Annotated in this window: 122 protein-coding genes and 2 pseudogenes (2 of these 124 cut by a window edge); 93 read left to right on the plus strand and 31 right to left on the minus strand. The window is 70.3% G+C overall.

Translation table 11 applies throughout. The annotated features are described in order from the left end of the window. The 3 genes in view from ACIA5G_RS03465 to ACIA5G_RS03475 are tightly spaced (at most 10 nt apart) and all read right to left on the minus strand, a layout consistent with a single transcriptional unit that may run on beyond the window. A protein-coding gene (locus ACIA5G_RS03465) for a hypothetical protein (protein WP_395920624.1) crosses the window boundary here: on the minus strand, window positions 1-625 show its 5' portion. The gene continues 602 nt to the left of window position 1, outside the view; 625 of the gene's 1,227 nt are visible here — the first part of the coding sequence; the start codon lies at window positions 623-625; its stop codon lies off the left edge, out of view. Between the two features lie 10 nt (window positions 626-635). Continuing rightward, complete coding sequence (locus tag ACIA5G_RS03470; protein WP_395920625.1) at window positions 636-983, minus strand: hypothetical protein; 348 nt, start codon at window positions 981-983, stop codon at window positions 636-638. Next, complete coding sequence (locus ACIA5G_RS03475) at window positions 983-1,543, minus strand: YbaB/EbfC family nucleoid-associated protein (protein WP_395920626.1); 561 nt, start codon at window positions 1,541-1,543, stop codon at window positions 983-985. The genes ACIA5G_RS03470 and ACIA5G_RS03475 overlap by 1 nt, the downstream gene beginning before the upstream one ends. Window positions 1,544-1,709: 166 nt before the next feature. Here ACIA5G_RS03475 and ACIA5G_RS03480 point away from each other — a divergent pair, with 166 nt between their 5' ends. The 40 genes and pseudogenes from ACIA5G_RS03480 to truA all read left to right on the plus strand — a co-directional run bounded on the left by ACIA5G_RS03480 (window position 1,710) and on the right by truA (window position 27,089). Further along, on the plus strand, window positions 1,710-1,865 hold the full coding sequence (locus tag ACIA5G_RS03480) for a hypothetical protein (RefSeq protein ID WP_395920627.1): 156 nt from the start codon (window positions 1,710-1,712) through the stop codon (window positions 1,863-1,865). A gap of 643 nt (window positions 1,866-2,508) precedes the next feature. Beyond that, on the plus strand, window positions 2,509-2,883 hold the full coding sequence (gene rpsL, locus ACIA5G_RS03485; RefSeq protein ID WP_003102113.1) for a 30S ribosomal protein S12: 375 nt from the start codon (window positions 2,509-2,511) through the stop codon (window positions 2,881-2,883). Next, window positions 2,883-3,353 carry a 30S ribosomal protein S7 gene (rpsG, locus tag ACIA5G_RS03490; RefSeq protein ID WP_003102106.1) on the plus strand — a complete coding sequence of 157 codons (471 nt, stop codon included), beginning with the start codon at window positions 2,883-2,885 and terminating at the stop codon, window positions 3,351-3,353. The genes rpsL and rpsG overlap by 1 nt, the downstream gene beginning before the upstream one ends. A 63-nt stretch (window positions 3,354-3,416) precedes the next feature. Beyond that, window positions 3,417-5,516: an elongation factor G gene (gene fusA, locus ACIA5G_RS03495; protein ID WP_395920628.1), complete on the plus strand. Its 2,100-nt coding sequence runs from the start codon at window positions 3,417-3,419 to the stop codon at window positions 5,514-5,516. A gap of 131 nt (window positions 5,517-5,647) precedes the next feature. Next, on the plus strand, window positions 5,648-6,841 hold the full coding sequence (gene tuf, locus ACIA5G_RS03500) for an elongation factor Tu (protein ID WP_395920629.1): 1,194 nt from the start codon (window positions 5,648-5,650) through the stop codon (window positions 6,839-6,841). Window positions 6,842-7,266: 425 nt separating this feature from the next. Then, complete coding sequence (rpsJ, locus tag ACIA5G_RS03505) at window positions 7,267-7,572, plus strand: 30S ribosomal protein S10 (protein ID WP_003102098.1); 306 nt, start codon at window positions 7,267-7,269, stop codon at window positions 7,570-7,572. A gap of 31 nt (window positions 7,573-7,603) precedes the next feature. Further along, window positions 7,604-8,260 (plus strand): 50S ribosomal protein L3, encoded by a 657-nt coding sequence (gene rplC, locus ACIA5G_RS03510; RefSeq protein WP_395920630.1) that lies wholly within the window; start codon window positions 7,604-7,606, stop codon window positions 8,258-8,260. Next, complete coding sequence (gene rplD, locus ACIA5G_RS03515; RefSeq protein WP_395920631.1) at window positions 8,257-8,946, plus strand: 50S ribosomal protein L4; 690 nt, start codon at window positions 8,257-8,259, stop codon at window positions 8,944-8,946. Before rplC ends, rplD begins: the two co-directional genes overlap by 4 nt. Then, a complete protein-coding gene (rplW, locus tag ACIA5G_RS03520; protein WP_003102087.1) occupies window positions 8,943-9,254 on the plus strand; it encodes a 50S ribosomal protein L23 in 312 nt (103 codons plus the stop codon). Before rplD ends, rplW begins: the two co-directional genes overlap by 4 nt. A gap of 15 nt (window positions 9,255-9,269) precedes the next feature. Then, the gene (rplB, locus tag ACIA5G_RS03525) at window positions 9,270-10,106 is read left to right on the plus strand and encodes a 50S ribosomal protein L2 (RefSeq protein WP_395920632.1); all 837 of its coding nucleotides are present in this window, start codon (window positions 9,270-9,272) and stop codon (window positions 10,104-10,106) included. An 18-nt stretch (window positions 10,107-10,124) separates the two neighbouring features. Continuing rightward, window positions 10,125-10,406 carry a 30S ribosomal protein S19 gene (rpsS, locus tag ACIA5G_RS03530; RefSeq protein ID WP_003102083.1) on the plus strand — a complete coding sequence of 94 codons (282 nt, stop codon included), beginning with the start codon at window positions 10,125-10,127 and terminating at the stop codon, window positions 10,404-10,406. 29 nt (window positions 10,407-10,435) lie between these two features. Further along, window positions 10,436-10,855 (plus strand): 50S ribosomal protein L22, encoded by a 420-nt coding sequence (gene rplV / locus ACIA5G_RS03535; protein WP_290060366.1) that lies wholly within the window; start codon window positions 10,436-10,438, stop codon window positions 10,853-10,855. Beyond that, window positions 10,855-11,676: a 30S ribosomal protein S3 gene (gene rpsC, locus ACIA5G_RS03540; RefSeq protein ID WP_395920633.1), complete on the plus strand. Its 822-nt coding sequence runs from the start codon at window positions 10,855-10,857 to the stop codon at window positions 11,674-11,676. The genes rplV and rpsC overlap by 1 nt, the downstream gene beginning before the upstream one ends. A gap of 3 nt (window positions 11,677-11,679) precedes the next feature. Further along, window positions 11,680-12,099, plus strand: a complete 420-nt coding sequence (gene rplP / locus ACIA5G_RS03545) for a 50S ribosomal protein L16 (RefSeq protein ID WP_004558864.1) — start codon at window positions 11,680-11,682, stop codon at window positions 12,097-12,099. Then, window positions 12,099-12,344 carry a 50S ribosomal protein L29 gene (gene rpmC / locus ACIA5G_RS03550; protein ID WP_086675500.1) on the plus strand — a complete coding sequence of 82 codons (246 nt, stop codon included), beginning with the start codon at window positions 12,099-12,101 and terminating at the stop codon, window positions 12,342-12,344. Before rplP ends, rpmC begins: the two co-directional genes overlap by 1 nt. Next, window positions 12,341-12,619, plus strand: coding sequence for a 30S ribosomal protein S17 (gene rpsQ / locus ACIA5G_RS03555; protein WP_086675499.1), 279 nt, complete (start codon window positions 12,341-12,343; stop codon window positions 12,617-12,619). The genes rpmC and rpsQ overlap by 4 nt, the downstream gene beginning before the upstream one ends. Window positions 12,620-12,729: 110 nt before the next feature. Further along, window positions 12,730-13,098, plus strand: coding sequence for a 50S ribosomal protein L14 (rplN, locus tag ACIA5G_RS03560; protein ID WP_004558867.1), 369 nt, complete (start codon window positions 12,730-12,732; stop codon window positions 13,096-13,098). Beyond that, window positions 13,098-13,412 carry a 50S ribosomal protein L24 gene (gene rplX, locus ACIA5G_RS03565; protein WP_395920634.1) on the plus strand — a complete coding sequence of 105 codons (315 nt, stop codon included), beginning with the start codon at window positions 13,098-13,100 and terminating at the stop codon, window positions 13,410-13,412. The genes rplN and rplX overlap by 1 nt, the downstream gene beginning before the upstream one ends. Next, a complete protein-coding gene (gene rplE, locus ACIA5G_RS03570; protein WP_395920635.1) occupies window positions 13,412-13,975 on the plus strand; it encodes a 50S ribosomal protein L5 in 564 nt (187 codons plus the stop codon). The genes rplX and rplE overlap by 1 nt, the downstream gene beginning before the upstream one ends. A 4-nt stretch (window positions 13,976-13,979) precedes the next feature. After that, a complete protein-coding gene (locus tag ACIA5G_RS03575) occupies window positions 13,980-14,165 on the plus strand; it encodes a type Z 30S ribosomal protein S14 (RefSeq protein ID WP_284745392.1) in 186 nt (61 codons plus the stop codon). 90 nt (window positions 14,166-14,255) lie between these two features. Beyond that, complete coding sequence (gene rpsH, locus ACIA5G_RS03580; protein WP_247060528.1) at window positions 14,256-14,654, plus strand: 30S ribosomal protein S8; 399 nt, start codon at window positions 14,256-14,258, stop codon at window positions 14,652-14,654. A 16-nt stretch (window positions 14,655-14,670) separates the two neighbouring features. After that, window positions 14,671-15,210 carry a 50S ribosomal protein L6 gene (gene rplF, locus ACIA5G_RS03585; RefSeq protein ID WP_395920636.1) on the plus strand — a complete coding sequence of 180 codons (540 nt, stop codon included), beginning with the start codon at window positions 14,671-14,673 and terminating at the stop codon, window positions 15,208-15,210. 2 nt (window positions 15,211-15,212) lie between these two features. After that, window positions 15,213-15,611: a 50S ribosomal protein L18 gene (gene rplR, locus ACIA5G_RS03590; RefSeq protein ID WP_395920637.1), complete on the plus strand. Its 399-nt coding sequence runs from the start codon at window positions 15,213-15,215 to the stop codon at window positions 15,609-15,611. Window positions 15,612-15,645: 34 nt separating this feature from the next. Continuing rightward, entirely contained in the window at window positions 15,646-16,293 is a 648-nt protein-coding gene (gene rpsE, locus ACIA5G_RS03595; RefSeq protein ID WP_103342416.1) for a 30S ribosomal protein S5, read from the plus strand. 1 nt (window position 16,294) lies between these two features. Next, a complete protein-coding gene (gene rpmD / locus ACIA5G_RS03600; RefSeq protein WP_020643215.1) occupies window positions 16,295-16,480 on the plus strand; it encodes a 50S ribosomal protein L30 in 186 nt (61 codons plus the stop codon). Further along, complete coding sequence (gene rplO, locus ACIA5G_RS03605) at window positions 16,477-16,923, plus strand: 50S ribosomal protein L15 (protein ID WP_395920638.1); 447 nt, start codon at window positions 16,477-16,479, stop codon at window positions 16,921-16,923. Before rpmD ends, rplO begins: the two co-directional genes overlap by 4 nt. A gap of 119 nt (window positions 16,924-17,042) precedes the next feature. Then, window positions 17,043-18,236 carry a hypothetical protein gene (locus ACIA5G_RS03610; RefSeq protein WP_395920639.1) on the plus strand — a complete coding sequence of 398 codons (1,194 nt, stop codon included), beginning with the start codon at window positions 17,043-17,045 and terminating at the stop codon, window positions 18,234-18,236. Between the two features lie 30 nt (window positions 18,237-18,266). Continuing rightward, a complete protein-coding gene (locus ACIA5G_RS03615) occupies window positions 18,267-18,881 on the plus strand; it encodes a LysE family translocator (protein WP_395920640.1) in 615 nt (204 codons plus the stop codon). A gap of 285 nt (window positions 18,882-19,166) precedes the next feature. After that, window positions 19,167-20,474: a preprotein translocase subunit SecY gene (gene secY / locus ACIA5G_RS03620; protein ID WP_395920641.1), complete on the plus strand. Its 1,308-nt coding sequence runs from the start codon at window positions 19,167-19,169 to the stop codon at window positions 20,472-20,474. After that, window positions 20,471-21,025: an adenylate kinase gene (locus ACIA5G_RS03625; protein ID WP_395920642.1), complete on the plus strand. Its 555-nt coding sequence runs from the start codon at window positions 20,471-20,473 to the stop codon at window positions 21,023-21,025. Before secY ends, ACIA5G_RS03625 begins: the two co-directional genes overlap by 4 nt. A 44-nt stretch (window positions 21,026-21,069) precedes the next feature. Beyond that, window positions 21,070-21,846, plus strand: a complete 777-nt coding sequence (map, locus tag ACIA5G_RS03630; RefSeq protein ID WP_395920643.1) for a type I methionyl aminopeptidase — start codon at window positions 21,070-21,072, stop codon at window positions 21,844-21,846. A gap of 265 nt (window positions 21,847-22,111) precedes the next feature. Then, entirely contained in the window at window positions 22,112-22,333 is a 222-nt protein-coding gene (gene infA, locus ACIA5G_RS03635) for a translation initiation factor IF-1 (protein WP_004558881.1), read from the plus strand. 33 nt (window positions 22,334-22,366) lie between these two features. Next, a complete protein-coding gene (gene rpmJ / locus ACIA5G_RS03640; RefSeq protein ID WP_004558882.1) occupies window positions 22,367-22,480 on the plus strand; it encodes a 50S ribosomal protein L36 in 114 nt (37 codons plus the stop codon). A gap of 206 nt (window positions 22,481-22,686) precedes the next feature. Continuing rightward, window positions 22,687-23,067 carry a 30S ribosomal protein S13 gene (gene rpsM, locus ACIA5G_RS03645; RefSeq protein ID WP_034285908.1) on the plus strand — a complete coding sequence of 127 codons (381 nt, stop codon included), beginning with the start codon at window positions 22,687-22,689 and terminating at the stop codon, window positions 23,065-23,067. Beyond that, the gene (locus ACIA5G_RS03650) at window positions 23,064-23,249 is read left to right on the plus strand and encodes a hypothetical protein (RefSeq protein WP_086681363.1); all 186 of its coding nucleotides are present in this window, start codon (window positions 23,064-23,066) and stop codon (window positions 23,247-23,249) included. Before rpsM ends, ACIA5G_RS03650 begins: the two co-directional genes overlap by 4 nt. Window positions 23,250-23,267: 18 nt before the next feature. Beyond that, on the plus strand, window positions 23,268-23,675 hold the full coding sequence (rpsK, locus tag ACIA5G_RS03655) for a 30S ribosomal protein S11 (protein WP_004558885.1): 408 nt from the start codon (window positions 23,268-23,270) through the stop codon (window positions 23,673-23,675). Window positions 23,676-23,698: 23 nt separating this feature from the next. After that, window positions 23,699-24,304, plus strand: a complete 606-nt coding sequence (rpsD, locus tag ACIA5G_RS03660) for a 30S ribosomal protein S4 (protein WP_328445490.1) — start codon at window positions 23,699-23,701, stop codon at window positions 24,302-24,304. Between the two features lie 105 nt (window positions 24,305-24,409). After that, entirely contained in the window at window positions 24,410-25,480 is a 1,071-nt protein-coding gene (locus tag ACIA5G_RS03665) for a DNA-directed RNA polymerase subunit alpha (protein WP_004558887.1), read from the plus strand. A 41-nt stretch (window positions 25,481-25,521) separates the two neighbouring features. Further along, window positions 25,522-26,019: pseudogene (gene rplQ / locus ACIA5G_RS03670) on the plus strand (50S ribosomal protein L17); the annotation flags it as partial. Window positions 26,020-26,261: 242 nt separating this feature from the next. Further along, entirely contained in the window at window positions 26,262-27,089 is an 828-nt protein-coding gene (gene truA, locus ACIA5G_RS03675; protein ID WP_395921865.1) for a tRNA pseudouridine(38-40) synthase TruA, read from the plus strand. A 74-nt stretch (window positions 27,090-27,163) separates the two neighbouring features. Here truA and ACIA5G_RS03680 read toward each other — a convergent pair whose 3' ends face one another. The 3 genes from ACIA5G_RS03680 to ACIA5G_RS03690 are packed head-to-tail and all read right to left on the minus strand — an operon-like array spanning window position 27,164 to window position 29,438. After that, window positions 27,164-27,883, minus strand: a complete 720-nt coding sequence (locus ACIA5G_RS03680; protein ID WP_395920644.1) for a hypothetical protein — start codon at window positions 27,881-27,883, stop codon at window positions 27,164-27,166. Next, complete coding sequence (gene eccE, locus ACIA5G_RS03685; RefSeq protein WP_395920645.1) at window positions 27,880-29,115, minus strand: type VII secretion protein EccE; 1,236 nt, start codon at window positions 29,113-29,115, stop codon at window positions 27,880-27,882. The genes ACIA5G_RS03680 and eccE overlap by 4 nt, the downstream gene beginning before the upstream one ends. Further along, window positions 29,079-29,438, minus strand: coding sequence for a hypothetical protein (locus ACIA5G_RS03690; protein ID WP_395920646.1), 360 nt, complete (start codon window positions 29,436-29,438; stop codon window positions 29,079-29,081). The genes eccE and ACIA5G_RS03690 overlap by 37 nt, the downstream gene beginning before the upstream one ends. A gap of 253 nt (window positions 29,439-29,691) precedes the next feature. On the opposite strand from ACIA5G_RS03690, the gene eccB reads away from it, so the two are divergent. From eccB to ACIA5G_RS03705, 3 genes are all read left to right on the plus strand, one after another. Further along, window positions 29,692-31,329 carry a type VII secretion protein EccB gene (eccB, locus tag ACIA5G_RS03695; protein WP_395920647.1) on the plus strand — a complete coding sequence of 546 codons (1,638 nt, stop codon included), beginning with the start codon at window positions 29,692-29,694 and terminating at the stop codon, window positions 31,327-31,329. Between the two features lie 63 nt (window positions 31,330-31,392). Continuing rightward, entirely contained in the window at window positions 31,393-31,710 is a 318-nt protein-coding gene (locus ACIA5G_RS03700) for a hypothetical protein (RefSeq protein ID WP_395920648.1), read from the plus strand. Beyond that, window positions 31,710-32,795 carry a WXG100 family type VII secretion target gene (locus ACIA5G_RS03705; RefSeq protein WP_395920649.1) on the plus strand — a complete coding sequence of 362 codons (1,086 nt, stop codon included), beginning with the start codon at window positions 31,710-31,712 and terminating at the stop codon, window positions 32,793-32,795. Before ACIA5G_RS03700 ends, ACIA5G_RS03705 begins: the two co-directional genes overlap by 1 nt. Before the next feature lie 158 nt (window positions 32,796-32,953). On the opposite strand, the gene ACIA5G_RS03710 is transcribed toward ACIA5G_RS03705, so the two are convergent. The 3 genes from ACIA5G_RS03710 to ACIA5G_RS03720 all read right to left on the minus strand — a co-directional run bounded on the left by ACIA5G_RS03710 (window position 32,954) and on the right by ACIA5G_RS03720 (window position 36,491). Beyond that, window positions 32,954-34,567, minus strand: coding sequence for a S8 family serine peptidase (locus ACIA5G_RS03710; RefSeq protein WP_395920650.1), 1,614 nt, complete (start codon window positions 34,565-34,567; stop codon window positions 32,954-32,956). Window positions 34,568-34,587: 20 nt separating this feature from the next. Then, entirely contained in the window at window positions 34,588-35,952 is a 1,365-nt protein-coding gene (eccD, locus tag ACIA5G_RS03715; RefSeq protein ID WP_395920651.1) for a type VII secretion integral membrane protein EccD, read from the minus strand. 146 nt (window positions 35,953-36,098) lie between these two features. After that, window positions 36,099-36,491: a hypothetical protein gene (locus tag ACIA5G_RS03720; protein ID WP_395920652.1), complete on the minus strand. Its 393-nt coding sequence runs from the start codon at window positions 36,489-36,491 to the stop codon at window positions 36,099-36,101. Between the two features lie 281 nt (window positions 36,492-36,772). Between ACIA5G_RS03720 and eccCa the strand changes: the two genes are divergently transcribed. From eccCa to ACIA5G_RS03745, 5 genes are all read left to right on the plus strand, one after another. Further along, window positions 36,773-40,789, plus strand: coding sequence for a type VII secretion protein EccCa (eccCa, locus tag ACIA5G_RS03725; protein ID WP_395920653.1), 4,017 nt, complete (start codon window positions 36,773-36,775; stop codon window positions 40,787-40,789). Window positions 40,790-41,003: 214 nt separating this feature from the next. Continuing rightward, window positions 41,004-42,989, plus strand: a complete 1,986-nt coding sequence (locus ACIA5G_RS03730; protein WP_395920654.1) for a type VII secretion-associated protein — start codon at window positions 41,004-41,006, stop codon at window positions 42,987-42,989. Between the two features lie 14 nt (window positions 42,990-43,003). Continuing rightward, the gene (locus ACIA5G_RS03735) at window positions 43,004-43,357 is read left to right on the plus strand and encodes a hypothetical protein (RefSeq protein WP_395920655.1); all 354 of its coding nucleotides are present in this window, start codon (window positions 43,004-43,006) and stop codon (window positions 43,355-43,357) included. 253 nt (window positions 43,358-43,610) lie between these two features. Beyond that, window positions 43,611-43,928 carry a WXG100 family type VII secretion target gene (locus ACIA5G_RS03740; RefSeq protein ID WP_395920656.1) on the plus strand — a complete coding sequence of 106 codons (318 nt, stop codon included), beginning with the start codon at window positions 43,611-43,613 and terminating at the stop codon, window positions 43,926-43,928. Window positions 43,929-43,988: 60 nt separating this feature from the next. Further along, entirely contained in the window at window positions 43,989-44,282 is a 294-nt protein-coding gene (locus ACIA5G_RS03745) for a WXG100 family type VII secretion target (protein ID WP_364623768.1), read from the plus strand. Between the two features lie 106 nt (window positions 44,283-44,388). Here the strand turns inward: ACIA5G_RS03745 and ACIA5G_RS03750 are convergent, their stop codons facing one another. After that, window positions 44,389-45,090 carry a DUF4333 domain-containing protein gene (locus tag ACIA5G_RS03750; RefSeq protein WP_395920657.1) on the minus strand — a complete coding sequence of 234 codons (702 nt, stop codon included), beginning with the start codon at window positions 45,088-45,090 and terminating at the stop codon, window positions 44,389-44,391. 29 nt (window positions 45,091-45,119) lie between these two features. Further along, on the minus strand, window positions 45,120-46,013 hold the full coding sequence (locus tag ACIA5G_RS03755) for a hypothetical protein (protein WP_395920658.1): 894 nt from the start codon (window positions 46,011-46,013) through the stop codon (window positions 45,120-45,122). Between the two features lie 262 nt (window positions 46,014-46,275). Between ACIA5G_RS03755 and rplM the strand changes: the two genes are divergently transcribed. From rplM to glmM, 3 genes are all read left to right on the plus strand, one after another. After that, entirely contained in the window at window positions 46,276-46,728 is a 453-nt protein-coding gene (rplM, locus tag ACIA5G_RS03760) for a 50S ribosomal protein L13 (protein WP_323329550.1), read from the plus strand. Between the two features lie 14 nt (window positions 46,729-46,742). Then, window positions 46,743-47,312: a 30S ribosomal protein S9 gene (gene rpsI, locus ACIA5G_RS03765; protein ID WP_395920659.1), complete on the plus strand. Its 570-nt coding sequence runs from the start codon at window positions 46,743-46,745 to the stop codon at window positions 47,310-47,312. A 180-nt stretch (window positions 47,313-47,492) separates the two neighbouring features. Beyond that, window positions 47,493-48,827: a phosphoglucosamine mutase gene (gene glmM / locus ACIA5G_RS03770; RefSeq protein ID WP_395920660.1), complete on the plus strand. Its 1,335-nt coding sequence runs from the start codon at window positions 47,493-47,495 to the stop codon at window positions 48,825-48,827. On the opposite strand, the gene ACIA5G_RS03775 is transcribed toward glmM, so the two are convergent. Further along, the gene (locus tag ACIA5G_RS03775; protein ID WP_395920661.1) at window positions 48,813-49,700 is read right to left on the minus strand and encodes a cytochrome P450; all 888 of its coding nucleotides are present in this window, start codon (window positions 49,698-49,700) and stop codon (window positions 48,813-48,815) included. The genes glmM and ACIA5G_RS03775 overlap by 15 nt on opposite strands. 30 nt (window positions 49,701-49,730) lie before the next feature. Between ACIA5G_RS03775 and ACIA5G_RS03780 the strand changes: the two genes are divergently transcribed. The 5 genes from ACIA5G_RS03780 (at window position 49,731) to ACIA5G_RS03800 (ending at window position 55,055) form a co-directional block, all read left to right on the plus strand. Then, entirely contained in the window at window positions 49,731-51,302 is a 1,572-nt protein-coding gene (locus ACIA5G_RS03780) for a fatty acyl-AMP ligase (protein ID WP_395920662.1), read from the plus strand. After that, a complete protein-coding gene (locus ACIA5G_RS03785) occupies window positions 51,295-51,555 on the plus strand; it encodes an acyl carrier protein (protein ID WP_395920663.1) in 261 nt (86 codons plus the stop codon). The genes ACIA5G_RS03780 and ACIA5G_RS03785 overlap by 8 nt, the downstream gene beginning before the upstream one ends. 143 nt (window positions 51,556-51,698) lie before the next feature. Further along, window positions 51,699-52,010 (plus strand): hypothetical protein, encoded by a 312-nt coding sequence (locus ACIA5G_RS03790; protein WP_395920664.1) that lies wholly within the window; start codon window positions 51,699-51,701, stop codon window positions 52,008-52,010. After that, window positions 52,010-54,580: a WXG100 family type VII secretion target gene (locus ACIA5G_RS03795; RefSeq protein WP_395920665.1), complete on the plus strand. Its 2,571-nt coding sequence runs from the start codon at window positions 52,010-52,012 to the stop codon at window positions 54,578-54,580. Before ACIA5G_RS03790 ends, ACIA5G_RS03795 begins: the two co-directional genes overlap by 1 nt. A gap of 19 nt (window positions 54,581-54,599) precedes the next feature. After that, complete coding sequence (locus tag ACIA5G_RS03800) at window positions 54,600-55,055, plus strand: hypothetical protein (protein WP_395920666.1); 456 nt, start codon at window positions 54,600-54,602, stop codon at window positions 55,053-55,055. Window positions 55,056-55,098: 43 nt separating this feature from the next. Here ACIA5G_RS03800 and ACIA5G_RS03805 read toward each other — a convergent pair whose 3' ends face one another. Next, window positions 55,099-55,923: a dienelactone hydrolase family protein gene (locus ACIA5G_RS03805; RefSeq protein WP_395920667.1), complete on the minus strand. Its 825-nt coding sequence runs from the start codon at window positions 55,921-55,923 to the stop codon at window positions 55,099-55,101. A gap of 298 nt (window positions 55,924-56,221) precedes the next feature. On the opposite strand from ACIA5G_RS03805, the gene glmS reads away from it, so the two are divergent. The 8 genes from glmS to tsaE are packed head-to-tail and all read left to right on the plus strand — an operon-like array spanning window position 56,222 to window position 65,636. Continuing rightward, window positions 56,222-58,081, plus strand: a complete 1,860-nt coding sequence (gene glmS, locus ACIA5G_RS03810; protein WP_395920668.1) for a glutamine--fructose-6-phosphate transaminase (isomerizing) — start codon at window positions 56,222-56,224, stop codon at window positions 58,079-58,081. A 25-nt stretch (window positions 58,082-58,106) separates the two neighbouring features. Next, on the plus strand, window positions 58,107-59,552 hold the full coding sequence (locus tag ACIA5G_RS03815) for an NAD(P)H-hydrate dehydratase (RefSeq protein ID WP_395920669.1): 1,446 nt from the start codon (window positions 58,107-58,109) through the stop codon (window positions 59,550-59,552). A gap of 56 nt (window positions 59,553-59,608) precedes the next feature. Then, window positions 59,609-60,418, plus strand: a complete 810-nt coding sequence (locus tag ACIA5G_RS03820; protein WP_395920670.1) for a DeoR/GlpR family DNA-binding transcription regulator — start codon at window positions 59,609-59,611, stop codon at window positions 60,416-60,418. Next, on the plus strand, window positions 60,408-61,838 hold the full coding sequence (gene xylB, locus ACIA5G_RS03825; protein WP_395920671.1) for a xylulokinase: 1,431 nt from the start codon (window positions 60,408-60,410) through the stop codon (window positions 61,836-61,838). Before ACIA5G_RS03820 ends, xylB begins: the two co-directional genes overlap by 11 nt. A gap of 3 nt (window positions 61,839-61,841) precedes the next feature. After that, window positions 61,842-62,936 carry an ABC transporter ATP-binding protein gene (locus tag ACIA5G_RS03830; protein ID WP_395920672.1) on the plus strand — a complete coding sequence of 365 codons (1,095 nt, stop codon included), beginning with the start codon at window positions 61,842-61,844 and terminating at the stop codon, window positions 62,934-62,936. Between the two features lie 29 nt (window positions 62,937-62,965). Next, entirely contained in the window at window positions 62,966-64,081 is a 1,116-nt protein-coding gene (gene alr / locus ACIA5G_RS03835; RefSeq protein WP_395920673.1) for an alanine racemase, read from the plus strand. Further along, window positions 64,078-65,175 carry an alpha/beta fold hydrolase gene (locus tag ACIA5G_RS03840; RefSeq protein WP_395920674.1) on the plus strand — a complete coding sequence of 366 codons (1,098 nt, stop codon included), beginning with the start codon at window positions 64,078-64,080 and terminating at the stop codon, window positions 65,173-65,175. The genes alr and ACIA5G_RS03840 overlap by 4 nt, the downstream gene beginning before the upstream one ends. After that, window positions 65,172-65,636: a tRNA (adenosine(37)-N6)-threonylcarbamoyltransferase complex ATPase subunit type 1 TsaE gene (gene tsaE, locus ACIA5G_RS03845; protein ID WP_395920675.1), complete on the plus strand. Its 465-nt coding sequence runs from the start codon at window positions 65,172-65,174 to the stop codon at window positions 65,634-65,636. The genes ACIA5G_RS03840 and tsaE overlap by 4 nt, the downstream gene beginning before the upstream one ends. 49 nt (window positions 65,637-65,685) lie before the next feature. Here the strand turns inward: tsaE and ACIA5G_RS03850 are convergent, their stop codons facing one another. From ACIA5G_RS03850 to ACIA5G_RS03860, 3 genes are all read right to left on the minus strand, one after another. Next, window positions 65,686-66,648 (minus strand): serine hydrolase, encoded by a 963-nt coding sequence (locus ACIA5G_RS03850; RefSeq protein WP_395920676.1) that lies wholly within the window; start codon window positions 66,646-66,648, stop codon window positions 65,686-65,688. A gap of 99 nt (window positions 66,649-66,747) precedes the next feature. Beyond that, complete coding sequence (locus ACIA5G_RS03855) at window positions 66,748-68,076, minus strand: carboxyl transferase domain-containing protein (protein ID WP_395920677.1); 1,329 nt, start codon at window positions 68,074-68,076, stop codon at window positions 66,748-66,750. Further along, window positions 68,069-69,496 carry an acyl-CoA synthetase gene (locus tag ACIA5G_RS03860; protein ID WP_395921867.1) on the minus strand — a complete coding sequence of 476 codons (1,428 nt, stop codon included), beginning with the start codon at window positions 69,494-69,496 and terminating at the stop codon, window positions 68,069-68,071. The genes ACIA5G_RS03855 and ACIA5G_RS03860 overlap by 8 nt, the downstream gene beginning before the upstream one ends. A 99-nt stretch (window positions 69,497-69,595) precedes the next feature. Between ACIA5G_RS03860 and tsaB the strand changes: the two genes are divergently transcribed. Genes tsaB through tsaD form a run of 3 tightly spaced genes read left to right on the plus strand, consistent with a single transcriptional unit; the run spans window position 69,596 to window position 71,783 of the window. Further along, window positions 69,596-70,261: a tRNA (adenosine(37)-N6)-threonylcarbamoyltransferase complex dimerization subunit type 1 TsaB gene (gene tsaB / locus ACIA5G_RS03865; RefSeq protein WP_395920678.1), complete on the plus strand. Its 666-nt coding sequence runs from the start codon at window positions 69,596-69,598 to the stop codon at window positions 70,259-70,261. Next, window positions 70,258-70,737, plus strand: coding sequence for a ribosomal protein S18-alanine N-acetyltransferase (gene rimI, locus ACIA5G_RS03870; protein ID WP_395920679.1), 480 nt, complete (start codon window positions 70,258-70,260; stop codon window positions 70,735-70,737). The genes tsaB and rimI overlap by 4 nt, the downstream gene beginning before the upstream one ends. Beyond that, window positions 70,737-71,783, plus strand: coding sequence for a tRNA (adenosine(37)-N6)-threonylcarbamoyltransferase complex transferase subunit TsaD (tsaD, locus tag ACIA5G_RS03875; protein ID WP_395920680.1), 1,047 nt, complete (start codon window positions 70,737-70,739; stop codon window positions 71,781-71,783). Before rimI ends, tsaD begins: the two co-directional genes overlap by 1 nt. A gap of 449 nt (window positions 71,784-72,232) precedes the next feature. Here the strand turns inward: tsaD and ACIA5G_RS03880 are convergent, their stop codons facing one another. Next, window positions 72,233-72,595, minus strand: a complete 363-nt coding sequence (locus ACIA5G_RS03880) for a hypothetical protein (protein ID WP_395920681.1) — start codon at window positions 72,593-72,595, stop codon at window positions 72,233-72,235. 61 nt (window positions 72,596-72,656) lie between these two features. Here ACIA5G_RS03880 and ACIA5G_RS03885 point away from each other — a divergent pair, with 61 nt between their 5' ends. Further along, window positions 72,657-73,235 carry a helix-turn-helix domain-containing protein gene (locus ACIA5G_RS03885; protein ID WP_395920682.1) on the plus strand — a complete coding sequence of 193 codons (579 nt, stop codon included), beginning with the start codon at window positions 72,657-72,659 and terminating at the stop codon, window positions 73,233-73,235. Here ACIA5G_RS03885 and ACIA5G_RS03890 read toward each other — a convergent pair. From ACIA5G_RS03890 to ACIA5G_RS03915, 6 genes are all read right to left on the minus strand, one after another. Beyond that, the gene (locus ACIA5G_RS03890; RefSeq protein ID WP_395920683.1) at window positions 73,232-73,858 is read right to left on the minus strand and encodes an alpha-ketoglutarate-dependent dioxygenase AlkB family protein; all 627 of its coding nucleotides are present in this window, start codon (window positions 73,856-73,858) and stop codon (window positions 73,232-73,234) included. The two genes, ACIA5G_RS03885 and ACIA5G_RS03890, sit on opposite strands and share 4 nt — an antisense overlap. 248 nt (window positions 73,859-74,106) lie before the next feature. Beyond that, on the minus strand, window positions 74,107-75,165 hold the full coding sequence (locus ACIA5G_RS03895; RefSeq protein ID WP_395920684.1) for a zinc-binding dehydrogenase: 1,059 nt from the start codon (window positions 75,163-75,165) through the stop codon (window positions 74,107-74,109). Between the two features lie 52 nt (window positions 75,166-75,217). Further along, window positions 75,218-75,562, minus strand: coding sequence for a transcriptional regulator (locus ACIA5G_RS03900; protein ID WP_395920685.1), 345 nt, complete (start codon window positions 75,560-75,562; stop codon window positions 75,218-75,220). A 72-nt stretch (window positions 75,563-75,634) separates the two neighbouring features. Beyond that, on the minus strand, window positions 75,635-76,459 hold the full coding sequence (locus tag ACIA5G_RS03905) for an LLM class flavin-dependent oxidoreductase (RefSeq protein WP_395920686.1): 825 nt from the start codon (window positions 76,457-76,459) through the stop codon (window positions 75,635-75,637). A 152-nt stretch (window positions 76,460-76,611) separates the two neighbouring features. Beyond that, window positions 76,612-77,295 carry a metal-dependent transcriptional regulator gene (locus ACIA5G_RS03910; protein WP_395920687.1) on the minus strand — a complete coding sequence of 228 codons (684 nt, stop codon included), beginning with the start codon at window positions 77,293-77,295 and terminating at the stop codon, window positions 76,612-76,614. 40 nt (window positions 77,296-77,335) lie between these two features. After that, the gene (locus ACIA5G_RS03915; protein ID WP_395920688.1) at window positions 77,336-77,776 is read right to left on the minus strand and encodes a GNAT family N-acetyltransferase; all 441 of its coding nucleotides are present in this window, start codon (window positions 77,774-77,776) and stop codon (window positions 77,336-77,338) included. A 55-nt stretch (window positions 77,777-77,831) separates the two neighbouring features. Here ACIA5G_RS03915 and ACIA5G_RS03920 point away from each other — a divergent pair, with 55 nt between their 5' ends. After that, entirely contained in the window at window positions 77,832-78,152 is a 321-nt protein-coding gene (locus ACIA5G_RS03920; RefSeq protein ID WP_395920689.1) for a hypothetical protein, read from the plus strand. A gap of 4 nt (window positions 78,153-78,156) precedes the next feature. Here ACIA5G_RS03920 and ACIA5G_RS03925 read toward each other — a convergent pair whose 3' ends face one another. Further along, a complete protein-coding gene (locus ACIA5G_RS03925) occupies window positions 78,157-79,746 on the minus strand; it encodes an amidohydrolase (protein WP_395920690.1) in 1,590 nt (529 codons plus the stop codon). A gap of 48 nt (window positions 79,747-79,794) precedes the next feature. Here ACIA5G_RS03925 and ACIA5G_RS03930 point away from each other — a divergent pair, with 48 nt between their 5' ends. From ACIA5G_RS03930 to ACIA5G_RS03945, 4 genes are all read left to right on the plus strand, one after another. Next, a complete protein-coding gene (locus tag ACIA5G_RS03930; RefSeq protein ID WP_395920691.1) occupies window positions 79,795-80,532 on the plus strand; it encodes an enoyl-CoA hydratase/isomerase family protein in 738 nt (245 codons plus the stop codon). Further along, complete coding sequence (locus ACIA5G_RS03935; protein ID WP_395920692.1) at window positions 80,529-82,058, plus strand: ATP-dependent acyl-CoA ligase; 1,530 nt, start codon at window positions 80,529-80,531, stop codon at window positions 82,056-82,058. The genes ACIA5G_RS03930 and ACIA5G_RS03935 overlap by 4 nt, the downstream gene beginning before the upstream one ends. Continuing rightward, window positions 82,049-82,690: a TetR/AcrR family transcriptional regulator gene (locus ACIA5G_RS03940; RefSeq protein WP_395920693.1), complete on the plus strand. Its 642-nt coding sequence runs from the start codon at window positions 82,049-82,051 to the stop codon at window positions 82,688-82,690. Before ACIA5G_RS03935 ends, ACIA5G_RS03940 begins: the two co-directional genes overlap by 10 nt. A gap of 92 nt (window positions 82,691-82,782) precedes the next feature. After that, window positions 82,783-83,103, plus strand: coding sequence for a hypothetical protein (locus tag ACIA5G_RS03945; RefSeq protein ID WP_395920694.1), 321 nt, complete (start codon window positions 82,783-82,785; stop codon window positions 83,101-83,103). A gap of 69 nt (window positions 83,104-83,172) precedes the next feature. Here ACIA5G_RS03945 and ACIA5G_RS03950 read toward each other — a convergent pair whose 3' ends face one another. Beyond that, on the minus strand, window positions 83,173-84,342 hold the full coding sequence (locus ACIA5G_RS03950; protein ID WP_395920695.1) for an acyl-CoA dehydrogenase family protein: 1,170 nt from the start codon (window positions 84,340-84,342) through the stop codon (window positions 83,173-83,175). Window positions 84,343-84,473: 131 nt separating this feature from the next. Between ACIA5G_RS03950 and ACIA5G_RS03955 the strand changes: the two genes are divergently transcribed. After that, complete coding sequence (locus ACIA5G_RS03955) at window positions 84,474-85,160, plus strand: 4'-phosphopantetheinyl transferase family protein (protein WP_395920696.1); 687 nt, start codon at window positions 84,474-84,476, stop codon at window positions 85,158-85,160. A 13-nt stretch (window positions 85,161-85,173) separates the two neighbouring features. Here ACIA5G_RS03955 and ACIA5G_RS03960 read toward each other — a convergent pair whose 3' ends face one another. Together ACIA5G_RS03960 and mihF are read right to left on the minus strand one after the other, a co-directional pair. After that, a complete protein-coding gene (locus ACIA5G_RS03960) occupies window positions 85,174-86,325 on the minus strand; it encodes an isochorismate synthase MenF (RefSeq protein ID WP_395920697.1) in 1,152 nt (383 codons plus the stop codon). An 83-nt stretch (window positions 86,326-86,408) separates the two neighbouring features. Then, window positions 86,409-86,720 carry an integration host factor, actinobacterial type gene (mihF, locus tag ACIA5G_RS03965; protein WP_026468624.1) on the minus strand — a complete coding sequence of 104 codons (312 nt, stop codon included), beginning with the start codon at window positions 86,718-86,720 and terminating at the stop codon, window positions 86,409-86,411. Between the two features lie 444 nt (window positions 86,721-87,164). Here mihF and ACIA5G_RS03970 point away from each other — a divergent pair, with 444 nt between their 5' ends. The 5 genes from ACIA5G_RS03970 (at window position 87,165) to ACIA5G_RS03990 (ending at window position 92,404) form a co-directional block, all read left to right on the plus strand. Next, the gene (locus ACIA5G_RS03970) at window positions 87,165-88,793 is read left to right on the plus strand and encodes a long-chain fatty acid--CoA ligase (RefSeq protein ID WP_395920698.1); all 1,629 of its coding nucleotides are present in this window, start codon (window positions 87,165-87,167) and stop codon (window positions 88,791-88,793) included. A 138-nt stretch (window positions 88,794-88,931) separates the two neighbouring features. Then, window positions 88,932-90,182, plus strand: coding sequence for an ABC transporter substrate-binding protein (locus tag ACIA5G_RS03975; RefSeq protein WP_395920699.1), 1,251 nt, complete (start codon window positions 88,932-88,934; stop codon window positions 90,180-90,182). Further along, complete coding sequence (locus ACIA5G_RS03980) at window positions 90,179-91,075, plus strand: carbohydrate ABC transporter permease (protein WP_395920700.1); 897 nt, start codon at window positions 90,179-90,181, stop codon at window positions 91,073-91,075. Before ACIA5G_RS03975 ends, ACIA5G_RS03980 begins: the two co-directional genes overlap by 4 nt. Next, the gene (locus ACIA5G_RS03985) at window positions 91,072-91,884 is read left to right on the plus strand and encodes a carbohydrate ABC transporter permease (RefSeq protein WP_395920701.1); all 813 of its coding nucleotides are present in this window, start codon (window positions 91,072-91,074) and stop codon (window positions 91,882-91,884) included. Before ACIA5G_RS03980 ends, ACIA5G_RS03985 begins: the two co-directional genes overlap by 4 nt. Window positions 91,885-91,945: 61 nt before the next feature. Next, window positions 91,946-92,404 carry a DUF4190 domain-containing protein gene (locus tag ACIA5G_RS03990; RefSeq protein WP_395920702.1) on the plus strand — a complete coding sequence of 153 codons (459 nt, stop codon included), beginning with the start codon at window positions 91,946-91,948 and terminating at the stop codon, window positions 92,402-92,404. A 161-nt stretch (window positions 92,405-92,565) separates the two neighbouring features. On the opposite strand, the gene ACIA5G_RS03995 is transcribed toward ACIA5G_RS03990, so the two are convergent. Continuing rightward, window positions 92,566-93,018, minus strand: a complete 453-nt coding sequence (locus tag ACIA5G_RS03995) for a hypothetical protein (protein ID WP_395920703.1) — start codon at window positions 93,016-93,018, stop codon at window positions 92,566-92,568. Between the two features lie 59 nt (window positions 93,019-93,077). Between ACIA5G_RS03995 and ACIA5G_RS04000 the strand changes: the two genes are divergently transcribed. From ACIA5G_RS04000 to ACIA5G_RS04015, 4 genes are all read left to right on the plus strand, one after another. Beyond that, window positions 93,078-93,683 carry a TetR/AcrR family transcriptional regulator C-terminal domain-containing protein gene (locus ACIA5G_RS04000; RefSeq protein WP_395920704.1) on the plus strand — a complete coding sequence of 202 codons (606 nt, stop codon included), beginning with the start codon at window positions 93,078-93,080 and terminating at the stop codon, window positions 93,681-93,683. 125 nt (window positions 93,684-93,808) lie between these two features. Beyond that, window positions 93,809-95,536: a TIGR03767 family metallophosphoesterase gene (locus ACIA5G_RS04005; RefSeq protein WP_395920705.1), complete on the plus strand. Its 1,728-nt coding sequence runs from the start codon at window positions 93,809-93,811 to the stop codon at window positions 95,534-95,536. A gap of 57 nt (window positions 95,537-95,593) precedes the next feature. Continuing rightward, complete coding sequence (locus ACIA5G_RS04010) at window positions 95,594-95,995, plus strand: PaaI family thioesterase (RefSeq protein ID WP_395920706.1); 402 nt, start codon at window positions 95,594-95,596, stop codon at window positions 95,993-95,995. A 71-nt stretch (window positions 95,996-96,066) separates the two neighbouring features. Further along, window positions 96,067-97,329: a peptidase C39 family protein gene (locus ACIA5G_RS04015; RefSeq protein ID WP_395920707.1), complete on the plus strand. Its 1,263-nt coding sequence runs from the start codon at window positions 96,067-96,069 to the stop codon at window positions 97,327-97,329. A gap of 39 nt (window positions 97,330-97,368) precedes the next feature. On the opposite strand, the gene ACIA5G_RS04020 is transcribed toward ACIA5G_RS04015, so the two are convergent. Then, complete coding sequence (locus tag ACIA5G_RS04020) at window positions 97,369-97,818, minus strand: carboxymuconolactone decarboxylase family protein (RefSeq protein ID WP_395920708.1); 450 nt, start codon at window positions 97,816-97,818, stop codon at window positions 97,369-97,371. 76 nt (window positions 97,819-97,894) lie between these two features. Here ACIA5G_RS04020 and ACIA5G_RS04025 point away from each other — a divergent pair, with 76 nt between their 5' ends. Continuing rightward, complete coding sequence (locus ACIA5G_RS04025; protein WP_395920709.1) at window positions 97,895-98,755, plus strand: sigma-70 family RNA polymerase sigma factor; 861 nt, start codon at window positions 97,895-97,897, stop codon at window positions 98,753-98,755. A gap of 124 nt (window positions 98,756-98,879) precedes the next feature. On the opposite strand, the pseudogene fdxA reads toward ACIA5G_RS04025, so the two are convergent. Continuing rightward, a pseudogene (gene fdxA / locus ACIA5G_RS04030) lies at window positions 98,880-99,203 on the minus strand (ferredoxin); the annotation flags it as partial. Between the two features lie 163 nt (window positions 99,204-99,366). Between fdxA and ACIA5G_RS04035 the strand changes: the two are divergent. Then, complete coding sequence (locus tag ACIA5G_RS04035) at window positions 99,367-100,464, plus strand: S-(hydroxymethyl)mycothiol dehydrogenase (protein WP_395920710.1); 1,098 nt, start codon at window positions 99,367-99,369, stop codon at window positions 100,462-100,464. Window positions 100,465-100,529: 65 nt separating this feature from the next. Continuing rightward, window positions 100,530-101,084 carry a gamma-glutamylcyclotransferase gene (locus ACIA5G_RS04040; RefSeq protein WP_395920711.1) on the plus strand — a complete coding sequence of 185 codons (555 nt, stop codon included), beginning with the start codon at window positions 100,530-100,532 and terminating at the stop codon, window positions 101,082-101,084. Here ACIA5G_RS04040 and ACIA5G_RS04045 read toward each other — a convergent pair. Then, entirely contained in the window at window positions 101,062-102,681 is a 1,620-nt protein-coding gene (locus tag ACIA5G_RS04045; RefSeq protein ID WP_395920712.1) for an FAD-binding oxidoreductase, read from the minus strand. The two genes, ACIA5G_RS04040 and ACIA5G_RS04045, sit on opposite strands and share 23 nt — an antisense overlap. A 97-nt stretch (window positions 102,682-102,778) precedes the next feature. Here ACIA5G_RS04045 and ACIA5G_RS04050 point away from each other — a divergent pair, with 97 nt between their 5' ends. The 7 genes from ACIA5G_RS04050 to ACIA5G_RS04080 form a co-directional block, all read left to right on the plus strand. After that, on the plus strand, window positions 102,779-103,342 hold the full coding sequence (locus tag ACIA5G_RS04050) for a TetR/AcrR family transcriptional regulator (RefSeq protein ID WP_395921868.1): 564 nt from the start codon (window positions 102,779-102,781) through the stop codon (window positions 103,340-103,342). Further along, window positions 103,339-104,880 (plus strand): glycerol-3-phosphate dehydrogenase/oxidase, encoded by a 1,542-nt coding sequence (locus tag ACIA5G_RS04055; protein ID WP_395920713.1) that lies wholly within the window; start codon window positions 103,339-103,341, stop codon window positions 104,878-104,880. The genes ACIA5G_RS04050 and ACIA5G_RS04055 overlap by 4 nt, the downstream gene beginning before the upstream one ends. A gap of 86 nt (window positions 104,881-104,966) precedes the next feature. After that, entirely contained in the window at window positions 104,967-105,236 is a 270-nt protein-coding gene (locus ACIA5G_RS04060) for a helix-turn-helix transcriptional regulator (protein WP_395920714.1), read from the plus strand. Further along, window positions 105,233-105,787 (plus strand): hypothetical protein, encoded by a 555-nt coding sequence (locus ACIA5G_RS04065; protein ID WP_395920716.1) that lies wholly within the window; start codon window positions 105,233-105,235, stop codon window positions 105,785-105,787. The genes ACIA5G_RS04060 and ACIA5G_RS04065 overlap by 4 nt, the downstream gene beginning before the upstream one ends. After that, entirely contained in the window at window positions 105,780-106,709 is a 930-nt protein-coding gene (locus ACIA5G_RS04070) for an ABC transporter ATP-binding protein (RefSeq protein ID WP_395920717.1), read from the plus strand. The genes ACIA5G_RS04065 and ACIA5G_RS04070 overlap by 8 nt, the downstream gene beginning before the upstream one ends. Next, window positions 106,706-107,896 (plus strand): ABC transporter permease, encoded by a 1,191-nt coding sequence (locus tag ACIA5G_RS04075; protein ID WP_395920718.1) that lies wholly within the window; start codon window positions 106,706-106,708, stop codon window positions 107,894-107,896. The genes ACIA5G_RS04070 and ACIA5G_RS04075 overlap by 4 nt, the downstream gene beginning before the upstream one ends. Before the next feature lie 163 nt (window positions 107,897-108,059). Further along, window positions 108,060-109,197 carry the 5' portion of a glycosyltransferase gene (locus ACIA5G_RS04080; protein ID WP_395921870.1) on the plus strand. 65 nt of this gene lie beyond the right edge of the window, so only the first 1,138 of its 1,203 coding nucleotides appear in the window; it begins with the start codon at window positions 108,060-108,062; the stop codon falls past the right edge of the window.

The following is a 109,197-nucleotide window of genomic DNA, read 5'->3' on the forward strand; positions in this document are numbered from 1 at the left end:
TGAGGATCGCCTTGATCAGGTCCTCGACGAAGCTCATCAGCATGCTGTTGAGCTGCAGCATCCGGGCGAGGTCACCGGACTTCCCGGCCACCCCTTCGATGCCGTGCCCGAACTCGCCCAGCGCCGTCTTCGCCGCGTTGCTCGCGTCGCCCTGCCAGTTCTTCAGCGCGTCGTCGGTGACGTCGGCGAAGTTCGCCGCCAGCTTGTCCAGCCCGGTGGCGATCGCCCCGAAGTTCTCCGCCGCGACACCCAGCGCCGGGCCGTCGCCGCTGACGAAGTGGATCGCGTCCTGGATCGGCTGGACCGCGTTGACCAGGAAGTTCAGCCCCTGCCCGACCAGCCAGCCGAGCGGGTCGGTCGCGATGTCGGTGATGGTGCTCGAGCTCGACTGGATGAAGCCGGCCGTGTCGGTCGCGATCGTGCCGAGCGCCAGCGTGATGTCCGCGCCGTCCTTCTGCGGGGCGAACACCGCGTTCTTCACCGACACGGCGTCCTTGCCGACGGTGACCGCGCTGCCGACGAACGGCGTCGCCTTCACCGCGTTGTCGACGTTGACCCCGAGCACGGTCTTCGGGTCGTCGGGCTTGACGGTGATCCCGCCCGCGACGTCTGCCACCTCTGCCATGCCGTCCCCCTCAGTGCTTCGGCTTGCCCGGGCCGTCGAGCAGGACCTCGACCTGGCCGAAGAACGTCTTGTGGTCGTCTTCGACACCCTGGTAGACGTTCGCCGCGTCGGTGAGCTTGGCCTGCGCCGAGGTCAGCCCGTCGGCGATCGACCCGAGCAGCTCCTGCAGCTCGCGCAGGGTGTCGTCGTACCCGCCCTTGGTGAAGACGCCGACCACGCCCCACGACTTGTCGCCGACGTCGGCCTGGCCCACCTTCTCCGTGATCTTGGTGCCCTGGTCCCGGTACTTGCCCAGGTCACCGACGTATTCGTGCAGCGCGTCCACCTGGACCTGGTAACCGCCGGCTCCGTCGGGCATCAGTCCTCCTCGTCGAACAGGTTGCGGAGGAAGGAGTCGCCCGCGGAGCCCCCGCTCGCGGGCGGCGCCGGCGGCGGGGGAGCGTCCGCCTGGCGCAGCACCCGGTGCTCCGAGAAGTCCTCGGACGCAGGGGGCCGCTCCCGCCGGGGCGTCTCTTCCTCGAGCTTCGACCGCATTTCCTCGACCGTGGTTCCGAACGCCGCCGCCTGGGTCTCCAGGACCTGGTCGACCAGGCCGAGGTCGTCACCCATGTGCTCCTGGACGATCACGGCCTGCCGCCGCGCCGCCTCGCCGACGGCTTCCCGCAGCGTCGCCAGCAACGTCGCCGACAGCGCCTGCGCGCCCTTGGCGAGCGCGGCCTCGGTGAACTTGACGTCCAGGACCGCGCCGCCGGGCCCGGTGACCACCGTCACGCCACCGTCCGGAGAGGACGCTCTCGCCTGGAGCTCGGTCAGCTGCTGCTGCATCGCGCCGAGGCCGGCGAACCGGTCGTCGACGTGCCGCACGCTCGCCTGGAACCGCTCGTACTCGGTCACCAGCTGCTCGAACTCGGCCGACATGCCCTGATCTCCTCCGCTCGCCCGGTGCCTGACGCACCCATCGTGACGCCTCGGCGACAGTGTGACGCACGGAACGGACGATCCGGTCCCACTGCGTCACCCGACCGGGTAATGGGTAGGTTGCGGCCGCAAGGGGAAGCATGGGGAAGAACGCTAGGAGTGCGTGATGAGCAGCACGGAAGGGGCCGAGCGGCCCGACGAAGAATCGAAGAAGACCGGTAGCCACGCGGCCCCCGAGGGAGCCGGGGTGCACCCGCTGATCGACCTCTCGCGCGACCCGAACCCGGGTAAGCCGGACCACGCGAAGCCCGACGAGGACTGAGTCCCGCGCCGGAGGAGGGGGCTCGTCCGGCGTGGAACCCGCGTACCCGGAAGGTCGGCTCACGTACCTGGAGGGTCGGCTCACGTACCTGGAGGGTCGGCTCACGAACCGACCGTCTGGGTACGTGAGCCGACTGTCTGGGTACGCGAACCGACTGTCTGGGTACGCGAACCGACTGTCTGGGTACGTGAGCCGGCTGCGGCGGGAATGGCGGCCGGACGCGGTGCGTTGAAACCACTGCGACCGGTGTCCGCCGCGGTTTCGCGGCGGAGGGTTTTCCCGCGGTGGCGCGGTTCCCGGACCACCGGGTGACCAGCGCGCCACCCGGTGGAATGTCCCGCGCGGTGGCGGCGTTCAGAGGTACGCTGGAAGTTCGCCGCCCTTCGGACCCCCCGCCGCGTTCGTCCCGGATCCGGGCGGGTATCTTTGGAGACCGTGCCCGGCAGGCGTCGGGCCGCTCCGCGTGCCGTGCGGCATGGGCGGGGTGCTCAGGCACCCGGTCACCGGCTTCGGCAGGTCGGGGTTCCGACGGAAAATCCCTACGGGAAGTTACCGGTCGTCAGACCGTGACGCGGGCCGACACGCCCGACCGCGGGGGCCGGTGAAGACACGAAGAAGCAGATCACGACAGGAAGCTGGTCCATTGCCCACGATCCAGCAGCTGGTCCGCAAGGGCCGCCAGGACAAGGCTGCCAAGCAGAAGACCGCGGCCCTCAAGGGGAGCCCGCAGCGGCGTGGCGTGTGCACTCGCGTGTACACCACGACCCCCAAGAAGCCGAACTCGGCGCTGCGCAAGGTCGCGCGTGTGAAGCTGACCAGCGGCATCGAGGTCACCGCCTACATCCCCGGTGAGGGCCACAACCTGCAGGAGCACTCGATGGTGCTCGTGCGCGGTGGTCGTGTGAAGGACCTTCCGGGTGTCCGTTACAAGATCATCCGCGGTTCTCTCGACACCCAGGGTGTGAAGAACCGCAAGCAGGCGCGCAGCCGGTACGGCGCGAAGAAGGAGAAGAGCTAATGCCCCGCAAGGGTCCGGCCCCGAAGCGGCCGCTGATCTCCGACCCCGTCTACGCCTCCCCGCTGGTCACCCAGCTGGTGAACAAGGTGCTGAAGGACGGGAAGCGGTCCCTGGCCGAGCGCATCGTGTACGGCGCGCTCGAAGGCGCTCGCGAGAAGACGGGCACCGACCCGGTCGTCACGCTGAAGCGCGCTCTCGACAACGTGAAGCCCACCATCGAGGTGAAGAGCCGCCGCGTCGGTGGCGCCACCTACCAGGTGCCGATCGAGGTCAAGCCGGGCCGCTCCACCACGCTGGCCCTGCGCTGGCTGGTCTCCTTCTCGCAGGCTCGCCGCGAGAAGACGATGATCGAGCGCCTGCAGAACGAGCTCCTGGACGCTTCCAACGGCCTCGGTGCCTCCGTGAAGCGTCGCGAGGACACGCACAAGATGGCCGAGTCCAACCGGGCCTTCGCGCACTACCGCTGGTGATGACCGCCCGGCTGTCGACCAAGCCATGCCGGGCCCCAAGCATGAGAACAGGGGAACACTCTCGTGGCACGTGACGTGCTGACCGACCTGAACAAGGTCCGCAACATCGGCATCATGGCCCACATCGACGCCGGCAAGACGACCACCACCGAGCGGATCCTGTTCTACACCGGGGTCAACTACAAGATCGGTGAAGTCCACGACGGCGCCGCCACCATGGACTGGATGGAGGAGGAGCAGAAGCGGGGTATCACCATCACCTCGGCTGCCACCACCACCTTCTGGGACGACCACCAGATCAACATCATCGACACCCCCGGGCACGTCGACTTCACCGTCGAGGTGGAGCGGAACCTGCGGGTGCTCGACGGTGCGGTCGCCGTCTTCGACGGCAAGGAAGGCGTCGAGCCGCAGTCCGAGCAGGTCTGGCGGCAGGCGGACAAGTACGACGTCCCGCGCATCTGCTTCGTCAACAAGATGGACAAGCTGGGCGCGGACTTCTACTACACCGTGAAGACCATCGTGGAGCGCCTCGGCGTCCGCCCGCTGGTCATCCAGCTGCCGATCGGCGCCGAGAACGACTTCGAAGGCGTTGTCGACCTGGTCCGCATGAAGGCGCTGACCTGGCGTGGCGAGGTCCAGAAGGGCGAGGACTACTCCGTCGAGGAGATCCCGGCCGAGCTGGCCGAGCTGGCCGCGGAGTACCGCGAGAAGCTCGTCGAGACCGTCGCCGAGGCGGACGACGCGCTGATGGAGAAGTTCCTGGAGGGCGAGGAGCTGACGGAGGCCGAGATCAAGGCCGGCATCCGCAAGCTCACCATCACCAGCCAGGTCTTCCCGGTGCTGGCCGGTTCCGCGTTCAAGAACAAGGGCGTGCAGCCCATGCTCGACGCGGTCATCGACTACCTGCCGACCCCGCTGGACGTCCCGGCCGTCGAGGGCCTGCTGCCCGACGGCGAGACCGTGGCGTCCCGCAAGGCGTCGGTCGACGAGCCGTTCGCCGCGCTCGCGTTCAAGATCGCCGCGCACCCGTTCTTCGGCAAGCTGACCTACATCCGGGTGTACTCGGGCAAGGTCGCCGCCGGCGCTCAGGTCGTCAACGCGACCAAGGAGCGCAAGGAGCGCATCGGGAAGATCTTCCAGATGCACTCCAACAAGGAGAACCCGGTCGACGACGCCCAGGTCGGCCACATCTACGCGGTCATCGGGCTGAAGGACACCACCACGGGTGACACCCTGGCGGACCCGCAGAACCCGATCGTGCTGGAGTCGATGACGTTCCCCGAGCCGGTCATCCGGGTCGCGATCGAACCGAAGACGAAGGCCGACCAGGAGAAGCTGTCCCTGGCGATCCAGAAGCTGGCCGAAGAGGACCCGACGTTCCAGGTCAAGCTGGACGAGGACACCGGCCAGACGATCATCGCGGGCATGGGCGAGCTGCACCTCGAGGTGCTGGTGAACCGGATGAAGTCCGACTACAAGGTCGAGGCGAACATCGGTAAGCCGCAGGTCGCCTACCGGGAGACCATCAAGAAGACGGTCGACAAGCTCGACTACGTTCACAAGAAGCAGACCGGTGGTTCCGGCCAGTTCGCGAAGGTCATCGTGAAGCTGGAGCCGCTGGAGCGCACCGACGGCGCGCTCTACGAGTTCGACAACAAGGTGTCCGGTGGCCGTGTGCCGCGGGAGTACATCCCGTCGGTCGACGCGGGCGCCCAGGACGCGATGCAGTACGGCGTCCTGGCCGGCTACCCGCTCGTCGGGTTGAAGTTCACCCTGTTGGACGGTGCGTACCACGAGGTCGACTCTTCGGAGATGGCGTTCAAGATCGCCGGTTCCATGGCGATGAAGGAAGCCGCGAAGAAGGCCCACCCCGTGATCCTGGAGCCGATGATGGCGGTCGAGGTGACCACGCCCGAGGATTACATGGGTGACGTCATCGGTGACCTCAACTCCCGTCGTGGTCAGATCCAGGCCATGGAGGAGCGGGCGGGCATCCGCGTCGTGAAGGCGCTGGTCCCGCTGTCGGAGATGTTCGGCTACGTCGGTGACCTCCGGTCCCGCACCCAGGGCCGGGCGAACTACTCCATGTTGTTCGACTCCTACGCCGAGGTTCCCGCGAACGTCGCGAAGGAAATCATCGCGAAGGCGACGGGGGAGTAACTCCCCCACCGCGCGCGGGCAGTTAAGGAACTCTCCTGAACGTCCGCTAGCACCGACGAAGGAACATTCGGGGGGCGGCAGCCACGCTGCCCCCCGAGCACAAAGCGAAATCAGTCCAGGAGGACATTCCAGTGGCGAAGGCGAAGTTCGAGCGGAGCAAGCCGCACGTCAACATCGGGACCATCGGTCACGTCGACCACGGTAAGACCACTCTGACCGCGGCGATCACCAAGGTTCTGCACGACAAGTACCCCGAGCTGAACGAGTCGCGTGCGTTCGACCAGATCGACAACGCGCCCGAAGAGAAGCAGCGCGGCATCACGATCAACATCTCGCACGTCGAGTACCAGACCGAGAAGCGTCACTACGCGCACGTCGACGCCCCCGGTCACGCGGACTACATCAAGAACATGATCACCGGTGCCGCCCAGATGGACGGCGCGATCCTGGTGGTCGCCGCGACCGACGGCCCGATGCCGCAGACCCGCGAGCACGTGCTGCTGGCCCGCCAGGTCGGCGTGCCCTACATCGTGGTCGCGCTGAACAAGGCCGACATGGTCGACGACGAGGAGATCCTCGAGCTCGTCGAGCTGGAGGTCCGCGAGCTGCTGTCCTCGCAGGAGTTCCCGGGCGACGACGCGCCGGTCGTGCGCGTTTCGGGCCTGAAGGCGCTCGAGGGCGACGAGAAGTGGGCTGACGCCGTTCTCGAGCTGATGACCGCTGTCGACGACAACGTGCCGGACCCGGTGCGCGAGCTCGACAAGCCGTTCCTCATGCCGATCGAGGACGTCTTCACGATCACCGGTCGCGGCACCGTCGTCACCGGTCGTATCGAGCGTGGCGTGGTCAACGTCAACGAAGAGGTCGAGATCGTCGGCATCAAGGAGAAGTCGACCAAGACGACTGTCACCGGTGTCGAGATGTTCCGCAAGCTGCTGGACCAGGGCCAGGCGGGCGACAACGTCGGCCTCCTCGTCCGCGGTATCAAGCGTGAGGACGTCGAGCGCGGCCAGGTCGTCGTGAAGCCGGGGACCACCACCCCGCACACCGACTTCGAGGGCCGGGTCTACATCCTGTCGAAGGACGAGGGTGGCCGTCACACCCCGTTCTTCAACAACTACCGCCCGCAGTTCTACTTCCGCACCACCGACGTGACCGGCGTCGTGACCCTCCCCGAGGGCACCGAGATGGTCATGCCGGGCGACAACACCGACATCTCGGTCGCGCTGATCCAGCCGGTCGCGATGGACGTGAACCTGCGCTTCGCGATCCGCGAGGGCGGCCGCACCGTCGGTGCGGGTCAGGTCACCAAGATCATCAAGTGATTTAACGCCCGGCCCGGGGGCAATACACCCCCGGGTCAGGGGCGTCAAATCACGTGTGCGACACTATTCAGGTTGCTCGTCCTGGGGCGGCCGATCCTCATCGAGGTTTTTCCTTGAGAGGGTCCGGCCGCCCTGGTGCGAGTGGCCACGGTCCGCCGAGCTCTTCCTTCGGGTTGCAGGCGAGCGGGCAAAGGCAGTGAGACGGTGTTCTTGCAAAAGCGCAGCCGGCTCATAGCCTCCTCACGTTGAGGAAGACCAGGCAAGACGACGATCCCGCGGGATCCGTCTGTGCGTCGGGCGCGACACGCCCGACCGCGTGGACCGGGGACAGGGCCGTTGAACTGCGGAAACCCAGGCCAAAGTGGAGACACGGCGGCGGGGTTTGTGAGATAGCGGCACGAGACGACAAGGAACGAGCAGCCACCATGGCGGGACAGAAGATCCGCATCCGGCTCAAGGCCTACGACCACGAGGCGATCGACACCTCGGCGCGCAAGATCGTGGAAACGGTCACGCGCACCGGCGCCCGGGTCGTCGGGCCGGTGCCGCTGCCCACCGAGAAGAACGTTTACTGCGTCATCCGCTCGCCGCACAAGTACAAGGACTCGCGCGAGCACTTCGAGATGCGCACGCACAAGCGTCTGATCGACATCCTCGACCCGACGCCGAAGACGGTCGACGCGCTCATGCGCATCGACCTGCCGGCGAGCGTCGACGTCAACATCCAGTAAGCGTTGGGCGAGCGGCGGAGATAAGAGACTCATGTCTGACAGGCAGATGAAGGGCATCCTGGGCACCAAGCTCGGCATGACCCAGGTCTTCGACGAGCAGAACCGGGTTGTCCCGGTCACCGTCGTGAAGGCCGGTCCGAACGTGGTGACCCAGGTTCGGACTCAGGACAAGGACGGCTACACGGCCGTGCAGCTGGCGTTCGGCGCGGTCGACCCGCGCAAGGTGAACAAGCCGCGCACCGGCCACTACGACAAGGCGGGCGTGACCCCGCGGCGCTTCCTCGCGGAGCTGCGTACCACCGACGCCGAGACCTACGAGGTCGGCCAGGAGATCACCGCCGAGGTGTTCGCCGCCGGCGTCGAGGTCGACGTGACCGGTACCAGCAAGGGCAAGGGCTACGCCGGTGTCATGAAGCGCCACGGCTTCAAGGGCCAGGGCGCGAGCCACGGTGCCCAGGCCGTGCACCGCAAGCCGGGCTCCATCGGTGGCTGCGCCACCCCCGGCCGCGTCTTCAAGGGCCTGCGCATGGCGGGCCGGATGGGCAACGACCGGGTCACCACGCAGAACCTGACCGTGCACGCCGTGCGTGCCGAGGACGGCCTGCTGCTGATCAAGGGCGCCGTGCCCGGTCCCAAGGGCGGTCTGCTGTTCGTTCGCAGCGCCGCGAAGGGTGGTAACTCCGAATGACAAGCGTCGAGCTGAAGACCCCGGCCGGTAAAGCCGACGGCACCGTGGACCTCCCCGAGGAGATCTTCGACGTGCAGGCCAATGTCGCGCTGATGCACCAGGTCGTGATCGGCCAGCTGGCCGCCGCGCGCCAGGGCACGCACGACACGAAGACCCGTGGTGAAGTTCGCGGTGGCGGCAAGAAGCCGTACCGCCAGAAGGGCACCGGCCGTGCCCGCCAGGGTTCGACCCGCGCGCCGCAGTTCGCCGGTGGTGGCGTCGTGCACGGCCCCACGCCGCGCGACTACACCCAGCGCACCCCGAAGAAGATGAAGGCCGCCGCCCTGCGTGGCGCCCTCTCCGACCGGGCCCGCGCCGGCCAGCTGCACGTCGTCACCGAGCTGGTGACCGGCGAGAAGCCGTCGACCAAGGCCGCCAAGACCGTGCTCGCCGCCGTGACGCAGGCGAAGCGCGTGCTCGTGGTGCTGCACCGGGACGACGAGCTGAGCTGGGTTTCCCTGCGGAACCTGCCCGAGGTGCACCTGCTCTGGGCCGACCAGCTCAACACCTACGACGTGCTGGTCAACGACGACGTCGTGTTCACCAAGGCCGCGTACGACGTGTTCGTCGCCGGCCCCGTCCGCGGCAAGACCGTCAAGGCTTCCGCGCGGTCGGGCGAGGTCACGGAAGGGAGTGACGAGAAGTGAGTTCGGTCGCCATTCCGGACCCCCGCGACATCCTGCTCGCGCCGGTCATCTCCGAGAAGTCCTACGGGCTGCTCGAGGACCACAAGTACACGTTCATCGTCCGCCCGGACGCCAACAAGACCCAGATCAAGATCGCGGTCGAGAAGGTGTTCGGCGTCAAGGTGGTCAGCGTCAACACGGCCAACCGCCAGGGCAAGCGGAAGCGGACTCGCGCAGGCTTCGGCAAGCGCAAGGACACCAAGCGCGCCATCGTGACTCTTTCGCCCGAGAGCAAGGCGATCGAGATCTTCGGCGGACCCACCGCGTAAAGGACTGAGCTGACAATGGGCATCCGCAAGTACAAGCCGACGACCCCGGGTCGTCGCGGTTCGAGCGTCTCGGACTTCGCCGAGATCACCCGCTCCACTCCGGAGAAGTCGCTGCTTCGTCCGCTGAGCGGTTCGGGCGGTCGCAACTCGTCCGGCAAGATCACCACCCGGCACAAGGGTGGCGGCCACAAGCGTGCTTACCGCGTCATCGACTTCCGTCGTAACGACAAGGACGGCATCCCCGCCAAGGTCGCGCACATCGAGTACGACCCCAACCGGTCCGCTCGCATCGCGCTCCTGCACTACGCCGACGGCGAGAAGCGCTACATCATCGCGCCGGAGAAGCTGCGCCAGGGTGACACGATTGAGAACGGCCCCCGGGCCGACATCAAGCCGGGTAACAACCTGCCGCTGCGCAACATCCCGGTCGGCACCGTGATCCACGCGATCGAGCTCCGCCCCGGTGGCGGCGCGAAGATGGCGCGGTCCGCGGGCGCGAAGGTGCAGCTCGTCGCCAAGGACGGTCCGTACGCCCAGTTGCGTCTCCCCTCGGGCGAGATCCGCAACGTGGACGTGCGCAACCGCGCCACGGTCGGCGAGGTCGGCAACTCCGAGCACGCCAACATCAACTGGGGCAAGGCGGGTCGTAACCGCTGGCGCGGCAAGCGCCCCACGGTCCGTGGTGTCGTCATGAACCCGGTCGACCACCCGCACGGTGGTGGTGAGGGTAAGACCTCCGGTGGTCGCCACCCGGTCAACCCGAACGGTAAGCCCGAGGGTCGCACGCGCCGGCGCAAGCCGAGCGACGCCCTCATCGTCCGCCGCCGGCGTACCGGCAAGAACAAGCGCTGAGCAGGGAGGTAGAACAACATGCCACGTAGCCTCAAGAAGGGCCCCTTCGTGGACGACCACCTGCTCAAGAAGGTGGACGCGCTGAACGAATCGGGCAAGAAGACCGTCATCAAGACCTGGTCGCGACGCTCGACGATCATCCCGGATTTCCTGGGTCACACGATCGCCGTGCACGACGGCCGCAAGCACGTCCCGGTGTTCGTCACCGAGGCCATGGTGGGTCACAAGCTGGGCGAGTTCGCCCCGACGCGGACCTTCAAGGGTCACATCAAGGACGACCGCAAGTCGCGCCGCCGCTGAGCGGGCACGAAACCAGACAGGAAGTAGCGATGAACGCCCAGAACGACGTGACGACCGAGGCTGAACTGCCTACGGCGTACGCGCGGGCTCGCTTCGTCCGGGACTCGCCGACCAAGGTGCGCCGGGTGATCGAGCTCATCAAGGGACGTAGCGCCGCCGATGCCTTGGCCGTGCTCCGGTTCGCCCCGCAGGCGGCCAGCGAGCCGGTCGCGAAGGTGCTCGCCAGCGCCGTGGCCAACGCCGAGAACAACCTTCAGCTGGACCCGGACACCCTCTGGGTCAAGAACGCGTACGCGGACGAGGGCCCGACCCTCAAGCGCATCCGTCCGCGGGCCCAGGGCCGCGCGTACCGGATCCGCAAGCGGACCAGCCACATCACCGTCGAGGTGGAGTCGCGTCCGGCCGTTGCGCAGAAGGCGCAGAGCAAGAAGAAGGCAGGTGGCCGGTAGTGGGCCAGAAGATCAACCCGCACGGCTTCCGCCTGGGTATCACCACGGACTGGAAGTCGCGCTGGTACGCGGACAAGCAGTACGCGGAGTACGTGGCCGAGGACGTCAAGATCCGGAAGCTGCTCTCCACCGGCATGGAGCGCGCCGGCATCTCCAAGGTCGAGATCGAGCGCACCCGTGACCGGGTCCGCGTCGACATCCACACCGCCCGGCCGGGCATCGTCATCGGCCGCCGCGGCGCGGAGGCCGACCGGATCCGCGGCGCGCTGGAGAAGCTGACCAAGAAGCAGGTCCAGCTGAACATCCTCGAGGTCAAGAACCCCGAGGCCGACGCCCAGCTGGTCGCCCAGGCGGTCGCGGAGCAGCTTTCCAACCGCGTGGCGTTCCGCCGCGCGATGCGGAAGGCGATCCAGACCTCCATGCGCTCGCCGCAGGTCAAGGGCATTCGCGTGCAGTGCGGCGGTCGTCTCGGCGGTGCCGAGATGTCCCGCTCCGAGCACTACCGCGACGGCCGGGTCCCGCTGCACACGCTGCGCGCCGACATCGACTACGGCTTCTTCGAGGCCAAGACGACGTTCGGGCGCATCGGCGTCAAGGTGTGGATCTACAAGGGTGAGCTCGTCGGTGGCCTGAAGGCCCGCGAAGCCCGTGACGCCGCCGAGCGCGCGCCGCGTCGCGAGCGCAGCGACCGGCCGTCCCGTCCGCGTCGTTCCGGCGCCTCGGGCACGACCGCCACCTCGACCGAAGCCGGTCGCGCCGCCGCTGCCGCCACGACCGAGGCGGCCCCGGCCACCGAGACCGCAGAAAAGACGGAGGGCTGAGACGTGCTCATCCCGCGCAGGGTCAAGCACCGGAAGCAGCACTCCCCGAAGCGCCACGGCGCCGCCAAGGGTGGCACGAAGGTCAGCTTCGGCGAGTACGGCATCCAGGCGCTTGAGCACAGCTACGTGACGAACCGGCAGATCGAGTCCGCTCGTATCGCCATGACCCGTCACATCAAGCGTGGCGGCAAGGTGTGGACGACCATCTACCCGGACCGTCCGCTGACGAAGAAGCCGGCCGAAACCCGCATGGGTTCCGGTAAGGGTTCGCCCGAGTGGTGGATCGCCAACGTGAAGCCGGGCCGCGTCATGTTCGAGATCTCGTTCCCGAACGAGGAGACCGCCCGCGAGGCGCTCCGTCGCGCGATCCACAAGCTGCCCATGAAGTGCCGCATCGTGACCCGTGAAGGTGGTGAGTTCTGATGGCGAACGCTGGTGCCCTGGCATCGGAGCTGCGTGAGCTCACCGCGGAAGAGCTCGTCCTGCGTCTGAAGGAATACAAGGAGGAGCTCTTCAACCTCCGCTTCCAGATGGCGACCGGGCAGCTCGACAACAACCGCCGTCTGCGCACCGTCCGCACGGACATCGCGCGGATCTACACGGTCATGCGCGAGCGCGAACTCGGCCTGTCCGTTGCCCCCGACGCCGAGAGTGAAGGTGCCGCATGAGCGAGCCCACCACCGAGACGCCGGCCCGGAACGACCGCAAGGTCCGCGAGGGCTACGTCGTCTCGGACAAGATGAACAAGACGATCGTGGTCGAGCTCGAAGACCGCAAGAAGCACCCCCGTTACTCGAAGGTTCTCCGCAGCACCACCAAGGTCAAGGTGCACGACGAGAACAACGAGGCGGGCGTGGGCGACCGGGTCACCCTGATGGAGACCCGCCCGCTGTCGGCGACGAAGCGGTGGCGCCTGGTGCAGATCGTGGAGAAGGCCAAGTAAGCAGGGCTCTCATCGAGAGTCTTTAGTTCCGCAAGGCTCGCCACTGTGAGGCTCACGAACCGTGAAACCTCACAAGCGGGCGAGAACCGGCGCGACATACAGGAGTTGACGTGATCCAGCAGGAGTCGCGGCTTCGGGTAGCCGACAACACGGGTGCGAAGGAAATCCTCTGCATCCGCGTTCTCGGTGGTTCCGGGCGGCGCTACGCCGGCATCGGCGACATCATCGTCGCCACCGTGAAGGACGCCATCCCGGCTGCCGGGGTGAAGAAGGGCGATGTCGTCAAGGCCGTCATCGTCCGCACGGTCAAGGAGCGTCGTCGTCCGGACGGTTCCTACATCCGGTTCGACGAGAACGCCGCCGTGCTCATCAAGAACGACAACGAGCCCCGCGGCACCCGCATCTTCGGCCCGGTGGGCCGCGAGCTGCGCGACCGAAAGTTCATGAAGATCATTTCGCTCGCGCCGGAGGTCTTGTGATGAAGGTGAAGAAGGGCGACACGGTCGTCGTCATCGCCGGCAAGGACAAGGGCGCCAAGGGCAAGGTCATCCAGGCTTACCCCGAGCGCGACCGCGTGCTGGTCGAGGGCGTGAACCGGATCAAGAAGCACACGCGGATCACCCAGACCCAGCGCGGTGCGCAGTCCGGCGGCATCGTCACGCAGGAGGCCCCGATCCACGTCTCCAACGTGATGGTCGTCGACGCGGACGGCAAGCCGTCCCGGGTGGGTTACCGCATCGGCGAGGACGGCAAGAAGGTCCGGATCTCGCGCCGGAACGGTAAGGACATCTGATGACCACCGCAGAGAAGGTCGCGCCGCGCCTCAAGGTGCGCTACCGCGAAGAGATCAAGGGCCAGCTTCAGGCGGAGTTCTCCTTCACCAACGTCCACCAGATCCCGGGCGTCGTGAAGGTCGTCGTGAACATGGGTGTCGGCGACGCCGCCCGTGACAGCAAGCTGATCGAGGGTGCGGTCAAGGACCTCGCCCTGATCACCGGCCAGAAGCCCGAGGTCCGCAAGGCCCGCAAGTCCATCGCGCAGTTCAAGCTCCGCGAGGGTCAGCCGATCGGCGCGCGCGTCACGCTGCGCGGCGACCGCATGTGGGAGTTCCTCGACCGGCTGCTGACCATCGCGCTGCCGCGTATCCGCGACTTCCGCGGGCTTTCGCCCAAGCAGTTCGACGGCCACGGCAACTACACGTTCGGTCTCAACGAGCAGTCGATGTTCCACGAGATCGACCCCGACTCCATCGACCGCCCGCGCGGCATGGACGTCACCGTCGTCACGACCGCCACGAACGACGACGAGGGCCGGGCGCTGCTGCGCAAGCTCGGCTTCCCGTTCAAGGAGAACTGAGCCGATGGCCAAGAAAGCACTGGTCCACAAGGCCGCGAAGAAGCCGAAGTTCGCCGTGCGCGGCTACACCCGCTGCCAGCGGTGCGGCCGCCCGCACGCGGTGTTCCGCAAGTTCGGGCTCTGCCGGATCTGCCTTCGCGAGATGGCGCACGCGGGCGAGCTGCCCGGGGTCCGCAAGTCCAGCTGGTAAAAGCGTTTCTTTAACTCCCACTTCGCCACAGGCCCCGCCGCCCGTACTCCGGGTGGCGGGGAACCAGGCGAGAAAGGTTGACAGGTCACCATGACGATGACCGACCCGATCGCAGACTTCTTGACCCGTCTGCGTAACGCGAACTCGGCGTACCACGACGAGGTCGTGCTTCCCCACTCGAAGCTCAAGGCGAACATCGCGGAGATCCTCAAGCGTGAGGGTTACATCGCGAGCTACCGCGACGAGCCGGGCGAGAAGCACAAGAACCTGATCGTCGAGCTCAAGTACGGCCCCAACCGTGAGCGCAGCATCGCCGGCCTCCGGCGCGTGTCCAAGCCCGGCCTGCGGGTCTACGCAAAATCGACCGAACTGCCGTCCGTTCTGGGTGGCCTCGGCGTCGCGATCCTTTCGACGTCTTCGGGGCTGCAGACGGACCGTCAGGCCAAGCGCAACAGCGTGGGCGGCGAAGTCCTCGCCTACGTCTGGTAAGGAAGGGGGCACAGACATGTCACGCATCGGAAAGCTGCCGGTCGCCGTCCCCTCCGGGGTCGAGGTGACCATCGACGGTCAGCGCATCAGCGTCAAGGGCCCCAAGGGGACCCTGGAGCACACCATCGCCGAGCCGATCACGGTCGAGCGCGATGAGGACGGCACCCTGCTGGTCAAGCGCCCGGACGACGAGCGCTACAGCAAGGCCATGCACGGCCTCACCCGCACGCTGGTGAACAACCTCGTGGTGGGCGTCACCGCCGGCTACGAGAAGAAGCTCGAGATCCACGGTGTCGGTTACCGCGTGCAGGCCAAGGGCTCGGACCTCGAGTTCGCCCTGGGCTACTCGCACCCGGTGAAGATCGAGGCCCCGGAGGGCATCACCTTCAAGGTGGAGACCCCGACCCGGTTCTCGGTGTCCGGTATCGACAAGCAGAAGGTCGGCCAGATCTCGGCCGTCATCCGCAAGCTGCGGCGCCCGGACCCGTACAAGGGCAAGGGCCTGCGGTACGAGGGTGAGAAGATCCGCCGCAAGGTCGGAAAGACGGGTAAGTGATCATGAGCGACACGACTACGAAGCGCAAGCCGGTGGGCAAGGACATCTCGACCCGCCGCCGCGTTGCGAAGGCCCGTCGGCACTTCCGGCTCCGCAAGAAGGTCTCGGGCACCGAACAGCGTCCGCGCCTGGTCGTCAAGCGGTCTTCGCGGCACATCGCCGTGCAGGTCATCGACGACCTGGTCGGCCACACGCTGGCGTCGGCGTCCACCGTCGAGGCGGACGTTCGGGCGCTGGACGGCGACAAGAAGGCCAAGGCCGCCAAGGTCGGGGAACTCGTCGCCGCTCGGGCCAAGAACGCCGGGATCTCGGCTGTGGTGTTCGACCGTGGGGGCAACGCCTACCACGGCCGCATCGCCGCGCTCGCCGACGCCGCCCGTGAGGCGGGGTTGGAGTTCTGACGATGCAGAAGCTTGTTAACGGAAGGAATGCCTGATGCCGGGACGTACACGGCAATTCGGCGGCGGACAGGGCGGACCCGGCGGGCAGGGCGGCAACGACCGCAATGACCGTCGCGGTGGCGGCCGGGACCGGCGCGACAGCGGCCGTGGCGGGGCCGGCCAGGACAAGACCCCGCACCTCGAGAAGGTCGTGACGATCAACCGCGTCGCCAAGGTCGTCAAGGGTGGTCGTCGCTTCAGCTTCACCGCCCTCGTCGTCGTCGGTGACGGTGACGGTCAGGTCGGCGTCGGCTACGGCAAGGCCAAGGAAGTTCCCGCGGCCATCGCCAAGGGCGTCGAGGAAGCGAAGAAGAACTTCTTCCGCGTCCCCCGCGTCGGCGGCACCATCCCCCACCCGATCACGGGTGAGGAAGCCGCCGGTGTGGTGCTGCTCCGTCCGGCGTCCGCCGGTACCGGGGTCATCGCCGGTGGCCCGGTGCGCGCGGTGCTGGAGTGCGCGGGCGTCCACGACGTGCTGTCGAAGTCGCTCGGCTCCGACAACGCGATCAACATCGTGCACGCGACCGTGGCGGCCCTGAAGGGTCTGCAGCGTCCCGAAGAGGTCGCGGCCCGCCGCGGTCTCCCGCTCGAGGACGTCGCTCCGGCCCGGATGCTGCGCCAGCGCGCGGGGCAGGGGGTCTGACATGACTCAGCTCAAGGTCACCCAGGTCAAGAGCAAGATCGGCACGAAGCACGCTCACCGCGAGTCGCTGCGCACCCTCGGGCTGCGCAAGATCCGCCAGAGCGTCGTGCGTGAAGACACCCCCCAGGTGCGCGGCCTGATCCACACCGTCCGCCACCTGGTGGAGGTCGAGGAGGTCCAGGCATGACGGCCATCAAGATCCACCACCTGCGCCCGGCTCCGGGCTCGAAGCGCGAGAAGATGCGCGTCGGCCGTGGTGAGGGTTCGAAGGGCAAGACGGCCGGTCGCGGTACGAAGGGCACCAAGGCCCGGAAGAACGTGCCCGCCGGGTTCGAGGGTGGGCAGATGCCCATCCACATGCGGCTCCCGAAGCTTCGCGGCTTCAAGAACCGCTTCCGCACCGAGTACCAGCCGGTGAACGTGGGCGACATCGCCCGCGTCTTCCCGGACGGTGGCAAGGTCGGCAACGAAGAGCTCGCCGCGGCGGGGCTCGTCCGCAAGGGCAAGCTCGTCAAGGTGCTCGGCAACGGTGACGTCGACGGCGTCAAGCTCGACGTGACCGCCGACGGTTTCTCCGGCTCCGCCAAGGAGAAGCTCGAAGCGGCCGGTGGCTCCGCCACCACCAACTGAGCGGTACCCCGTTCGAAGGCCCGCTTGGTCCGCCAGGCGGGCCTTCGGCGTTCCGGGGGTTCGCCACCCGACCGGACAGGTTCCTTGCCGCGGCGCGGATCCGGACGGAGGATCATCAGGTGGACAGACCGTCGCAGGAGCCGCCGGACCGGCCGGGCCCGCCCGCCGCCGATGCCGAGTCGCCGTTGAGCTTCCCGGTGGAAGCCCCGCGGCCGGAGGGTGTGGAGCCGGGAGCGGGATCACCGCTGAGCTTCCCGGTGGAGGTGCCGCGGTCTGCGGATGTCGGGCCGCCGGGGGAGGGGCTCGCGTCGCCGGGGGAGCCGCTGAACTTCCCGGCCGAGGCTTCGAGGACAGCCGATGTCGCGCTGCCGGGGGAGCCACTGAACTTCCCGGTCGAAGCTTCGAGGACAGCCGATGTCGCGTCGCCGGGGGAGCCGCTGAACTTCCCCGTCGAAGCTTCGAGGCCCGCGGCTGAGCAGCTCCCGCCGTTGACCTTCCCGATCGACGCCACACCGCCTCCGCCACCAGCACCGCCGGCCTTCCCGGCCGACCCCGCACAGCCTTCGCCACCAGCACCGTTCCCGGTCGCGGAGCTACCCGGCCTGCCTGCGCAACCACCCCCAACGCCCCCGCCGACCGCAGAGGCCGCCGAGAGCTCAGAGGCCGCCGAAGCCGCCGAGCCGACCGAACCGGCCGAACCCCCGGCACCCTGGCGGCTCCTCCTCCCACCCGTCCTCACCGCCATCGCCGCGCTGATGACCATCGGCGGGCTCTTCCTCCCGCTGTTCCGGGTCCAGCAGCAGCTCAGCCTCCGCCGGCCGTCCTACGAGGCCCAGGTGTCGATGACCCAGACCGTCTGGGGCACGCGCATCGAAGTGCCCGGGCAGGAAGCCGCCGAGCGGGCGGGCGCGCCCGTCGGGATCCCGCTGATCCTCGTGGTCATCGTGCTGTTCGCCGCGACCTTCGTCGCCTTCACGCAGCCGGGGCGCGGCGCCGCCCGGCGGCTGGTCGCGGGCGGGGCGGTCTTCACCGCCGGCGTGGTCACCACCATCGGGATGAGCCGGTTCGAGTGGGCGAACATCCCCGGCGCCGAAGAGCTGGAAGTCGTCACCACCCTCGGCATGTGGCTGCTGATCCTGGCCACCGTGCTGGTCGCCGTGGCCGCGGTCGTCGCCTACCTGCCCAGCTGGCGGCAAAGCACCGGTGACGACTGGGCCGACCCCACGCTGGCCTACGCCGACACCCCGACCCCGCCCACCGGCGTCGCCATCACGCTGCTGCCCCCGGACCCCGACGACGACCAGCGCCCGTAACTCGCTCGCGGCGGTCATTACGGTGAAAGTGTGTGGGTTTTCTTCGGAGCTTCCGTACTCATCGCGCTTACGCCGGGCGCGAACAACCTCCTCGGCCTCCACCACGGTATGACGCACGGTGTTCGCCGCGGGCTCGCCGGGCTGGGTGGCCGGCTGGCCGCGTTCACGCTGTTGATCACGGCCGTCGCGGCCGGGCTGGGGCAGCTGCTGGCCGCGTCCGAGACCGCGTTGACGATCATCAAGTGGGCCGGCGCCGCCTACCTGCTCTACCTCGGCCTGCGCTTGCTGTGGTCGACGTTCCGAGGCGAACGAGCGGTCGCCGAGGAGGTCGCCGAACCGCGGTCCGCGTGGCGGGTCGCGCGCAAGGAGTTCGGCGTCGCGATCACCAACCCGAAGGCGATCCTCATCTTCACCGCGTTCGTCCCGCAGTTCATCAACGCAGGTCACGGATCCTTTCCGGCCCAGATCGCCCTGCTCGGCGCGGTGTACCTGCTGGCCGAGCTCCTGGCCGGCTCGGTCTACGTAGCCGTCGGCGCCGGGCTGAAGTCGATCAAGCTGACCCGGCGGGCGCGGCGCCGCGTCGACCGCGGCACCGGGGTGGTCCTGGTCGGCCTCGCCGGGGTCCTCGCGACCTCGAACGCGTGACCCGCACGGCCCCGGATTTGCCCCCACCGCAGGGGAATGTGTCAAGGGTTACGGCCGACCCGGCGATGTGGATCAACCCGCCGGAGCAACCTTGGTACGGAAAACGCACACGGACTGCGGACACGCCCTGTGAAGCTGTTAGAGTCGGCGACACGCTTCGGGACGAGTGTGCCCCGAAGCGTTCCTGGCTTGCCTGCCAGTAGTGCTGTGTGTTCCTGCCGGCCCCCGTGCCGGCCAAGCCGATCGTCGGTTAGGACAGCCGACGACGCCGAGGAGGTCCCCCGCGTGCTCAGCGCCTTCCGCTCGGCTCTCGCGACGCCGGATCTACGCAAGAAGATCCTGTTCACGCTAGCCATCGTCGCGGTTTACCGAATCGGTGCGACCATTCCGGCCCCCGGTATCTCGTACGCTGCCGTCCAGGCATGCAGCTCCCAGGCGCAGCAGGAGGGCGTCTACCAGCTGCTGAACCTGTTCAGCGGTGGTGCGCTGCTCCAGTTGTCGCTCTTCTCGACCGGCATCATGCCGTACATCACGGCGAGCATCATCATCCAGCTGCTGACCGTCGTCATCCCTCGGTTCGAGGAGCTGAAGAAGGAAGGGCAGTCCGGCCAGGGCAAGCTGACCCAGTACACCCGGTACCTGACGGTCGCGCTGGCGATCCTGCAGGCCACCGGCGTGGTCGCGCTCGCGGACCGCAAGCAGCTCTTCCCGGACTGCGACTCGCCGATCATCCCGGACAACAGCGTCTACTCGCTGGCGATCATCGTCATCACCATGACCGCGGGCACCGCCGTCATGATGTGGCTGGGCGAGCTGATCACCGAACGCGGCGTCGGCAACGGCATGTCCGTCCTGATCTTCCTGAACATCGCGGCGCGCATCCCGGTCGAGGGCGGCAACATCCTCAGCAACGGTGGTGGCATCGCGCTGACGATGATCTGCGTCTTCGGCCTGGTGATCATCGCCAGCGTCATCTTCGTCGAGCAGGGGCAGCGCCGGATCCCGGTGCAGTACGCCAAGCGCATGATCGGCCGCCGGATGTACGGCGGCACGTCGACCTACCTGCCGATCAAGGTGAACCAGGCCGGCGTCATCCCGGTCATCTTCGCGTCTTCCCTGCTGTACCTGCCGGACCTGATCAGCCGCCTCGTCGGCGACCAGAACGCCAACTCCGGCTGGCAGGTCTTCATCAAGAACTACGTCGTGAACCAGTCCAGCTGGGTGCACATCGCGCTGTACTTCGCGCTGATCATCTTCTTCACGTACTTCTACATCACGATCACGTTCAACGTGGACGAGCGTGCGGACGAGATGAAGAAGTTCGGTGGTTTCATCCCGGGCATCCGCCCGGGCCGGCCCACCGCGGAGTACCTGAGCTTCGTCCTCGGCCGGATCACCCTGCCGGGCTCGCTGTACCTGGGCATCATCGCGATCCTCCCGAACTTCTTCCTGTCGGTGACCGGTAGCGGGAACAACCAGAACTTCCCGTTCGGTGGCACGGCTGTGCTGATCATGGTCGGTGTCGGGCTCGACACCGTGAAGCAGATCGAAAGCCAGCTGATGCAGCGCAACTACGAAGGGTTCTTGAAGTGACGCGGCTGGTTCTCGTGGGTCCGCCCGGCGCGGGCAAAGGTACGCAGGCGGTGGCGCTGTCCGAGCAGTTGCGGATCCCGCACATCTCGACCGGCGACCTCTTCCGCGCCCACGTCGGCCAGGAGACCCCGCTCGGCCAGGAGGCCAAGCGCTACCTGGACTCGGGCGAGCTCGTGCCCGACTCGGTGACCAACGAGATGGTCCGCGAGCGGCTCGCCGAGCCGGACGCGAAGGCCGGCTTCCTGCTCGACGGCTTCCCCCGCAACACCAAGCAGGCCGAGGTCCTCGGCGAGATCCTCGGCGACGCCGACGTCTCGCTCGACGCCGTGATCCAGCTGCAGGTGCCGGAGGACGTCGTGGTCGGGCGGCTCATGTCGCGCGGCCGCGCGGACGACACCGAAGAGGTCATCCGCCGCCGTCAGCAGATCTACGTCTCGGACACCGCGCCGCTGCTCGAGTACTACGCCGGCATCCTGGTGACCGTCGACGGTGTCGGCAGTGTCGAAGAGATCTCCGGCCGGGTGCTGAAAGCGCTGCGCGACCGCACGTGAATCTCGGAGGATTGCGTGTTCTGCAAGTGCTCCGGCGTGGGCGCATGATCGAGGTCAAGACCCCGGACGAGCTGCAGGCGATGCGGGCCGCAGGGCTCGTCGTGGCCCGCACGCTCGCGGCCGTTCGCGCCGCCGCGGTCCCGGGAGTCAGCACCGCCGAGCTCGACGAGCTGGCCGAGCAGACCATCCGGGACGCCGGCGCGGTGCCGTCGTTCAAGGGTTACCACGGCTTCCCGGCGTCGATCTGCGCGTCGGTGAACGAACAGATCGTCCACGGCATCCCGGCGAAGACCCAGGTGCTGGCCGACGGCGACATCATCTCCGTCGACTGCGGCGCCATCCTCGACGGCTGGCACGGCGACTCCGCCGTCACGCTGGCCATCGGCGACGTCTCCGGCACCGACCTGGCGCTGTCCGCGGCGACCGAGGCGGCGATGTGGGCCGGCATCGAGGCGGTCAGCGCCGGCGGCCGGCTCACGGACATCTCCTACGCCGTCCAGTCGGCCGCCGAGCGAGCGGGCCGCGACGACGGTGTCGAGTACGGGATGATCGTCGAGTACGGCGGCCACGGCATCGGCCGCCAGATGCACATGGACCCGTTCCTGCCGAACGTCGGCAAGCCGGGCAAGGGCCCGCGGCTGAAGCCCGGCATGGCCCTGGCGATCGAGCCGATGCTGACCGGCGGCGGCGGGGAGACCCGCGAGCTGGACGACGGCTGGACGGTCGTCACGGCCGACGGCTCCCGCGCGGCCCACTGGGAGCACACAGTCGCGATCACCGACGACGGCCCCTGGGTGCTTACCGCCCCGGAAGACGCCTGACCTGCGCATTCACCCACTCGTGGTGATCGTGATCACGTCCACCTGCACGTTCCTCTAGCATGATTACCCCCGGTTTGGGGGTCGCGACACGGGTTGCGTACACTGTCAAGTCGGCGCACTTATCGCGCCCGGATCTTGCGTGCTCGTGAATTCACGATCTTGGGAGCCGGGCACCAGTGTGCCACGCAACACCCGACCCAGCACTAGTGCTCGAGTTGATCACGGTGTGGCGACGGACGATCGATGACAAGGAAATGCGGAGGACATGGCGAAGAAAGACGGGGCCATCGAGGTCGAAGGCCGCGTAGTCGAGCCGCTCCCCAACGCGATGTTCCGCGTCGAGTTGGAGAACGGTCACAAGGTCCTGGCACACATCAGCGGCAAGATGCGGCAGCACTACATCCGCATCCTGCCCGAGGACAGGGTTGTCGTGGAGCTCTCGCCCTACGACCTCTCTCGTGGTCGCATCGTCTACCGCTACAAGTGATCACGAAGAGCAGCTACTAGGAGAGCAGAAGACGTGAAGGTCCAGCCGAGCGTCAAGAAGATCTGCGACAAGTGCAAGGTGATCCGCCGCCACGGCCGGATCATGGTGATCTGCGAGAACCTGCGGCACAAGCAGCGGCAGGGCTGATCTCCCAGCACTCGACCAGAGTGGATTGACGGCTACACAACCTCCCCGCACCTGCCGGGCCACGCGAGTGGCCCGGTTCACCCCCGGACTTCAGGCCGGGGCCGGGACACCCGAAGCGCAAGCAGAGGGCACGACAGGCGAGTCGGTCCCGGAACCGGACGGGGAGCAGACCTGAAGATGAATTCAATGAAGGAGCATCAACGCCAATGGCACGACTCGCTGGCGTAGACCTCCCCCGCGAAAAGCGGTTGGAGATCGCGCTTACGTACATCTACGGCATCGGCCGTACCCGCTCGAAGCAGCTCATCAAGGCTGCCGAGCTCAACGCGGACACCCGCGTCAAAGACCTCAGCGATGACGACCTCGCGAAGCTGCGTGTGTACATCGAAGAGAACTTCAAGGTCGAGGGTGACCTTCGCCGCGAGGTGAACGCCGACATCCGTCGGAAGATCGAGATCGGGTGCTACGAGGGCCTTCGCTGGCGCCGCGGACTTCCCGTCCGTGGTCAGCGCACGAAGACCAACGCCCGTACCCGCAAGGGTCCGAAGAAGACGGTCGCCGGCAAGAAGAAGGCTGGCAAGAAGTGAGCGTCCAGGGCAAGAAGGTCGTGCAGATGGGCGGCGTCCAGCGCCGCGGCACGGCTTGCGTTTCGCCCAAGGCGCTCTACGCCCGCCCGATGGCGCTCCGCAACCTGTACACCGACGCCGGTTCGATCATCCGGCGCGGACAGGCCGAAGCGGTCGCCGCTCACCAAGAGAACGCGCGCTAACAGGAGATCCCTCACAACATGCCACCGAAGTCTCGTACTGCGGCCGGGGCCAAGAAGGTCCGCCGCAAGGAAAAGAAGAATGTTGCGCACGGTCACGCGCACATCAAGAGCACCTTCAACAACACCATCGTCTCGATCACGGACCCGACCGGTGCCGTGATCGCGTGGGCGTCGAGTGGTCACGTGGGCTTCAAGGGCTCCCGTAAGTCCACCCCGTTCGCCGCGCAGATGGCCGCCGAGAACGCTGCCCGCAAGGCCGCCGAGCACGGCATGAAGAAGGTCGACGTCTTCGTGAAGGGCCCGGGTTCGGGCCGCGAGACGGCGATCCGCTCGCTGCAGGCGGCCGGCCTCGAGGTCGGCACCATCCAGGACGTGACCCCGCAGCCTCACAACGGCTGCCGCCCGCCCAAGCGGCGCCGGGTCTGAGGAACGGGGAGGAGTAAGAAGAAATGGCTCGTTACACCGGCCCCGCGACGCGTATTTCGCGTCGCCTCAAGGTTGACCTCATCGGCGGCGACCAGGCTTTCGAGCGTCGCCCCTACCCGCCGGGCCAGCACGGCCGCGGGCGCATCAAGGAGTCCGAGTACCTCCTGCAGTCGCAGGAGAAGCAGAAGGCTCGCTACACCTACGGCGTTCTCGAGCGTCAGTTCGTCCGGTACTACAAGGAAGCCGTCCGGCGTCCCGGTAAGACCGGTGAGAACCTGCTGCAGATCCTCGAGTCCCGCCTGGACAACGTGATCTACCGCGCCGGCATCGCCCGCACCCGCCGTCAGGCGCGTCAGCTGGTGAGCCACGGTCACTTCGTGGTCAACGGCGTCAAGGTCAACGTCCCGTCGTACCAGGTCTCGAAGTGGGACATCATCGACGTGCGGCCGAAGTCGTTCGCGATGCTGCCCTTCGTCGTGGCGAAGGAGTCCTACGGCGACCGCCCGATCCCGGCGTGGCTGCAGGTCGTCCAGTCCAACCTCCGCGTGCTGGTCCACCAGCTGCCGGAGCGTGCGCAGATCGACGTTCCGGTTCAGGAACAGCTGATCGTCGAGCTTTACTCGAAGTAGTCCGGCCCTGGCTGGACGCAGGGCGGCGGTGCAACAGGTGCGCCGCCGCCGCGCCATCCCTTCGACGTCATATGGCGGGCGTCGTCTGGAAAGGAATTAGGAAGAATGCTGATTTCCCAGCGGCCGGCTCTCGGCGAAGAGACGGTCAACGAGACCCGCTCCCGGTTCACCATCGAACCGCTGGAGCCCGGCTTCGGCTACACGCTCGGCAACTCGCTGCGTCGTACGCTGCTGTCGTCCATCCCGGGCGCGGCCGTGACGAGCATCCGCATCGACGGCGTGCTGCACGAGTTCACCACCGTCCCGGGGGTGAAGGAAGACGTCACCGACATCATCCTGAACCTCAAGGAGCTCGTGGTGTCCTCGGAAGAGGACGAGCCGGTCACCATGTACCTGCGCAAGCAGGGCCCCGGTGAGGTCACGGCGGCCGACATCGTGCCGCCGGCGGGTGTCACCGTGCACAACCCGGACCTGCACATCGCGTCGCTGAACGGCAAGGGCAAGCTCGAGATCGAGCTCGTCGTCGAGCGCGGCCGCGGTTACGTTCCGGCCCTGCAGAACAAGCAGGCGGGCGCGGAGATCGGCCGGATCCCGGTCGACTCGATCTACTCGCCGGTGCTCAAGGTGACCTACAAGGTCGAGGCCACCCGTGTCGAGCAGCGCACCGACTTCGACAAGCTGATCCTGGACGTCGAGACCAAGCCGTCGATCACGCCGCGCGACGCGGTCGCGTCGGCCGGCAAGACGCTGGTGGAGCTGTTCGGTCTCGCCCGCGAGCTGAACGTCGACGCCGAGGGCATCGAGATCGGCCCGTCGCCGCAGGAAGCGGACACCATCGCCGCCTACGCGATGCCGATCGAGGACCTGGACCTCACCGTCCGGTCGTACAACTGCCTCAAGCGCGAAGGCATCCACACGGTGGGCGAGCTGGTCTCGCGCTCCGAGGCGGACCTGCTCGACATCCGCAACTTCGGCGCCAAGTCGATCGACGAGGTCAAGCTCAAGCTCGTCGGCCTCGGCCTCGCGCTGAAGGACAGCCCGCCCGGGTTCGACCCGACCGCGGCGGCCGCCAGCTACGACGGTGAAGGCTGGTCGGAGGGTGTCGGTGGCATCGCCGACGGGATTTCGGACGGCCACGACGATGGCCAGGACTACGCAGAGACCGAGCAGCTCTGAGGCGCTGAGCCTGGACGCTGTGAGCTGAACTAGGAGAACCAATGCCCACCCCTACCAAGGGAGCCCGGCTCGGCGGGTCGTCCGCGCACGAGCGGCTGATCCTGGCCAACTTGGCCACGCAGCTGTTCGAGCACGGCAAGATCACCACCACCGAGGCGAAGGCGAAGCGGGTCCGTCCGCTGGCCGAGAAGCTGATCACGAAGGCGAAGCGGGGCGACCTGCACAACCGCCGTCAGGTTCAGCGCGTCGTCCGTGACAAGGACGTCGTCCACAAGCTGTTCGACGAGATCGGTCCGCACTTCGCGGAGCGTCCCGGCGGTTACACCCGGATCACCAAGACGATGCCGCGCAAGGGCGACAACGCCCCGATGGCGGTCATCGAACTGGTGCCGGAGAAGACCGTGACGTCCGAGGCCGAGCGGGCTCGCAAGACGAAGTTCGCCAAGGACGAGAAGAAGACCGCCGCTGTCGAGGCTCCGGCCACCGAGGAAGCCGCTTCGGAGGCTCCCTACGGTGAGGGCAGCCACGCCGCGCTCGAGGACGGGACGCAGCCCGAGGGCTTCCCGATCAAGGGCAACGACGAGTCGAAGTACTACCACACCGAGGAAAGCCCGTACTACGAGCAGACCAAGGCCGAGGTGTGGTTCGCCTCCGCCGAGGCTGCCGAAGCCGCGGGCTTCTCGCTGCCGCCGTCGCAGCAGGACGACGAGTCCTGACGACGGAAGCCGTTCCGGACGAGCCCGCCCTCCCCGCTGGGGACGGCGGGCTCGTTCGTCTGCGTCTGGACGTCTCCTACGACGGCACGGACTTCTCGGGCTGGGCCCGCCAGCCGGGCCGCCGCACGGTCCAGGGTGTCCTGGAGGAGGCCCTCCAGCGGCAGCCGCCGGGGGCGTCGGTGCCGAAGTCCGTGGTCGTGGCGGGCCGCACGGACGCCGGAGTGCACGCGAGCGGCCAGGTGGTGCACGTCGACGTCGTGCCGCTTGCGGACTCCTCCGGGCGGATTCCGGTGTCCCCGGAAGGCATCCCGGACCTGGCCCGCATGGCCGGGCGCTGGAACCGCCTCCTGCCCGGTGACGTGCGTGTCCTGGGCGCGCGAGTGGCCCCCGCGGGCTTCGACGCCCGGTTCTCGGCGATCCGCCGGCACTACCGCTACCGCGTGTCCGATGCACCGTGGGGCGTGGATCCATTGCGGCGCAACGACACCCTGGCCTGGAACCGTCCACTGTCGACGGACGCGATGAACTCCGCCGCGGTGGCGTTGCTGGGCCTGCAGGACTTCGCGGCGTACTGCAAGCAGCGCGACACGGGCACGACGATCCGCGAGCTCCAGCGGCTGGAGTGGCGCCGGATCGACGAGCACCTGCTGGAGGTCGAGGTCTCGGCGGACGCGTTCTGCCACTCGATGGTCCGCAGCCTGGTCGGCGCCCTGCTCCTGGTGGGCGACGGCCGCCGCGCCGGCACCTGGCCCGCGGAGGTCCTGGCGAGCGGCGTTCGCGACAGCGCGGTGGCCCCGGCCCACGGCCTGACCCTCACGGCAGTGGACTACCCGCCGGACGCCGAGCTGGCCGCCCGCGCCGAGCAAACCCGCAACGTCCGCACCTCCCCCTGAAAGCCGTGAAGGGCACCTTCAGGGACACCAAGTCCCTGAAGGTGCCCCTCACGGCACAACCAGGAGCGGGAACCTCAGTCGCCGCGGCGGACGGGGCCGAGGAGCTGCTGCTCCTTGCCTGTCGTCACCAGGCGCAGCGGACGCCACAAGTTGCGGCCCAGGGCCACCACCTGGTCGTCCTTCAACGTCGTCAGCTGGCGCATCATCTGGGGCGGCAGCCGCCAGATGCGGGCCGCCAGCTCGGCCTGGCCCGCCGGCAGCCGCTGCATCAGCACCAGGTCCGCCGCGTTGGCCGTCGCGCCGGCCTGGGGGTGCAGGTACGGCAGCACGTAGATCGTCGTCTGCCACGGCGAGCGGGGCGGGAACAGGTCCTGCGGGGTCGGCCCGCCGTCCGTGACGACCAGCAGCGGCGCGTCCTCCGACGGCCGAGGAAGCTCGACCGGCGAGAGCCGGCGGATCTGCACCAGCGGCGACGGCCGGCCGTCGCGGGTGCCGGCCGCGCGGGACAGCACCTGCCACTCCGTCGGGCGCCCGGTCGCGACCACGACCCAGGCGCCGACCGCCATCGCGCGCATCGCCACCTGGCGGGCCAGGTACAGCCCGCCCACCAGCACGATGCGCGTCGGCGTCGAGCGCAGCGCCGAGATCGTCAGCGGCTCACCCTTGAGGCCCGAGCCGAGCACGATGCCGCCGCGGTCACCCGAGGGGCTGATCGCGTCGAGCATCGCGGGGTCCACCGTGAACTCCGGCGCCACACCGACGTTCTGCCCGGCGTCGCGAACGCGGGAACTCATGCTGTGCCTCCGATCGGCAACGTCGCGGCGAACGCGGAGACCTGCAGCCCGCGCAGCGGCGTCAGATCCACTCCGAGCCGCTCGGACAGCCCGTGCAGGCGCTGGTCGGCGGCCTCGAGCTCACGCGGGTTCCGCGCGCTCAGCCGGACCACGCCGCGCAGGCCGATCTTGCCTTCGTCGGACGCCGGTGAGATGGACATCGCGAGTGTCGCCGACAGCGCGCGGACGCTCGTCAGCGTGTCCAGGGTTCCGGTGATCTTGCCCTTCGGCCAGCCGGTGATCGCGTAGCTCGCGTGGCCGATCCCGGCCGCGGTCACCCCGGACCACCGCTCCTGCAGCGTCACCTTGCTCGGCGAGCCGGCGACGGAAGTCAGCTCCGCGGCCGAAATGCTCGCCCGCAGCAGCTCGTCGGGGTCGAGCGGCCGGGTCGGCACACCCTGCGACTCCAGCGCGTTGCGCACCCGCGAAAGCGCGCCGATCAGCGCGCGGTGGGCGCCGACCACACCGCCGCCGCGTTCCCGGATCGCCGCCGGGCAGCGCTTCGGGTCCAGCCGGATCGCGACCCACGTCGTCCGCCGCGCGGCCGCGGGCAGCGGGCCGAGGACCTCCATGTAGGAGCTCAACGCCGGCGAGTCCGACGGCAGCGCCGCGCTGCCCGGGTAGCAGTGCCAGATCATCTGGATCGAGTCGAGGACCACACCGCGGTCCTCGAGGCACGGCCCGAGCGCCGACAGTGGCAGGCTCGGCGCACCGCCGGCCTGGGTGATCAGCGCCGGGGTCGGCTCGACGAGCAGCACCGCGGTCCAGGTGCCGTCGTTCCAGGCCAGCCCGACCTGCTGCCGCTCGTGGTCGACGCCGTGCGCCACGACGAGGTCCGGCACCGCGATGCGGAGCAGGTTCACGCGGGCGTCGTCCGGGCCGGTCACGGTGGTCTCTTCGGCGGCCAGCTCCTCGACGGTGCTGGGCGGCAGCGGGTCCGCGATCCGGTCGTGGGAGCGGAAGGAGTAGCGCGCCGTCAGCCCGACCCACTGGGTGAACCAGCGGCCGCGCCAGCGCAGCAGCGCGACGATCAGCGCGAAGGCGAGGATGCCGATCCCGACGTACTTCAGCGACATGTCGATCGCGAGCAGCACGAGCCCGACCGCCAGGCCGACCTCGAGCACAACGAGGTTCGCCACGGGGAGCGGGCCGAGGTTCACCCCCGAGGACCGGCGCCGCGCGGGCGGGGCCATCCGCACCGCGGGCGGGGGAGTGGACGCGCCGCCGGGGCCACCGCTGTCGGGCCCCTGGGGACCACCGGGCCCACCGCCGGGTCCGCCCGGGCCACCGGGGCCGCCAGGACCACCCGGGCCACCGGGACCTCCGGGGCCGCTCGGGCCGCCGGGTCCGCCAGGGCCACCGGGACCGGGGCCGCGCGGGGGAACACCGGGCCGGCCGGGGCCGCCACCGGGCCCACCCGGTCCGCCGGGAACACCACCAGGGCCACCAGGACCGCCGCCGGGTCCGCCGGGAACACCACCGGGTCCGCCGGGCATCCCACCGGGTCCCGGACCACCGGGTCTCCCCGGCCGGGGCGGCGGGCCGGGACGTCCCTGCCCGGGCGGCGGGGGCCCAGGCGGGCCAGGCGGACGTGGAGGGTTGGTGACGGACATCCGCGCTTTCTCTTCCCCTCGAGTTCACTGCTTGGCCGGAAGCCGGGTCCCGGGGTGTCCGACCCTAGCTTGAGTTGGTAGAAACCCCACACCAGACGGTCCCCGTACGGCTATCCTGCGGAACCGTACCGCGACGGGGAGGACTGTAGGTCGAGAATGCCATCAACACCGACGACTAAGTCTCAGGTTCAGGCCTACAAGTTCGTCCTGCGCCGGATGCAGTCGGCCCTGGTCCGGCGCGACTCCGTGATGCTGCACGACCCGATGCGCACCCACACGAGGGCCACCATCGTCGGCGTCGTGCTGGGGGCGCTCGGCATGATCGTGTTCGTCGTCTGGGGGCTGCTCAGCCCGGCGCCGTCCGTGCCCGACGCCGGGAACATCGTGATCGGCGAGCAGTCCGGCACCGTTTACGTCGTGGCGGCGGGGAACCCGAAGAAGCTGATCCCGACGTTCAACCTCGCGTCGGCGCGGCTTCTCCTGCTGGCCCAGCAGAAGCAGGTGAGCGCGGGCAACCCGGGCACCGGCCCGGCGACCCAGCCCGCGCCCGCGAGCCCGGCGAGTGTGAAGAACCCCACGGTCGTTTCCGACACCCAGTTGGAATCCATTCCGCGCGACAAGCTCACCGGCATTCCGGACGGCCCGCAGCTGATTCCGTCGGACACCCAGCGGATTTCCCCCAATTGGGCGGTCTGCGACCAGGTCCAGCTCGACACGACGCTGCCGAACCCCGACACCGGCAAGACCAACACCTACGTCTTCGGCGGGGTCGCCCCGGCCGGCCTCGGCACCGAGCTCGGCGAGAACGACGCGCTGCTGGCGAAGGCCGACAACGGCAAGACGTACCTGATCTACCGGCTGCCGAGCTCGCGGAACCGGCCGAACGCCAACACCGTGCGCGCCGAGGTCGACGAGAACAACCCCAACGACGCCGTCCGCACGGCGCTGGGCCTGCAGAAGCCGGCGCGCAAGATCACGCAGGGCCTGCTGAACGCGATCCCCGAGGTCGCGAAGCTGACCCCGCCGCGGATCCCGGAAGGCCAGGCTCCCAGCGACTTCAACGGCTTGTCCGCGGGCGACGTCTTCTCCACGCAGCCGGCCGGTGAGCAGCCGAACTACTACGCCATCACCACGAACGGCATCCAGCGGGTGTCCAACGCGGTCGCCGACGTCATCCGCGTCGCCAAGAACGGCAGCTCCGGCAAGATCCAGACGCTCGGCCTCGACAAGCTCGCCGGGGTGCGCGAGCTGCAGCCCAACGACCCCGACTACATCCCGGTCGACGACTTCCCGCGCTCGGTCCCGACGATCCTCGACGCGACGAAGAACTCGTCGGTCGCGTGCCTGGGCTGGTCGCTGGTCGGGTCCGGCACCGACCAGGACGCGCACACCTCGGTGTACGTCGACACGCAGCTGCCCGGGGCGAAGGCGACCGGGGACAAGTTCACCCCGATGACGGTCACCACGCCCGGCCCGAACCGCGTGCCCATCAACGGCTTCTACCTGAAGCCCGGCTTCGCCGCGGTGGTCCAGTCCGCGACCGGCAAGGCCAGCTTCGGCAAGGGCGCGATCCAGCTGATCTCCGACCGGGGCATCCGCTACAGCGTCCCGGACGCCACGACGGCGGACGCGATCGGCCTGGGCAACCGGCAGCCGGCGCCCGAGTCGGTCATCGGGCTGCTGCCGACCGGGGCGTCGCTGAACACCCAGGACGTGCTGAAGCAGTTCGACTCGGTGCCGATCGACCCGGACGCCGGCGCCTTCCCGACGCCGTCCCAGCAAGCGGGCCCCTGACCGGAACCGCCGGTCCGCCGCGGGCGTCACACGCTCGAAGGTTTTTCGTGAGCGGAGGTGCCCGTGGCCGGCTTGAGGATGGACGGCGTCGTCGTCGCCGAGTACGCCAAGACGGCCGAGGCGGCCGCTGACGACCTGGACGCGGCGGCGGCCGACGTCGGCGGGGAGGGCGTCTCCGCGGAGTCGTACGGCGAGCTGGGGGCCCGGATCGGGCTCGGTGAGTCGTACGGCCGCGCGTCGAGTGCGCTGCGGCGTCAGCTGACCGACGGCGCGGAGGCGCTGCGGTCGGCCGCGGAGGCGCTGCGGCAGGTGACGATCCGCCACAGCGGGCAGGACGCGGAGGCCGCGGAGCTGATCAAGCGGGCCGGGAGGCTGGACTGATGATGGCCGAAAGCCCGACCGAGTCCATCCCGCACCCGCTGGCCGCGCCGGCGGTCCCGGCGCCGGTTTCCGAAGACCTCACCTCGGCGGCCGAGCCTTACCTGGGCTACCTCTCGGATCTGGCGTCGCAGCTCGGCGTGATCGACCCCGTCGAGACGTACTTCCGCCCGCTGCTCGGCCGCTGGGCCGACCTCAGTGCGGAGGCGGACCGCCTGCGTCAAGCGGCGTCGGCCGCGGCCGACGTCTCCGAACGCCTCGACGACCAGCTCGGCCGCCTCGACGCGGGCTGGGAAGGCCGCGACGCGGACGCGTTCGTCATGTACATCCGCGAGATCGGCGCGGCGGGCGGAGACCTCCAGGAGGCGCTCAACGTCCTGGCGGCCTCGCTCGATGACATGGTCGAGACCCTGCGCCACGTGGTGGTCGACCTCGTCGAGGTGCTGGTGGACGCGGCGGAGCTGACGTCGGAAACCATGCTGCTGCCCAGCGGCGGCACCCGGCGGGCGCGGGTCCAGCTGCAGGAGACGCAGGAATCGGCGAAGGCCCTGCACGAGACGGCGCGCGACGTCATGGAGGCGTTCGACCGGCTCTGTGACGGCGTCGACGATCCCGACGCGGCGTCGCGGAGCATCGAGATCCGGCACCGGTACCCGCAGGAGCGGTTCAAGCTGCACGACGACGCGCTGACCGAGGACCAGGCTTCGTCTTCGTCTCCAGCGGATGAGGGAACGACGCCGTCGTCGGCGGACGAGGGGACAACACCGTCGTCGGCGAGCGACCCGAAGCAGACCGGCGCCGGCACTCCGGACGACGCGAAGCCCGCCGAAACCCCGGCGCCGGCCGCCCCCGCGCAGGACGATTCGGCGAACCACGGCGGAATGTCGGGCGTCCCGATGATGCCGATGATGGGCTTCGGCTCCTTCGGCGGCGGTGGCCAGGGCCGCCGCCCGTCGAAGACACGCCCGATGGCGAAGTCGTCGGACCTGCTGGGCGAGCCCGGCCTGGTGGCGCCGCCGGTGATCGGCGAGGACGAAAACCCGCCGCCGCAGCAGAAGAACCCGCCGGAGAAGCCGCCCGCGAAGTAAGCCGCTCGGCCGGCGGTGGGTTGCCCGGTGCGGATCCACCGGCACCGTCGGCGAAGTGTGCGGCCGGCGTTCGGTGGAGCCGGGAGATCGCCCAGCTCGGGAAGCCACCCGCGAAGTAAGTCGCCCTGGCCCGCGGCGACCGCGGGCCAGGGTTCGGGTCAGCGCCGGGAAGTGTCGGCTTCGGCCGGCCGGTTGCGGCGGATCGTGCGCATCACGAACAGCGTGATCAGCAGCGCCACCACGCCACCCGCCGTGCCGGCCAGTGCCACGATCATCGGGGTCGAGCTGCGGTCGTCGGCCGGGGGGAGCTGGGCCATCTGCTGGGCCGGGATCGGCGCCATGCCGCCGACTTCGGACGGCAGGCTCTGCGTCAGCGCCGCCACCGGGTTGATGACCCCGAAGCCGACGAAGTTGTCGCGGCCACCCGGCGCCGCCGGGTGCTGGGCGGTTTCCTTGATGCGGTTGACGATGGCCCGGCCGCCGAGGTTCGGGAACTTCGCCTTGACCAGCGCCGCCAGACCCGCCACATAGGGCGCGGCGAAGCTCGTGCCCTGGATTTCGCTGGCCTTGTCGCCGCTTTCGAACGTCAGGTTCGCCAGCCCCGACGACCCTTCGGCCGGGTCCAGCGAGACGATCCGGGTGCCGGGCGCCGCGACGCCGACCCACGGGCCGTGCACGCTGAACGGGGCCACACTGCCGAATTCGTCGATCGCGCCCACGGAAAGCACGTCGTCCGCGAACCACGGCGGGCTCACGATCGTCTTCGGCTTCCGGGCGTCCGCCTGGTCGTTCTGCGGGCAGGTGTCCGTCGCGTTGCCCGCGGCGGCGATGACCACGATGCCCTTCTCCGCGGCGAAGTGCACGGCCGCCTGGACCTGCTGCTCGCCCTCGGTGATGTTCCCCGTGGCCGGCCGGCAGTTGTCGACCGACATGTTGATGATGTCGGCCTCTCCGCGCTCGGCGATGCCGTGGATGATCTCGGCCAGCGTCTTCAGCGTGCCCGCGGTGCCGGCCTTCTCCAGCTGGCGGCCGCCGTTGGTCTGGCCGGGGGAGGTCTGGTCGCCTTCACCGCTGCCACCGCCACCGCCGTTGGACGGCGGCAACGACGACTCCGACCCGGTCGGCGGGTTGGTGCTCGACGACGGCGTGCCGCTCGTGCTGCTGGCCGGCGGCGTGGTGGTCGAGGTGTCGGGCTCGTAGTTCTCGCTCAGCTGGCGGTAGGACACGATCGTCGCGTCCGGCGCGACGCCGACGAACCCGACCTCCGGGTTGTCGGGCTTGGCCGCGATGATCCCGGCGACCTCGGTGCCGTGGCCGTCGCAGTCCTCGAGGCCGGGCTGCTGGCTGTGCGTTGGCGCCGAAACGTACTCGCCGCCGGACTTGACCCGGTCCTGGAACCACGGGTGCGCCGTGACGCCGGTGTCGACCACCGCGACCCGGATACCGCCGCCGGCGGAATGGTCGGGGGTGGCGGCGCGGACGATGTCCTGCGCCGCCGAGAGCTGCAGGTAGTCCTGGCCCCAGGGCCGGTACTTGATCTCGATGTTCTGGCCGAGCGTGCTGCGCTGGACGCAGCCCTTGGTCTGCTTGTACTTCTTGTCCGGCTGGCGCGAGTCCGGGACCAGCTTGCTCATGTCGACCGGCGGCGGCGTCGCGAAGTAGCCGTCGGCCGGGGCCGTCTGCGCCCACGCCGGCACCGTGGTGCTCAGCGGGGCCAGGATGCCGAGCGTGCCGGCCAGCAAAGCGGTCGTGGTTCGCCGTGCTACTGACATCCGAGATTCACCCGATCCGGTCACTTGAAGTTCAGGTGCCGCAGGGTGGTGTAGAGGTCCATCACACCCAGGGCGAGCGGGAGCACCGAAGCGATGCAGAGCGCCTCGATGATCTCCACGGTGCGTCGCAGCGGCGGTGAGAACCGCTGGTTCGGGAAGATCACGCCGACCACGAGCGCGCCCGCGGCCAGCAGGATCAGGATGCCGAAGACGTAGAGCAGGCGGTTCTCGGCGCTTGCCGAGACCAGCCAGCCGACCGCGATGCCGGTCGCCGAGACCAGGCCCGTGGTGAGCAGGGCGATCGCCTGGCTGCCGTTGGCGTACGCGCGGGCGCGCAGCAGCAGGACGAGGCTCGCGACGACACCCAGGATGATCCCGAACGCGCCGGGCGCGGTCGCGGCGATGATCGCGGCGATCGCGACGGTGATGCCGCAGCCGATCATCAGGCCGGTCATGTAGTTGTGCGCGATCGCCGTGCGGCGCTCGATCGCCCGGTAGTCCGGGAAGCCCGAGTCCTCCTTGAGCTCCTCCGCGCTGCCGGGGACGTGCGGGAGCGGCAGCTTCGCGAGCCAGATCGTGGCGCGCGGCAGGATCGAGATGCAGGCGAGGGCGACCGCGACGGTGCCGGCCGCGATCCCGGTGCCGGGGTGCGCGACGAGCGTGCCGAACAGGAACGCCAGCGCGCCGAAGGTGCCTGCGGTCGCGGCGGCGATGAAGGTCGTGATGCCGGCGCCGATGACCATGATGCAGACCGAGGCGACGATGATCACCAGGACCGCGCCGAGCAGCAGGTTCGCCCGCAGGGACAACCCGGGCACGATGTAGAAGCCGCTCACGAACGCCAGTGGCAGGCCGCCGGCCGCGGCGACCAGCACCCCGGTGGCTTCGGCTTGGTAGGCCTTGGCGAGCGTCGCGCCGATCGCGACGCACGCGATCGCGCCGATGCCGCCGGCGATGGCCGCGCCGAGCGCGCTGCCGCCGTAGAACGACCCGCTCATGAACAGCGCGATGGCGGCGGCGACCAGCGCCAGCCCGCCCGCGACGTGCCCGAAGCGGTTCGCCGTCTCCTTCGTCCACGGCCGGAAGCTGTCCGGGGACGACTCCGCGATCGCGTCGACGACGTCGTCGTACAGCGGCGGCGGCGGGTTCTCGTTGCGCTTGCGCAGCTGCAGGAGCTCACCGTCGACGACGCCGAGCGAAGCCAGCGTGCGGCTCGGGTCGAGCGGGGCGTCACCGAGCTTCGCCAGCGCCCAGCCACCGTGCCGGGCACCGCCGTCCGGCGACGCCTCCTTCGCCATGTCCAGCAGCATCGGCAGCAGATCGGCCACCGCGACGTCGGCGGGCAGCGCCACGTCGATCCGCGTGGAGGGCGCGACGACCGTCACCCTGCTGAAAACTGTCGTGCCCGTAGCCACTGCACTGCCCCCGCTCTGATGAGACTGCTCCCGGGGGAACTTATACCGGACCCGGGTGCCGACATCATCGAACGTCCGAAATTCACTGGCAACGGCCGGTGGCGGAGGTCCTGGAGTTACTGGTGGTACCAGTGGGTGCAGTAGTACGGGCCACCGTCTTCGTGGGTGCAGAACCGCCACCAGTGGTCCCCGGGCACCGTCCCGCTCGCCGTCCTGCCGGTCCCGATCGGGCCTTCCGCGATCCAGCCCGCCCAGTTGGCCGGGTTGGGACTGTCCGCCCGGTCGAGGTAAGCACGGGTGGTGGGCAGGTAGTTGCCGGCGGAACCGACGACGTCGGCGCAGAAGAAGAGGCTCTGCGAGCGTCCGCCGACCGGCTCGTGAGGTGTTTCGTGACAGGCGGCGGTGGATTCGTGCGCCGATGCGGCGTCGGACGCCGCGGTGGCCGAACCGGTCAGCAACGCCGCGGTCGCCATGCCCGCCAGCGCCAAGTTCTTGCCCGGCCTGCTCATGGTCCCTCCCGAGGTGGTGATCATGGACAAGTCATGACTAGCACGGGTATCACCCAGGGTGAAGCGGCCATAACCAAGAGTGTGAGGTGATCTTCTCCGGGCCGTCATTACTGTCAGTGCCAGGTCGTACACTCGGACGGCGAGGCAGCCAAGAGGGACAGGGCTCACGAAGGCGGTTCCGGCATCCGCCGGAAATCCTCCGCGGCGTTCGATAGGTTGTTCCGCGCACCTTGCGTTCTAAACGGTGGCCGCCATCGTCGAGTTTGAAGAGGGGTCCTTCGATGAGCACGCTGCAGTTCAAGAAGTCGCCGCGGCTGGCGGCACCGCGGCCGCCGGGCGGCGAGGTGCACCTCGAGCCGCCGCCCGAAGTGCCCCGGGTCATTCCCGGCAACGTCGTCATGAAGGCGCTGCCGATCGTCATGATCGTGGCGTCGCTCGGGATGATGGTCTTCATGTTCCAGGCCAGCAACCGGAACCCGATGATGATGGCCATGGGCGGCATGATGGTCGTCGGGACGCTCGGCATGATGGCCGGCGGTGGTGGCAAGGGCGGCGGCGCCAAGCGCGCCGAGATGGACGAAGACCGCAAGGACTACCTCCGCTACCTCGGCCAGATGCGTGACCGCGCCCGCGAGGCGATGGTCGACCAGCGCGCCGCGCTCGAGTGGGTGCACCCGGACCCGCAGTCCCTGTGGTCGCTGGCCGCCAGCCGCCGGATGTGGGAACGCCGCCAGAACGACCAGGACTTCCTGCACCTGCGCGTCGGGCGCAGCTCGCACCGCCTCGCGACGCGGCTGGTCCCGCCGCAGACCGGGCCGGTCGACGAGCTGGAGCCGATCGCCACCCTCGCGCTGCGCCGGTTCGTGCGCGCGCACTCGATCGTGCCGGACCTGCCCACCCAGATCACGCTGCGCGGGTTCGCCGCGGTGAGCATGCAGGGCGACCGCACGCTGACCCGCGGCCTCACCCGCGCGATGCTCGCCCAGATGGTCACCTTCCACAGCCCCGACGACGTGCTGGTCGCGATCGCGACCGCCGGCCGGGCGAAGGAAGAGTGGGAGTGGGCGAAGTGGCTGCCCCACACCCAGCACCCCACGATGTCCGACGGCATCGGCCAGCTCCGGATGATGGCCGGTTCGCTGGCCCAGATCGAAAACTGGCTGGACGAAGAACTCCGCGACCGGCAACGCTTCTCGCGCAACGCGACCCCCGCGCCGGACCAGCCGCACGTCGTGATCATCGTCGACGACGCCGAAGTCACCCGCGAAGAGCAGATCATCCTCGAAGAGGGTCTGGTCGGCGTCACCCTGATCGACCTGTCCGACTCGATCGGCAACCTCGCTGCCCGCCGCGGCCTGCGCTTGGTCGTGGAAGCTGACCGCCTCGGCGCGCGCAGTGCCGGTGGTGTCGAGTGGTTCGGCCGCCCCGACACCCTCAGCGTGGTGGAGACGGAGTCCCTGGCCCGCCTCATCTCCCCGTACCGCGTCGGCGGTGCGGCGGGGCAGGACGTCAGCGACGAGGAGCCGCTGCTGTCCAACCCGTCGCTGCTGGAACTGCTCGGCATCCCGGGTGACCCGATGACCTTCGACGTGCAGCAGGCCTGGCGTCCCCGCCCGATCCGCGACCGCTACCGCGTTCCGTTCGGTGTCGGCGAATACGGCCAGCCGGTGGAGCTGGACATCAAGGAAGCCGCCGCCGAAGGCATGGGCCCCCACGGCCTGTGCATCGGCGCGACCGGTTCCGGTAAGTCGGAGTTCCTGCGCACCCTGGTGCTGGGGATGCTCGCGACGCACTCGTCGTCCACGCTGAACTTCGTCCTGGTCGACTTCAAGGGTGGCGCGACCTTCCTCGGCCTCGACAAAGCCCCGCACGTCTCCGCGGTCATCACCAACCTCGCCGACGAAGTCACCCTGGTCGACCGCATGAAGGACGCCCTGGCCGGGGAAATGAACCGCCGCCAGGAAGCACTGAAAAACGGCGGCAACTTCAAAAACGTCTGGGAGTACGAGAAAGCCCGCGAAAACGGCGCCGACCTCGACCCGCTTCCCGCGCTGTTCATCGTCTGTGACGAGTTCTCCGAACTCCTCGCCGCGAAGCCGGACTTCATCGACTTGTTCGTCGCGATCGGCCGATTGGGCCGGTCGCTGCAGATGCACATGCTGCTCGCCTCCCAGCGCCTCGAGGAAGGCAAACTGCGCGGTCTGGACTCGCACCTGTCCTACCGGATCGGCCTCAAGACGTTCTCCGCGGCGGAGTCCCGGGCCGCGATCGGTGTCCCGGACGCCTTCGAACTGCCCTCGGTCCCCGGCGGCGGCTACCTCAAGTTCGACACCTCCACGTTGGTCCGCTTCAAGGCGTCCTATGTGTCGGGTCCGTATCGCCCGGCGGGGATCCAGGCTGCCGGCCCGGCCGCGACGGTGGTGCGGGCGGACAAGCGGCCGCAGCTGTTCGTTCCGGACTTCATCGAGTTGCCGAAGGAGCCGGAACCGGAGCTGCTCGAGGCCCCGGCCGCGCCGGCCGCGCCGCAGCAGCCGGAAGAGGCGGTCGAACCGTCCGAGCTGGACGTGATCGTGTCGCGGCTGATCGGGCAGGGCCCACCCGCGCACGAGGTGTGGCTGCCGCCGTTGAAGGACCCCAGCTCCCTCGACACGCTGCTGCCGAACCTCAACCCCACCGACGACCGTGGTTTGTCGCCGGTCGGCTTCTTCGGCAACGGCCGCCTGCAGGTGCCGCTGGGCATCATCGACCGGCCGTACGAGCAGCGCCGTGACCCGCTCTGGGCGGACTTCGCCGGTGCGGCCGGACACGGCGTCATCGTCGGCGGCCCGCAGTCGGGCAAGTCGACGATGCTGCGGACGCTGATCATGTCGATGGCGTTGACCCACACCCCGGAAGAAGCGCAGTTCTACTGCCTCGACCTCGGTGGTGGCACCTTGGCCGGTCTGGCCGACCTGCCCCACGTCGGCGGCGTCGCCGTGGCGCGGCGCGAGCCGGACAAGGCCCGCCGGATCGTGGCCGAGCTGACCACGCTGCTCACCGAGCGGGAAGGCCGGTTCGGGGCGATGGGCATCGACTCGATGACCGAGTTCCGCAACCGCAAACGCCGCGGTGAGATCCGGCCCGACCAGGACCCGTTCGGCGACGCGTTCCTCATCGTCGACAACTGGCGCGCCCTGCGGGACGACTTCGAGGAGCTGGAGGGCACGATCACCCGGCTCGCCACCCAGGGTCTGTCCTACGGCGTGCACGTGGTGATCGCGGCGAACCGGTGGGCGGACATCCGCCCGGCGATCAAGGACATGATCGGCACCCGGTTCGAGCTGCGCCTCGGTGACCCGACCGAGTCCGACATCGACCGCCGGGTCGCGGTCAACATCCCAGCCGGCCGACCTGGCCGCGGCCTGACCCGGGAGAAGCTGCACCTGCTCGGCGGCCTGCCCCGCATCGACGGCTCCAGCGACCCGGAGACGATCGCTTCCGGCGTCGCCGACGCGGTCGCGAAGATCAAGGCCGCCTGGCGCGGCCGGATCGCGCCGCAGGTGCGGCTGCTGCCGGAGATGATCACCTACGACGAGGTGCTCAAGCTCGACGCCCACCGCGACTCCAAGCTGATCCCGATCGGCGTCAACGAAGAAGACCTGCAGCCGATCTACCTCGACTTCAACGCCGAGCCGCACTTCTACGCCTTCGCCGACGGCGAGTCGGGCAAGACGAACCTGCTGCGGCAGATCGCCCGCGGTATCTCCGAGCGGTTCACCGCGAAGGAAGCGTTGATCCTGCTGGTCGACTACCGCCGCACCATGCTCGGTTTTGTGCAGGGTGACTCGCTGCTCGGCTACGCGGTCTCGGCGGCGCAGCTGGAGAGCATGGTCAGCGACGTGTTCAACTCGATGACGCGTCGCCTGCCCGGCCCGGACGTCACCCAGGAGCAGTTGAAGACACGCTCGTGGTGGAAGGGCCCGGAGCTGTTCATCCTGGTCGACGACTACGACCTGGTCGCCACCTCGAGCAACAACCCGCTGCGGAAGATCTCCGACTTCCTCCCGCAGGCCAAGGACGTCGGTCTGCACCTGATCGTGGTCCGCCGCACCGGTGGCGCGAGCAAGGCCATGTACGACCCGATCATCGGCAAGCTCAAGGAGATCGCGGCGCCGGGCATGGTCATGAACGGCTCCCGCGAGGAAGGCGCACTGGTCGGCAACATCAAGCCCAGTGCGATGCCGCCGGGCCGGGGCAACATGCTGACCCGCAAGGCGGGCAAGCAGCTGATCCAGGTCTCGTGGATCCAGCCGGACTGAGCTGTGTCGTCGGTTCCCGATCCGGCCACAGTCACGGCCGAACGGTTTCGCGGAAACGGTCACGTGGAGCCGGACGGCGGCCTGCTTTTGGCCGGATCGGGAACAGCGCGGCGGGGCGCTCGGCGGCGGAGGGTAGGTTCCTCCCCGAGGGTGCGCCCCGCCGGCTCAGCCGGCCGGGCGCGGGGGATCGCGACGAATACTGCGGGAGCTGCTGGTGACGGTCCGGGTTGCGGTGGACTTCGGGACGTCGAGCACCTGTGTTGTCGCTTCGGTGAACGGCCGCGACCCGCAGGTCGTGGTGATCGACGGCCAGCCGCTGATGTCCTCGGCGGTGTACGCGGCCGCGGACGGCACGCTGTTCGTCGGCCAGGAGGCCGAGCGGCAGGCGGCCGTCGACCCGTCGCGGTACGAGCCGAACCCGAAGCGCCGGATCGACGAGGGTGAGCTGCTGCTCGGCGACAGCGTCCTGCGGGTCACCGACGTGGTGCACGCCGTCGTGGGCCGGGCCGTCGCCGAAGCGCGCCGCCTGGCCGGTGAGGCCGAGGTCGACCTGCTCGTGCTGACCCACCCCGCGGACTGGGGTGCCATCCGCACCCGGCTGCTGCGGCAGGCGGCCGGCGGGCTGGCGCGCGAGGTCGCGCTGGTGCCGGAACCGGTCGCCGCGGCGGTTTACCACGCGGCGACGTTCGCGCCGCAGGACGTGACCAACGACCGCACCGTCGAGTTCAGCGGCCGTCCCGGTGACGCGCTGGCGGTGCTGGACCTCGGGGGCGGCACCGTCGACGTCAGCGTCGTCCGCCGGCTCCCGCCGGACGCCAACCGCGACCGCGCCGGCCGGCCGCAGCGCGGCGGCTTCCAGGTGCTCGCCACCCGGGGCGACCCCGCCTTCGGTGGCGCGGACATCGACCAGGCGCTGCTGGAGCACGTCGGCTCGCTGGTGGCCGGGGCGGACCAGGACGCCTGGCGCCAGCTCGTCGAAGGGCGCGAGCTCGTCGATCGCCGCCGGCGCCGGGTGCTGCGCCAGGACGTTCGTGGTGCGAAGGAAACGCTCTCGCGGCACGCCTACACCGACGTGCCCATGCCGCCGCCGTTCGCCGACGCGCACGTGACCCGCGAAGACCTGGAGCGGCTGATCGCGGCGCCGCTGGGCCGCGCGGTGGAGCTGACGGTCGCGGCGATCGGCGAAGCGGGCCTGCGGCCGAAGCAGCTCACGGCGATCTTCCTGGTCGGCGGGTCGAGCCGGATCCCGATGATTTCGCGGCTGGTGCACGAACGCACCGGTGTGGTGCCGACGAGCCTGGACCAGCCGGAGACGGTCGTCGCGCGCGGCGCGCTGCGGGCCGTGCTGGTGGACCCGGACCGCACCGGCGCGCTGCCCGGCGAGGCGATGGCCCGGATGGGCGCGGTGCCGGGGGGCGCCCTCAGCCCGGCGGCGCAGCGCACGGAGGTCGTCCGCCCCGGCGACGTCGCCCCGCGCCCGGCCCCGCCGCGCACCGCCCCGGGCGGGTTCCCCCCGCCGAACGCGAACCGCCCGCCGTCCCCGCCGCACGGCCAGCCGGCGGCCCGCCCGTGGACGCCGCCCGCGGGCCAGCCCGCACCCCGGCCCGCCGCGGCGAGCACGCCGTCCGAAGCGGCCGGGAAGAAGAGCCGCGGGAAGCTCTGGGGGATCGTCGCCGGCGCGGTGGTCGTCGTGGCCGCGCTCGTCGTCGGCGGGATCTACGTCTTCGGTGAGCCGAGCGGCCAGGTCGAGAGCGGCCGGACGCTTTCGCAGTACGACTTCAAGTTCGTCGCGCCCGAAGACTGGGTCCAGACCGACGACCGGGTCGCCGACCGGCAGGTCGTGATCCACCCGCAGGAGTCGAAGGACGGCAACGACCTCCTGGTCGCGCAGGAGTACGTCATGGACTACGACGCGACCGCCGATCCGCAGAAGCTCGCGGACGAGCTCCGGAAGAGTGCGGAGAACGACCCGCAGCAGCAGTACAGCGCGTACAACCCCAGCGCGTCGTACGCGGGCCGGACGGTGATCTTCTACCACCAGGTCAAGCCGGACCGCCCCGACATCCAGGTCGACTGGTACGTCGTGTGGAAGGGCCGGATCCGGGTCCACGTCGGCTGCCAGTACGCCACGGCGCAGCTGAAGGACCGCGTCGCCGCGGCCTGCACGCAGGCCGTGCGCACCGCCGAAATCGTCAACTGAGAGGAGGGCACGCGGTGCCGTCCGAAGAATTCGAAAGCGCCGCGGCGTCCTTCAAGCGGATCGGTCAGGACGCGGTGACGCACGCCCGGCGCGTCGCCGGGAACGCCGTCGCCCGCAGCCGGCGCCACCACAGCGAAAACGTCGAACTGCTGAAGCGCAGCGGCCGCGGCGCGAAGTCCGGCGACCCGACCCCCGGTGGGCTCCGCGCGGCCGCCGAACGGTTCCGCCGCGCCCGGGGACTGGCGATCCCGGTTCCCGATCCCGCCGATTCGGTTCCTTCGCGTTCGCAATCTCCCGCTCGTACCCCTCGAACGAGTGATGAGGACGAAGACTTTTCCCAGATGCGAATCATGAAACGCGACGGGTGAGCGTCGGCCGGTGATCGCTGTGCGTGTGCTAACCCTGCTGGTGGAGAACACATTTCCGGGTGACCTGTCGCCGTGTCGGGGCACTTGGCCAATACCTGCGGCGACCGGTTCCCGGTTCGAGCGTTCACGCAAGCAACTACTTGCCGGCAAACCACGACAAGGGGGAACCGGACGTGGCAGGGTCTGCGTCGTAGGGCCGTACAAACGAACAAGACTCGCTACGGCCAACCACTCTTAAGAAGGGGGTTCCAGCATGGCTGGATTCCAGGGAACAGTCGCCCAGTTCACCGATGCCGAGGGCAAGGTCACCGAAGTCCGCGCCGGGATGGACCAGAACCTGTCCACCCTCCGCGACCGCATCGAGGCCACCCGCGCCGGTTGGCAGGGCGACGCGCAGAAGGCGTTCGACCACGTCATGCTGCGGTTCGACGACGACGCCCGCCAGATGAACCAGGCCCTCCAGCAGATCGCGGAACTGCTCCGCGAGGCCGGTTCGAAGTACGAGAAGTCCGAGCAGCAGCAGCAGGAGATCCTGGGCGCCGTCAACCGCGGCTTCGACCAGCTCGGCTGAGCTTCACCCTGAACTTCCCTTTCATTCACCCGAACTTTCGCAGCGAAGAAGGAGCACATCATGCCTGATGGCGCCGGCATTGTCGTTAATTACGCCACCATCCGCGCGGCCGCGGACGACTGCACGCAGACCGGTGGGGAACTGCAGCAGGCGTTCGACCGCCTGCAGGACGACCTCAAGCCGCTGGTCACCACGTGGACCGGTTCCGCGAAGGAGCAGTATGACGCGGCCCAGCGCAAGTGGAACGAGAAGTTCGAGGACCTGAAGCAGGTTCTCGCGCAGATCGCCGCCGCCCTGCCGCAGATCGCCGACGGCTACCAGAGCACGGACAGCGCCGTCGAAGGCCTGTTCTGAGCCGCTAGCCCCGGAAACCACGGCGGGCCCGCACTTCGGTGCGGGGCCCGCCGTTTTCCTTTGTGTGGCAGGGAAAGCTCGAAACTCCCTGCCGCAGCACGAAAACTCAGTGCGGGGCGCCGACCTCGTACTCGGGCCGGTCGTTGAGGACCCGCACGGTCACCTTCTTCTCCTGGCCGGCGATCTGCACCGTGCAGTCGAACGTCGTCCCGTTCTTCGCGGCTTCGTTCGACGGGCACTGCGCGTTCTTCACGTCCGGCTCGCCGTAGTTCTCGTTGAGGACCTTCACCACACCGTCCTCAAGGGACTGCTGGTCGAGGACGTCCCCGCGGAACGCGCCCAGCAGCCAGGCCGCGCCGCCGCCGAGCACGAGCACCAGTACGGCAACTCCGCCGATCAGCAACGGCTTCTTGGACTTCGGCTTCTTCTGCGGCTCCGCGGCGAAGGCGCCGAGGCCGCCGTACTGCGCCGGCTGGAACCCGCCGCCGTACGGCTGGCCCGGCGTCGGCTGCTGCGCGGGCCACCCGCCGCCAGGGGTGCCCTGCTGCGGTGACGCCGGCGGCTGCCACGGCCCGCTGTTCGGCTGACCCTGCTGCCAGGGCCCGGAAAACGACCCGGTCGTGCCGGGCTGCCCCTGGTTCCACTGGCCCGTGTAGGAGCCGGTGACCGCGGCCTCGTTCTGCTGCCACTGCCCGGCGTGCGGGCCGGTCGGCTGCTGCTCCGGCTGCCACGCCGGGGCCTGCGGCTGCTGGGGGTTCGCCGGCGGCTGCCACCACTGCGGCTGCTGCGGGTCGGGCGGCTGGGTCATCGGAGATCACCTCGGGTCGTGGTCACGCCTCAGTTGCCCTGCGCTTCGCCGAGCCGGCGGTAGAAGTCGTCCATCGCCGCCCGGTCGGGCAGCACGGTGATCTGCGACGCGTCGGGCAGCTTCGGCATGTCCTGCTGACTGGCCTTGCCGGTGAACTTGAACTCGTACTTGAGCTCGAGCTGGTGGCCGTCGCCGGCGAACTTGGCCTCCATCACGAACGAAACCAGGCTGCCGTCCGGGTTCAGCGTGATCGTGGTGGGGATCGCGGCCTTCTTCAGCTCCGGCCCGACCTGGTCGACCAGGCTCTGCGGCAGGATCTCGACCTTGTTCTTGACGAAGACCTCGAACGGCACGTTGACCGTCAGCGCGGTCTTGCCGTCACCGAGGCTCTTCGCCCCCCGGACGGCGCGCTTGTCGGCCTTGTAGGCGTCGACGGTCGAGTCCGCCATCCGGCACGGGGTCAGCACGCCGCCCCAGACGCACGGCTGGATCAGGCCCGTCTCCGGCTTCGGCATCGACACCCACGCCGTCGGCGAGACGCCCTTCTGGACGTAGACCGGGCCGAGGTAGGTGAACTCGACCGTGCCGTCCGCGGGGGTGTACGTGTCGATGATCTCGTCGGGGTTCTTCTGCGAGCGGTGCCGCACCGCCCGGCTCTCCGGGCTGCCGGTGCGGGCCGACGTGACGGTGCTGTGGATCCACTTCTCGTCGAACTTGAAGTAGGCGTCGAGCGAGTTGGTGACGTCGCGCGTGTCGGTGATGGCGTCCCCGAGCTTGCCGATGACCTGCTCGAACTTGCCGCCGACGTAGTCCGCCGCGTCGTCGCCCTTCGGCAGCGCGGTGCCCGCCTTGGCCGTGCCGCAGGCGCTGACCAGGGCCAGGACGGCAGCCAGGACGAAGATCACCGTCGGTCGTTTGCTCATCGCCGTCCCCTGCATCCGATGGAAAGCGCTGTGTCGCCCGGATCGTCTCATCCTCGCGTGTCGGGGCGGCGAGTGCAGGCACTTCGGCCGGAAAACCGGGTACAGTCGCGCCGGGCCGGGACTGTTCCGGCCCCTGGACCCACCCCCGATGCGTGGCCGCGGTGGACGTGGGGGTATCTTCATATGTCGTTGTGCGTTGCGGCGCATCAGCGCGCTAGGCCCGCACAGAACCCACACGCAATGTTGACGACGAGGTAGACCCTTGCCCACGTACAGCCCCAAGCCCGGCGACGTCACTCGTGCCTGGCACGTGATCGACGCCGAGGATGTCGTGCTCGGCCGGCTCGCGACCGAGGTCGCCACGCTGCTGCGCGGCAAGCACAAGCCGACCTACGCCCCGCACGTGGACACCGGTGACTTCGTCATCATCGTCAACGCCGAGAAGGTCGCGCTCACCGGAAACAAGCGCGAGCAGAAGTTCGCGTACCGGCACAGCGGTTACCCCGGCGGCCTGCGCAAGCGGTCCTTCGGCGAGCTGCTGGACAGCAAGCCCGAGCACCTTCTCGAGAAGGTCGTCAAGGGCATGCTGCCCAAGAACAAGCTCGGCCGCGCCCAGGCCAAGAAGCTGAAGGTCTACGCCGGCCCGGAGCACCCGCACGCCGCGCAGCAGCCGCAGGCGCGCGAGATCACCAAGATCGCGCAGGTCGCGCAGTGAGTGAGGAACAGTCTGTGACCAGCACCGAGCCCGAGACCGCCGAGGTCACCACCGAGGCGACCGAGACCGGCGCCGTCGAGACCCCCGTCGCCACCAGCGAGACCCCGGTGGCGACCAGCGAGACTCCCGCTGCCACCAGCGAGACCCCGGTCGCCACGAGCGAGTCCGCCACCGCCCCGCGCCCGTCGCGGGCCGCGGGCGGCAACGCGCAGACCGTCGGCCGCCGCAAGGAAGCCGTCGTCCGCGTGCGCGTCGTGCCGGGCACCGGTCAGTTCAAGCTCAACGGCCGCACCCTCGAGGAGTACTTCCCGAACAAGGTGCACCAGCAGCTCATCAAGGACCCGCTGGTCCTGGTCGAGAAGCCGGACTCGTTCGACATCTTCGCCAACCTGCACGGTGGCGGCGTCTCGGGTCAGGCCGGCGCGCTGCGCCTGGCGATCGCCCGTGCGCTCATCGAGGTCGACGCCGACGACCGCCCGGCCCTCAAGAAGGCCGGCTTCCTCACCCGTGACGCCCGCGCCACGGAGCGGAAGAAGTACGGCCTCAAGAAGGCCCGTAAGGCCCCGCAGTACAGCAAGCGCTGATCGCGCCCCTGGCGCAACCCACCGGAGCGCCCATCCGTCCATCGGATGGGCGCTTCGGCGTTTTCACCGGCTGTGTCGCTTCGGCGGTCCGGAGCGATGTCCAGGGGTAGCGCGGCCCGGGAGGGCCGCTACGTTGTCTTGGTGGTTGCACTGTCGTAACCGCACTGAGGAGGTCCATCGATGGCACGCCTGTTCGGTACCGACGGGGTACGTGGCCTGGCCAACGCCGAGCTGACGCCGGAGCTGGCGCTGTCGCTGGCGGCCAGCGCCGCCCGCGTGCTGGCCGCGCACGACCGCTCGCACCGGCCGGTCGCGGTGGTCGGCCGGGACCCGCGCGCCAGCGGTGAGATGCTCGAAGCCGCCGTCGTGGCGGGCCTCACGTCCGCCGGGGCCGACGTGCTCCGCGTCGGCGTGCTGCCCACGCCGGCCGTCGCCTACCTGGTCGGCTCGCTGCAGGCCGACCTCGGCGTGATGATCTCCGCGTCGCACAACCCGATGCCCGACAACGGCATCAAGCTCTTCGCCGCGGGCGGGCACAAGCTCCCCGACGGCATCGAGGACGAGATCGAGGCCGGCCTCAGCGGCACCGCCGTCCGTCCCACCGGTGCCGGTGTGGGCCGCGTCACGGACGTCGAGGACGCGCTCGACCGCTACGCCACCCACCTCGTGGACGCGACCCCGCACTCGCTCGCCGGGCTGAAGATCGTCGTCGACTGCGCGAACGGCGCGTCGTCGGCCGCCGCGCCCGAGATCTACCGCCGCGCCGGCGCCGAAGTTGTCGCGCTGTACGCCGAGCCGGACGGCGTCAACATCAACGAGCACTGCGGCTCGAACCACCCCGACAAGCTGCGTGAAGCGGTGGTCGCGCACAACGCCGACCTCGGCATCGCGCACGACGGTGACGCCGACCGCTGCGTGGCCGTCGACTCCGCCGGCGAACTGGTGGACGGCGACCAGATCATGGCCGTGCTGGCGCTCGCGCTGGCCGAGTCCGGTGAGCTGCTGAAGGACACGCTGGTCGCCACGGTGATGAGCAACCTCGGCCTGCACCTGGCGATGAAGGCGCACGGCATCAACGTCGTCACGACCGCGGTGGGTGACCGCTACGTCCTCGAGGAGCTCCGCGCCAGCGGCTTCGCCCTCGGTGGTGAGCAGTCCGGCCACGTCGTGCTGCCGGCGCACGCCACCACCGGTGACGGCCTGCTGACCGCGCTGCGCCTGATGAGCCGCATGGCCGAGACGGGCAAGTCGCTCGCCGACCTGGCCGCCGTGATGAACCGCCTGCCGCAGGTGCTGGTGAACGTGCCGGTCGCGGACAAGGCGGCGGTGGCCGGCTCGTCCGAGGTCCGCGACGCCGTCGGCGCGGTCGAGGCCGAGCTGGGCGAGGAGGGCCGGGTGCTGCTGCGCCCGTCCGGCACCGAGCAGCTGGTCCGCGTGATGGTCGAGGCCCCGGCGCAGGCCACGGCCCAGGCCGCGGCCGACCGGCTGGCGGGCGTCGTCTCAGCGGTTTCCTGATCCGAGGGTGACCACGGCCTTCACCAGGCCGTGGAACACCGGGTGGGTCTTCCAGCGGACGTCCTCGACCCGGCAACCGCCGGCGAGGACCTTCGCCAACGCCCCGAGCGCGACTTCGCCCTCGGCCAGCGCGACGCCCGAGCCGGGGCACGCGTGGCGGCCGAGGCCGAACGGGAGCCCGTCGGTCAGGGACACCGCGACCGGGCCGTCCGAACCGAAGCGCAGGACGTACCGGGCCGGGCAGATCGACGTCACCAGCTCGCGGACGCGCACCGGCGAAGCCGAGGAAGCCAGCTCCAGCCCGGCGCACGCCAGGAAGTTCAGCGAGTTCTCGTACGCGGCGTGGGCCAGCACGACCGGGTTCAGCATCAGCTCGTCGTTGTCGAGGCGGCCGGCCGCGTGGGCCTCCCGCAGCGCTGTCAGGCCACCCGGTCCGGCCTCGGTCCGGCTGAGCTGCACCGCCAGCCGGAACGCCGACGCCTGTCCGGCCCGGTCCGTGCCGCCGAAGACGTCGAGGTTCGCGGTGGTCGCCTCCAGGTGGTCCAGGAAGACGTCGTCGAGCGGCACTCCCAGCACCGCCGACGTCACCGCGCCCGCCACCGGCCGCGCGAAGTCGTGCACGAGGTCGAACGACGTCCCCAGCTCGCCGACGACCGCTTCGATCGACGCGCGCACGGAGTCCGGGAGCGGCTCCAGCCCGGTGATGATCTCCCGCAGCACCCCGCGCACCCGCGTGTGCTCGGCGCCGTCGCGCAGCAACACGCTGGGTGAGCCGCCACCGGGATCCGACGTGAGCTCGGGGGAACGCAGGGCGTGCACACACGCGTCACGGCCGGAGACCACGCCGATGCCGTGCCGCTCGAACTCGTCCATCGCCTGCACACGGTAGGGCAGGATGAGGCCGTGCCGCCCGCAGAAGTCCCGGAAGAGGTCCTGACCACGCCGTTGACGGACTTCCTGCTCCGCAACGCCGCCGTCGACCGCCCGGCGTTCACGTGCCGCACGTTTCCGGGACCGGTCGACGACACCCTGACCTGGCCGCAGCTGCTCGGCCGCGTCTGCGGGGTCGCTCGCGAGCTGCGGCGCACCACCAAGCCGGGCGACCGGGTGGCGATCATCGCCCGCCAGGACCTCGGCTACGTCGTCGCCTTCCTCGGCACGCTCTACGCGGGACGCGTCGCGGTGCCGCTGTCCGTCCCGACCGGCCGCACGCACCGCGCCCGGCTCGAGTCGGCGCTCGCGGACGCCACCCCCGCGGCGGCCCTGGTCTCGAAGAACCTCCTGGAGAGCGTGGCCTCGCTGGTGTCCCGGCCGGACGTCCTGCTCGCGGTTGACGACATCGGGCCGGACGACACCGAGCCGCCCGCCGAAGTCGTGATGAGCGACCCGGCCTACCTGCAGTACACCTCGGGCTCGACGCGCCGCCCGGCCGGCGCCGTGATCTCCCACCGCGCGCTGGTGGCCAGCTGCTGGCAGAGCACCCGGCCCTACCACGCCGACGCCGAGAGCCGGCTTGTCGGCTGGGTGCCGTTCTTCCACGACATGGGCCTGATCCTGCTGGTCGGTGTGCCCGTCTTCCTGGGCGCGCGCTCGGTGTTCTTCACGCCGATGGAGTTCGTGCGCGACCCGCTCCGCTGGATCCGGCTGCTCGCCGAGCACCCCGGCGCGATCACCGCCGCTCCGAACTTCGCCTTCGACCTGGCCGCCGAAGCCGCCGAAGCGGCGGAGGAGCTGGCGGACGTCGACCTTTCGCACGTCAACGCCGTGCTCAACGGCAGTGAGCCGATCCGCGCGGCCAGTGTGGACGCCTTCGACCGGGCGTTCGCGCCGTTCGGGCTGCCGCGTGCGGCGCACAAGCCGTGTTACGGGCTGGCCGAGGCGACGGTGTTCGTCGCGAGCGCGGGCGACGAGGGCCCGACGGTCACGAAGTTCGACCGCGGCGAGCTGGTCTCGGTGGGCCGCCCGTACGGCCAGCGCCTCCGCATCGTCGACAACGAGATCTGGGTGGCGGGCCCCAACATCGCCGACGGGTACTGGGGCCGGCCGGACCGCGGCGAGACCTTCACCGAGGACGGCTGGCTCCGCACCGGCGACCTCGGCTTCGTCCACGACGGCCTGCTCTACGTCGCCGGCCGGCTCAAGGACCTGATCATCGTCGACGGCCGCAACCACTACCCGCAGGACGTCGAGGCGACCGTCGAAGCCGCCCACCCGGCCATCCGGGCGGGCCGGGTCGCGGCGTTCGCCGTCGAAGACGGCCACGGTGAGGGGGTCGCGGTGGTGGCCGGGTGCGCCACTCCGGACGACGAGACGGTCGAGACGGCCGTGCGGCGGGCCGTCTCGGCGGGCCACGACCTGCCGCTGCGCGCCCTCTGGCTGGTCCGGCCCGGCGCGGTGCCGCGGACCTCCAGCGGCAAGGTGTCCCGCGCCGCCGCCCGCGACCGCTGGTGGGGCGAGAATGGGCGCCATGGATGACGCGGGCGGCTACACCGACGAGATCCGGAAGATCGTCTGCACCGCGCTGGACCTCCCGCCGGAGCGGCTGACCGAGCACACCCCGTTCGACGACATCGGCATGACGTCGCGGCAGCGCATCCAGCTGCTCGCGCGGGTCGAGGTGCGGTACGGCGTCTCCGTCGATCTGGACGAGCTCGACCGGCTGGTGGACGTCCGCGGCGTCGCCGAGGTCATTTCCGAGGCGGTCACGGCACAGCGCCCCACCGGGTGAGTGCACTTCGGCAAAGCCCAGGTCGGGCGGCCGGGCGAACGCTACACTCTGTGTGCATCTGCGACGGCACCGAACGGCGTCCGGGTGCGTCACAGTTCCGAAACCCGGACCAGGGGCTGTGGATCGAAGGGGGCTAGCCGAGCATGCCAAACGGTTATGAAGCGAGTTCGGAGGCGATGACGCGGGCGCAGATCCGCCTCAACGACGCCGCCGACGACCCGGCCGCCGAAGCCAAAAAAGTCGCGCCGACCGAGATCGCGCAAGCGGATTTCGGGCGTGTCCACGGTGAGGGTTTCGGCAAGTACAAGTCCGGGATCGACGAGATCGGCGCCGGCATGACCGGGCTGTCGAACGCGCTGATGAACCTGGGTAGCGGCATCGGCACCGCCGGTTCGAAGTACACCACGCAGGAGCAGAACGCCGGCGCTCAGGCGAACTCGGCGGGGAGCAAGTAATGGCCGACTGGGCGGAAATCAAGAAGGTCCTCGACGACCCGAACGTCTCCATGGAGACGAAGACGGAGCTCATGGAGGAGTACGACCGCAATACCTTCAACTTCAACGACGAAGAAGAGAAGTACGCCAAGGAGTACATCGACGGTTACTCCGACGGCGACAACGACGGTTACCGGGTCATCGAGGCCGACGACACCGACGACATCGTCGCCCGCGCGAAGCAGGAATCGGCCGCGAAGGGCAAGGAACAGCAGCGCGAGACCGACCGCAAGAACACCGCGAAGAAGAACCTCGACGGAATCGCGACGCCGACGCTGGGGGCCGGCGCGAAGACGTCCGATGAAATGCTCGACCAGGGCAACGTCACGGTCGACTTCCTGGTGCTGTGGACCAACGACATCTGGAACAAGATCAAGGGCGGGCAGGGCCAGCTCGACGCGCAGAAGGACCTCAAGGACAAGTTCCACGAGAACCGCGGGATCCAGTTCCAGAAGTTCCTCACCGAGGCCGACGACCTGGGCAAGGCGCACAAGATCGTCGAGGACACGCTGACGAAGAGCGACACCGAGCTCCAGACCCTCTTCGGGGAGTGGAAGGGCAAGGGCGCCAGCGCGGCCGAGATCAAGTACGACGAGACGATCAAGCCGCACGCCAAGGAGCTGTCGCAGCAGATCGACGGCGCCGCGAAGCTGATCCCGGAGACCGTGACGCACGTCTACGACGCCGTCAAGAAGAAGGTCGACGAGGTCCTCGCGCTCCACCGCACGACGGTCGCGCAGGCGGACATCACCATGGCCCGCGACGTCCTCAAGATCGCCAACGGCGAGACCGAGGAGTTCGACGACTTCATGAAGGTCGCGGGCTGGGTCGACGCCGTCAACGCCAAGAACGGCAACCAGTCGAACCTCGCCGAGCGCCTGCAGAACGACGACTGCGGCTTCAACGACGAGAACAAGGAGTACGGCCGCCAGGTCTGCCGCTACTGGCGCGACGGCGCGTTCAGCACCGAGTACAACAGCCTGATCAACGCGTTCAACGGCTCCTGCAAGACCGCCAAGGACACGATCGACCAGCAGTTCGGCGCGCTCGCCCGGTTCATGGACGGCTACCGCAACCAGCTGACCGAGGCCAAGAGCGACGGCAAGGGCGAAGACACCGGCGGTGGCAAGAAGGACGACACCGGCGGCGGCAAGAAGGACACCGGCGGCGGGACCGGCGGGGGCACCGGGGGCGGAACCGGCGGTGGGACCGGGGGCGGCACCGGCGGTGGCACCACGACGCCGTCGGCGACCGAGGAGCCGCCCAAGGCCGAGGACCCGGCGAAGCCCGAGGACGGCAAGAACCCGATCACCGGGCAGCCCCTCGAGGTCGACCCGGCCACCGGCAAGCCGTACCCGATCGACCCGACGACCGGTGAGGCCATCAAGGACACCGACGACACGGACACGGTGTCGGTCAAGAAGGGCGACAACACGATCGAGATGTCCGAGCCCGACAAGGAGGGCAAGCAGGACATCTCCGTGGACGACGGCCACGGCAACAAGAAGGACTACCACCTCGACTGGGGTGACGACGACAAGGCCGACGCGGCCAAGGGTGCGGATGGCAAGGACGCGGCCAAGAACGGCGACGGCAGCTTCGGCCCGCAGGGCAGCCAGCAGGCGGTCAAGGACGGCCAGCCCTCGGCCGACGGCAGTTACAAGCCGGGCCCGGACGGCAAGATCCACATCAAGGACGGCAACCTCGAGATCACGGCCGAGCGGCCGGAGGGCCCGGACGGCCCGACGGTCGTGACGGTCGACGACGGCAAGGGCGAGCCGACCACGTACACCCTGGACGAGAAGGACGACCCCAAGGCCGGCGACCTCAAGGCGGACGGTACCGGCGGGTCGGCGACCGACGGTAAGACCGACGGCAACGGCTCCGCGGTCAAGCACGACGCGGACGCCGAACCGCCGCTGACGAAGGACCCGTCGCCGTCCAACCCGGACCCGGGCTTCACGCAGAGCGAGGCGGCCTCCGCGGGCGGCGGTGGCGGTGGCGGGTTCACCACGCCGGGCGGCCAGGACTTCTCCGGTGACTTCGGCGGCGGCGCCGGTGGTGGTGCCGACGCGGAGCCCGCGGTGGCGGTGGCCGGCGGTGGTGACGCCGGTGGCGCCGGCGGTGGTGGCGGCGACGCGACGTCGACGGCCGGGGCGAGCGACTTCGGCTCCGCGGTCACCGGCGGCGGCTCGGCGGACTTCGCCGGCGCGGTGTCGCTGGACCCGGGCGCCCAGTCGGGCAGCAGCGACGCGTCGATGCCGATGTCCGACGGCGGCGGGCTCGGCGCGACCCCGGTCGACCCGGGTGCGCACCAGGCCGCGGCGAGCTCGTCGGGCGGGATGAGCGGCATGGGTGGCATGGGCATGATGGGCGGCGGCATGGGCGGCTCGCCCGGCGGCGGTGACCAGCAGCGCGGGGCCAGCCAGTACCGCATCGAGGGCAACGTCTTCGAGACGAGTGGTGCGAAGGGCCGGATCAGCGGTTCGCTGGACGACGAGGGTGAACGCTCGATCCGGTACGACCGGTGACGAGGGCTGAGGAGGGCCGATGAGCAGCGCCGAAGACCGGTACCGCGCGGCGGTTTCCACGATGGACGCCGCGGCGCGGGAGCAGGACGAGCAGCGCGGGCTGCGCGAGCGCCGGGTCGCGGAAGCCGAGACGCAGGCGCGTGAGGGGCTGAAGCAGGAGCTCGGCGCGGCGCAGAAGTACGCCGAGCACATGGACGAGCTCAACAAGCGCAAGCAGAGCGCGGGCGGCTGGGCCACGGAGAAGGCGCTGGCCGACAAGAACCGCGAGTCGCTGATGGAGTTCGGCGTCGAGGACGAGACCGAGCCGACGAACAGCTTCGCGGGCTACGCGGCGCCCAGTGCGGCACTGCCGCGCCCGGAGCCGGCGCCGGAACCACCTCCGGCACCGCCGGCGGCGGCCGAGCCCCGGCGGGGACGGCACGCGCGTCCGGTGGAGGACGAGGACGACTTCTCCAGCACCAGCTGGCTGGTCTGAATCTTCGAAGGAAAGGCCCGGCTTCGGCCGGGCCTTTCTCGTGTCAGTGGGCGGGTTCTTCCTCACGCTCGATCGGCGCGCGCTTGACGTCCGCCTCGAGCAGGGGCCGGTACTTGTCGGTGCCGGTCAGGTGGGTCAGGAAGAACGCCGTGAACAGCGCGCGCGTGAGCTGCTGGGTGCCGCGGTGCGGCTTGCCGTGCATGATCAGCTGCGACCAGTGCTTGCCCTCGGTGACACCCAGGTGGGTCGCCTTGCCCAGGGTGCGCAGCTGGACGTCTTCGCCGCCCCAGGCGTCGGTGATCGCCTCGGCGTGGCCGATCTTCGGGGCGACCAGGTCCTCCTCGGCGGCCAGGTGCAGGCCGGGGACGGTGATGGCCTTCGCCGACTCGGTCGCCGGCGGGAGCGTCTGGGCCGCGGTGATCGTCGCGACGGCCTTGATCCGGGGCGTTTCGGACTGCGCGTCCTGAGCCGCGGCCAGGACCGCGGAGCCGCCGCCGGTCGAGTGCCCGGCGAGGCCGAGCTTGGCCGGGTCGACGCTGATGCCGTCCGGGCCGAGCCGGACCGTCGTGACGACGTCGAGCGTGGTCAGCAGGTCGGCGGCGAGCAGCCGGTGCGAGGGCAGCGGTCCGCGCTGGGTGGCCGGCGCGGCGGCGACGATGCCCCAGCTCGCGAGGTGGTGCAGGAGCTGCCGGTACCGGTAGGGCGGCTGCAGCCAGCCGTGCCCGAAGGCGACGGCCGGCAGGCCGAGGCCGGCCCGGGGCGTGAACACCACGCCGGGCAGTCCGACCAGGGCGAGATCGCCCCGCAGGACCTCGTGCGGACCCGGGTGCGTCAGCTCCGCGAGCAGCTGCTTGGGCTTGCTGGCCATGGCCGGAACCCTACTGCCCGCACCCGCCCCCGGCTCGTCCGCCGCCCCGGCTCGCCCCGGCCGGCTTCAAGCGCCCCAATGTGGCGTTGGGTGCATCAGACGCACCGAACGCCACATTGGGTGCGTTGGACGCACCGAACGCCACATTGGGGCGTTTGGCCCGGGAGGGGCCGGAGCCGGGGGCGACCCGGACGGGTGACCGCATTGGTCCGGACCATCTGGCACCTTGTTCGTGCAGGTCGACGCGCGTTCGCGGACCCCGTCCGCCCGCTGAATGTCCCTCGTTAGGCTGGTGCGCGTGTGTGGAATCGTGGGATATGTCGGGCACCGCCCGGCTCTGGACGTCGTCCTCGGCGGGCTCCGGCGCATGGAGTACCGCGGTTACGACTCGGCCGGTGTCGCGGTGCTGGACGGCGGCGAACTGACCGTCGAGCGCAAGGCGGGCCGGCTGGCCAACCTGGAGGCCGAGCTCGACCGGGTCGGCCGGGACAGCTTCGGCGGCACCGCCGGCATGGGGCACACCCGCTGGGCCACCCACGGCGCCCCGGTGGACCGCAACTCGCACCCGCACCGGGACACGTCCCAGCGGGTCGCCGTGGTGCACAACGGCATCATCGAGAACTTCGCCGCCCTGCGCGCCGAGCTCGAGGCCGAGGGCATCGAGATGGCCAGTGACACCGACAGCGAGACCGCCGCGCACCTCATCGCGCGCGCCTACAGCGAAGGTGACACGAAGGGTGACTTCGTGGCGAGCGTCGCCGGGGTCTGCCGCCGCCTCGAAGGCGCGTTCACCCTGGTCGTGACGCACGCCGACCACCCGGACACCATCGTGGCCGCACGCCGGTCGTCGCCGCTGGTCGTCGGCGTCGGGGAGGGTGAGCACTTCGTCGCCTCCGACGTCGCCGCGTTCATCGAGCACACCCGCGAGGCCGTCGAGCTCGGCCAGGACCAGCTCGTCGTGATCACCCGCGAGGGCTACGAGGTCACCGACTTCCACGGCGACGCCGCCCAGGCGAAGCCGTTCACCGTGGACTGGGACCTGTCGGCCGCCGAGAAGGGCGGCCACGAGTACTTCATGCTCAAGGAGATCGAGGAGCAGCCCGAGGCGCTCGCGAACACGCTTCGCGGGCACTTCGACAACGGCCGGATCATCCTCGACGAGCAGCGCATCTCCGACCAGGACCTGCGCGACGTCGACAAGGTCTTCGTCGTCGCCTGCGGGTCGGCCTACCACTCCGGCCTGGTCGCCAAGTACGCCATCGAGCACTGGACGCGGCTCCCGGTCGAGGTCGAGCTGGCGTCCGAGTTCCGCTACCGCGACCCGGTGCTCGACCGCGCGACGCTGGTCGTCGCGGTGTCGCAGTCCGGCGAGACGGCGGACACGCTCGAAGCCGTCCGGCACGCGCGTGAGCAGAAGGCGCGTGTCCTGGCCGTCTGCAACACCAACGGCGCGCAGATCCCGCGTGAGTCCGACGCGGTGCTCTACACCCACGCCGGGCCCGAGATCGGCGTCGCCTCGACCAAGGCGTTCCTCGCCCAGATCGCGGCGAACTACCTGGTCGGCCTGGCGCTGGCGCAGGCCCGCGGCACGAAGTACCCGGACGAGGTCGCCCGCGAGTTCGCCGAGCTGGAGGCCATGCCCGCGGCCGTCCAGAAGGTGCTGTCCACTGTGGAGCAGACGCGTGACCTGGGCCGGCGCATCGCCGACTCGCGCGCGGTGCTGTTCCTCGGCCGGCACGTCGGCTTCCCGGTCGCCCTCGAAGGCGCGCTGAAGCTCAAGGAACTCGCGTACATGCACGCCGAGGGCTTCGCCGCCGGCGAGCTCAAGCACGGCCCGATCGCGCTGATCGAAGAAGGCCTGCCGGTGGTCGTCGTGATGCCGTCGCCCAAGGGACGCGCGGTGCTGCACTCGAAGCTGGTGTCGAACATCAGCGAGATCCAGGCGCGGGGTGCCCGCACGATCGTGATCGCCGAAGAGGGGGACGAGACGGTCCGGCCGTTCGCGGACGAGCTGATCGAGGTGCCCGCGGTGCCGACGCTGCTGCAGCCGCTGGTGTCCACGGTGCCGCTGCAGGTGCTGGCCGCGGAGATCGCCCGCGCCCGCGGGTACGACGTCGACAAGCCGCGTAACCTGGCGAAGTCCGTCACCGTGGAGTAACACAGCGTATGAGGGGGCCTTCGCCGTGCAGGGAATCTGGACCACGGAACGGATTCGCGAGGCGGAGGGGCGGCTGTTCGCCGTCACGCCCGACGGTGAGCTGATGCGGCGGGCGTCGTTCGGGCTGGCGGTGCAGATCGCGAACCTGCTCGACGAGCACACCGGCGGCGTTTCCGGGCGCCGCGTGGTGCTGCTGGTCGGTTCGGGCGACAACGGTGGCGACGCGTTGTGGGCCGGGGCGTTCCTGCGGCGTCGCGGGGTCGCCGTCACGGCGATTCTGCTGAAGCCCGAGAAGGCGCACACCAAGGGACTCGCGGCGCTGCGCCGGGCCGGTGGCCGCGCGGTGTCCGCCGAGGACGGTCCACAGTGGATTTCCCGGGCGGACGTCGTGGTCGACGGGATCGTCGGCATCTCGGCCAGCGGCTCGCTGCGACCGGACGCGGCCCGGCTCGTCGAGCTGGTCGAAGCGCCCATCGTGGCGGTCGACCTGCCCAGCGGCGTCGACCCGGACACCGGCGCGGTCGACGGGCCGGCCGTGCGCGCGACCCGGACGGTCACCTTCGGCGGCCTCAAGCCGGTGCACGCGCTCGCGCCGTCGTGGTGCGGCGAAGTGGTGCTGGTCGACATCGGACTGGGCCCGGAGCTGGGGGAGCCGTCGCTCCGGCGGCTCGACATCGTGGACGTCGCCGCGGCCTGGCCGGTGCCGGGACCGGAGGACGACAAGTACAGCCAGGGTGTGGTCGGCGTCGCGGCCGGCTCGGCGACGTACCCGGGCGCAGCCGTGCTGACGGCGGGCTCGGCGGTGCACGCGACGGCCGGGATGGTGCGCTACGCGGGCCACGCGGCCGACGTCGTCCGCTCGCAGTGGCCGGAGATCATCGCGACCGGCACGGTCGCGGACGCCGGGCGCGTCCAGGCGTGGGCGGTCGGGCCCGGCATCGGCACGGGTTCGGAGGGCCGCGACGTGGTGCGATACGTCCTCGGCCAGGGCTTGCCGGTGTGCGCGGACGCCGACGCGACGACGATCATCGCGAAGTCCCCGGACGTCCTCGACGCCCGCGACCCGGACACCCCGCTGGTCCTGACCCCGCACGCGGGTGAGTACGAGCGCCTGATGGGCCGTGCGCCGGGTGTCGACCGGGTGGCGGCCGCGCGCGAAGCGGCGAAGAAGTACGACGCGGTGGTGTTGCTGAAGGGCCACGTCACGGTCGTGGCGGCCCCGGACGGCCGCGCGGCGGTCAACACCCCGCGTGGCGCCTGGCTGGCCACCCCGGGCTCGGGCGACGTGCTGTCGGGCCTGATCGGCGCGCTGCTGGCGGCGGGCCTGGACCCCTGGCTCGCGGCGGCCGCGGCGGCCCACGTGCACTCCCTGGCGGGCGCGATCGCGGCCCAGAACGCCCCGACGTCGGCATCGGGCCTGGTCGCGGCGATCCCGGAGGCCATCCGCGCGATCCGCTCGCTAACGACCTGAGAAGAGTTATCGAGTTCTCTGTTAACTCCGGGCGATAAATCTGGTAAGAAGTCCCTGTGTCTAGGACTCGGCCGTCGGACGCCGTCGTTGAGCAGCGGCGGCAGGACATCCTTGACCACGTCATCGAGCAGGGTGAAGCGCGGATCGACGACCTGACCGCCCGCTTCGAGGTCAGCCTGATGACGATGCACCGCGATCTCGACGACCTCGCCGATCGCCGGCTCCTGCGCAAGCTCCGCGGCAAGGTCGAGGCCTACCCCGCCCTCACCATCGAGACCGCCGCCCGCTTCCGCGACACCCTCCACCACGGCGAGAAGGACGCGCTCGGTGACGCCGCCGCGAAGCACGTCCAGCCCGGGCAGACCGTCTTCGTCGACGACTCGACCACGCTCCTGCCGCTGGTCAAGCGGCTCGCGGAGATCGACGCGCTCACCGTGGTCACCAACTCGCTGCACGCCGCCCGGCTGCTCGGCCCGAAGGTCGACGTGGTCCTCGCCGGGGGCCGCTACTCCCAGGAGTACGACTCCTGCGCCGGGCCCGAGGTGCTCAACCTGCTCGACAGCATCCGCGCGGACGTCTCGTTCGTCTCGGTCACCGCGGTCGCCGTCGGGCGGCTCTACCACCCGGACCGCGACTACGCCGAGCTCAAGAAGGCCGCGCTGAAGGTCGCCAACCACAGCGTCCTGGTGGTCGACCACTCGAAGTTCGGCCGGACCGCGACCTACGCGCACGGCGACGTGGGCGACTACGACCTGCTCATCACCGGGGAGACCACACCGACCGAGGAGATCGAGGCCGCGCTCAACGCCGGCACCGCGATCGAGATCGTCGAACACGTCGAGGAGGGTCAGCCCTATGACAGCTGAGCTGGTGGCCGGCATCGATTCGTCCACGCAGTCGACCAAGGTCGTCGTGTGCGACGCGCACACCGGCGAGATCGTCCGGACCGGCCGCGCGCCGCACCCGGACGGCACCGAGGTCGACCCCGCCGCCTGGTGGGAGGCGTTCAAAACTGCGACGAGCGGCCTGCTGGACGACGTCGAGGCCATCGGCATCGGCGGTCAGCAGCACGGCATGGTGACCCTCGACGAGAACGACGCCGTCGTCCGGCCCGCGCTGCTCTGGAACGACAACCGCTCGGCGCAGGCCGCGCTCGACCTGATCGACGAGCTCGGCGGGCCGTCCGTCTGGGCGAAGTCCGTCGGCTCGGTGCCGGTCGCCAGCTTCACCGTGACGAAGCTGCGCTGGCTGGCCGACCACGAGCCGGAGCTGGCCGCCCGCGTCGCGCGCGTCATGCTGCCGCACGACTGGCTGACCTGGAAGCTCACCGGCGGCGACCCGGTCACCGACCGCGGGGACGCCTCCGGCACCGGTTACTTCTCGCCGTCCGACAACGCCTACCGCCTCGACGTCCTCGCGCACGCCTTCGGCGGCCGGACGCCGGAGCTGCCGACCGTGCTCGGCCCGGCCGACGCCGCCGGCCACACCCCGGACGGCGTGCTCGTCTCGGCCGGCACCGGCGACAACATGGCCGCCGCGCTCGCGCTCGAACTCCAGCCGGGAGACGTCGTCGTCTCGCTCGGGACCAGCGGCACCGTGTTCGGTGTTGCCGAGACCGGCGCGGCCGACGCCACCGGCGAGGTCGCCGGGTTCGCCGACGCCACCGGCCGGTTCCTGCCGCTCGCCTGCACGCTCAACGCCGCCCGCGTCCTCACCGCGACGGCGAGCATGCTCGGCGCGACGCTGTCGGAGTTCGACCGGCTCGCCCTGCGGGCCGAGCCCGGCGCCGGCGGCCTGACGTTCCTGCCCTACCTGGACGGCGAGCGCACCCCGAACCTGCCCGGTGCCACCGGCTCGCTGACCGGGCTGACCAGGGAGAACATGACCCCGGAGAACCTCGCGCGCAGCGCCGTCGAAGGCATGCTCTGCGGCCTCGCCGCCGGCCTCGGCGCGGTGCGCGCGCACGGTCTCGACGTCCACCGCGTGCTGCTGATCGGCGGTGGCGCGCAGTCGCAGGCCGTCCGCGCGGTCGCGCCGCTGGTGTTCGGCGTGCCCGTGCAGCTGCCCGAAGTCGCCGAATACGTCGCCATCGGCGCGGCGCGGCAGGCGGCGTGGGCGTTGGCTTCCAGCGCGGAACCCCCGTCCTGGCAAGGAAATCAGAAGACGCGGCTCGAGCTGGACGAGCCGACCGAGGCGCAGCGCGCCGAGGGCCACCGGATCCAGCAGCGCCACCTCGAAGCCCGCGAAGCGGCTTACGGGGTCCGGCGGACTTTCGGAGAGGACTGACCGATGGCTTCCATCACCTACGACAAGGCGACCCGGCGCTACCCCGGTTCGGAGCGCCCCGCGGTCGACGCGCTGGACCTGGAGATCGCCGACGGCGAGTTCCTGGTGCTGGTCGGCCCGTCCGGCTGCGGCAAGTCGACCAGCCTGCGCATGCTCGCCGGCCTCGAGGACATCGACGACGGCGCCGTCTGGATCGGCGACCGCGACGTCACGCAGCTGCCGCCGCGCTCGCGCGACATCGCGATGGTGTTCCAGAACTACGCGCTGTACCCGCACATGACGGTCGCGCAGAACATGGGCTTCGCGCTGAAGATCGCCGGCCGCCCCGCGTCCGAGATCAAGCAGAAGGTGCTCGACGCGGCGAAGCTGCTCGACATCGAGCAGTACCTCGACCGCAAGCCGAAGGCGCTCTCCGGTGGTCAGCGCCAGCGTGTCGCGATGGGCCGCGCCATCGTGCGGGAGCCGCAGGTCTTCCTGATGGACGAGCCGCTGTCGAACCTCGACGCGAAGCTGCGTGTCTCGACGCGTACGCAGATCGCCGCGCTCCAGCGCCGCCTCGGTGTCACCACGGTGTACGTCACGCACGACCAGGTCGAGGCCATGACGATGGGTGACCGCGTCGCCGTGCTGTCGGACGGCCTGCTGCAGCAGTGCGACACCCCGCGCGCCCTGTACGACCGGCCCGCAAACGCTTTCGTCGCGGGTTTCATCGGCTCGCCGGCGATGAACCTCGTCACCGCGAAGCTCACCTCCGACGGCGCCGAGCTGGGCGGCGGCAGTGTGGCGCTGACCCGCGAGGTCCTCCAGGCCGCCGACGGTGACACGGTGACCCTCGGCTTCCGGCCGGAGTCGCTCGAGGTGGTCAGCGAGGGCGACAGCAGCTCGGTGCCGGTCAAGGTCGACCTGGTCGAGGAGCTCGGCTCGGACGCCTTCGTCTACGGCAAGCTCGCCGAGACCGACGCCGAGGGCACCAAGTCCAACGTCGTCGTCCGGGTCGACCCGCGCACGCCGCCCAAGATGGGCGACACGCTCCACCTGCGGATCCGCTCCGACGAGCTGCACGTGTTCTCCGCCACGTCCGGGGCGCGCCTGTCCTGACCTCGGGTCATGGGAAACTGGAGGGCGTCATGACCTCCAGTTTCCCCAGGGCCCAGGTCGACATCGACCTCGACGCGATCCGCCACAACCTCACGCTGCTGGGCGCCCGCGCGCCCGGTTCCGAAGTGATGGCCGTGGTGAAGGCCGACGCCTACGGCCACGGCGCGCTGCCGGTGGCGCGCGCCGCGGTCGAGGCCGGCGCGAGCTGGCTCGGCACCTGCTCGCTCGGCGAGGCCCTCGACCTGCGGGCCGCCGGGATCACCACGCGCCTGTTCAGCTGGCTGGACGTGCCCGACGTCGACTTCGCCGCGGGCATCGAGGCGGCCGTCGACCTCGCCGCGAGCTCGACCGGTGAGCTATCTCGCATCGCCGGCGCCGTCCCCGCGGGTACCCGGGCCCGTGTGCACCTCAAGATCGACACCGGCCTGTCGCGCAACGGTTGCCCGCCCGCCCGCTGGGCCGAGCTGGTCGAAGCGGCGGCCGCCGAACCGCGGGTCGAAGTTGTCGCGATCTGGTCCCACCTCGCGTGTGCGGACGAGCCGGACCACCCCTCGATCGACATCCAGGCAAAACGCTTCGCCGACGCCTACGACGCCGCCCGCGCCGCCGGGCTGGACCCGAAGCGGCACCTGGCGAACTCGGCGGCTCTGCTGACCCGCCCGGACCTGCACTTCGACGTGGTCCGGCCGGGCATCGCGATGTACGGCCTCAACCCGGTGCCGCAGGCCGAAGACCTGCGCCCGGCCATGACGTTCCGGTCGGCGGTCGCGCTCGTCAAGCGGATCGAAGCCGGGGAATCGGTGTCCTACGGGCACACCTGGACGGCGTCGCGTGACACGAACCTCGCGCTGGTGCCGGCCGGGTACGCCGATGGTGTGCCTCGGTCGCTCTCCGGCCGGATGGACGTCTGGCTCGGCGGGCAGCGGCGGCCGGTCGCCGGGCGGGTCTGCATGGACCAGCTCGTGGTGGACTGCGGTGACTTCGAGCCGTCCGTCGGTGACGAGGTCGTCCTGTTCGGCCAAGGGGCGAACGGGGAGCCGACGGCCCGGGAATGGGCCGACAAGCTGGGCACCATCGACTACGAGATCGTGACGTCGATGTACCGCCCGCGGGTGCGGCGCCGGTATCTGGGAGCGCGCTCGTGACACCTTCACGTCGACTGCTGGCCATCGCCGGCGGGGTCGGGGCCCTCGCCACCGGGACCGCCGCCGCCATCGCCGTCGCCTCGCAGCAGCGGCGGCACAGTGAGGATCCGTACGTGGACGAGCCGCTGGGGGAGCTGAAGCCGGACCGTGCTTCCACGGTCGCGGCCGACGACGGCACGCCGCTTTCGGTCGAGGAGATCGACCCGGAGGACGGCGGCAAACCCGAACTGACTGTCGTGGGGGTGCACGGCTTCGCGCTTTCGCGGCGCTGCTTCCACTTCCAGCGACGCGACCTCGCGACGCTCCGGCTGCCGCGCGTGCGCCAGGTCTACTACGACCACCGCGGCCACGGCCTCTCCGGCGCGGCGTCGGCGGAGAACTCGACGATCGAGCAGCTGGCCCGCGACCTCGACGTCGTGCTGCGGTCCGTGGTGCCGGAGGGACCCATCGTGCTGATGGGGCACTCGATGGGCGGCATGGTGATCATGGAGCTGGCCGCGGAGTTCCCTTCACTGTTCGAGGAGCGTGTCGAAGGTGTCGCCTTCATCGCGACCGCGGCGGGCGAAGTGGGCGCACGCGGGTTGCCGCGTTCGCTGCTCTCGAAGTACAACCCGCTGACGCGGGCCGCCGGTGGTCTTGCGGGCTGGCAGCCCGGGCTCGTGGAGTTCGTGCGCGCGGCCGGCGGGCAGCTGACGCGGCAGGCCGTGCGGCGGCTGGCGTTCGGCAGCCGCGACGTCGCGCCGCGGCTTGTCGACTTCATGCTCGAGATGCTGGAAGTGACGCCGGTGCGCGGGCTCGTGAACTTCGTCGACACGCTCGGCAGCCACAACCGCTACGCCGCGCTGGCCGGGCTGAAGCACGCGGAAGTGCTGGTCATCGGCGGTGATTCGGACCGCTTCACGCCGTTCGCGCACGCCGAGCGGATCGCCTCCGAGCTGCCCGACGCGGAGCTGGTGCGCGTCCGCGGCGCCGGGCACATGGTGCTGCTCGAACAGCCCGAGCTGGTGAACAGCCATCTGATCGATCTCCTGCAACGCTGTTCCGGTGCGGACGGCGAAACCTCGTCCCGGCGAAACTGGTGGTGGCAGCGTTGACGCATGAGTTCCCGACGCCCGAAGACACGATGGAGTTCGGGCGGTCCCTGGGCCGTTCCCTGCGCGCGGGTGACCTGGTCCTGCTTGCGGGTCCCCTCGGCGCCGGCAAGACGACGCTGACCCGCGGCATCGCGGACGGCCTCGGCGTGGGCGGCCGCGTCAGCTCGCCGACGTTCGTGCTGGCCCGCGTCCACCCGGCGGGCCCGGCGGGGGTGCCGCTGGTGCACGTGGACGCCTACCGCCTGGGCGGCGACCTGTCCCAGCTGGACGACCTCGACCTGGACACGGACCTGGAACGCTCGGCGATCGTCGTCGAGTGGGGCGAGGGTTCGGCGGAGCGGCTGTCGTCGGATTACCTGGTGGTCCGGCTGGACCGCCGCGAGGACGACGTCCGCGAGGTCGTCCTCGAACCGCACGGCACCTGGGCCGACCGCACTCCGGAGCTCGCCAAGACCTCGTGAGTGTTTAGGACGGTTCTAACCGCCCTAAACACTCACGAGGTAGCTGGGCTCAGCCGCCGTTGTACTGCTGGTAGGCCGGTGCCCGGAATGTCCTGGCGCCGGCGCCCGCGATCTTGTCGACCGCGCGCAGGAACTTCGGCCCCATCTTCGCGGTGGCCTGCCGGACCGGGTGCGTGGCCCCGAAGTCCTCCGGGTTGGCCTGGCCGTGCGCGAACATCGAGTAGATCACCACCGGCTTGCCCGCGGCGTCGAACATGATCCCCGCCTCGTTGCGGCCGTCGTTCAGCCAGCCCGCCTTCGTGGCGATCCGCGCCCGATCGACGGACGACATCTCACGGCGGATGCCGTCGGTGAACGCCACCTGCGACCGCAGGATGGACAGCAGGTAATCCGTCGACGCCGGGCTCAGCAAGGTGCCCGCGACCAGCGCCTTCAGCAGGTCGTGGGTCTCGTGCGGAGTGGTCTGGCCGAGGAAGTAGCGGTTCGGGTTGGCCACCGGCGTGACCTGGGTCTTGGGGAAGCCCTTGGCCACCAGGATCTGGTTGATCTCGGCCGCCGGCACCACGAGCCCCACCAGCCGGACGCACGTGTCGTCCGAAACAGTGAGGAACAGCGACAGGACGTGGCCCAGCGTGAACGCGCTCGGGTACGCCTTGTCCAGGATGATGATGCCGTCGCCACCGGGCACGACGATGCTCTCCGGCACCTGGACCTGCTGGTCCAGCGTGAGCAGGCCACGGTCGATCTTGTCCATCAAGGTGACCGCGACGGCCACCTTGTTGACGCTGTACGCCTCGACGACCTCGTCGGCCGCCACGTCGACGGCCACCTGGTCGGCCACGCTGATGTAGGAGTTCCAGATGCCGCCTGCTTCCGCGGCCGCGGTGTCGTAGACGCGCTTCACTTTCTGCCTGGCCCGGTCCGGTGTGGCCGGGCTGGCCTCGATGTCTGCTTCCTGCGCGAACGCGGGAGAGCCGGTCAGAAGGCTTCCGGCGGCGACAGCGGTCCCCAAACCGAACGCCGCTCGCCTGTTGAGTTGATACCCCATCGCAAGATCCAACCACGGATGGACCCGTCGGCGGCAGTGCTCGCAGTCCGGTTCGGACGTCGATCACCGAGCCGGGCTCACCACCGCCCGCGCCACCCCCAGGGCCACCAGGTCCTGCGGCCGGAGGTGCAGCTGGTTGGCGATGTCCGGCACCTCGGAAGCCGGGCGCTTGAGGATCGCCGCCGCGGCTTCCGGTGAGGTCACCGAGAAGTACGCGTCCGGCGCCACCCACGTCGAACCCTGCGCCGCGAACGCCAAGGCCCCGCCCGAGCCGCCCTCGCCGATCACCAGCGTGGTCACCGGGACCGAAGCCGTCGCGACCGCTTCGAACATCGCCGCGATCGCGCCGCCCGCGCCCGCCTGTTCCGCCGCCGCGTCGTTCGCCGCACCCGGGGTGTCCACCAGGGTCAGCACCGGGATCGCCAGCCGGGACGCCAGTTCGACCAGGCGTGCCGCCGTCCGGAAGCCCGCGGGTGACGTCGGGGTGCCGCACTGGGCCGCGTACGCGATCGTCCGGCCGTCGCGCCAGCCGAAGCCGCACGCGACACCGGGGTCGACACCGCCATAGCGGTCACCGCTGATGTCCTGCCGCCAGTCGAAGTACGCGTCGAGGTATTCGGTGGCCCGGGCGCGCCGCGGTGAACGCGCGGCCTGGACCGCTTCCCAGCCGGTCGAAGGAAGTGAAGCCGGTCGAAGCGCCGAAGGTGGCGGAGCGGCCGCCGAGGAGCGTGCGGTCAGCAGCCGGAGCCACCGTTCCAACGCCGGGCCGAGCTCGTCCGGGGACACCAGAGCGTCGACCTGGCCCCACTCGTACTTCGCCTCGGCCGTGTACGCCTCCGGCGACCCTTCGGGACGCACGCGCGAGCCGGCGAAGCCGACCTGCGCTTCCGGCAGCGCGAGGATGACGTCGGCGCCCGCGCCGAGCGTCGCCCAGCCGCCGCCGGTGGTCGGGTCGCGCAGCACCGAAACCTGCGGGATGCCCGAGGCCCGCGTCAGCGCCGCCGCCCGTGCGACCCGCTGCAGCTGCATCAACGCGCGCATGCCCTGCTGCATGCGGCTGCCGCCGGTCGAGATCAGCGAAACCACCGGCAGCCCGGTGTTGCGGGCGTGCGCGAACGCCGCCTCGATGCGGTCGCCGGTGCGTTGCCCGAGCGAACCGCCGAGGAACCCGAACTCGAACACGACCAGCACGGCCTCGACGTCGCCGATCTTCGCCGTCCCGCAGACTACCGACTCCTTCTCGCCGGTGCGCTCCTCCGCGTCGGAGCGTGCTTCGCGGTAGCCGGGCCACTCGATCGGGCCGTCGGCCGGCTCGTCGCGCAGCGGGGTCGTGAACTCCTCGAAGCCGTTCGAAATCGCTTCGACGACTTCGCGCGCCGGCCGCCTACGCACCGAGCGCCCGCTTCATGACCTTGCCCATGTCGTTGCGCGGCAACGCGTCCAGGTACCGGACGACCCGTGGGCGCTTGTGCGGCGAGAGCAGCCGGGCGACGTGGTCGGCCAGCTCCTCGGCCGTCGGCGGTGGTGAGCCGGCCGGCACGATCCACGCGACGATCCGCTCGCCGAGGTCGTCGTCCGGCTCGCCGGTGACGGCCGCCTCGGCGACGCCGGGGTGTTCGAGCAGCGCGTTCTCGATCTCACCGGCGCCGATCTTGTACCCGCCGCTCTTGATCAGGTCGGTGGCCTTGCGGCCGACGATCTTCACGTAGCCGTCGGCGTCGCGGGTCGCCATGTCGCCGGTGCGGAACCAGCCGCCGTCGAACGCGGCCGCGGTCGCGTCCGGGCGGTTGAGGTACTCGGTGAACAGGTTCGGCCCGCGCACCTGGATCTCGCCGACGCTCTCGAGGTCGTCGATCGGCTCGCCGGCGTCGCCGATCAGCCGGAGCTCAACACCGCCCAGCGGCACGCCGACGGTGCCGGGCTTGCGCTCGCCGTCCGCGCGGACGCTCGTGTTCATCAGCGTCTCGGTCATGCCGTAACGCTCGACGACCTGCTGGCCGGTCGCCTCGGTGATCCGCTGGTGGTCGTGCACCGGCAGCGCAGCGGACCCGGAGACGAGCAGGCGCGCACTTCGCAGCGCGTCGGCCAGGGCCTCGTTCGTGCCGACCTCACCGGCGATCCGGTGGTACATCGTCGGGACGCCGAACAGCATGGTCGCGCCGGCCGACAGCTCCCGTGCGACGCCGTCGGTCGAGAACCGGCCGAGGTGGCGCACCGAGCCGCCGCGGCGCAGCGGGCCGAGGATGCCGAGGATCAGGCCGTGCACGTGGAACAGCGGGAGCGCGTGGACCAGGACGTCGTCCGCGGTCCAGCCCCAGGCGTCCTCGAGGGCGTCCAGCGTGGTCGCGATCGAACGGCGGGGGAGCACCACGCCCTTCGGCGGGCCGGTGGTGCCCGAGGTGTAGACGATCAGCGCGGGTGTCTCGGCGTCCGGCTCCGGCGCGATTTCGGCACTCGCGCCGGTGAGCGGGATGTCGCGCCGGGGAAGGTCCGCCAGCCCGGCCGGCAGCTCGGCGCCGGGCTCGGTGAGCACCAGCTGCGGCTCGCTGTCGGTGACGATGTGCGCGAGCTCGCGTTCGCCGATCTTCGGGTTGACCGGCACGGCGGGGACGCCGGCGAGCAGCGCCGCGACCACGGCGACGCTGGTGTGCAGGGTCGGGGTCGCCCAGACGGCGACGCGGCCGCGCGGCAGCTCGGCGGCCAGACCACCGGCGACCGCGGCGAGGTCGTCGTAGGTCAAGGCTTGCTCGCCGAACCGGAGGGCTTCCTTGCCCGAACCTGACACGAGAATGGGGAACAACGGGTCGGGCACCGCGGGGACCTCCCAGTGTCGCACTCAATCGGCACGTTACCGTGCTGATCCGTCCCCTGCAGCAAGCGGCCGAAGCCCCTGGTCGTACGCTTGCTCACCGTGTTGGTACTGGCGATCGATACCTCGACCCCGGCGGTGACCGCGGGTGTCGTCGCGGTGGACGGCGACGGGGTCGAGACGCGCGGCGAGCGCGTCACGGTGGACCCCCGCGCCCACGGCGAGCTGATCACCCCGCACGCGCTGGCCGCCGCCGAAGCCGCCGGTGCGGGCCTCAAGGACCTCGACGCGATCGTCGTCGGCGTCGGCCCCGGCCCGTTCACCGGCCTGCGTGCCGGGATGGCCACCGCCGCCGCGTTCGGGCACGCCCTCGGCCTGCCGGTGTACCCGGTCTGCAGCCTCGACGCGCTGGCCGCCGACGTCGCCCCGGGCGAGAGCGCTTTCCTCGTCCTCACCGACGCCCGCCGCCGCGAGGTCTACTGGGCCGCCTACGACGCCGCCGGGAACCGCACCGACGGCCCGCACGTCCAGCGTCCGGCCGACCTGGAAACGGAGATCAAGGTCGCGGCCGGGGACGGCGCGGTGCTGTACGCCGCCGCGCTCGACGTCCGGCCGATCGAGCCGCGTTTCCCGTCGCCCGCCGGGCTGGTGAAGGCCGCCCGGAGCGCGTTGCTCGCGAAGGAAACGCCCGCGCCGCTGACGCCGTTGTACCTGCGCCGTCCCGACGCCGCGGAGCCCACCGCGCCGAAACGGGTGACCGCGCCGTGAGACTCGAGCCGCTGCGCCGACGGGACATCGCCCGGTGCGTCGAAATCGAGAAGATCCTCTTCCCCGGTGACGACCCGTGGAGCGCCCGCGCGTTCCACTCGGAGCTGGACGTCGGCAACTTCTACCTCGCCGCCCGCCCGGACGAGGGTGAGGAGCTCCTCGGTTACGCGGGGCTGGCCGTCGTCGGCCGCCGTCGTGGTGAGTACGAGGCGACCGTGCACACCATCGGCGTCGCGCCTGAGCACCAGCGCCAGGGCATCGGCAAGAAGCTGCTGCGCGCGCTGCTCGAACGGGCCGACGAGTTCGAGGCGCCGGTCTTCCTCGAGGTCCGCACGGACAACAATTCGGCTCTCGCGCTGTACGAGAGCCACGGCTTCGAACGGCTCGGCATCCGGAAGCGCTACTACCAGCCTTCCGGCGCCGACGCGTACACGATGGTCCGCCCGGCGCGGGCGCGAGACGGGGTGGCGGGCTGATGGCACGCATCATCATGGGCATCGAGAGCTCGTGCGACGAGACCGGCGTCGGCCTGGTCCGCCTGCACGACGACGGCACGGTCGAACTGCTCGCCGACGAGGTCGCCTCCAGCGTCGAGCAGCACGCGCGCTTCGGCGGTGTGGTGCCCGAGGTCGCCAGCCGCGCGCACCTCGAAGCGATGGTGCCGACCACCGAGCGGGCGTTCGAAAAGGCCGGGCTTTCGCTGTCCGATGTGGACGCGATCGCCGTGACGGCCGGGCCGGGCCTGGCGGGCGCGCTGCTGGTCGGCGTCTCCGCGGCCAAGGCGTACGCGACGGCGCTGGACGTCCCGCTCTACGGCGTCAACCACCTGGCCGGGCACATCGCGGTGGACACACTGCAGCATGGGCCGTTGCCGACGCCGTGCCTGGCGCTGCTGGTCTCGGGCGGGCACACGCAGCTGCTGCGTGTGGACGACATCGCGTCGTCGATCATCGAACTCGGGTCCACTGTGGACGACGCGGCGGGGGAGGCGTACGACAAGGTCGCGCGGGTGCTCGGGCTGCCGTACCCGGGCGGCCCGCCGATCGACAAGGCGGCGAAGAACGGCAATCCGTCGGCGATCGCGTTCCCTCGCGGCATGACGGGCCCGCGCGACGCGAAGCACGACTTCTCCTTCTCCGGCTTGAAGACGTCGGTGGCGCGCTGGGTCGAAGGCGCTGTGCGTCGCGGCGAGGAGATCCCGGTGGACGACGTCGCGGCGTCGTTCCAGGAGGCTGTCGCGGACGTGCTGACCATGAAGGCGATCCGTGCGGCCAAGGAGCAGGGGATCGGCACCATCGTGATCTCCGGCGGGGTGGCGGCGAACTCGCGGCTGTCTTCGCTGGCGGCCGAGCGCTGTGCCGCGGCCGGGATCGAGCTGCGCGTGCCACGGCCGAGGCTGTGCACGGACAACGGCGCGATGATCGCGGCGCTGGGCGCGCACGTGGTGGCGGCGAAGCGCCCGACGGCGGCGCTGGACTTCAGCGCGAACCCGGCGCTGCCGGTGAACGTCGTCTCGCTCTAGCGGTCGTGGGGGGGGGGGGGGGGGGGGGGGGCCCCCACCCCCCCCCCCCCCGGGGGGGGGGGGCCCGCCCCCGGGGCGGGGGGGGGGGGGGGGGGCCGCCCCCCCCCCCCCCGCCCCCCCCCCCCCCCCCCCCCCCCCCCCCCCCCCCCCCCCCCCCCCCCCCCCCCCGCCCCCCCCCCCCCCCCCCCCCCCCCCCCCCCGCGGGGGGGGGGGCGGGGCCCCCCCCCCCCCCCCCCACGACCACCAGCCAGGCGACGTTGGTCACCGCGATGGCGAGCCAAGCCGCCCACGCCGCGCCCGGCGCGAGCCAGGTGGTGACGACCCCCAGCACCACCGTCACCACCAGCGGCCACGCGCGCCGCGCCCGCCGCGGTCCTCGTTCGGCGAGGTAGGCGTCGAAGGCTTCGGCGACCTGGTCGTCGATCTCGTCGCGCAACCGCGCGTCCAGCTCAGACACGCGCCACCGGCCGCGGAGCCGCGACGGACAGGCACGCGAGTGCCAGTGGCACCTCCAGAGCGGCCATGAGCAGCGAAAACACCACGTCGTCGCCCGCCGTCACCACGTCGAACCAGGCGTCGGCGAGCAGCAGCGTCGCCGTCGCGGTCGCGACCAGCGGCGTCCTCGGGTCGTCGCGTCCGAGCAGCCAGGCCGTGACCAGCAGGCCGGCCGCCTCCACCGCGTCGAACCCCGTCCAGGCCAGCCGCCAGTGCTGCGCCTGCACGACGTCCGGCAGCGTTGTCCCCAGTACCGCGATCCACGGCAGCAGGCACAGTCCCGCCGCCCAGAAGAGTCTTCGCATCACAACCCCCATGCCGACCACGGTAGCGATTGCAGAGATTCTTTGCAAACAGTCTCTGTAGTACGCTCCGCGCATGGTCGAACGTCCCGAACGACGCGTCCTCACCGGCGCGGATCTCAAGGCCTTCTACAAGGTCCTGGCCAACCCGGTGCGCCGCGACATCCTGTCCTACCTGGGAAAACACGGCGAAGCGAACTCGACGAGCGTCGCGAAGGCCCTCGGCGAGAGCACCGGGACGACCAGCTACCACCTCCGCAAGCTCGCCGACCTCGAACTGATCGCGGAGATCGAGGAGCGCTCCACCGGCCGTGAACGCTGGTGGAAGTCGCTGATGAAGGACATCTACACACCACCGGGCCTCGAGATGACGCCGGACGAGCGCGAAGCCGCGACGAAGCTCGGCGCGCTGAAGATGAGCCATGACCTCGGGCTGGTGACCCGGGCGTACGCGGGGTACGACAGCGGCAAGGGCTGGAACCAGATCTACCGCGCCGGCCTGCACCTGACGAAGGAGCAGATCACGTCGTTCGTCGAGGAGTACCAGAACCTGCTCTGGAAGTACGTCACCGAGCCGGGACACCATCCGGAGGGCTCGCGCGCGCTCGCCGTCCGGCTCATCGTGGTGCCCGAGGAGGAGTCCACGGAGGACTAGAACCCGGACACCCGCAGCGTGATGTTCAACCGTCCGGTCAAGCCGAGCGCCGGGTCCGCCGTGCCGGCCAGCGTCCTCAGCACGCCGTGGTAGGCGAACCGGGAGGGGCCGCCGAACACGAAGAGGTCACCCGAGTGCAGCTCCACGTCCGTGTACGGCTTGGCGCGCGACTCCGTGTTGCCGAAGCGGAACACGCAGGTGTCGCCGAGGCTCAGGGACACCACCGGCGCCGAGCTCTGCTCGTCCTTGTCCTGGTGCTGCCCCATCTTCGTCTTCGCGGCGTAGAAGTTGACCAGGGCGGTGTCGGGCTCGTAGTCCTCCGCCGGTTCGCCGTACGCGTCCGCGAGCGCGCGGCGGCCGAGGTCGCCGAGCCAGTCCGGGAACGGCAGCACCGGCCTGCCGTCGTCGGTCGTGCGGGAGTAGCCGTACGGGTACCAGTGCCAGCCGAGGCAGACGGTCTTGACCGACATCACGCCGCCGTTGGGGTACGTCGTGTAGCGGTAGCCGGGCCAGCCGCGGCAGGCGGCGATGAGCTCGCGCTGCTCTTCGAAACCGAGCCAGTCGGGCACGTGCACGGCGCCGGGCGCGAGTTCGGCGCGGGGGCGCGGCAGGAGGGCGTCCATCACCTCGATTGTGCCGGAGACTCCCGCCGCGCACGCTCGGTATTCGGGAACGGGACCACGCGGTGGCCGCGGAACGTGACACCCGCGGCCGAGTACAGCCGCAGGAGGCGTCCCAATGGACCAACGGGACGCTCCTGCGGCCGATTCCCCTCGCGTTGGGCCACCATGGCTAGACGTTCCCACACCTGAATGTCACAGAGCCAGCGTGGATCAGCTACAAACGCGTCACTTGACCGCGCCGCCGCGGATCACTCACCGAACGTCACCACCGTGACGCCCGCCTGCGCCGGCACCGGGTCGTTCATCGCGGCCAGCGCGGCCGGGACGTCGTCGAGCTCGATCCGCCGGCCGATCATCGCGGCGAGGTTGATGCCCGCCGTCTCGACGGCGCGCAGGAGCTCCGGGTACTCGCGGGCTTGCAGGCCGTGGATCCCGACCAGCTCCAGCTCACCGCCGATCACCCGGTGCATCGGGATCGGCGCGACGCCCTGCGCCGGCGGCATCAGCCCGGCCTGGACGTGCCGGCCACGCTTGCGCAGGCTGCCGACCGACGCGGCGCACGTCGACGGCGAGCCGAGGCAGTCGAGCGAGACGTGCGTGCCGCCGCCGGTCAGCTCCCGCACGTGGGCAGCGACGGCTTCCGGGCCGTCGAACGCCGACGCGTCGACGGTCACCGCCGCGCCGGACTTCGCGGCGAGCTCGAGCGCCGCGGGCGAGACGTCGACGGCGACCACCTTCGCGCCCGCCGCGACGGCCAGCAGCACCGCGGAGATCCCGACGCCGCCGCAGCCGTAGACCGAAACCCATTGCCCCGCGGTGACCCGGCCCTGCCGCAGCACCGCGCGGAACGCCGTGCCGAACCGGCACCCCAGCGCCGCGGCTTCGGCGGCGCCGAGTGAGTCCGGCAGCGCCACCAGGTTCGTCTCGGCGTGCTCGATCGCGACGCGCTCGGCGAAGGAACCCCAGTGCGTCGCGCCGGGCTGGAACTCGTGGTCGCAGATCTGCTGGTCGCCGCGGGCGCACTGGGCGCACGTCCCGCACGCGCAGACGAACGGCACGGTGACCCGCGCGCCGAGCTCCCACCCGCGCACACCTTCGCCGAGCGCGACGATCCGGCCGGCCAGCTCGTGCCCGGCGACATGCGGCAGTGTCACCGCGGTGTCATGGCCCTGCCACGTGTGCCAGTCGCTGCGGCACACGCCGGTCGCGTCGACCTCGATCACCGCGCCGCCCGGCGCGGCCACCGGCTCCGGCACGTCCCGCACGACGGGCGGGACGCAGAACTCCTCCATCACCACAGCTCGCATGGGCGCGAGCCTACGCGAGCCGCTCAGTTGAGCGGTTTTCCGTTGCCACCGCTCAATTGAGCGGAGGTTGCCGCGCGTGGAAGCGTGTTCTGCTGCGCGGTGGCCCGAGGAGCCTGCTGAGCGAGCCGTCCGGCACGTTCAGGATGTCCTCGAGATTCCGCAACGCCTCCAACGATTCCGGCCGCTCGGGCCGGCACCGCCCGGACTGCCAGTGGCTGAGGGTGGCCAGGCTGACCGTGGTTCCCCTGCCGCGCAAGCGATAGCGGATCCGGTCGAGGCCGAGGCCCCGGACCCGGATCGCCGCCCGCAGGGCCATGTCGAACGGCCCGGCGGAGAGCAGCTGACTCAGCTCCGCCTGTTCCCCCCGGTCGATGGTGCGTGTTCGCTGACCGGTCATCACAACGCTCCGAAGCACTCCCGAATACGAAAATTGGAGCGTAGGCCCAGCTTCGCAAGATCGGAAGGGCCCTCACCCACCTGCCGCGCGCGCTTCGGCGGCGATCTCGGCGAACGGTTCGGCGTAGCCGGAGTTGATCGTCACGTAGGAAATCCCCCACCGTTCCCGCCAGTGCCGGAGCTTTTCCACCGCCTGGCCCGGATTCGCGGGCAGCACGGTGACGGCGCCGGCCGCGGCGAGCTCGGACACGTCGACCCCGGCCCAGCGCGCGATCCCGGGTGACGGTTCCACTCCGACGGCCATCAGGTTCAGCCCGAGCTCGATCTCCGGCAGCCGCGCCCCGGCGAGCGTACGGAATCGATCCACAATGGACTGCGCCTCGGCTTCGGTGGTCTTCGGCTGCCAGGTGAACGTGACGGTGTCGGCTTCTTGCGCGGCGAGCGCCAGCATTTTCGGTCCCCCGCCCGCGAGCACCAGCCGCGGACGGTCGATCGATCGTTTGAAGAGCGCGATCGTCTCGCCCATCCGCGTGATGCGCTCACCCGGTGAGGGGAACTCCCGGCCGAGCTCCTTCGCCAGGGCTTCGGCGCCGGGCCGCCCGACCCCGAGCCCCAGCTCGAACCGGCCGCCGGTCTGCTCGTGCAGGGTCCGCACCTGCCAGTCGAGGGCCTTGGCGTCCCGGAAGGGGTCGGCGAGCACGAAGGTGCCGAGGCGGAGCCGCCGGGTGACGGCCGCGGCGGCGCCGAGCAGCACGAAGGGATCGGCGGTGCCGACGGGATCGGTGGCGAGCAGGGTGTCGAAGCCGAGGTCCTCGGTGCGCCGGGCCTGGGCGGTCCAGGTGGCCAGATCGGGCGCGTAACCGGCGACGATGCCGAAGCGGAAGGGTGTCGTGGTCATGCGAGCCATGGTCGGCTTCGCGGGGTTGTCACCACATCCGCTTCACGACGTCACCCGCGCGTACGCGTCATGACGTCACGAGCGCCCCAAGGCGGCCTTGGGTGCGTCAGACGCAACGAAGGCCACATTGGGGCGGTTGGGGTCGAGCCGGGTCAGCGCAGGGTGACCGACAAAGCCTGCGCGATCTCCTTGCCGATGGCGTGCGTAGCCGCATCCGGCGGCGAACCCACCTTCACCACCAGCGGCCCGCCGAACGGCTGGCGCTCGACGACCTCGATGCGTTCGCCCAGGTTGATCGCGTGCTCGGTCAGGTACCGCAGCAGCTCCGGGTCGGTGTCCCAGACGCGGACGATCTCGCCGACCGCGCCCGGCTCGAGGTCGTCCAGGATGCGGACCGCCAGCTCCTCGACACTGCCGTCCGGCGCCGGGATCGGATCGCCGTGGGGGTCGCGGACCGGGTTGCCGAGCTTGGCCGCGATGCGCTCGATCAGCCGGTCCGACACCGCGTGCTCCAGCGCGTCGGCCTCCGCGTGGACCTCGTCCCACGTGTAGCCGAGCTCGGAGACCAGGTACGTCTCGATCAGCCGGTGCCGCCGCAGCACGGACCGCGCGAGCAGCCGACCGTCGGCGGTGAGCTCGATGCCGCGGTACGGCACGTGCGTGACCAGCCCGAGCTGGGACAGCTTCGTGACCATCCCCGACGCCGAGGACGGGCTGACCTCCAGCCGGCCGGCGAGCGACGTGTTGGTGACCGCCTCACCCCGCTCGACCAGGCCGTAGATCACCCGGACGTAGTCCTCGACCGACGAGGACCTCCGGACCGAACCATCTCCCATGCCGCATACGATACGGGGCCGGGTACTTTCTCGTGAAAGTTCACGGCCGCCAGCGGTAGCGGATCCAGCCGGGCACCGGTTCCGCGCCGAGCTGGGCGTAGAACGCTTCGCCCTTCTCGTTGCCCGCCTGCATGTCCCACTCCACCCGGCCGGTGGTGCGGGCGCGCAGCTCGTTGAGCAGCTCGCCGCCGAGGCCGTGGCGCCGGTGGGCGGGGCGGACGAACACGTCGTCCAGCCAGATCCCCGGGCGCGCCTCCCAGGTGGAGAAGTTCCAGCTGCAGAAGGCGAAGCCGGCCACCGTGCCGGGCTCGCCGGGCGGGGTCGCGATCAGCACCCACGCCTTCGGGTCCGGCCCGAACAGGTGACCGCTCATCTCGGCGCGGTCCAGCTTCAGGTCGTGGTTCTCCTCGTAGACGGCGTGCTCCTCGATGAGCGCGCAGATCTCTTCGATGTCTTCGAAGACGGCGTCGCGGACGGGCATCTCGCCTCCCGTTTCTGTCGGTGGTGGTCGTTACTGTCGGATCAGGAGGTGGTCGATGTCACCAGAGGAACGCTTCGAGGACCTGGTCGAGGAGTACACCGGGCGGCCGGGCATCACGCCACCCGGCGCGACCGGCGGCTTCGGGCGCACGGCGCTGCGCTCCCACGGGCGGATCTTCGCGATGTTCGTCCGCGGGCAGCTGGTGCTGAAGCTGCCGAAAACGAGGGTGGACGAGCTGGTCGAAGGGGGCCACGGCGTGCGTTTCGACGCGAACAAGGGCACGCCGATGAAGGAGTGGCTGGCGCTCTCGACCGGCTCGGAGCTGGGCTGGCCGGATCTCGCGCGCGAAGCGATCGAGTTCGTGGACGGGCGGTGAGGCTTCACGACGACGCCTCGTAACGCAGTTCGCCACCGACCGCGGTGCCTCGCACGCTCAGGTCGTCCAAAGCGGACTCGTCCAGCGGTGACCCGGAGAGCACGGCGAAGTCGGCGAGCTTTCCCGGCTCGAGTGTGCCCAGGTCTCCCTCCGCGAAGGTCGCGTACGCCGAGCCGTACGTGTACGCGCGCAACGCCTGCTCCGGCGTCAGCGCCTCTTCGGGTGCGAAGGGCGCGCCGGACGCCGTACGCCGGCGCACCATGTCGGCCAGTGCGAGCAGCGGTGCGCCATTCACGACCGGGCGGTCCGAAGACGCGGGAAGCACACAACCCGCGTCCAAGACGCTTCGCAGCCGGTAGCACCACGGGACGCGCGCCTCGCCGAGCGCGGCGCGCATGCCGTCGCCGAGCTCGTTGACGAACCGTCCCTGCGGCGAAGCGAGCAACCCGAGCGAAGCAAGCCGAGACAGCTCCGCCGGTTGAAGCACGGCGCAGTGCTCGATGCGGTGCCGGTGGTCTGTACGCGGCGAAGCGGCCAACGCGGCTTCGTACGCGTCGAGCACGACGGTAATCGCGCGGTCGCCGATCGCGTGTGTCGCGATCTGCCAGCCCGCGTCGTGCGCGCGCCGGATCGTGCTCGCCAGCGTTTCCTCGGGCACCTGGAAGTAGCCGCGGTTGTCCGGCTCGCCGTCGAACGGCTCGTGCATCGCGCACGTCCGGCCGACCAGCGAGCCGTCGGCGAACAGCTTCATCGGGCCGACGCGCAGCCATTCGTCGCCGAGGCCGGTGCGCAGGCCGAGGTCAAGACCGAAGCCGGCGCCGTCGGGCAGGTCGTGGAGCACGCTCGCGGCGACCATGACCGTGCTGCGCACGCGCAGCACGCCACGTTCGCGCGCCAGCTGGTAGGCGGCCAGCTCGGCGGGTGTCTCGCCGACCAGGCCGCCGCCGATCCCGGCTTCCTGGACGCTGGTGATGCCCTCGGACAGATACTGCCCGGACGCCCGGTCGAGCCCGCGGACCACCCGCTCCACCGGCGTCGGGTAGATCAGCGGCCGCAGGAGCAGCTGGGCCTGTTCGCGCAGCAGCCCGGTCGGCGAGCCGTCGGAGAGCACGACGTCGCCGCCGACCGGCACGTTCTCCAGGTCGAGCTGGTCGAGGACGGCCGAGTTGACCACGGTCATGTGCCCGGACGTGTGCTTGAGCCGCACCAGCATCCCGGGCGCCGCGCGGTCCAGGCCGTGCCGGTCCGGGTGCCCGCCGGCGAGCTTGTTCTGGTCGTACCCGCTGCCGACGACCCAGCTCCCGGCCGGCAGCGAAGCGGCCCGCGCGGCAACGGCGTCGTAGACCTCCTCGACACTGCGACAGCCACCCAGCGGCACGTCGTCGAGGCCCATCCCGAACCACGCCATGTGGTTGTGCGCGTCGTGGAACCCCGGCACGACGAACCCGCCGCCGAGGTCGACCCGCGACCGCGCGGACAGTTCGAGAGCGTCGTCCCCCAGCGCGACGACCCGGCCGTGCAGCACGGCGAGTGCGCTGGTCAAGCCCGTGCCCGTCCACACCGTGGTGTTCTCGTAGACCGCGTCGACCCGCATACCGACAAAGGCTATCGATCGATCGATCGAACGTCTAGCATCGGTCTCATGCCCACCGTGGAGTTCGCCGTCGAGGACGGCATCGCGCAGATCCGGCTGAACCGGCCCGAGCGGCTGAACGCGGTCGCCGCCGTGCTGGTCGACGACTTCCTCACCGCGCTCGACGCGGCCGCCCGCAGCGACGCGCGTGTGGTGGTGCTGTCCGGCAACGGCCGGGCCTTCTGCGCGGGCCACGACCTCAAGGAACCCACCCCCGAGGGTGACTCGCGGGCGCGGCTGGACCGGCTCCAGGACGTCACCCGGCGGCTGCGCGCGCTGCGCCAGCCGGTGATCGCGGCGGTGCACGGGTACGCGATCGGCGCCGGCGCGGAGTTCGCGCTGGGCTGCGACCTGATCCTGGCCGCCGAAGACGCCGTCTTCGCCTTCCCGGAGGTCTCGCTCGGCCTGAGCGTCACCGGCGCGGCGTCGCGGCTGCTGCCGCTGCTCGTCGGGCCGCTCAAGGCGAAGGAGCTCCTGCTGCTCGGCGAGCGCTTCGACGGCCGGAAGGCCGCGGAGCTCGGCATGGTCAACACGGCCGTGCCCGCCGACCAGCTGCAGGCGGAAGCGCAGAGCTGGGCGAAGCGGATCGCGGAGCACCCGCCCGCGGCCGCGGCGATGGCGAAGCGGGTGCTCGACACCCCGATCGACGTCGAGCCCGCGCTGGAACTCGAAGTCAGCCACGCCCTGATCACCGAGCACTCGGCCGCGGTCGCCGCGTCCACGGAGGCCTTCCGGAGCCGGACGTGACACCGCTCACCGAAATCGGGACGCTCGCCCAGCTCGTCACGCGTGCGGCCGAGCTGTGGCCGGAGCGCGCGGCCTGGGTCTTCGACGAAAACGACCAGCGCTTCACCTTCGCCGACGTCGACCGGCTCAGTTCGCGCATCGCGGCAGCACTGAGCGAGCGCGGGATCGGTCCGGGCGACCGGGTCGCCGTGATGCTCCGCAACCAGCCGGAGTTCCCGCTGACCTGGCTGGCGCTGGCCAAGCTCGGCGCGCTGATGGTGCCGGTCAACACGAACTACCAGGAGTTCGACGGCGCCCACGTGCTCCGCCACTCCGGCGCGAAACTGGCCGTCGCCGCACCGGAGTTCACCGAGCTGCTGGACCGGATCGGCGTCACGGAGGTGATCACCCCGGACGCGCTCGAAGCGCCGCTGTCACCGGAAACCGGCGCCTTCACACCGGTGCCGGAATCGCCGGTGAACATCCAGTACACCTCCGGCACCACCGGCGCTCCCAAGGGCTGCGTGCTGCCGAACCAGTACTGGACCACCCTGGCCGTCAGCCTGGCCACGGACTTCCCGGCCGTCGGCGAAACCGACGTCGTCCTCACTGCCCAGCCGTTCCACTACATCGATCCACAGTGGAACGTCGCACTCGGGCTCGCCGGCGGCGCCACGCTCGTGGTGCTGGACCGCTTCCACCCCAGCACGTTCTGGGCGAAGGTCCGCGAGCACGGCGTCACCTGGTTCTACTGCCTGGGCCTGATGCCGACGCTGCTGCTGCGCCAGGAACCGTCGGACGCCGACCGCGACCACCGGGTCCGCGCGATCTGCGCGTCCGCGATCCCGCGTGAGCTGCACGCCGAGCTGGAACGGCGGTGGGGCGTGCCGTGGTTCGAGGCGTTCGGGATGACCGAGACCGGCGGGGACATCCGGATGACCGTCGCCGACCACGACGAGACCGTCGGCACCGGCTGCCTCGGCCGGCCGAGCCGCGACCGCGAGGTGCTGATCGCGGGTGACGACGGGAAGCCGTTGCCACGCGGGGAAACCGGGCAGCTGCTGATCCGCGGGATCGGGCTGATGCACGGTTACCACGACGACCCCGAAGCGACGGCGAAAGCGTTCGAGGACGGCTGGTTCCACACCGGCGACCTCGCCCGCATGGACGACGCCGGCCGCGTCTACTACGTCGGCCGCACCAAGGACATGATCCGCCGCAGCGGCGAGAACGTCTCCGCCGACGAAGTCGAACGGGCGCTGCTGCTGCACCCAGCGGTGCGGCTCGCCGCCGTCGTCGCGGTGCCCGACGAACTGCGCGGTGAGGAGATCAAGGCGTACGTCGTGTGTGACGGCGTGCGCCCGGAGCCGGCCGAGCTCGCCGCGTTCTGCGCGGAAAAGCTGGCCTACTTCAAGGTTCCGCGGTTCTGGGCGTTCGCCGTCGAGCTGCCGATGACGCCGTCCGAGCGGGTCGCCAAGGGTGAGCTGCGGAAGGTGGCCGACCCGCGTGCCGGGTCGTGGGACACGAAGGCGGAAGCATGGCTGTGAGCAGCCGGGAACGGGTCCGCGCGGCGGCGGTGAAACTGTTCGCCACCAAGGGTTTCCACGGCACCGGCATCCGGGATCTGGCCCAGGAGGCGGAACTTTCCTCGGCGAGCCTGTACCACTACATGGGCACCAAGGAAGATCTGCTCGCGGAGATCATGCACACCGCGCTGAACCGCCTGCTCGACGCCGCCCGCGAGGCGACCGTGGGCAGCGCCGATCCGGTGCACCGCCTGCGCACCCTGGTCGCGCTGCACGTGCTCGCCCACGCGGTCGGGCCGGCCGAAACCCGCGTGGTGGACAACGAAGTCGACGTGCTGTCCCCGGCCGCGCGCGAGCCGGTGGTGGCCCTGCGCGACGCGTACGAACGGCTGTGGGCCACGGCCATCGACGAAGGTGTCGCGGCCGGGGTGTTCCACACCGAACACCCGGCGGTGACGCGGCTCGCGCTGCTGGAGATGTGCAGCGGTGTTGCGCGGTGGTACTCGCCGCGCGGCCCGCTGGCGCTGGACCAGCTCGCCGAGCACTACGCGGAGCTGGCGTCGAGGGCGCTGGCCTGCACGTCCCCGCCCGGAGTCCACGACTTGGCCCGCTGCCGGGAAATCGTCGCGAAGGAGTGGGGCGCGCCCGTCTGAGCGGGTCGCGAAAGAGTGGGGGAAGTCCGTTTAGCGGCGCTTTTACCTGTGTACGCCTTGCTCAGAACGCGTGCGTGGGGGACGCTCGAAGGGTGACTGAGGAAACGATCCAACTGGAACTGGACGACTCGGGTCTCGCGCCGGGCCTCCCGGCGCCGGCAAACCCCCGCGATCAGGTGCAGGACGTGCCCTACCGCCCGGTCGAGTTCCGCGATGACGATCTCCCCAACGCCCTCGAGCGGTGCTCGAAGTGGCTACGGCAGGCTCAGGAGTGGCTCGGCGAGCCGCTCGACGTCCTCGCCATCCACCTCGACTACGACGACCGCCAGGGCTCGCCGTACTACGACGTCAAGCTCCTCTGCAACGAAGAGGACCTCGCCGGCGTCCCGATCGCCATTCGCAACAAGAAGTAGGCCGCCCGAAGTGCCGTCAAGGCCACCCCGCGGACATCCGGGAGGTGGCCTTGACGGCTTCTTGCGCTCTCAGCCCAGAACCCCGCCGACCTTCACGTGCCCCTTGAGCAGGTTGCGCGCGATCGTGCGGCGCTGGATCTCGTCCGTGCCTTCGTAGATGCGCAGCAGCCGCAGCTCGCGGTACCACCGCTCGACCGGCAGCTCCCGCGTGTACCCCATGCCACCGTGGATCTGCAGGACGCGGTCGACGATTTCGTTGGCCTTCTGGCCGCCGTACAGCTTCGCGATCGACTGCGCGTGCCGCGAGTCGACACCCTGGTCGACCTGCCAGGCCGCGTTGAGCACCAGCCACCGCAGCGCCTCGAGCTCGACCCCGGAGTCGGCGATCATCCACTGGATGGCCTGCCGCTCCGCGATCTTCTGCCCGAACGTCTCGCGCGTGTTGGCGTGTTCGATGGCCATCGTGATCAGCCGCTCGCACGAACCGATCGCACGCGCGGGCAGGAGGTAACGGCCCTGGCCGATCCACTGCATGGCCAGCTCGAAACCGCGGCCCTCTTCACCGAGGATCTGCGTCTCGGGCACGCGGACGTCCTGGAAGATCAGCGACGCCGGGCCCCACTCGCCCATGGTGTCGATGTACTCGGACTTCCAGCCGGCTTCGCGGTCGACCAGGAAGCAGGTGACACCGCCGTTCGCGCCCTTCTCCGGGTCGGTGATCGCGAAGACCATCGTGAAGTCGGCCTCGTTGCCACCGGTGATGAAGGTCTTCTCGCCGTTGATGACCCAGTCCGTGCCGTCCTTGCGGGCGGTGGTGCGGATGGCCTTGGCGTCCGACCCGGCGCCCGGCTCGGTGATCGCGAAGCAGGACTTGCGCTCGCCCGAAATGGTCGGCAGCAGGTAGGTCTGCTTCTGCTCCTCGTTGGCGTGGAACAGGATGTTGTCCGCGGCGCCGCCGAAGCGGAACGGCACGAAGGTGCGGCCGAGCTCGGCCTCCAGCAGCGCGGCCATCACGGCGGACAGGCCCATGCCGCCGTACTCCTCCGGCGTCAGCACCCCCCAGAAGCCGGACTCCTTCGCCTTGAGCTGGAGGTCCTTCAGCTCCTCGCCGGTCAGGCCGGGCTGGTGGGCGCGCTCGCGGCGCAAGACTTCCTGCTCCAGCGGGATCAGCTCACGCTGGACGAAGGTGCGGACCCAGTCGCGCACTTCCCGTTCTTCGGTGCTGAGAGAAAAGTCCATGGGCTTCGGTGCTCCTCCGACACTGGCTAAGCGCTTGCTTACCCGAGGGTACCCCGTGCGACCCGAATTACCCCAGTCCTGTCCCCGAATTCGTGACAACGGCTTCGGCGCCCGGAAGGATCGGCGGGGTGATGGAGATCGTGGTCCGCTGGTCACCCCCGCTGCCCGCCGAAGAGCGCTTCCTGCGCCTGCTGGACGACGTCGAGCAGGGCCGGTTCGAGGCGTACCGCCAGGACGCGGACAAGCGCCGGTTCCTGACCGGTCGTGTGCTGGCGAAGACGGTCGCGGCGGAGCGGCTCGGCCTGGCCGTCGAGGCCGTGAAGTTCGACGCGACCTGCGAAGACTGCGGCAAGCCGCACGGCCGCCCGCGCGTCCCGGGCGCCGACCTGACGTTGTCGATCTCGCACTCGGGCGACCTGATCGGCGTTGCCGCGACCCCGTCGGTCCCGGTCGGCCTGGACGTCGAGACGGCCACCCGGCGCTCCGACGAACGGCTGATCGAGTACGCGCTGAGCCCGGCCGAGACGGCGCACCTCGCGGGGCTGTCCGACGAGGAGAAGGCGGCGGCGTTCTTCGTCTACTGGACCCGCAAGGAGGCCGTGATGAAGGCCACCGGCAAGGGCCTGCGCATCCCGCTGCAGAGCATCACGTTCAGCCGCCACGACGAACCGGCGGCGCTGGTCTCGTCAGCCGATCCGGCTTTGGACCCGGCGACGACGCGGCTGGTGGACCTGAAGGCCGCGGACGGCTACCGCGCGGCGATCGCGGTCCTGACCACCGACGAGCTCGCGGTCACCGAAGAACACTGGACCCCCTGAGCGACGGCCCTGGTCATAGGCTGTCTTCCAGGCCCATCGCGGCCAGCAACGTCCGGAACTTCGCCGTCGTCTCGGCCAGCTCCGCCTGCGGGTCCGAAGCCGGCACGATCCCGCCGCCCGCGTAAAGCCGCATCGACGTCGACGCGATCTCCGCGCAGCGGATCGCCACCGCCCACTCGCCGTCGCCGGCCGCGTCGACCCAGCCGACCGCGCCCGCGTAGTAGTCGCGGTCGAACGGCTCCAGCTCCTTGACCAGCTCGCGGGACCCCTCCGTCGGGGTGCCGCAGATCGCCGGGGTCGGGTGCAACGCCGCCGCGAGGTCGAGGGCCGTGACGTCCGGGTCGGCCAGCTCGCCGGTGATCGGGGTGCGCAGGTGCCAGATGGCCGGCGTGGTGACCAGCTCCGGCGCGGCCGGGACGTCCAGCGTCCGGCAGAACGGCCGCAGCGCCTCGACGACGTAGTCGATCACCACGGCGTGCTCCAGCTGGTCCTTGCGTGAGGTCCGCAGGGCCTCGCCGTTGGCGCGGTCGACAGCCGGGTCGGCCGAACGCGGCATCGAGCCGGCGTGCGGCGATGAGAAGACCGTGCTGCCGGTGCGGCGGAGCAGCAGCTCCGGCGTCGCGCCGATGAGGGATCGCCCGCCGGGCAGCTCGGCCGCGTACGTGAAGTGCCGGGGATTGCCGACGGCCAGGTTGCGCACGATGCGTTCCGCGGACACGGGCGCGGCGAACTCGAGGTCGAGAGCACGAGCCAGGACGGCTTTGCGCAGGTCACGCTCACGAAGAGCGTCGACGGCCGCCGAAACGGCGGCCATGTGCTGCTCGGGCGCGGGTACCGCACGCACCCGCACGGGCGCCGGCAGGACCTCGCGGGGCAGCGACGGCGCGCCTTCGGACCGGTGGACGGTCCGGGGCACGACGAGGTGGCCCGGCACCTTGGTGTCGGGCCCGGTGTCGAACGGCAGGACACCGACGGCCAGCGGGGCACCGGTCTCGGCCAGGACGCCGGGGATCGCCGAAGCGAGCCGCCGGGGGTCCGTCTCGGTGACGGTCCGGAGGGTGCCCTGCGCGAGGAGGGCGCGCTCCGCCGTCGTGAACAAGAAGTCGCCACGCTGGTAGCGGGCGGCGAGGTCGAATGCCGGGGTCGCCGGATCAGGTGAGCTCACGACTCCAGCGTCCCAGGCTTCGGGAGATCCGCGAGGGGAGTGTCACGAGCGACACTCCCCCCACGGGGAGCTCCTGGTGACGGCTACTTGAGCGCGTCGATGAGCGCCTCGCGCTGGCGCTCGCCCAGGCCGGCGGCGCGCCGGTCCGGGTCGATGCCGGCCTGCTCGAGCAGGGCGGCGACCTTCACCGCGCCGAGGCCGGGAACGGCCTTCAGCAGCTGGGTGACCTTCGTCTTCCCGATCGTCTTGTTCTCCTTGGCCTGCTTGAGCACCTTTTCGATGCTCTCCTTGCCGGACTTGATCGACGCGAGCAGCTCCGAACGAGCCTTGCGAGCCTCGGCCGCCTTGGCGAGTGCATCGGCGCGCTGCTCCGGAGTCAACGTAGGCAGAGCCAACGTAGTAGTCCTTTCCTCTCAGGTCTCCGCTTTCGCGGCCGACGGCTTTTCGGTGCGCTTGCTCCTGCAAGCGCTGGCCAGCCGTCTCTTACCACGGCCCCAGTAAACGCCACCGGGTTCTCGGCCGTGCAACCGACACGCACTTAATACCCTCGGAGGTGATGCCGGGCAACCCGCTCCGGCCTGCGGAAACGCTCCCAAGAAGCGTCCTGCGTGGCCCTACTCACCCGGAAGTGAAGCTTCCACTACAGCGGGTTCCGTTGCGTATTTCCTTGTCCACAAGGAAAAGCGCAGAAATTGTCGATCATGATCATCGTTCGGTCGTCGCGCGATCGGGCGACGACCGTGACCGAACGGAGCCGTTGTTGACCATGCCCGCTTCACCCGATCCGCACTAGAGTCGGCCCAACCCCCGTTCACCGGCGAACAACCCCGGGAGTGACCATGTTGAGCACCATGCAGGACGGCCAGCTGTCGCTGGCGAACCTGCTCCGCCACGGCACGTCGGTGCACTCGGCGAGCGAAGTCATCACCTGGACCGGTTCAGAAGCCCGGCGCGAGACCTACGGCGACCTCGGCCGCAACGCCGCGCGGCTCGCGAACGCGCTCCGGAGCCTCGGTGTGACCGGCGACCAGCGCGTCGGCACGTTCATGTGGAACAACGCCGAGCACCTCGCCGCCTACCTGGCCGTCCCGGCCATGGGCGCGGTGCTGCACACCCTGAACATCCGCCTCTTCCCCGAGCAGCTGGTCTTCGTGGCCAACCACGCCGAGGACCAGGTCGTCATCGTCGACGGCACCCTCGTCCCGCTGCTGGCCAAGCAGCTGCCGGAGTTCAAGACGGTCCGGCACGTCATCGTGGCCAACGGCGACGCGGCGACCCTGCAGGCGCCGGACGGCGTCCAGGTGCACTCCTACGCCGACCTGCTGGCCGGCCAGCCGGACACCTTCGACTGGCCGGAGATCGACGAGCGGTCCGCGGCTGCGATGTGTTACACCTCGGGCACGACGGGTGACCCCAAGGGCGTCGTCTACTCGCACCGGTCGATCTGGCTGCACTCGATGCAGGTCTGCATGAGCGACAGCATGAACCTCGCCCAGCACGACAAGGCGCTGGCGATCGTGCCGCAGTTCCACGCGATGGCGTGGGGCCTGCCGTACGCGGCGCTGATGGTCGGCGCGTCCCTGGTGATGCCGGACCGGTTCCTCCAGCCCGCCCCGCTCGCCGCGCTGCTGGCCGCCGAGAAGCCGACGTTCGCCGGCGCGGTCCCGACCGTCTGGCAGGGCCTGCTCGCCCACCTCGAAGCCCACCCGCAGGACATTTCGCACCTGCGCGAGGTCGTCGTCGGCGGGTCGGCGGTGCCGCCGTCGCTGATGCACGCGTTCGAGGAGCGCCACCACGTCCGCATCCTGCACGCCTGGGGCATGACCGAGACGTCGCCGCTGGGCAGCGTCGCGCGCCCGCCGGCCTCCGCGACCGGCGACGAGGCCTGGCGCTACCGCTACACGCAGGGCCGCTTCCCGGCGGCCGTGACGGCTCGGCTGATCGGCGACTCGGGTGAAGAGCTGCCCTGGGACAACAACGCCGTCGGCGAGCTGGAAGTCCGCGGCCCCTGGATCGCGGGGGCGTACTACGGCGGCGCCGATGTCGACCCGGACAAGTTCCACGACGGCTGGCTCCGCACCGGCGACGTCGGCAAGATCAGCGCGGACGGCTACCTGACGCTGACCGACCGCGCCAAGGACGTCATCAAGTCCGGCGGCGAGTGGATCTCCTCGGTCGACCTGGAGAACCAGGTGATGGGCCACCCGGCCGTCGCCGAGGCCGCGGTGGTCGGCATCCCGGACGAGAAGTGGGACGAGCGGCCGCTGGTCGCCGTCGTGCTCAAGGAAGGCCAGACCGCCACCGCCGAGGAGCTGCGCGAGTTCCTCAGCGACAAGGTCGCGAAGTGGCAGCTGCCGGAGAACTGGACGTTCGTGGCCGAAGTGCCCAAGACGAGCGTCGGCAAGTTCGACAAGAAGCGGATCCGCGCGTCCTACTCCGAGGGAAAGCTCGACATCTCACAGCTCTAACGGGTAAATCTCCGGCGAGTCTTCAAGCCTCCGAGGGCCGCTATGAGGGAGTCTGACGCCTTCATAGTGGCCTTCGGAGCACGTCGGAGGGGTCTGGGGATGCAGCGGAACAGGCGGAGTTTTCTCGCGCTCGCGGGAATGGGTGCGCTCGCTACGGCGTGCGGGTCGAACACCGGGCGGCAGGGTGACCCGCCGCCGTCGACGGCGTACTCGGCGGGGCCGACGCCCACGGACGCGCCGAAGGTCACGCTCCAGCAGTGGTACCACGCGTACGGCGAGGACGGCGTCCAGGAAGCCGTCAAGCGGTACGCCGCGAGCTACCCGGGCGCGAAGGTCGACGTGCAGTGGAACCCGGGCGACTACGACTCGAAGATCGTCACCGCGCTGCAGAACAGCAAGGTGCCGGACGTCTTCGAGGCGCAGGTCAAGATCGACTGGGTGCGGCAGAACCAGGTCGTCTCGCTCGACGACGTCATCGGTCCGGTGAAGGGCGACTTCAGCCCGGCCGTGCTGGCCGCGCAGACCGTCGAGGGCAAGGTCTACGGCATCCCGCAGGCCACCGACACGCAGGTGCTCTTCTACCGCAAGAGCCTGCTGCAGGCCGCCGGGGTGCAGCCGCCGCAGACGGTCGACGAGCTGATCGACGCGGCGTCGAAGCTGACGAAGGACGGCGTCAAGGGCCTCTTCGCGGGCAACGACGGTGGTGTCGGCGTGCTCACCGGGCCGCTGCTCTGGTCGGCCGGCCTGGACTACCTGAAGAACGGCAACCGCGAGGTCGGCTTCGACGACCCGCGCGCGGCGACCGCGCTGGCCAAGCTGCACACGCTCAACACCAACGGTTCCCTGCTGCTCGGCGCCCCCGCCGACTGGTCGGACCCGGGCGCGTTCATCGACGGGCTGGCCGCGATGCAGTGGACCGGGCTGTGGAACGTGCCGAAGATCCGCTCCGCGTTCGACGACGACTTCGGCGTGCTGCCGTTCCCGAAGCTCGACGCGACGGGCGCGCCGTCGGTGCCGGTCGGCGCGTACGGCGCGATGGTCAACGCCAAGAGCATCCACGTCGCCGAGGCCAAGGCGTTCGTCAAGTGGCTCTGGGTCGACCAGACGAACAACCAGCTGGAGTTCGCGACGAAGTTCGGCTTCCACGTCCCGGCGCGGCAGAGCCTGATCTACCGCGCGGACAGCCTGAAGACCGGCCCGGCCGCCGACGCCGCTCGCTTCGTCAAGGAGAACAGCCACCTGGTCGGCGGTCCGGTGTGGACACAGCAGTCGAACACGGCACTGTCCGACGCGGTCGCGAAGATCGCGAAGGAGGGAGCGGACCCGGTCGCCCAGACCAAGACGGCGGTCGAGGTGGCCAAGTCCGAGCTCAAGCGCCTGTTCGGATGAAAGGGCGCGACGCGCGCGCGTTCTGGCTGTTCGTCGGGCCGTTCCTGCTGGGGCTCGCGGTCTTCGCGTACCTGCCGATCGGCTGGAGCGCGTACCTGTCGTTCTTCGACGCGCGCAACACGGTGACGCCGACGGAGTTCGTCGGGCTGGACAACTACGGGCACATGCTCACCGACGAACCGTTCCTGTCCAGCCTGGGCACGTTCAGCGTGTTCGCGGTGTTCATCGTGCCGCTGACCTTCGTGCTGTCCCTGGCGCTGGCGCTCGGCGTCAACCAGCTGCGGTTCGCGCGGGCGTTCTTCCGGTCGGTGTTCTTCCTGCCGTTCGCGTGCTCGTACGTGGTGGCGTCGCTGATCTGGAAGACGTCCCTGTTCTCGGGTGTCCGATATGGACTGGCGAACTCGGTGCTCGCGCTGTTCGGCGCGGATCCGGTGGCCTGGACGGGCACGGTCGACCCGCCGTTGTACTGGATCGTGCTGGTGACGGCGCGGCTGTGGCTGCAGCTCGGGTTCTACATGATCCTGTTCATCGCGGCGCTGCAGCGGATCCCCCAGCACCTGTACGAAGCGGCGTGGCTCGACGGCGCGAAGCCGGGCTGGCAGGTGTTCCGGTACGTGACGCTGCCCCAGCTGCGCTCGACGGCGGTCGCCGTGCTGTTGCTGAACCTGATCAACGCGTACCAGGCGTTCGACGAGTTCTACAACATCATGGGCGGCTCCCGCGGCTACCCGCCGTTCGCACGGCCACCGTTGGTGTACCTGTACTACACGTCCCTGGGCTCGGGCGGCCAGGACCTCGGCCGCGGCAGCGCGGGCGCGGTGATCCTGGCGCTGATCATCGCCCTGGTGACGCTGCTCCAAGGCCGCGTCCTCCGCTTCGGGCGCGCGTCATGAGGGCGTTCCTGCGCTGGACGGCGCTGATCGTGGCCGCGATCCTGTTCCTGCTGCCGTTCTACCTGCTGGTGCGCAACGGCCTGGCGTCCCGAGCCGAGATCACCGCTCCGCAGTGGACGTTCTTTCCGTCCACAGTGCACTGGGAGAACTTCTCGCGGTTGTTCTCCCTTTCGGACGTCCCGTTCGGACGCAGCCTGCTGAACTCGCTGCTGGTCTCGGCCCTGCAGACGGTCGGCCTGCTGGTGATCTGCTCACTGGCGGGCTACGGCCTGGCGCGCATCCCCTACCGGCACTCACGGCTGGTGTTCTACTCGGTGCTGGGGACGCTGATGATCCCGACGTCGGTGACGTTCGTGCCGAGCTTCGTGGTGGTCTCGACGCTCGGCTGGCTGTCGGACTTCCGCGGCCTGGTGATTCCGGGCCTGTTCAGCGCGTTCAGCGTGTTCCTGTTCCGGCAGTACTTCCTGGACTTCCCGCGCGAGCTGGAGGAGGCGGGCCGGGTGGACGGGCTGTCCCGCTGGGGCGTGTTCTGGCGGATCGTGGTCCCGAACTCACGAGGGTTCTTCGCGGCGATCGCGGTGATCACGGTGATCGGCAGCTGGAACGCGTTCCTGTGGCCGCTGATCATCGCCCAGTCCCCGGATTCGTGGACGGTCCAGGTGGCGCTGTCCGGGCTGCTGACGGCGCAGAACCCGCAGCTGAACCTGCTGTTCCTGGCCGCGGCGGTGTCGATCCTGCCGATCGTGCTGCTGTTCGGGTTCCTGCAGCGGTACCTGGTGCGCGGGGTGACGGAGTCCGGCCTGAAGTGATCAGTAACGTGCGGAGTCCCATGGGCGACTTCGGGTGTGGACGGACAGAAGCAGGTGCAGTGTGACCAGTTACGACCCTTACCAGCCGGAGCAGCAGCCGGCCGAGCCGTTTTACCCGCCGTCGGCGCCGCAGTACGCGGTGCAGCCGTACGTGACACAGCCGCAGCCGTACCCGGCTTACGGGGTCCAGCCGTATGCGCAGCCGTACGCCGCTCAGCCTTACGGAATGGCGGCGTACCCGATGTTGCGCACGAGCGGCGTCGCGGTGGCGGGCATGGTCATCGGCATCATCGCGCTGTTCACCTTCTGGATCCCGTTCATCGACCTGCTGCTGGGCTTCCTGGCGATCGGCTTGTCCTGGGCCGGGATGGTCCAGTGCGGCAAACCGGGCTATTCGGGCAAGGGCATGGCGATCGCGGGCTTGGTCTGCGGAATCCTCGCCGTGATCCCGGCGCTGATGTTCATGCTGTTCTTCTTCGGGATGTTCGCCGCGGCCGGAGCTTGCGGCATCGCCTGCTGATCTCCGGGCTCGGCCGCCCTCCCGGACTGTCGTAGCCGCCGGACCTCGGGCCGACCGCCGGATGCAACGCGACGCCAAGCCGGCACCGCGACTCAACCTCGCGCCGATGGCGGATTCGGGCCGCTCAACGTCCCGGATCCGCCATCGGCAACCAACCTCACTCACCGCGCCACACCGGCTGGTTCGCCCCGCGACCTCAGCCGCCACCGCACCAGCCGCCCGAGCAACACCACCGTCAGCACCAGCGCCCCGCCGTCCGTCACCAGCGACGGCAGCAGCCCTGCCCACCCGGACAACTCGACGGAAGCCCGGAACACCGCCGGCGGGATCACGAACACGCCCGCCGCCTGCGTCGCATTCACCGCCAGCACCACCCAGAACACCCACGCCCGGCCGGTCAAAGCCAGTACCCCCAGCAGGTTCCCCACCAGGTAGACAGCCCCGACCAGCCGCAGCCCCACCAGAAAGCCGTCCGAAGCCGGCGACCCCGCCAGCTCGGCCGCGCGCGCCACCAGCGAAGCGTTGATCACCACGAAGTTCTGCACCGCGGTCCCCAAGCCGAAGACCACCGAACACACCGCCACCCACCAGCGCAAACCCGACGTCCACAGCATGGAAGACCCCCGTCTCTATCAGCGATAGACATCAATCTACCACTGATAGAGTCCGCCGCGTGGCGCGCAAAGGCACCCTCGACCGGCGGCAGATCACCGAAGCCGCGCTGGCCCTGCTCGACGAGGTCGGCCTCGGTGAGCTGAGCACCCGGCGGCTCGCCGCGCGGCTCGGTGTCAGCTCGCCGACCCTCTACTGGCACGTCAAGGACAAGGCCCAGCTCTTCGACCTCCTCGCCGAGACCATCTGCGAAGACGCCTTCGAGATCGACGAAACCCAGCCGTGGCAGCACCAGCTCGAACAGGGCCTCACCCAGTTCCGCGCGCTGCTCCTGAAGCACCGCGACGCCGCGACCCTGCTCCGCGAACGCCCGCCGGGCCCGAACCGGCTCGCCCACATCGAAACCACCGCGCGGATCCTCCGGAACGCCGGTTTCTCGCTCGAGGACACCGCCGGCATCGCCCGCCTGCTCACCGCCTACGTCCTCGCGTCGGCCGAAGCGCCCGCGCGCCCGGATCCCGAAGCGGCACAAGCCTTTCAGGACAGCTTGGACAACTTCCCCACCGTCAAGGCCCTCGGGCCGATCTTCGCCGAGACGACCGCCGACGACCTCTTCCGGCTGGGCACCGAAGTCATCCTCGACGGCCTCGCGCACCGGCGGAAATGACCACGACCTTCGGCGGTACACCCACCCCGACACCCGTGACAGGGTAGCTCGAAATGTCACGTTCACCGCCCGGACACCGGCGTCCGGCACGGTGCTGGCAACCGAGAAACTGGGGAGCGAACACCATGGCCGAACTCACCCGGCGCACCTTCGCCACCGCGAGCGCCGCCGGTCTCGGACTCCTGCTGTGCACACCCACCGCGAACGCCCTCGACCGCGCGCTGCGGCTCACCGGCACGCGCTCGGTCTCCACCACCGGGACCACGCTCGAACAGGTCGCCACCGGCGGCAGCACCGCGACGTACTCCCGCCTGCAAGGCGGCCCGGGCTGGCCGTTGGTCGTCCGCAGCGACCTCGCCGCCCCGCAGACCGGCCGCGACGACCGGCGCCGCGCCCTCAGCGCGTTCGTTCAGTTCACCGACCTGCACATCACCGACGCCGAGAGCCCCGCGCGGTTCGAGTACCTGCACCCCTTCATCGGCTCCGCGCACCGGCCGCAGGAGGCGCTCGGCACCGTCGCCACCAGCGCGCTCGTCGAGCGGGTCAACAGCGTGCGGCAGGGCCCGTTCACCGGGCGGCCGTTCGACCTCATGGTCACCACCGGCGACAACACCGACAACCACGAGCTGATCGAGCTCGACTGGTTCCTCAAGGTCCTCAACGGCGGCAGCGTCACGCCGAACTCCGGCGACACCAACGCCTACGAAGGTGTCCAGAGCTCGGGCAACGACGAATTCTGGAACCCGTCGATCCCCGGCGTCGGCGACGACTACTCCGCGAAGGGCTTCCCGCAGCTGCCCGGCCTGCTCGAAGCCGGCCAGCGGACGTTCACCGCGCCCGGCCTCGACGTGCCGTGGTTCTGCACCTTCGGCAACCACGACGACAGCATCGTCGGCTCGCTGCCGGCGCAGATCCCGGGCATCGACGCCTGGTACACCGGGAAGTACAAGGTCATCGGCAAGGACGAGACCACCGCGAAGAAGCTCGCGGCCGCCATCAAGAAGCCCGGCTCCAGCATCCCCGTCGCCGAGCTGTTCGGCGGCAGCGGCACGATCCGCGAGATCACGCCGGACGCGCGCCGCCGCCCGTTCAGCACCGGCCAGTTCGTGCAGGCGCACCTCGACGCCGCGAACACCGGCCCCGGCCCGGTCGGGCACGGCTTCACCAGCGCCAACGCCGACGGCAAGAACGTCTACTACACCTTCCGGATCGCGCCGGGCATCACCGGCATCAGCCTCGACACCACGACGGACGCGGGATTCGCCGACGGCTCGATCGGCCTCGCGCAGTACAACTGGGTCGAGTCGACGCTCAAGCGCAGCAGCTCGACCTACTACGACTTCTTCGGCCGCAAGGTCACCCACAGCGTCACCGACGAGCTGTTCGTCCTGTTCAGCCACCACACCAGCGGCTCGATGGGCAACCTGCTGCCGGACTCGCGCCACCTGCTCGACCCGCGTCTGGACGGCAACGCGTTCGTCGCGCTGCTCAAGCGGTTCCCGAACGTGCTGGCGTGGGTCAACGGCCACACGCACCTCAACAAGATCACCCCGCACGCCGGCAGCACGCCGCAGCAGGGCTTCTGGGAGATCAACACCGCGTCGCACGTCGACTTCCCGCAGCACGCCCGGATCGTCGAGGTCGCGGACAACGCCGACGGCACGTTGTCGCTGTTCACGACCCTGATCGAGGCCGAAGCGCCGTACGCCGTGGACTACGACGCCCGGACGCCGCAAGCGCTTGCGTCGCTGTACCGCGAACTGTCCTACAACGACATCCACGTCGACCTGGGCCGGGTCGGCGCCGCGGAGGACCACAACACCGAGCTGCTGCTGGTGAACCCGCTGGGCTGACGCGCGTTACCCCGGAGGTAATCGACGTCGCGCCGCCGTCTCCGGCAATGTGGCGGCATGACCGATCCCGAGGGCACCCAGCTCTTCCACCGCTCCATGCCGTTCTCCGAACGCCTCGGCGTCGAGGTCGTGGAGCACGCGGCGGCGCTCGTCCGCAGCCGGCTGAAGTGGGACGAGAGCCTCTGCACGCTCGGCGGCGCGCTGCACGGGGGCGCGCTCATGGCGCTGGCCGACTCGACCGGCGCCGTGTGCGCGTTCCTCAACCTGCCCGAGGGCGCGCAGGGCACGACGACCGTCGAGTCGAAGACGAACTTCCTGCGTGCCGTGCGTTCGGGCTACGCGACTGCGTCGTCCAGACCACTGCACGCCGGCCGGAAGTTCGTCGTGGTGGAGACCGAAATCCACGACGACGACGGCAAGTTGGTCGCGAAAGTGACACAGACGCAGGCCGTCCTCTAGGTACCTGTTTACATACCGGGCCCGACCGGCAAAAATCCCTGGCTACTGGGTGGGTCGAACGAGGAGCCGGGATGCGCGTACGCAGTCTGTTCACCTTATTGTCGGTTGTCATGTTGACTGCGGTAACCGCGCAGGTCGCGGAGGCGGGACCCGCCCGGCCGGGGGACGACGAGGCGATCGACTACCACGAGTGGTCCGGCGGCCGCCTCCACGAAGGCCAGTTCGCCGGGCTCGCGCTCACCCACGACGGCCTGCGCATCACGCGTCCGATCGGCTCGGTCGAGCACACCGAGCCCGAGCTCGGCACGACGAAGACGTACGAGTACGCCCAGTGGACGTCACCGTCGTACCGCCAGGGCTTCGGCGCGACGCAGCTGGTCGCGTCCTGGAACGCGCAGACGCCGGCGAAGACGTGGCTGCAGGTCGAGGCGCAGGGCAAAACGGCGACGGGCACCGAAACCGCGTGGTACGTGATGGGCCACTGGGCCAGCGGTGACGCCGACATCCTGCGCACCAGCGTCGACGGCCAGGACGACGCGAACGCCCTGGTCGACGTCGACACGCTCGTCACGAAGGCCGGCGTGACGCTGAAATCGTACAAGCTGCGGATCAGCCTCTACCGGGAGAAGGGCTCGCACGCGACGCCGTCGGTGACGTCGCTGGGTGCGATGACCTCGGCGGTGCCGGACCGCTTCGACGTCCAGACGACGAAGCCGGGGCGCGCCACCGGGATCGAACTCAAGGTGCCCGCGTACGCGCAGAACCTCCACAAGGGACAGTTCCCGCAATACGGCGGGGGCGGTGAAGCCTGGTGCAGCCCGACGTCGACCGAGATGGTGGCCGAGTACTGGGGCAAGAAGCCGTCGGCAGCAGAGATGTCCTGGATCCCCGCGGACTACGTCGACCCGTCGGTGGCCTTCGCGGCGCGCTACACCTACGACCACGCGTACGACGGCACCGGCAACTGGCCCTTCAACACGGCGTACGCGGCGTCGCGCGGCCTGCGCGGGCACGTCACGCGGCTGCACTCGCTGAACGAGCTCGAGGGGTACATCGCGCGCGGCATCCCGGTGATCACGTCGCAGTCGTTCCTGGCTTCGGAGCTGGACGGCGCGGGGTACGGGACGGCCGGGCACATCATGGTGGTCGTCGGCTTCACGAAGGACGGCGACGTGATCGCCAACGACCCGGCGTCGAGCAGCAACGACCGGGTGCGCAACGTGTACAAGCGCGACCAGTTCGAGAAGATCTGGCAGCGGACCAAGCGGTACCGGGCCGACGGGACCGTCGCGAGCGGCCCCGGCGGCATCGCCTACATCATCACCCCGGCCTGACCAGGCACGGCGGGGCGCCGGACCGGCGCCCCGCCGGGTTCACCAGGCCTTGCCCGCCTGCTGCCGCGTCGTCCGGTTGATCCGGTTGAAGAAGTTGGTGAGCGCGATGTTCAGGGTGATCGCGCCCAGCTGCTTCTCGTCGAAGTGCTTCGCCGCCGCCTCCCAGATCTCGTCGGTCACGCCGGGCTCGCCGTCCTGGAGCCGGGTCGCCGCCTCGGTCAACGCGAGCGCCGCCCGCTCCGGCTCCGTGTAGAACGGCGTCTCGCGCCAAGCGACCACGTTGTGCAGCCGCTCCTCGGTCTCGCCGTGCTTCTTCGCCGACTGGACTCCGCCGTGGACGCACGGGCTGCAGCCGTTGATCTGGCTGGCCCGCAGGTGGACCAGCTCCAGCACCAGCGGGTCGACGCCCCCGGCGTGCACCGCCTTGATGATCTGCCGGATCGCCCCGAACACCTCGGGGTCCCCCGAATCCTTCAACCGCGCTTCCATCGGTCCTCCGTCTGTTACCTGTGCCCCTCCGGGCCCGTCATCACCACGACGGAGCGGAACGGAGGAAGGTAACAACATGCCCGACACGGTGACCGAGGCCTTCGAAGCGCAGCGCGACCGGCTGCGCGCGGTGGCCCATCGGGTGCTCGGCTCGCACGCCGACGCCGAGGACGTCGTCCAGGAAGCCTGGCTGCGGCTGTCGCGCCAGGACGCCGCGACCATCCGGAACCTCGACGGCTGGCTGACCACGGTGGTCGGCCGGATCAGCCTGGACGTCCTGCGCTCACGCCGGTCCCGGCCCGAGGCGCCCTACGACGAGATCGTCGTGGCGGTCGACGAAGGACCCGAGGAAGACATCGCGCTCGCGGATTCGGTCGGGCTCGCGCTGCTGGTCGTCCTCGAGTCGCTGGGGCCGGGCGAGCGGCTGGCGTTCGTGCTGCACGACCTGTTCGCGGTGCCGTTCGAGGAGATCGGCCGGATCCTGGGCAAGTCCCCCGCCGCCGGCAAGATGCTCGCGAGCCGCGCCCGCCGGAAGGTCCGGACGCCTTCGCGGCCGCCGTCCGCCGGGCCCGAGCAGCGAGCGGTGGTGGACGCGTTCTTGAGGGCGGCCCGCGACGGCGACTTCGAGGGGCTGCTGCGCGTGCTCGACCCCGACGTCAAGCTGACGGTCGACACCCCGGACGGCGTGGTGGTGGTCCTGGGAGCGACGAACGTCGCGGCCGGCGCCCGCTTCGGCGCGGCCGGCGGAGGACGAGCGGTCCTGGTCGGCGGCTTGCCGGGAGTGGTGGCGTGGCGCCCGGACGGGACTCCGCTGTCGGTGGTGGCGTTCACAGTGGTGGACGGCCGGATCGCCGGGATCGCGGCCGTCGCGGACCCGGCCCGGCTGGCGTCGATGGAGCTGCCGGAGCCGCCCGAAACTGTCGGTACCTCCCGATAAGCTGGAAACCGGGGGCCGGAGGCACGCGCCAGCTTCAGCTCGGGTCGAGCTGACCGCCCGCGGTGTCCCGGGAATCGCACCCACAGCTGCCGCCACCGTCCCGGGGCTTCCGGCGCGGTGGCGGGCTCTGCGGCGGCAGCGCCGCGACCAGCACCGTGTCCGCGTCCAACGGGCCGACCTTGGCCGCACCGCCCGGGGAACCCAGTGGCGCGTCGCGCCCGGGGAGGATCTCGCTGAAGAACCGGCCGTTGTCCGGGGCGGACGAGACTTCTTCCACGTAGGAGACCGCTCCCACCGGACAGACCGCCTCACAGGCGCCGCACTCGAAGCATTCGTCCGGATGGATGTAGAGGCTCCTGGCGCCCTCGTAGATGCAGTCCAGCGGACATTCGGCCACACACGCGCGGTCCTTGAGGTCGACACAGGGCAGCCCGATCACAAACGCCATGCCAGGAACCTAGCCACATCCACCCCGACCGGACAGGAGTTGCGGAACACGCAACCAGTTGCGCATGAATCACCGAACCTCACTCATGCGGATGTCGCCATCTCCGCGTGATCCGTGGCAAGCTGCGGAAAGAACCAGCAGTGCAGCCGGAAGGTGGATTCGCATGCCGTACGAGGTCCAGGGGGTCGTTTCGCGGGCGAAAGGCGAGCCCGTCTCGCTGGAGACCGTGCTCGTTCCCGATCCCGGGCCGGGCGAGGCCGTCGTCAACGTGCAGGCCTGCGGGGTCTGCCACACCGACCTGCACTACCGCGAGGGCGGGATCAACGACGAGTTCCCGTTCCTGCTCGGCCACGAGGCCGCCGGGGTGGTCGAAGCCGTCGGCGAGGGTGTCACCGACATCGAGCCCGGCGACTACGTCATCCTCAACTGGCGCGCCGTCTGCGGCACCTGCCGGGCCTGCAAGCGCGGCAAGCCCTGGTACTGCTTCTCGACGTTCAACGCCACCCAGCCGATGACGCTGGCCGACGGCACCAAGCTGTCCGCCGCGCTCGGCGTCGGCGCCTTCCTCGAGAAGACGCTCGTCCACAGCGGACAGTGCACCAAGGTCAACCGCGAGGCCGAACCCGCGGTCGCCGGGCTGCTCGGCTGCGGCGTGATGGCCGGGCTCGGCGCGGCCATCAACACCGGCGCCGTCACGCGTGGGGACTCGGTCGCGGTCATCGGCTGCGGCGGTGTCGGCGACGCGGCCATCGCGGGCGCGAAGCTGGCCGGCGCCACCACGATCGTCGCGATCGACATGGACGACCGGAAGCTGGCGTGGGCCAAGGACTTCGGCGCGACGCACACCGTCAACAGCAAGGGGCTTTCCGAAGAGGCCGTCGTCGAGGCCATGCAGGACGCCACCAACAGCTTCGGCCCGGACGTCGTGATCGACGCCGTCGGCCGGCCGGAGACCTGGCGGCAGGCTTTCTACGGCCGCGACCTCGCCGGCACCGTTGTGCTGGTCGGCGTCCCGACGCCGGAGATGCGCCTGAACGACCTGCCGCTGATCGACTTCTTCTCGCGCGGCGGCTCGCTGAAGTCGTCCTGGTACGGCGACTGCCTGCCCTCCCGCGACTTCCCGATGCTGGTGGACCTCTACCTGCAGGGCCGGCTGCCGCTGGACAAGTTCGTCACCGAGCGGATCGGCGTGGACGGCGTCGAGCAGGCCTTCGAGCGCATGCACCACGGTGACGTCCTGCGCAGCGTGGTGACGTTCTGACCCTGTTCACCGACGACGAGTACCCGGCCGAGCCCTACCCGGGCACCCGGCCGGGCTTCTCGTTCGTGCACGTCGACGGCGTCGGGCACCCGCTCGACGCCGCGCCCGAAGGCTGGCGCGACCGGACGGCCGTGCTGGCCTACGGCTCGAACGCGAACCCGTCGAAGATCACCTGGCTGCGCGCGCGGCTCGGGCTCGAAGGCCCGGTCGTCGTGGCGCACGCGCGGTGCGGCGGCCTCGCCGCGGTGTGGGCCGCCGGGCTCCGGGTCGTCGACGACCAGCGCCCGGCCACCCTCACCGCGATGGACGGTGTCGAGGAGCACGCCGTCTGGTTCGTGACCCCGGACCAGCTGGCGGTGCTCGACCGCTGCGAAGGCCGCGGCACGCGTTATCACCTGGCGCGGCTGACCGACCCCGACATCACCCTCGAAGACGGCACCCGCCTGACCGAGGTGTGCAGTTACGTCGGCGCCGCGCCGATCCGCTACCCCCTGCTCGTGGACGGCAAGCCGGTGCGCACCGCCGACGTCCCGCAGGCCGACGCGGCCGCGCTCGAAGGTGTCGCCGCCGACGGCCACGGCGTGCCCTGCGAAGTGCTCAGACCAGCTTCCCCGGGTTGAGGATGCCGGTCGGGTCCACCGCGGATTTGGCGGCCCGCAACACATCGACGCCGAGTGAGCCGATCTCCGCGCTCAGGTAGGGCGCGTGGTCGACCCCGACGGCGTGGTGGTGCGAAATCGTGCCCAGCCCGGTGATCGCCTCGCACGCCGCGGCCTTCGCCCGCTGCCACTGCTTGACCGGGTCGGCTTCGTCGCGCGCGGTCAGCACCGTGAAGTAGAGCGACGCGCCGGTCTCGTACGCGTGCGAAATGTGGCACATCACGATCGCCCGGCCCAAGGACGCCGTCAAGGCCGCCCGGACGTCGTCCCGCAGTTCGTCCACAGTGGACCAGTAGGCGGCGGTCTCCAGCGTTTCGACGCAGACCCCCTGGTCCATCAACAGGTCCCGCTGCCGGGGTCCGGCGAACCGGCCGTGCCGCCACGACTCGCCGAGCGCCTTGCCGACACGCACCGCGCCCGAAGCCTTGAGCCGGCGCGTGGTCTCGCGGCGGCGCAGCGCCACGTCGTGCGCCGTGCCTTCCCAGCCGACGATGAGGAAACACGGCCGCCGCACCCCGCGTGCCGCGAGGTAGCGGCGCAGCGCCGTCGTCTTGAGCCCCGCGTTCAGCGCCAGCGAAACCTCGGTTTCGTCCCCGTCGGACAGTCGGGTGACGTCGGCGAGCGCGTGGTTCTGCGCGAGGTCTCGCACGGCCGTCGCACCGGCTTCCCAGCTGGGCAGCGCGTAACCCTCGTACCGGCGGACCGGCGGCGCGGGCCGCACCCGCAGCGCGACCTCGGTGATCACGCCGAGCGCGCCCTCGCTGCCGATCGCGAGCTGGCGCAGGTCCGGGCCGGCGGCGGACGCCGGCGCGACCCCGAGCTTCCACTCGCCGCGCGGAGTGGCCAACCGGACGCGGGTCACCATGTCCTCGAAGCGCCCGTAGCCCGACGACGCCTGCCCGGCCGAGCGCGTCGCCGCAAAACCGCCGATCGTGGCCCGCTCGAACGACTGCGGGATGTGCCCGAGCGTCAGGCCGTGCGCACCGAGGAGGCGCTCGGCCTCGGGCCCGCGGACACCTGCCTGCAGGACGGCGATGCGCGACTCGGCGTCGACCGACACCAGCGCGTCGAGCCGGACGAGGTCGAGCGTGATCACCGACGTCTTGTCGCCGCGCAGCGCCGAGACGCCGCCGACGACCGAGGTGCCGCCGCCGAAGGGCACCACTCCGACGTCGTGCTTCACGCAGACGTCGAGCACCGCCTGGACATCGTCGGGGCCGGCCGGCAGCACCACCGCGTCGGGCACCGGGAAGTCCGCGATGGGCGAACGACGGCGCACCAGGTCGAGGTAGGACAGTCCGGTCGCCCGCGCGAGCCGCGCCGCGTCGTCGACCAGCACGTTTTCCGCGCCGACCACCTCAGCAAGCGCTTCCACTGCAGATTCGGCCAGTTTCGGTGACGGTATTTTCACCGGCATTTCGGCCGCTGGGGCGGCGCCGGGGGCGATCGGACCGATACGCTGGTCGAGCCACTTGGCTGCCCGCGCGGGCAGCGGGGCGGCGTCGGCGGCTTCCGGGGTCCAGGAGCGTCGCAGGCGGTGGTCAATCAGCGCGTTCACCGATACAGTGTGACATATGGACGTAAAACGTCACACCACGCCGAGCGCCGGATCTTCCGCGCTCGCGGACACCCGCAACCGCCAGACGGCCACGCGAGTGGCCGATGACGTGCTGCTCGACGCCGCGCGCTCGTGCGTGCTGGCCGTCGGTGTGCGTCGCACCACACTCGCCGAGATCGCCCGCACCGCCCGCGTCAGCCGGATGACGGTCTACCGCCGTTTCCCCGACGTCCGCAGCGTGCTCGCCGCCCTGATGACCCGCGAGTTCAGCGGGCTGCTGCGCACGGCGAGCGAGCGCGGCGCCGCGGCCGCGAACAGCCGCGAGCGGCTGGTGCTCATCGCGACCGCCGGCGTCCGCTCGCTGTCGGCCGACCCGCTGTTCCGCACGCTGCTCGACGTCGACCCCGAACTGCTGCTGCCGTACATCGTGGAGCGGCTCGGCGCGACGCAGAAGTTCGCCGAACAGGCGCTGCACCAGCTCCTCGAGGCCGGCCACCGGGACGGCTCGGTCCGGCGGGCGCCGGTCGGGGCGCAGTCCCGGTCGGTGCTGCTGGTGGTCCAGTCCTTCGCGTTCTCGCTGCGGCCGGCCACGACGGACGTCGACGAAGAAGCGCTGCTGGCGGAGTTCACCCACGTGCTCGATTCGGCGCTGAAACCATGACGTCCGGCTCGCTCAACGCGCGCCGCCGGGAACGCGAGCTCGCGGAGCTGGCGGCGGGCGAGCGGGTCGACGTGGTGGTGGTCGGCGGCGGTGTCACGGGCACGGGGATCGCGTTGGACGCGGCTTCCCGGGGCCTGTCGGTGGCGCTCGTCGAGGCGCACGACCTCGCGTTCGGGACGTCACGCTGGTCATCGAAGCTCGTGCACGGCGGCCTGCGGTACCTGGCGCACGGGGAGTTCGGCCTGGCCCATGAAAGCGCCGTCGAGCGCGGCATCCTGATGACCCGCACGGCGCCGCACCTCACGCGCGCCATGCCGCAGCTGTTCCCGTTGTACCCCAGCACTTCCCGCGCGCAGCAGGCGATCATCGCGGCCGGCCTGCGGGCCGGCGACGGCCTCCGCCGGGCGGCGCGCACACCGTCGTCGGTGCTGCCGCGGCCACGATCGATCCCTTCGATCGAGGCGTTGGCCCTGGCGCCCGGGCTGTCCCCGGCCGGCTTGCGCGGCGCCTTGCTGGCCTACGACGGCGCCCTGGTCGACGACGCCCGGCTGGTGGTTTCCCTGGCCCGCACGGCGGCGACGTTCGGCGCCCGCATCCTGACCCGGCTGTCGGCTTCGTCGCTGTCCGCCGACCGGGTCCGCGTCCGCGACGGAGTTTCGGGCGACTCACTGGACATCCACGCACGCCAGGTGATCAACGCGACGGGCGTGTGGGCCGGAACGCTGACCGGCTCGGTGCGGCTGCGCCCGTCGCTCGGCTCACACCTGGTGCTCGCGCCGGGGACGGTGCCGATGGGCACCACGTCGGTGAACATCGGCGTGCCCGGCGAGACCAACCGGTTCGTCTTCCTGCTCCCCCAGCCGGACGGCCGTGTCTACTTGGGACTGACGGACGAGCCGGTCTCGGGTTCGATCCCGGACGTGCCCGAGGTTCCTTCGTCCGATGTGGACTTCCTGTTGTCGCTGGCTTCGTCGGTCCTTTCGCGCCCGCTGACGCGCGCGGACATCGCGGGGTCGTACGCCGGGTTGCGGCCGTTGATCGAGGGCACTGGCGGTCGTTCGGCCGACTTGTCCCGCAAGCACGCGGTGCTGGCGGGTTCGGACGGGCTGCTGACGGTGGTCGGCGGCAAGCTCACGACGTATCGGCGGATGGCCGAGGACGCCGTCGACGCTGCGGTGCGACTGGCCGGGCTTCCGTCTTCACCTTGCCGGACTTCTCGGCTGCCACTGCTGGGCGCGGCTTCGCGGTCGGACCTGTCCCTTGTGGACGCTCCGGCGCGGCTCGTGGCCCGGTACGGGACGGAGGCGCCGCGGGTGGCGGCGCTCGGTGAGCTGGATGCCGAGTTCGCGGCGCCGGTGTCCGATCGCACCGAGATCACGGCGGCGGAGATCGTCTGGGCGGTGCGGAACGAGGGCGCGCTGGACGTCTCGGATGTGTTGGAGCGCCGGACTCGGCTGGCGTTGATCCCGTCGGATGCGGAGGCGGCGGCACCGCGGGTTGCGGAGCTTGTCGACAAGTCGCTCGCCGGCCTCACCTGACCCGAGCGCTCCGGCATAGAGTGAAAACCGAGGCTTGACGTTTACTTAAGTTGACGACCCGTTGGGTTTTTGCAACAGTACGTTCCATGAGCCCGGTCAGACGCGGCAAGGAGCTGCCGATCCACAACCGGCTACCCGTGTTGCGGGCCGAACGTGGGATGAGCAGGGCCGCGCTGGCGAACGCCGTCGAGGTGAACCCGCAGACCATCGGGGCGCTCGAACGCGGTGATCACTATCCGAGCCTGGACCTGGCGTTCCGGATCTGCGCGGTGTTCGACCTGCCGGTCGAAGCGGTGTTCAGCCGTGAACCGTTCATGCCGCTGTCCACCCAGGTCTACCGCGAGGGGGGAGCATGACCATGACCGAGCAGCAGAGCCGGCTCGCGGCCTACTGGGAGCGCCAGCTCGACAAGATGGACGAACGCGAAGAGCGGCACGCGAAGCGGCTGCCGGGCTGGCGTGACCGGCGGCACCGGCGGGCGCTGGTCGCCGTGCTGGTCGCCGCCGACCTCGTGCTGATCGTGAGCGCGACCGTGTTCACCGTGGCGAACGACTGGCTCTACCTGAGCCTGTGGGCCGGCAGCATCCTGCTCGGCGGGACCGCGTTCACGCTGCTGCGGATCCTGACCGGCCGGATGAGCGGTGGCTTCTCGCGGCTGCTGGACGAACGCGAGCGCGAGTGGCGCCACCGCGTCACCTACATCGGCTACCAGGCGCTCGCCTTCCTGATGGTCGCCGCACTGATCTACAGCCTGCTGATCGCCCACGCCGACGAGGGTGGCGTGCGCGGCGCGATGATGTTGTCCGCGCTGCTGGTCACCGGCACGACCATCCCGACCATCGTGCTGGGCTGGTCGCTGCCGGACGACGATCCCGAGGATTTCGAAGAGGGGGACGCACATGGGTGAGGGGACACTGGAGATCGACGGGATCTCCAAGCGCTACGGCGCGAAAGTCGCGCTCGACAGCGTGACGTTCGACGTCCGCGCCGGGGAGCTGTTCGGCTTCGTCGGCAGCAACGGCGCCGGCAAGACGACCACGATGCGGATCGCACTGGGGGTGCTGGCCGCGGACGGCGGGGAGGTCCGCTTCGACGGCCGGCCGATCACGCACGAGGCTCGCACGCACATCGGCTACATGCCGGAGGAACGCGGGCTCTACCCGAAGATGAAGGTGCTGGAGCAGCTGGTCTACCTCGCCGAGCTGCACGGCCTGAGCGCGAACGAGGCGCACCGCAACGCCGAGAACTGGATCACCCGGCTCGGGCTGGCCGAGCGCCGCAAGGACGAGGTGCAGAAGCTCAGCCTCGGCAACCAGCAGCGGGTCCAGCTGGCCGCCGCGCTGGTGCACGACCCGGCCGTGCTGGTGCTCGACGAGCCGTTCTCCGGTCTCGACCCGCTCGCCGTCGACGTGATGAGCGGGGTGCTGCGCGAGAAGGCCGCGGCCGGGGTGCCGGTGGTGTTCTCCAGCCACCAGCTCGACCTCGTCGAGCGGCTGTGCGACCGGGTCGGGATCATCCGGAACGGCCGGATGGTCGCCGTCGGCACCGTCGGTGAGCTGACCTCGAGCGCGAGCAGCAAGCTCGTCGTCACCGCGCCGGCCGCGCGTCCCGGCTGGGCCGCGAGCCTGCCCGGCGTGCGGGTGCTCGAGGAACAGGGCGCCACCACCGTGTTCGACCTCGAACCGAGCGCCGACGACCAGGCCGTGCTCGCCGCGGCGCTGACGACCGGGCCGGTCACCGAGTTCAGCCGTCGGCACCGGACGCTGACCGAGCTCTTCCGCGACGCCGTGTCCGACGGCGCCGTGGCCGAAGAGGGGGAACCACGATGAGGACGCTGAGTGGCCGGCGGGCCGTCTGGCTCGTGATGAAGCGTGAGCTCAACACGCGGTTGCGCACCCGCTCGTTCGTCGTCGGCACCGTGGTGCTCCTGGTGCTGCTGCTGGGGTACGTCGGTTTCCAGAGCGCGCTCGCCGGTTCGGCGGACAAGAACACGGTCGGGCTGACCGGCCAGGCGATCGGGATCGCGCAGCAGCTGCAGACCCAAGCCGCCCTGTCCGGCCGGGAGATTTCGACGGTGGTCGTGACCGACCCGGCCGAGGGCCGGCAGAAGGTCGAGGACGGTGACCTCGACGCGCTCGTCTCGGGCAGCGCGGCGAAGCTGACCGCCACCTACAAGTCCTCTTTGGACGACCAGCTGCGCAAGGTCCTCGACCAGGTCGCGCAGCGGCAGGTGCTCGACGGGGTGCTGTCGTCCGCGCAGCTGGAACCGGCCGAGGTGATGGCCCAGGTCAACGGCACCCACGTGCGGGACGACGCCATTTCGCCGGAGCCCGCCGACCACACCGAGCGGCTCATCGTCGGCCTGATCGTCGCTTTCCTGCTCTACATCAGCATCATCACCTACGGGACGATGGTCGCCCAGGGCGTTGTCGAGGAGAAGTCGAGCCGGGTCGTGGAGATCCTGCTCGCCAGCGTCCGGCCGTGGCAGCTGTTGCTGGGCAAGGTGATCGGGCTCGGCCTGGTCGGCCTGACGCAGCTGGTGATCCTCGGCGCGGCCGGGCTGGCGGCGGCGTCGGTGACCGGCGTGTTCAGCCTGTCCGGCTTCGCCACCGGCACGCTGCTGTGGGGCCTGCTCTGGTACCTGCTCGGATTCCTGTTGTACGCCACGATCTACGGCGCGCTGGGATCGCTGGTGTCGCGGCAGGAGGACACCCAGTCGGTGGTCTCCCCGCTCAACATCATCCTCATCGTCGGGTTCATCGCCGGGATCAACCTGCTGCTGCAGGACCCGTCGGGCACCGGCGCGAAGGTCCTTTCGCTCATCCCGCTGCTCTCGCCGATCCTGATGCCGGCCCGGATCTCGATCGGCGTGGCGGCGGGCTGGGAGGTCGCGCTGTCGCTGGGGCTGACCGTCGCGCTCGTCGCGGTGCTGACCTGGCTGGGCGGCAAGATCTACGGCAACAGCGTGCTGCGCATCGGCAGCCGCATCAAGCTGTCGGAGGCCCTGCGCGGCTGAGGTCCGTCCACAGTGCCGGTCCACACCGGACGACGAAGGGGAAGGAGCACCGGCTCCTTCCCCTTCTCAACTTATAGCGCACCCCGGGGCTTGCGGCAAGACCCGGGTCGTGCCGCAGAATCACCGTCCTGACCGGGAATCTGCGGAAGCGGGAGTGGCGAACGTGCGTGTGCTGTTGTCGGGGTACGACTCGCGTGGGGGTGTCGAGCCGCTGGTCGCGCTCGCGGTGCAACTGCGGGCACAGGGCGCCGAGGTGCGGGTGTGCGCCCCGCCGGACGACGAGTTCGCGCAGCGGCTGGCGGGTGTCGGCGTCGAGATGGTGCCGGTCGGCCAGGCGGTGCGGCCGCTGGTGACCGGCGCAGAACCGCCGACGGCCAAGGGCATTCCCGAGCGCGCGGCCGAGCTGATCGCCGCGCAGTTCGCGGCGGGCGCCGACGGCTGCGACGCCGTGGTGGCGACCGGCCTGGTGCCCGCCGTGGCCGGCGCGCGGTCGGTCGCCGAGCTGCGGGGCATCCCGTACGTCTACGCGACGTTCCAGCAGCTCACCCTGCCGACGCCACACCACCCGCCGCGGCTGACGCACGCGGGCCTCGCGCTCCCGCCGGAGACGGAAAACCGGGCACTGTGGGAGCTGGAAGCCCAGAACATCAACATGCTGTTCAAGACGGCGCTCGACACCCAGCGCGCGGCCCACGGCCTGCCGCCGGTCGGCAGCGTTCTCGGCTACGTCGTCGGCGATCGCCCGCTGCTGGCGTCGGACCCGGTCCTCGACCCGTGGCAGGAGACCGCCGACCTCGACGTCGTGCAGACCGGCGCGTGGATCGTCCCGGACGACCGCCCGCTCCCGGCCGATCTCGAAACGTTCTTGAACGCGGGCGAACCACCGGTGTACGCGGGCTTCGGGAGCATGCCGATGCGGGCGTCGCAGGACGCGGCGCGCGTCGCCATCGAGGTGATCCGCGCGCAGGGCCGCCGCGCGGTTGTCGGCCAGGGCTGGGCCGACCTGGGCCTGGCCGACGGCCGGGACGACTGCTTCGTTGTCGGCGAGGTCAACCACCAGGCGCTGTTCCGCCGGTGCGCCGCCGTTGTCCACCACGGCGGCGCGGGCACCACGACGACGGCCACCCGCTCGGGCGCGCCGCAGGTGGTCGTCGCGCAAAGCGGCGACCAGCCGTACTGGGCGGGCCGCGTCGCCGAGCTGGGCATCGGCGCGGCGCACGACGGCCCGGTGCCGACCGTCGAATCCCTGTCCGCCGCGCTCGAGACGGCCCTGGCGGCCCAGGCGCGGGCCACCGCCGTCG

Origin of the sequence: Amycolatopsis sp. NPDC051758, from assembly GCF_044453095.1 — a bacterium.
Taxonomy (GTDB): domain Bacteria; phylum Actinomycetota; class Actinomycetes; order Mycobacteriales; family Pseudonocardiaceae; genus Amycolatopsis.

Bases quoted from the DNA above. Each gene is read 5' to 3' on its own strand.
- ACIA5G_RS03470 (WP_395920625.1), bottom strand. From the start codon at position 983: ATGCCCGACGGAGCCGGCGGTTACCAGGTCCAGGTGGACGCGCTGCAC.
- ACIA5G_RS03475 (WP_395920626.1), bottom strand. From the start codon at position 1,543: ATGTCGGCCGAGTTCGAGCAGCTGGTGACCGAGTACGAGCGGTTCCAG.
- ACIA5G_RS03480 (WP_395920627.1), top strand. From the start codon at position 1,710: ATGAGCAGCACGGAAGGGGCCGAGCGGCCCGACGAAGAATCGAAGAAG.
- rpsG (WP_003102106.1), top strand. From the start codon at position 2,883: ATGCCCCGCAAGGGTCCGGCCCCGAAGCGGCCGCTGATCTCCGACCCC.
- rpsJ (WP_003102098.1), top strand. From the start codon at position 7,267: ATGGCGGGACAGAAGATCCGCATCCGGCTCAAGGCCTACGACCACGAG.
- rplC (WP_395920630.1), top strand. From the start codon at position 7,604: ATGTCTGACAGGCAGATGAAGGGCATCCTGGGCACCAAGCTCGGCATG.
- rplD (WP_395920631.1), top strand. From the start codon at position 8,257: ATGACAAGCGTCGAGCTGAAGACCCCGGCCGGTAAAGCCGACGGCACC.
- rplB (WP_395920632.1), top strand. From the start codon at position 9,270: ATGGGCATCCGCAAGTACAAGCCGACGACCCCGGGTCGTCGCGGTTCG.
- rpsS (WP_003102083.1), top strand. From the start codon at position 10,125: ATGCCACGTAGCCTCAAGAAGGGCCCCTTCGTGGACGACCACCTGCTC.
- rplV (WP_290060366.1), top strand. From the start codon at position 10,436: ATGAACGCCCAGAACGACGTGACGACCGAGGCTGAACTGCCTACGGCG.
- rpmC (WP_086675500.1), top strand. From the start codon at position 12,099: ATGGCGAACGCTGGTGCCCTGGCATCGGAGCTGCGTGAGCTCACCGCG.
- rpsQ (WP_086675499.1), top strand. From the start codon at position 12,341: ATGAGCGAGCCCACCACCGAGACGCCGGCCCGGAACGACCGCAAGGTC.
- rplX (WP_395920634.1), top strand. From the start codon at position 13,098: ATGAAGGTGAAGAAGGGCGACACGGTCGTCGTCATCGCCGGCAAGGAC.
- rplE (WP_395920635.1), top strand. From the start codon at position 13,412: ATGACCACCGCAGAGAAGGTCGCGCCGCGCCTCAAGGTGCGCTACCGC.
- ACIA5G_RS03575 (WP_284745392.1), top strand. From the start codon at position 13,980: ATGGCCAAGAAAGCACTGGTCCACAAGGCCGCGAAGAAGCCGAAGTTC.
- rpsH (WP_247060528.1), top strand. From the start codon at position 14,256: ATGACGATGACCGACCCGATCGCAGACTTCTTGACCCGTCTGCGTAAC.
- rplF (WP_395920636.1), top strand. From the start codon at position 14,671: ATGTCACGCATCGGAAAGCTGCCGGTCGCCGTCCCCTCCGGGGTCGAG.
- rplR (WP_395920637.1), top strand. From the start codon at position 15,213: ATGAGCGACACGACTACGAAGCGCAAGCCGGTGGGCAAGGACATCTCG.
- rpsE (WP_103342416.1), top strand. From the start codon at position 15,646: ATGCCGGGACGTACACGGCAATTCGGCGGCGGACAGGGCGGACCCGGC.
- rpmD (WP_020643215.1), top strand. From the start codon at position 16,295: ATGACTCAGCTCAAGGTCACCCAGGTCAAGAGCAAGATCGGCACGAAG.
- rplO (WP_395920638.1), top strand. From the start codon at position 16,477: ATGACGGCCATCAAGATCCACCACCTGCGCCCGGCTCCGGGCTCGAAG.
- map (WP_395920643.1), top strand. From the start codon at position 21,070: ATGATCGAGGTCAAGACCCCGGACGAGCTGCAGGCGATGCGGGCCGCA.
- infA (WP_004558881.1), top strand. From the start codon at position 22,112: ATGGCGAAGAAAGACGGGGCCATCGAGGTCGAAGGCCGCGTAGTCGAG.
- rpsM (WP_034285908.1), top strand. From the start codon at position 22,687: ATGGCACGACTCGCTGGCGTAGACCTCCCCCGCGAAAAGCGGTTGGAG.
- rpsK (WP_004558885.1), top strand. From the start codon at position 23,268: ATGCCACCGAAGTCTCGTACTGCGGCCGGGGCCAAGAAGGTCCGCCGC.
- rpsD (WP_328445490.1), top strand. From the start codon at position 23,699: ATGGCTCGTTACACCGGCCCCGCGACGCGTATTTCGCGTCGCCTCAAG.
- ACIA5G_RS03665 (WP_004558887.1), top strand. From the start codon at position 24,410: ATGCTGATTTCCCAGCGGCCGGCTCTCGGCGAAGAGACGGTCAACGAG.
- ACIA5G_RS03680 (WP_395920644.1), bottom strand. From the start codon at position 27,883: ATGAGTTCCCGCGTTCGCGACGCCGGGCAGAACGTCGGTGTGGCGCCG.
- eccE (WP_395920645.1), bottom strand. From the start codon at position 29,115: ATGGCCCCGCCCGCGCGGCGCCGGTCCTCGGGGGTGAACCTCGGCCCG.
- eccB (WP_395920647.1), top strand. From the start codon at position 29,692: ATGCCATCAACACCGACGACTAAGTCTCAGGTTCAGGCCTACAAGTTC.
- ACIA5G_RS03705 (WP_395920649.1), top strand. From the start codon at position 31,710: ATGATGGCCGAAAGCCCGACCGAGTCCATCCCGCACCCGCTGGCCGCG.
- ACIA5G_RS03710 (WP_395920650.1), bottom strand. From the start codon at position 34,567: ATGTCAGTAGCACGGCGAACCACGACCGCTTTGCTGGCCGGCACGCTC.
- ACIA5G_RS03720 (WP_395920652.1), bottom strand. From the start codon at position 36,491: ATGAGCAGGCCGGGCAAGAACTTGGCGCTGGCGGGCATGGCGACCGCG.
- eccCa (WP_395920653.1), top strand. From the start codon at position 36,773: ATGAGCACGCTGCAGTTCAAGAAGTCGCCGCGGCTGGCGGCACCGCGG.
- ACIA5G_RS03740 (WP_395920656.1), top strand. From the start codon at position 43,611: ATGGCTGGATTCCAGGGAACAGTCGCCCAGTTCACCGATGCCGAGGGC.
- ACIA5G_RS03745 (WP_364623768.1), top strand. From the start codon at position 43,989: ATGCCTGATGGCGCCGGCATTGTCGTTAATTACGCCACCATCCGCGCG.
- ACIA5G_RS03750 (WP_395920657.1), bottom strand. From the start codon at position 45,090: ATGACCCAGCCGCCCGACCCGCAGCAGCCGCAGTGGTGGCAGCCGCCG.
- ACIA5G_RS03755 (WP_395920658.1), bottom strand. From the start codon at position 46,013: ATGAGCAAACGACCGACGGTGATCTTCGTCCTGGCTGCCGTCCTGGCC.
- glmM (WP_395920660.1), top strand. From the start codon at position 47,493: ATGGCACGCCTGTTCGGTACCGACGGGGTACGTGGCCTGGCCAACGCC.
- ACIA5G_RS03775 (WP_395920661.1), bottom strand. From the start codon at position 49,700: ATGGACGAGTTCGAGCGGCACGGCATCGGCGTGGTCTCCGGCCGTGAC.
- ACIA5G_RS03785 (WP_395920663.1), top strand. From the start codon at position 51,295: ATGGATGACGCGGGCGGCTACACCGACGAGATCCGGAAGATCGTCTGC.
- ACIA5G_RS03790 (WP_395920664.1), top strand. From the start codon at position 51,699: ATGCCAAACGGTTATGAAGCGAGTTCGGAGGCGATGACGCGGGCGCAG.
- ACIA5G_RS03795 (WP_395920665.1), top strand. From the start codon at position 52,010: ATGGCCGACTGGGCGGAAATCAAGAAGGTCCTCGACGACCCGAACGTC.
- ACIA5G_RS03800 (WP_395920666.1), top strand. From the start codon at position 54,600: ATGAGCAGCGCCGAAGACCGGTACCGCGCGGCGGTTTCCACGATGGAC.
- ACIA5G_RS03805 (WP_395920667.1), bottom strand. From the start codon at position 55,923: ATGGCCAGCAAGCCCAAGCAGCTGCTCGCGGAGCTGACGCACCCGGGT.
- xylB (WP_395920671.1), top strand. From the start codon at position 60,408: ATGACAGCTGAGCTGGTGGCCGGCATCGATTCGTCCACGCAGTCGACC.
- ACIA5G_RS03830 (WP_395920672.1), top strand. From the start codon at position 61,842: ATGGCTTCCATCACCTACGACAAGGCGACCCGGCGCTACCCCGGTTCG.
- alr (WP_395920673.1), top strand. From the start codon at position 62,966: ATGACCTCCAGTTTCCCCAGGGCCCAGGTCGACATCGACCTCGACGCG.
- tsaD (WP_395920680.1), top strand. From the start codon at position 70,737: ATGGCACGCATCATCATGGGCATCGAGAGCTCGTGCGACGAGACCGGC.
- ACIA5G_RS03880 (WP_395920681.1), bottom strand. From the start codon at position 72,595: ATGGGGGTTGTGATGCGAAGACTCTTCTGGGCGGCGGGACTGTGCCTG.
- ACIA5G_RS03885 (WP_395920682.1), top strand. From the start codon at position 72,657: ATGGTCGAACGTCCCGAACGACGCGTCCTCACCGGCGCGGATCTCAAG.
- ACIA5G_RS03890 (WP_395920683.1), bottom strand. From the start codon at position 73,858: ATGGACGCCCTCCTGCCGCGCCCCCGCGCCGAACTCGCGCCCGGCGCC.
- ACIA5G_RS03895 (WP_395920684.1), bottom strand. From the start codon at position 75,165: ATGCGAGCTGTGGTGATGGAGGAGTTCTGCGTCCCGCCCGTCGTGCGG.
- ACIA5G_RS03900 (WP_395920685.1), bottom strand. From the start codon at position 75,562: ATGACCGGTCAGCGAACACGCACCATCGACCGGGGGGAACAGGCGGAG.
- ACIA5G_RS03905 (WP_395920686.1), bottom strand. From the start codon at position 76,459: ATGACCACGACACCCTTCCGCTTCGGCATCGTCGCCGGTTACGCGCCC.
- ACIA5G_RS03910 (WP_395920687.1), bottom strand. From the start codon at position 77,295: ATGGGAGATGGTTCGGTCCGGAGGTCCTCGTCGGTCGAGGACTACGTC.
- ACIA5G_RS03915 (WP_395920688.1), bottom strand. From the start codon at position 77,776: ATGCCCGTCCGCGACGCCGTCTTCGAAGACATCGAAGAGATCTGCGCG.
- ACIA5G_RS03920 (WP_395920689.1), top strand. From the start codon at position 77,832: ATGTCACCAGAGGAACGCTTCGAGGACCTGGTCGAGGAGTACACCGGG.
- ACIA5G_RS03925 (WP_395920690.1), bottom strand. From the start codon at position 79,746: ATGCGGGTCGACGCGGTCTACGAGAACACCACGGTGTGGACGGGCACG.
- ACIA5G_RS03930 (WP_395920691.1), top strand. From the start codon at position 79,795: ATGCCCACCGTGGAGTTCGCCGTCGAGGACGGCATCGCGCAGATCCGG.
- ACIA5G_RS03940 (WP_395920693.1), top strand. From the start codon at position 82,049: ATGGCTGTGAGCAGCCGGGAACGGGTCCGCGCGGCGGCGGTGAAACTG.
- ACIA5G_RS03950 (WP_395920695.1), bottom strand. From the start codon at position 84,342: ATGGACTTTTCTCTCAGCACCGAAGAACGGGAAGTGCGCGACTGGGTC.
- ACIA5G_RS03955 (WP_395920696.1), top strand. From the start codon at position 84,474: ATGGAGATCGTGGTCCGCTGGTCACCCCCGCTGCCCGCCGAAGAGCGC.
- ACIA5G_RS03970 (WP_395920698.1), top strand. From the start codon at position 87,165: ATGTTGAGCACCATGCAGGACGGCCAGCTGTCGCTGGCGAACCTGCTC.
- ACIA5G_RS03975 (WP_395920699.1), top strand. From the start codon at position 88,932: ATGGGTGCGCTCGCTACGGCGTGCGGGTCGAACACCGGGCGGCAGGGT.
- ACIA5G_RS03980 (WP_395920700.1), top strand. From the start codon at position 90,179: ATGAAAGGGCGCGACGCGCGCGCGTTCTGGCTGTTCGTCGGGCCGTTC.
- ACIA5G_RS03985 (WP_395920701.1), top strand. From the start codon at position 91,072: ATGAGGGCGTTCCTGCGCTGGACGGCGCTGATCGTGGCCGCGATCCTG.
- ACIA5G_RS03995 (WP_395920703.1), bottom strand. From the start codon at position 93,018: ATGCTGTGGACGTCGGGTTTGCGCTGGTGGGTGGCGGTGTGTTCGGTG.
- ACIA5G_RS04005 (WP_395920705.1), top strand. From the start codon at position 93,809: ATGGCCGAACTCACCCGGCGCACCTTCGCCACCGCGAGCGCCGCCGGT.
- ACIA5G_RS04010 (WP_395920706.1), top strand. From the start codon at position 95,594: ATGACCGATCCCGAGGGCACCCAGCTCTTCCACCGCTCCATGCCGTTC.
- ACIA5G_RS04015 (WP_395920707.1), top strand. From the start codon at position 96,067: ATGCGCGTACGCAGTCTGTTCACCTTATTGTCGGTTGTCATGTTGACT.
- ACIA5G_RS04020 (WP_395920708.1), bottom strand. From the start codon at position 97,818: ATGGAAGCGCGGTTGAAGGATTCGGGGGACCCCGAGGTGTTCGGGGCG.
- ACIA5G_RS04025 (WP_395920709.1), top strand. From the start codon at position 97,895: ATGCCCGACACGGTGACCGAGGCCTTCGAAGCGCAGCGCGACCGGCTG.
- ACIA5G_RS04035 (WP_395920710.1), top strand. From the start codon at position 99,367: ATGCCGTACGAGGTCCAGGGGGTCGTTTCGCGGGCGAAAGGCGAGCCC.
- ACIA5G_RS04055 (WP_395920713.1), top strand. From the start codon at position 103,339: ATGACGTCCGGCTCGCTCAACGCGCGCCGCCGGGAACGCGAGCTCGCG.
- ACIA5G_RS04060 (WP_395920714.1), top strand. From the start codon at position 104,967: ATGAGCCCGGTCAGACGCGGCAAGGAGCTGCCGATCCACAACCGGCTA.
- ACIA5G_RS04065 (WP_395920716.1), top strand. From the start codon at position 105,233: ATGACCATGACCGAGCAGCAGAGCCGGCTCGCGGCCTACTGGGAGCGC.
- ACIA5G_RS04070 (WP_395920717.1), top strand. From the start codon at position 105,780: ATGGGTGAGGGGACACTGGAGATCGACGGGATCTCCAAGCGCTACGGC.
- ACIA5G_RS04075 (WP_395920718.1), top strand. From the start codon at position 106,706: ATGAGGACGCTGAGTGGCCGGCGGGCCGTCTGGCTCGTGATGAAGCGT.